The organism is Porphyromonas somerae, from assembly GCF_022845615.1.
GTDB classification, from domain to species: domain Bacteria; phylum Bacteroidota; class Bacteroidia; order Bacteroidales; family Porphyromonadaceae; genus Porphyromonas_A; species Porphyromonas_A somerae.
The window spans coordinates 1498590-1613932 of sequence record NZ_AP025559.1; the positions used below are offsets into that span (position 1 = coordinate 1498590).

General features: G+C 47.4%; 90 protein-coding genes and 1 pseudogene (1 of these 91 only partly in view). 44 read left to right on the forward strand and 47 right to left on the reverse strand.

What is annotated here, in order from left to right; genetic code table 11:
- Window positions 1–30: 30 nt before the first annotated feature.
- From purE to MWL85_RS06545, 4 genes are read right to left on the reverse strand one after another with little or no spacing between them, the layout of a single operon-like run.
- Window positions 31–546, reverse strand: a complete 516-nt coding sequence (purE, locus tag MWL85_RS06530) for a 5-(carboxyamino)imidazole ribonucleotide mutase (protein WP_244400125.1) — start codon at window positions 544–546, stop codon at window positions 31–33.
- A gap of 46 nt (window positions 547–592) precedes the next feature.
- Entirely contained in the window at window positions 593–976 is a 384-nt protein-coding gene (gene gcvH, locus MWL85_RS06535) for a glycine cleavage system protein GcvH (RefSeq protein ID WP_018027591.1), read from the reverse strand.
- Between the two features lie 55 nt (window positions 977–1031).
- Window positions 1032–2480, reverse strand: a complete 1449-nt coding sequence (gene rpoN, locus MWL85_RS06540) for an RNA polymerase factor sigma-54 (RefSeq protein ID WP_244400126.1) — start codon at window positions 2478–2480, stop codon at window positions 1032–1034.
- A gap of 7 nt (window positions 2481–2487) precedes the next feature.
- A complete protein-coding gene (locus MWL85_RS06545; RefSeq protein WP_244400127.1) occupies window positions 2488–5154 on the reverse strand; it encodes a transglutaminase domain-containing protein in 2667 nt (888 codons plus the stop codon).
- Between the two features lie 242 nt (window positions 5155–5396).
- Between MWL85_RS06545 and MWL85_RS06550 the strand changes: the two genes are divergently transcribed.
- The 11 genes from MWL85_RS06550 (at window position 5397) to MWL85_RS06600 (ending at window position 18765) form a co-directional block, all read left to right on the forward strand.
- Window positions 5397–5933, forward strand: coding sequence for an RNA polymerase sigma factor (locus MWL85_RS06550; protein ID WP_018027594.1), 537 nt, complete (start codon window positions 5397–5399; stop codon window positions 5931–5933).
- Window positions 5934–6719: 786 nt separating this feature from the next.
- Window positions 6720–8642, forward strand: coding sequence for a heavy metal translocating P-type ATPase (locus MWL85_RS06555; protein ID WP_018027595.1), 1923 nt, complete (start codon window positions 6720–6722; stop codon window positions 8640–8642).
- A gap of 11 nt (window positions 8643–8653) precedes the next feature.
- Window positions 8654–9073: a Fur family transcriptional regulator gene (locus MWL85_RS06560; RefSeq protein ID WP_026161614.1), complete on the forward strand. Its 420-nt coding sequence runs from the start codon at window positions 8654–8656 to the stop codon at window positions 9071–9073.
- Between the two features lie 119 nt (window positions 9074–9192).
- Window positions 9193–9963 (forward strand): ParA family protein, encoded by a 771-nt coding sequence (locus tag MWL85_RS06565; RefSeq protein WP_244400128.1) that lies wholly within the window; start codon window positions 9193–9195, stop codon window positions 9961–9963.
- On the forward strand, window positions 9960–10871 hold the full coding sequence (locus tag MWL85_RS06570; RefSeq protein WP_244400129.1) for a ParB/RepB/Spo0J family partition protein: 912 nt from the start codon (window positions 9960–9962) through the stop codon (window positions 10869–10871). The genes MWL85_RS06565 and MWL85_RS06570 overlap by 4 nt, the downstream gene beginning before the upstream one ends.
- Window positions 10868–11545, forward strand: coding sequence for a DUF5683 domain-containing protein (locus tag MWL85_RS06575; protein ID WP_070706522.1), 678 nt, complete (start codon window positions 10868–10870; stop codon window positions 11543–11545). The genes MWL85_RS06570 and MWL85_RS06575 overlap by 4 nt, the downstream gene beginning before the upstream one ends.
- 13 nt (window positions 11546–11558) lie before the next feature.
- A complete protein-coding gene (locus tag MWL85_RS06580; protein ID WP_244400130.1) occupies window positions 11559–12995 on the forward strand; it encodes a lytic transglycosylase domain-containing protein in 1437 nt (478 codons plus the stop codon).
- Between the two features lie 46 nt (window positions 12996–13041).
- Entirely contained in the window at window positions 13042–14172 is a 1131-nt protein-coding gene (locus MWL85_RS06585) for a DUF5074 domain-containing protein (RefSeq protein ID WP_244400131.1), read from the forward strand.
- Window positions 14169–16142: a TonB-dependent receptor plug domain-containing protein gene (locus MWL85_RS06590; RefSeq protein WP_244400132.1), complete on the forward strand. Its 1974-nt coding sequence runs from the start codon at window positions 14169–14171 to the stop codon at window positions 16140–16142. The genes MWL85_RS06585 and MWL85_RS06590 overlap by 4 nt, the downstream gene beginning before the upstream one ends.
- A gap of 2 nt (window positions 16143–16144) precedes the next feature.
- Entirely contained in the window at window positions 16145–17632 is a 1488-nt protein-coding gene (locus tag MWL85_RS06595) for a hypothetical protein (protein ID WP_244400133.1), read from the forward strand.
- A gap of 29 nt (window positions 17633–17661) precedes the next feature.
- A complete protein-coding gene (locus MWL85_RS06600) occupies window positions 17662–18765 on the forward strand; it encodes a DUF5074 domain-containing protein (protein ID WP_244400134.1) in 1104 nt (367 codons plus the stop codon).
- Between the two features lie 85 nt (window positions 18766–18850).
- Here MWL85_RS06600 and trxA read toward each other — a convergent pair whose 3' ends face one another.
- The 7 genes from trxA to MWL85_RS06635 form a co-directional block, all read right to left on the reverse strand.
- On the reverse strand, window positions 18851–19165 hold the full coding sequence (trxA, locus tag MWL85_RS06605) for a thioredoxin (protein WP_021903750.1): 315 nt from the start codon (window positions 19163–19165) through the stop codon (window positions 18851–18853).
- Between the two features lie 77 nt (window positions 19166–19242).
- Entirely contained in the window at window positions 19243–22875 is a 3633-nt protein-coding gene (gene dnaE / locus MWL85_RS06610) for a DNA polymerase III subunit alpha (RefSeq protein WP_244400135.1), read from the reverse strand.
- A gap of 5 nt (window positions 22876–22880) precedes the next feature.
- Complete coding sequence (gene ligA, locus MWL85_RS06615) at window positions 22881–24950, reverse strand: NAD-dependent DNA ligase LigA (RefSeq protein ID WP_244400136.1); 2070 nt, start codon at window positions 24948–24950, stop codon at window positions 22881–22883.
- A 42-nt stretch (window positions 24951–24992) separates the two neighbouring features.
- Window positions 24993–25736 carry an SIMPL domain-containing protein gene (locus tag MWL85_RS06620; protein ID WP_021903747.1) on the reverse strand — a complete coding sequence of 248 codons (744 nt, stop codon included), beginning with the start codon at window positions 25734–25736 and terminating at the stop codon, window positions 24993–24995.
- Window positions 25737–25941: 205 nt separating this feature from the next.
- Window positions 25942–27279 carry a radical SAM/SPASM domain-containing protein gene (locus MWL85_RS06625; RefSeq protein ID WP_021903746.1) on the reverse strand — a complete coding sequence of 446 codons (1338 nt, stop codon included), beginning with the start codon at window positions 27277–27279 and terminating at the stop codon, window positions 25942–25944.
- A 402-nt stretch (window positions 27280–27681) separates the two neighbouring features.
- A complete protein-coding gene (locus tag MWL85_RS06630) occupies window positions 27682–27933 on the reverse strand; it encodes a hypothetical protein (RefSeq protein ID WP_021903745.1) in 252 nt (83 codons plus the stop codon).
- A complete protein-coding gene (locus MWL85_RS06635) occupies window positions 27933–30152 on the reverse strand; it encodes a hypothetical protein (protein ID WP_244400137.1) in 2220 nt (739 codons plus the stop codon). Before MWL85_RS06635 ends, MWL85_RS06630 begins: the two co-directional genes overlap by 1 nt.
- A 1664-nt stretch (window positions 30153–31816) precedes the next feature.
- Here MWL85_RS06635 and MWL85_RS06640 point away from each other — a divergent pair.
- On the forward strand, window positions 31817–32407 hold the full coding sequence (locus tag MWL85_RS06640) for a hypothetical protein (RefSeq protein WP_244400138.1): 591 nt from the start codon (window positions 31817–31819) through the stop codon (window positions 32405–32407).
- Between the two features lie 172 nt (window positions 32408–32579).
- Here the strand turns inward: MWL85_RS06640 and MWL85_RS06645 are convergent, their stop codons facing one another.
- From MWL85_RS06645 to MWL85_RS06660, 4 genes are all read right to left on the reverse strand, one after another.
- Window positions 32580–33464: an NAD(+)/NADH kinase gene (locus tag MWL85_RS06645; protein ID WP_021902586.1), complete on the reverse strand. Its 885-nt coding sequence runs from the start codon at window positions 33462–33464 to the stop codon at window positions 32580–32582.
- A 13-nt stretch (window positions 33465–33477) separates the two neighbouring features.
- Window positions 33478–34455 carry a ribonuclease Z gene (locus tag MWL85_RS06650; RefSeq protein ID WP_244400139.1) on the reverse strand — a complete coding sequence of 326 codons (978 nt, stop codon included), beginning with the start codon at window positions 34453–34455 and terminating at the stop codon, window positions 33478–33480.
- Window positions 34430–34837, reverse strand: coding sequence for a MerR family transcriptional regulator (locus tag MWL85_RS06655; RefSeq protein WP_244400140.1), 408 nt, complete (start codon window positions 34835–34837; stop codon window positions 34430–34432). The genes MWL85_RS06650 and MWL85_RS06655 overlap by 26 nt, the downstream gene beginning before the upstream one ends.
- A gap of 79 nt (window positions 34838–34916) precedes the next feature.
- Entirely contained in the window at window positions 34917–35399 is a 483-nt protein-coding gene (locus tag MWL85_RS06660; RefSeq protein ID WP_394802117.1) for an SPOR domain-containing protein, read from the reverse strand.
- Window positions 35400–35542: 143 nt separating this feature from the next.
- Between MWL85_RS06660 and MWL85_RS06665 the strand changes: the two genes are divergently transcribed.
- Entirely contained in the window at window positions 35543–37627 is a 2085-nt protein-coding gene (locus MWL85_RS06665; protein WP_244400142.1) for a dipeptidyl-peptidase Dpp5, read from the forward strand.
- Window positions 37628–37703: 76 nt separating this feature from the next.
- Here MWL85_RS06665 and MWL85_RS06670 read toward each other — a convergent pair whose 3' ends face one another.
- The 4 genes from MWL85_RS06670 to MWL85_RS06685 form a co-directional block, all read right to left on the reverse strand.
- Window positions 37704–38732: a PspC domain-containing protein gene (locus tag MWL85_RS06670; RefSeq protein WP_244400143.1), complete on the reverse strand. Its 1029-nt coding sequence runs from the start codon at window positions 38730–38732 to the stop codon at window positions 37704–37706.
- A gap of 23 nt (window positions 38733–38755) precedes the next feature.
- On the reverse strand, window positions 38756–39235 hold the full coding sequence (locus MWL85_RS06675) for a PadR family transcriptional regulator (protein WP_021902581.1): 480 nt from the start codon (window positions 39233–39235) through the stop codon (window positions 38756–38758).
- Between the two features lie 128 nt (window positions 39236–39363).
- On the reverse strand, window positions 39364–40431 hold the full coding sequence (locus tag MWL85_RS06680) for a hypothetical protein (protein ID WP_244400144.1): 1068 nt from the start codon (window positions 40429–40431) through the stop codon (window positions 39364–39366).
- Between the two features lie 270 nt (window positions 40432–40701).
- A complete protein-coding gene (locus tag MWL85_RS06685) occupies window positions 40702–42678 on the reverse strand; it encodes a DUF349 domain-containing protein (protein ID WP_244400145.1) in 1977 nt (658 codons plus the stop codon).
- Between the two features lie 245 nt (window positions 42679–42923).
- On the opposite strand from MWL85_RS06685, the gene MWL85_RS06690 reads away from it, so the two are divergent.
- A complete protein-coding gene (locus tag MWL85_RS06690) occupies window positions 42924–44048 on the forward strand; it encodes a TlpA family protein disulfide reductase (RefSeq protein WP_244400146.1) in 1125 nt (374 codons plus the stop codon).
- Window positions 44049–44562: 514 nt separating this feature from the next.
- On the opposite strand, the gene MWL85_RS06695 is transcribed toward MWL85_RS06690, so the two are convergent.
- Window positions 44563–44775, reverse strand: a complete 213-nt coding sequence (locus MWL85_RS06695; protein ID WP_317221515.1) for a hypothetical protein — start codon at window positions 44773–44775, stop codon at window positions 44563–44565.
- A gap of 104 nt (window positions 44776–44879) precedes the next feature.
- Here MWL85_RS06695 and MWL85_RS06700 point away from each other — a divergent pair, with 104 nt between their 5' ends.
- The 7 genes and pseudogenes from MWL85_RS06700 to MWL85_RS06730 all read left to right on the forward strand — a co-directional run bounded on the left by MWL85_RS06700 (window position 44880) and on the right by MWL85_RS06730 (window position 55924).
- On the forward strand, window positions 44880–45776 hold the full coding sequence (locus MWL85_RS06700; RefSeq protein ID WP_244400147.1) for a fimbrillin family protein: 897 nt from the start codon (window positions 44880–44882) through the stop codon (window positions 45774–45776).
- A 131-nt stretch (window positions 45777–45907) separates the two neighbouring features.
- A pseudogene (locus MWL85_RS06705) lies at window positions 45908–46609 on the forward strand (BACON domain-containing protein); the annotation flags it as partial.
- Window positions 46610–46709: 100 nt separating this feature from the next.
- Window positions 46710–48485 (forward strand): fimbrillin family protein, encoded by a 1776-nt coding sequence (locus MWL85_RS06710; RefSeq protein WP_244400149.1) that lies wholly within the window; start codon window positions 46710–46712, stop codon window positions 48483–48485.
- 31 nt (window positions 48486–48516) lie between these two features.
- Window positions 48517–49986, forward strand: a complete 1470-nt coding sequence (locus MWL85_RS06715) for a fimbrillin family protein (protein ID WP_244400150.1) — start codon at window positions 48517–48519, stop codon at window positions 49984–49986.
- Between the two features lie 100 nt (window positions 49987–50086).
- Window positions 50087–52840, forward strand: coding sequence for a carboxypeptidase-like regulatory domain-containing protein (locus tag MWL85_RS06720; RefSeq protein WP_244400151.1), 2754 nt, complete (start codon window positions 50087–50089; stop codon window positions 52838–52840).
- A 21-nt stretch (window positions 52841–52861) separates the two neighbouring features.
- The gene (locus MWL85_RS06725) at window positions 52862–54841 is read left to right on the forward strand and encodes a DUF5689 domain-containing protein (RefSeq protein ID WP_244400152.1); all 1980 of its coding nucleotides are present in this window, start codon (window positions 52862–52864) and stop codon (window positions 54839–54841) included.
- A 9-nt stretch (window positions 54842–54850) separates the two neighbouring features.
- Window positions 54851–55924: an endonuclease/exonuclease/phosphatase family protein gene (locus MWL85_RS06730; protein WP_244400153.1), complete on the forward strand. Its 1074-nt coding sequence runs from the start codon at window positions 54851–54853 to the stop codon at window positions 55922–55924.
- 995 nt (window positions 55925–56919) lie between these two features.
- Here MWL85_RS06730 and MWL85_RS06735 read toward each other — a convergent pair.
- The 4 genes from MWL85_RS06735 to MWL85_RS06750 form a co-directional block, all read right to left on the reverse strand.
- Entirely contained in the window at window positions 56920–57579 is a 660-nt protein-coding gene (locus tag MWL85_RS06735) for a porin family protein (RefSeq protein ID WP_018028548.1), read from the reverse strand.
- A 197-nt stretch (window positions 57580–57776) separates the two neighbouring features.
- Window positions 57777–58859 (reverse strand): PepSY-associated TM helix domain-containing protein, encoded by a 1083-nt coding sequence (locus MWL85_RS06740; protein ID WP_244400154.1) that lies wholly within the window; start codon window positions 58857–58859, stop codon window positions 57777–57779.
- A 50-nt stretch (window positions 58860–58909) separates the two neighbouring features.
- A complete protein-coding gene (gene prfA, locus MWL85_RS06745; protein ID WP_244400155.1) occupies window positions 58910–59998 on the reverse strand; it encodes a peptide chain release factor 1 in 1089 nt (362 codons plus the stop codon).
- 6 nt (window positions 59999–60004) lie between these two features.
- Window positions 60005–61174 carry an AIR synthase related protein gene (locus MWL85_RS06750; protein ID WP_244401862.1) on the reverse strand — a complete coding sequence of 390 codons (1170 nt, stop codon included), beginning with the start codon at window positions 61172–61174 and terminating at the stop codon, window positions 60005–60007.
- Window positions 61175–61318: 144 nt separating this feature from the next.
- On the opposite strand from MWL85_RS06750, the gene MWL85_RS06755 reads away from it, so the two are divergent.
- A complete protein-coding gene (locus tag MWL85_RS06755; protein WP_244400156.1) occupies window positions 61319–62629 on the forward strand; it encodes an L-cysteine desulfidase family protein in 1311 nt (436 codons plus the stop codon).
- Between the two features lie 61 nt (window positions 62630–62690).
- Here the strand turns inward: MWL85_RS06755 and MWL85_RS06760 are convergent, their stop codons facing one another.
- Together MWL85_RS06760 and MWL85_RS06765 are read right to left on the reverse strand one after the other, a co-directional pair.
- Window positions 62691–63086 (reverse strand): HIRAN domain-containing protein, encoded by a 396-nt coding sequence (locus tag MWL85_RS06760; protein WP_244400157.1) that lies wholly within the window; start codon window positions 63084–63086, stop codon window positions 62691–62693.
- Between the two features lie 2 nt (window positions 63087–63088).
- Window positions 63089–63901 carry a J domain-containing protein gene (locus MWL85_RS06765; RefSeq protein ID WP_070707703.1) on the reverse strand — a complete coding sequence of 271 codons (813 nt, stop codon included), beginning with the start codon at window positions 63899–63901 and terminating at the stop codon, window positions 63089–63091.
- Window positions 63902–64014: 113 nt separating this feature from the next.
- Between MWL85_RS06765 and MWL85_RS06770 the strand changes: the two genes are divergently transcribed.
- The gene (locus MWL85_RS06770) at window positions 64015–64794 is read left to right on the forward strand and encodes a dihydroorotate dehydrogenase electron transfer subunit (RefSeq protein ID WP_018028541.1); all 780 of its coding nucleotides are present in this window, start codon (window positions 64015–64017) and stop codon (window positions 64792–64794) included.
- Window positions 64795–64806: 12 nt separating this feature from the next.
- Window positions 64807–65721 carry a dihydroorotate dehydrogenase gene (locus MWL85_RS06775; RefSeq protein WP_244400158.1) on the forward strand — a complete coding sequence of 305 codons (915 nt, stop codon included), beginning with the start codon at window positions 64807–64809 and terminating at the stop codon, window positions 65719–65721.
- Here MWL85_RS06775 and MWL85_RS06780 read toward each other — a convergent pair.
- From MWL85_RS06780 to MWL85_RS06845, 14 genes are all read right to left on the reverse strand, one after another.
- Window positions 65699–66835, reverse strand: coding sequence for a DUF4857 domain-containing protein (locus tag MWL85_RS06780; protein ID WP_244400159.1), 1137 nt, complete (start codon window positions 66833–66835; stop codon window positions 65699–65701). The two genes, MWL85_RS06775 and MWL85_RS06780, sit on opposite strands and share 23 nt — an antisense overlap.
- Before the next feature lie 12 nt (window positions 66836–66847).
- Window positions 66848–67516 (reverse strand): hypothetical protein, encoded by a 669-nt coding sequence (locus tag MWL85_RS06785; protein WP_021903493.1) that lies wholly within the window; start codon window positions 67514–67516, stop codon window positions 66848–66850.
- A gap of 3 nt (window positions 67517–67519) precedes the next feature.
- Window positions 67520–68422, reverse strand: a complete 903-nt coding sequence (locus MWL85_RS06790; protein WP_021903492.1) for an ABC transporter ATP-binding protein — start codon at window positions 68420–68422, stop codon at window positions 67520–67522.
- The gene (locus tag MWL85_RS06795; protein ID WP_244400160.1) at window positions 68419–69663 is read right to left on the reverse strand and encodes a DUF4876 domain-containing protein; all 1245 of its coding nucleotides are present in this window, start codon (window positions 69661–69663) and stop codon (window positions 68419–68421) included. The genes MWL85_RS06790 and MWL85_RS06795 overlap by 4 nt, the downstream gene beginning before the upstream one ends.
- Window positions 69664–69702: 39 nt before the next feature.
- Entirely contained in the window at window positions 69703–70917 is a 1215-nt protein-coding gene (locus MWL85_RS06800) for a DUF4876 domain-containing protein (protein ID WP_021903490.1), read from the reverse strand.
- 29 nt (window positions 70918–70946) lie between these two features.
- Window positions 70947–72497 carry a DUF6850 family outer membrane beta-barrel protein gene (locus MWL85_RS06805; RefSeq protein ID WP_244400161.1) on the reverse strand — a complete coding sequence of 517 codons (1551 nt, stop codon included), beginning with the start codon at window positions 72495–72497 and terminating at the stop codon, window positions 70947–70949.
- Window positions 72494–72865: a hypothetical protein gene (locus tag MWL85_RS06810; protein ID WP_021903488.1), complete on the reverse strand. Its 372-nt coding sequence runs from the start codon at window positions 72863–72865 to the stop codon at window positions 72494–72496. Before MWL85_RS06810 ends, MWL85_RS06805 begins: the two co-directional genes overlap by 4 nt.
- Window positions 72862–75660: a TonB-dependent receptor gene (locus MWL85_RS06815; RefSeq protein ID WP_244400162.1), complete on the reverse strand. Its 2799-nt coding sequence runs from the start codon at window positions 75658–75660 to the stop codon at window positions 72862–72864. Before MWL85_RS06815 ends, MWL85_RS06810 begins: the two co-directional genes overlap by 4 nt.
- The gene (locus MWL85_RS06820; protein ID WP_244400163.1) at window positions 75657–76241 is read right to left on the reverse strand and encodes a PepSY-associated TM helix domain-containing protein; all 585 of its coding nucleotides are present in this window, start codon (window positions 76239–76241) and stop codon (window positions 75657–75659) included. The genes MWL85_RS06815 and MWL85_RS06820 overlap by 4 nt, the downstream gene beginning before the upstream one ends.
- A 7-nt stretch (window positions 76242–76248) precedes the next feature.
- Complete coding sequence (locus MWL85_RS06825) at window positions 76249–76830, reverse strand: hypothetical protein (RefSeq protein ID WP_244400164.1); 582 nt, start codon at window positions 76828–76830, stop codon at window positions 76249–76251.
- 208 nt (window positions 76831–77038) lie between these two features.
- Window positions 77039–77992 carry an NAD(P)H-dependent flavin oxidoreductase gene (locus MWL85_RS06830; RefSeq protein ID WP_244400165.1) on the reverse strand — a complete coding sequence of 318 codons (954 nt, stop codon included), beginning with the start codon at window positions 77990–77992 and terminating at the stop codon, window positions 77039–77041.
- Between the two features lie 14 nt (window positions 77993–78006).
- A complete protein-coding gene (locus tag MWL85_RS06835) occupies window positions 78007–79995 on the reverse strand; it encodes a M3 family metallopeptidase (RefSeq protein WP_244400166.1) in 1989 nt (662 codons plus the stop codon).
- A gap of 69 nt (window positions 79996–80064) precedes the next feature.
- The gene (gene rpiB, locus MWL85_RS06840; protein ID WP_018029158.1) at window positions 80065–80514 is read right to left on the reverse strand and encodes a ribose 5-phosphate isomerase B; all 450 of its coding nucleotides are present in this window, start codon (window positions 80512–80514) and stop codon (window positions 80065–80067) included.
- A 9-nt stretch (window positions 80515–80523) separates the two neighbouring features.
- Window positions 80524–82557, reverse strand: a complete 2034-nt coding sequence (locus tag MWL85_RS06845) for a transketolase family protein (RefSeq protein ID WP_244400167.1) — start codon at window positions 82555–82557, stop codon at window positions 80524–80526.
- 220 nt (window positions 82558–82777) lie between these two features.
- On the opposite strand from MWL85_RS06845, the gene prfB reads away from it, so the two are divergent.
- The 3 genes from prfB to MWL85_RS06860 all read left to right on the forward strand — a co-directional run bounded on the left by prfB (window position 82778) and on the right by MWL85_RS06860 (window position 85523).
- Window positions 82778–83888, forward strand: a protein-coding gene (prfB, locus tag MWL85_RS06850; RefSeq protein WP_155799499.1) for a peptide chain release factor 2 whose coding sequence is annotated in 2 segments (ribosomal slippage) — window positions 82778–82840 and window positions 82842–83888 — 1110 coding nt in all. Because the reading frame shifts where the segments join, the coding sequence is not laid out codon by codon here.
- Between the two features lie 46 nt (window positions 83889–83934).
- Window positions 83935–84501 (forward strand): elongation factor P, encoded by a 567-nt coding sequence (gene efp, locus MWL85_RS06855; protein ID WP_018029155.1) that lies wholly within the window; start codon window positions 83935–83937, stop codon window positions 84499–84501.
- Between the two features lie 155 nt (window positions 84502–84656).
- The gene (locus MWL85_RS06860; protein WP_244400168.1) at window positions 84657–85523 is read left to right on the forward strand and encodes a WG repeat-containing protein; all 867 of its coding nucleotides are present in this window, start codon (window positions 84657–84659) and stop codon (window positions 85521–85523) included.
- A gap of 87 nt (window positions 85524–85610) precedes the next feature.
- Here MWL85_RS06860 and MWL85_RS06865 read toward each other — a convergent pair whose 3' ends face one another.
- From MWL85_RS06865 to MWL85_RS06895, 7 genes are all read right to left on the reverse strand, one after another.
- Window positions 85611–86924 (reverse strand): ABC transporter permease, encoded by a 1314-nt coding sequence (locus MWL85_RS06865; protein ID WP_244400169.1) that lies wholly within the window; start codon window positions 86922–86924, stop codon window positions 85611–85613.
- Complete coding sequence (locus MWL85_RS06870) at window positions 86921–87907, reverse strand: ABC transporter ATP-binding protein (RefSeq protein ID WP_021903478.1); 987 nt, start codon at window positions 87905–87907, stop codon at window positions 86921–86923. Before MWL85_RS06870 ends, MWL85_RS06865 begins: the two co-directional genes overlap by 4 nt.
- Window positions 87908–87942: 35 nt before the next feature.
- On the reverse strand, window positions 87943–89991 hold the full coding sequence (dnaG, locus tag MWL85_RS06875; RefSeq protein ID WP_244400170.1) for a DNA primase: 2049 nt from the start codon (window positions 89989–89991) through the stop codon (window positions 87943–87945).
- Window positions 89992–90032: 41 nt separating this feature from the next.
- On the reverse strand, window positions 90033–90584 hold the full coding sequence (locus MWL85_RS06880; RefSeq protein ID WP_018029150.1) for an FKBP-type peptidyl-prolyl cis-trans isomerase: 552 nt from the start codon (window positions 90582–90584) through the stop codon (window positions 90033–90035).
- Window positions 90585–91275: 691 nt separating this feature from the next.
- The gene (locus MWL85_RS06885) at window positions 91276–92208 is read right to left on the reverse strand and encodes an IS3 family transposase (RefSeq protein WP_244400171.1); all 933 of its coding nucleotides are present in this window, start codon (window positions 92206–92208) and stop codon (window positions 91276–91278) included.
- Between the two features lie 5 nt (window positions 92209–92213).
- Entirely contained in the window at window positions 92214–92648 is a 435-nt protein-coding gene (locus tag MWL85_RS06890) for a hypothetical protein (RefSeq protein ID WP_244400172.1), read from the reverse strand.
- 192 nt (window positions 92649–92840) lie between these two features.
- Complete coding sequence (locus MWL85_RS06895) at window positions 92841–93890, reverse strand: IS110 family RNA-guided transposase (protein ID WP_244400173.1); 1050 nt, start codon at window positions 93888–93890, stop codon at window positions 92841–92843.
- Window positions 93891–94425: 535 nt separating this feature from the next.
- On the opposite strand from MWL85_RS06895, the gene cysS reads away from it, so the two are divergent.
- The 17 genes from cysS to MWL85_RS06980 form a co-directional block, all read left to right on the forward strand.
- Complete coding sequence (gene cysS / locus MWL85_RS06900; RefSeq protein ID WP_394802095.1) at window positions 94426–95916, forward strand: cysteine--tRNA ligase; 1491 nt, start codon at window positions 94426–94428, stop codon at window positions 95914–95916.
- Window positions 95904–96413 (forward strand): bifunctional adenosylcobinamide kinase/adenosylcobinamide-phosphate guanylyltransferase, encoded by a 510-nt coding sequence (gene cobU / locus MWL85_RS06905; protein WP_244400174.1) that lies wholly within the window; start codon window positions 95904–95906, stop codon window positions 96411–96413. The genes cysS and cobU overlap by 13 nt, the downstream gene beginning before the upstream one ends.
- Before the next feature lie 15 nt (window positions 96414–96428).
- Entirely contained in the window at window positions 96429–97469 is a 1041-nt protein-coding gene (gene cobT / locus MWL85_RS06910) for a nicotinate-nucleotide--dimethylbenzimidazole phosphoribosyltransferase (RefSeq protein ID WP_244400175.1), read from the forward strand.
- A complete protein-coding gene (locus MWL85_RS06915; RefSeq protein WP_244400176.1) occupies window positions 97469–98233 on the forward strand; it encodes an adenosylcobinamide-GDP ribazoletransferase in 765 nt (254 codons plus the stop codon). Before cobT ends, MWL85_RS06915 begins: the two co-directional genes overlap by 1 nt.
- On the forward strand, window positions 98230–98760 hold the full coding sequence (gene cobC, locus MWL85_RS06920) for an alpha-ribazole phosphatase family protein (RefSeq protein WP_021902861.1): 531 nt from the start codon (window positions 98230–98232) through the stop codon (window positions 98758–98760). The genes MWL85_RS06915 and cobC overlap by 4 nt, the downstream gene beginning before the upstream one ends.
- 146 nt (window positions 98761–98906) lie before the next feature.
- Complete coding sequence (locus MWL85_RS06925; protein ID WP_244400177.1) at window positions 98907–100337, forward strand: DUF6242 domain-containing protein; 1431 nt, start codon at window positions 98907–98909, stop codon at window positions 100335–100337.
- Between the two features lie 6 nt (window positions 100338–100343).
- Window positions 100344–101090 carry an undecaprenyl pyrophosphate synthase gene (locus MWL85_RS06930; protein WP_244400178.1) on the forward strand — a complete coding sequence of 249 codons (747 nt, stop codon included), beginning with the start codon at window positions 100344–100346 and terminating at the stop codon, window positions 101088–101090.
- A 103-nt stretch (window positions 101091–101193) separates the two neighbouring features.
- Window positions 101194–103911: an outer membrane protein assembly factor BamA gene (gene bamA / locus MWL85_RS06935; protein WP_394802118.1), complete on the forward strand. Its 2718-nt coding sequence runs from the start codon at window positions 101194–101196 to the stop codon at window positions 103909–103911.
- Between the two features lie 55 nt (window positions 103912–103966).
- Window positions 103967–104512: an OmpH/Skp family outer membrane protein gene (locus tag MWL85_RS06940; protein WP_018028325.1), complete on the forward strand. Its 546-nt coding sequence runs from the start codon at window positions 103967–103969 to the stop codon at window positions 104510–104512.
- 64 nt (window positions 104513–104576) lie between these two features.
- Window positions 104577–105080, forward strand: a complete 504-nt coding sequence (locus MWL85_RS06945; RefSeq protein WP_021902866.1) for an OmpH/Skp family outer membrane protein — start codon at window positions 104577–104579, stop codon at window positions 105078–105080.
- 202 nt (window positions 105081–105282) lie between these two features.
- Window positions 105283–105537 carry a hypothetical protein gene (locus tag MWL85_RS06950; protein WP_021902867.1) on the forward strand — a complete coding sequence of 85 codons (255 nt, stop codon included), beginning with the start codon at window positions 105283–105285 and terminating at the stop codon, window positions 105535–105537.
- An 853-nt stretch (window positions 105538–106390) separates the two neighbouring features.
- Window positions 106391–107170 carry a tRNA (guanosine(46)-N7)-methyltransferase TrmB gene (gene trmB, locus MWL85_RS06955; protein ID WP_244400180.1) on the forward strand — a complete coding sequence of 260 codons (780 nt, stop codon included), beginning with the start codon at window positions 106391–106393 and terminating at the stop codon, window positions 107168–107170.
- Window positions 107167–108282 (forward strand): Mrp/NBP35 family ATP-binding protein, encoded by a 1116-nt coding sequence (locus tag MWL85_RS06960; protein WP_021903234.1) that lies wholly within the window; start codon window positions 107167–107169, stop codon window positions 108280–108282. The genes trmB and MWL85_RS06960 overlap by 4 nt, the downstream gene beginning before the upstream one ends.
- A 46-nt stretch (window positions 108283–108328) precedes the next feature.
- Window positions 108329–109750 (forward strand): Na+/H+ antiporter NhaA, encoded by a 1422-nt coding sequence (gene nhaA, locus MWL85_RS06965; RefSeq protein WP_244400181.1) that lies wholly within the window; start codon window positions 108329–108331, stop codon window positions 109748–109750.
- A 26-nt stretch (window positions 109751–109776) separates the two neighbouring features.
- Window positions 109777–110211, forward strand: coding sequence for a large-conductance mechanosensitive channel protein MscL (gene mscL, locus MWL85_RS06970; protein WP_070707539.1), 435 nt, complete (start codon window positions 109777–109779; stop codon window positions 110209–110211).
- A 343-nt stretch (window positions 110212–110554) separates the two neighbouring features.
- Entirely contained in the window at window positions 110555–113110 is a 2556-nt protein-coding gene (locus tag MWL85_RS06975; RefSeq protein WP_244400182.1) for an adenosylcobalamin-dependent ribonucleoside-diphosphate reductase, read from the forward strand.
- 227 nt (window positions 113111–113337) lie between these two features.
- Window positions 113338–115343 carry the 5' portion of a M16 family metallopeptidase gene (locus tag MWL85_RS06980; RefSeq protein WP_244400183.1) on the forward strand. 832 nt of this gene lie beyond the right edge of the window, so the window shows 2006 of its 2838 coding nt (coding positions 1–2006); its start codon is at window positions 113338–113340; its stop codon lies off the right edge, out of view.

The following is a 115343-nucleotide window of genomic DNA, read 5'->3' on the forward strand; positions in this document are numbered from 1 at the left end:
ATAAATAAAAGATAAGTTCTTGTGAACAATTCAATTTGTTTTATACTTAAGCCCTTCTAGAGCTTGGAGCTCCTTATTGGCCTTAACTATTTTCTGCTTAAGATTCTCTTTGTAAGCTGCATATCTGCTTGCTAGGTCACTATCTGCTAATGAAAGCATCTGGACGGCTAGCAGTGCAGCGTTAAGAGAAGCATTGATACCTACCGTTGCCACAGGCACTCCAGGAGGCATCTGTACGATAGCAAGTAGAGCATCCATCCCCTCAAGGGTCGACTTGATAGGCACTCCAATCACTGGGAGTGTGGTGAAAGCTGCAATAACTCCACATAGGTGGGCCGCCATACCAGCTGCAGCGATGATCACTTTAATACCACGCCCCTCAGCTTGCCTAGCAAAAGTCTCTACCTGCTCTGGAGTCCTATGTGCCGACAAGGCGTGTACCTCATAAGGCACCTCCATCTGCTCTAGTAGGTCAATTGCTTTTTGCATTACAGGCAAGTCACTAGTACTGCCCATAATAATGCTTACTCTTGGCTGTAAAGACATCTCTTACTAATATATTAATAGGGTGTAAACAGAGCTTTGGACTCTCTTACTTCTGGATAAGTGCCTTGTACTCCTCAGCACTCATCAGATCACCTACCTGATCAGGATCCTCAAGGGTCACCTTGATAATCCAACCTTTTCCGTATGGATCGCTATTCACAAGCTCAGGAGCGTCCTCGAGCTCTTCGTTAAACTCATCTACAGTAAATGCTACTGGAGTAAGAAGGTCAGAAACAGTCTTCACAGCCTCAATTGAGCCAAAAGCCTCACCCGCTGCAATGTCCTCACCTACGCTATCCTCCACATCTACATATACGATCTCACCAAGCTCGCTCTGAGCGAAGTCTGTGATACCTACAGTGGCCTTGTCGCCTTCTATAAGGAACCATTCGTGATCCTTGCTGTACTTCAAGTTCTCTGGAAAATTCATAACTGCGTCTTTTGTTTTTAGTTTTGTTTTGATTTACAACTTTTATTCGCCAAAGTTACCAAACTTTTCTCAATCTCGCAATAGGTATGCCCAAACCATCTCTATACTTAGCTATTGTTCGGCGTGCTACGGTAAATCCCTCCTCCTTTAATTTGTGTCGGAGAGCTTCGTCGGAAAGGGGATTATTCTTATCCTCCTCCTCAATCAATTGCTTCAACAACTGCTTTACCGAATGCGTAGTCACCTCATCTCCGTCATCATTGGTGATACCCTCAGAGAAGAGTTGTTTCAAAGGGATGATCCCGAAATCGGTTTGCACATACTTGGTACTAGTCACCCTGGAGATGGTACTGACATCATACCCTACTATATCGGCCACATCCTGAAGAATCATCGGCTTAAGCAACGCCACATCACCCGTAAGAAAATATTCGCGCTGCAACCGGACAATCGCCATCATGGTAGTAATGAGGGTATTATTGCGTTGCTTGATCATCTCCACAAACCCGCGAGCGTCATCAAGCTTCTGCTTAACAAATCGACTTGCTTCACGCTCCTCCTTACCCTTAGGTTCTCTTTGAGTAAGTTCCTGTAGCTGCTCCTCAAACTCATGGCTTACTCTTACCTCGGGTATATCACCACTATGGAGTGTCACCAGAAGTTCCCCATCGCGCTCAGTAACCTCAAAGTCGGGTATCACCGTCATCAGCGTATCCTGCAACTTACTAGAAAAGTCTAGCCCTGGACTGGGATTGAGACTAGTAATCAAACGGATAGCTGCCCTTAGCTCCTCCTCACTTGCTTTAGTACTTTCTGAAAGACGGTCAATCTGCTTGTGAGTCAACTCATCAAAGTGGTCTCTTACAAGCTTTCGCGCTAGTTGCACCACTTCGGTAGGCTTACGACGCTCCAATTGTAGCATCAGGCACTCCTGCAAAGAGCGAGCTGCTATCCCTGCAGGCTCCAAACTCTGCACTACACTCAATATATATGTAAGGTGTGCTTCCGATATTTCTACACCCTGGTAGATTGCTAAATCGTCCGAAATACCCAGCAGTGATCGCCGGAGATAACCATCATCATCTAGGCTACCAACGAGGAAACTAGCAATTTGCTGATCTCGCTCACTCAGTTCGGTTAATGGCAATTGCTCATTAAGAGACTCTTGAAGGCTCTGCTCCTCTGCAAAAGGAATCTCATCAGCACCTTTCTGCCCTTCATAGTAGCGACGCAGAGTGGTCTCAGGGATGTCATCCACATCTGCATAGTCATCCATGGAGATCTCCTCCTCAGATTGCATCTCGTCAGACTGGCTGTCAAGAGGCTCATCAGGATCCGAGTCATGTCCCTCCTCCAGTGCTGGATTTTCGATCAGCTCCTGTTTGACACGCTCAGCTAGCTCCGTATGAGGAAGCATCACCATATTCATCACCTGTATCTGCCAGGTGGAGAGGTTTTGCGCGAGCTTTTGCTTTAGTTTGCTACTATGACCATCGGTCGTCATAATTCTGTCACTTCGACTTGAGTTCCTCTACAATCTGAGCCACCCTCTCACCAATACCGATGGTATAACCTTGGGAGACAAATACCACTCTATTGAATGTATCTGCAATGATCACCACTGGTTTATCCAACCTGCCAGATAGCTCGTTGCTCTTCACGAAGTCATACTCTATATCCCATTTATCCTCACCCCAAATTGCTTCTGGCAATAGCGACTTCAGCTCAGCAGAGGGGTCATTGATAAGTACCACAGTAGGCAACAAAAGCTTTCCATCAGCCCCCTTTATCGCTTGCATATCTCGCAGGATGTGATCGGTAGGCTCATGATGGGCACGTCCTAAAATAAGGAGATAATACCCACGCCCAGTAGAACTAATAAGTGACTTATCGCTATCGCTAGTTAGATCGTGGTAAAGAGACTCGGCATTAAGGCTTCCTATTACACCAATTGCTGTTTCATCTCGATCAAAAAGGAGAGGAGCGACCTTGCCACACTCCTGTTTTCGCAGAGCCATCAATACCGCACCATTGGCAAGCCTTGTACCCGTAAGAAGGTAATTTCTATTATGGAGGAGCTTAGCCCCAGAGACTTGATCATATGGAAGCTGCCAATCAAAGCCATAAGTAGATAGCTGTCCTTCATCATCGACATAGCCTATTGAAAAGTTGGTCTCATACTTAGGTGTCTTGAGGTATCCTTCAGGCTTATAGGAGAGCAGAAGCTGGCAGTCGGCACTGACCTCTTCACTTTCAGTTTTTTCTTTGAATGGCAAAATCTCTGCACGCTGTTGCTCGTCCTTGAAAAGAATCACACCATTAGCTGTGTCGTACTTCGCAGAGATACCTGCTGTACGAAGCAAACGCACCAATAGCACCTGAAGGCTACGCAAATCACCAACTTTATACTGCCACACAGTTGCTGGGCTCATTACAATACCCCTCGGATTATATGACTCATCTACCTTAAATCCATCAACCACCATTGCAAGCGTCTTGGCCTTTTCTGCTATAGAAAGAGTTTCCCACTCAGGGTGAGCACTCTTTATCTCCTTAATCGCTTCATCGAGTTGCTTCTGGACAGGATAGAGATGCTCCAACATCACTCTAGGAGAGAATAGGTCGGCATCACTCCATTGAACAGAGGTGAGATCACGCGACAAAGTCTCTCTCAGCACGTCAATATTGACATCATGGAGATCCTTATCGGTCAAGGAGGCTAATATCGCCATCGCTTCTTGGACTTTACCCTGCTGTGCCGAAGATCTTAAGAAGTCGGCAATTTCCCTATGATAACCACGACTTTCCTTATACAGACGTGATAGCTGTGCTGCTTTTTCTCCAGAAAGTCCTAGCTCTTTAGTCAATGAATTTGCCTGTTCATCAGTAGGGAAGGTATCGGTATATGATTGGCGAAGGGCATTATTTTCCTCCATTCGCTTAGCGTTGATGTGCTCCATCTCCTCCGTGACGGCAATTTGGGGCACTCTCTCAATAGGAGGTGTGATGGTCAGATGCATCTCAGAGGGGACCTCACTCCAATCACCTAGAGTAAGCTTCAGAGTACCACCGCCCTCTTTATTAGTGAGTTTGCCTATCGCCATGTCCTGCGGACTACGACTAGCCACCACCACTACATCACCAAAACCTAGCTCTACCGAGGCTTCACCCAATCGATTGGTAGTGCGAGTTACAGCAGGATAGAGATCGGCATAGTTATAAATTCTAAAGGTCACCTTAACCCCCTCCAGTGGCTTTCCCTCTTTATCCACTACGGTCACCATCGCTGGAGCTACAGGGATATAATTCTCAGAGACGTTGAGCTCAGTCGTATTGAGATCAGCGCCAAGCCACTCTTCCTTACCCACATACGGTCCGAAAGCCCTGGTATGCAAGAGCATCGCCCTAAGCACTGGAGCATCAAACCAAGCGTGGTCTAGTACAGGAGCAGGCTCACTGGCTCCTAAATAGTGCCATTCGCCATCTACCCACGCCTCGACCCAAGCGTGATTATCATCAGTATGTGCCCACCTTGGAGTGTATACTTGCCGAGCGGGGATACCTACTGTACGCAATACTGAAACAAAAAAGGTACTCTGCTCCCCGCACCGCCCTAGCGCATTTCGAAGAGTAGCCAAAGGCGAAGAGGTACGACCATCACTAGGAGCATAAGTAATGTGTTGATGAGCCCAGTGATTGAGCTCTATCACTGCCTGCTCCATGGTCATATCCTTCACAAGATCTCTAAGCTCCTCATAGTAGGTAGTGCGAAAGTCGTCAAGAATTTCATTATTCACCCTTAGTGGTAAGACAAAAGCTCTCCACTGATCGAGTGGCACGCTACTTCCCCATGGAAGCTCCTGACGCGCTTTGATTGCCACATCGATATTGGCTCGATAAAACTCAGGGGAATGATCCAATATATCAGGAGTATAAGAATAGGCATAGAGCCAAGTCATTGCGGCCTTTTCATTTGAAGTGAGAGAGTCACCAAAGTCAATAGCTTCAATACCCAAGTATGCCAACTTATCAGAGAGTGCACTTTCGGCACTACGCACTACCTCACTAGAGAATAGCGACTCATTTTTACTCTCAGCTCCCCCACAAGCCACAAGAGCTAAAGAAAGCCATAACGCTGAGGTCACAGCAAGACATTTAAAATTCCTTATAAGCTTCATAAGTATCATTTACGATGACAAATTGATCAAGTGCTCAAATGTACTCATTTTTAATGACACTCCAAGCCACCACCCCAAGTAAGTAGGGGCCACACCTTAGAAAGGCCATTATCGCACGACGTTCATAGTGGCAGGAGTCTCTTTGTTAAGAAAAAGAAAATAGAGATATCAGGGGAGATTATCTACCGAAGTTTTTGTATATTTGAAAAGCAAATCAAAGACCAGAAACAGATACATATGTAATGATAAACGACCATAAACTACCAACCAAAAAGGATCAAGCCGACTTTGAAAAAGAGCTCGTTGGCCTACAGCCAAATATGTACAGCTTTGCTCTCTCATTAACCGCTAATCCCACAAATGCCGAAGACTTGATGCAAGAGACCTCGCTCAGGGTGCTGGATAATAGAGACAAGTATCGACCCAACACCAACTTCAAAGGGTGGGTATTTACCGTGATGCGCAACCTCTTTATTAATAGCTACCACAGAAGCGTTCGGACCAATAATATTATTGATGACTCTGCCGACCTCTCCTATATTGGTAGCCAAAGAGATACAGAGGGTCTTGGGGCTCCCGATCACGAGCTAAGTCTTAAAGAGATCAATCAAGCAATAGAGGCATTAGACGAATTGTATCAGATCCCATTTTCACTCTACCTTTCGGGCTTTAAATATAAGGAGATAGCCGATCAACTTGATCTCCCAATAGGGACAATCAAAAGCCGAATATTCTTTGCTCGCAAGCAGCTTCAAGAGCAATTGAGTGACTATCGGTAAATCCACATTATAAGTGACCTAAAATGGCACCTTAAGAGTTTATTCTTAGGGTGCCATTCCTTTTAATGTTAGAGAAACAGAAAATTTACAAGTCAAAAGTCTTTGCAATTGAAATTTTTAGTGTATATTTGCCAACAAAGGGAATTAACGGGAGTGAATGAGAGGTCATTGCTCCGAGTGTTGCATAAGCTAACTAGCATATAGTATGAAGATATAGCCAACTTGAAAGCAAAATAGGCGCCTCCAAGTTTGGACAACGATAGTAAGGGTTGGCAAGAGCCCTTGCTCGGGTGTTGACCTTGGTTGACATTCGATACATTTGGGATTTTAAATGATGATTGCAGTTACCTCGACGCCTGGAAGGCGTCGGGGTGATTTTTTTCTGTATCATGGCAATGCTCAATAAGTGCACGATAATGTTGCACGAAGTGCCATTCTCCAATTAGCCTCTTTTGAGCCTAGCTATAGAGCTTCATAACCCGATGGTATATCAAGGCAAAAAATTAGATGCAACTAAGCATTTGCTTAGATGCATCTAATCATTTGCTTAGTTGCAACTAACCGATTGCTTAGTTGCAACTAAACTAGCGCCTTTATACGACACTGAGTATCAACCTATTACAAAAACATCTTTTAACGCCCTATTTTCCTCAAGAAGTTCGCAGGTAAAATTGAATTATTGCCACCTTATCAGTAGAGCTATAGTAGGATCAACTCTGCAACTAGGTTGCAGAGAAAAGGGTCTATCTTTGTGGAAGTAATAACAATCAAACAGGTACAAGAATTATGGGAGATAATCATAGTCAAGTTCACGGACATGAGGAAGAGGAGGTAAGCCTTAAGCCGATTTTCATTTCGGCAGCCATATTAGTGTTAATCGTTGTGGGCCAACACTTCTGGAGTTGGTGGCCACAAGGGTGGTTACAAGATGTGCTTTACATCCTCGCATTTTGCCCTGTAGGAATTCCTGTCCTTATAGAGGCGTGGGAGCTCCTCTGGAAGGAGCACTCCTTCTTTAATGAGTGTGCATTGATGTCGATAGCAACCATTGGGGCATTTTGTATTGACCAACAAAATGAAGCGGTACTCCTTATGCTTCTCTACCAATTAGGAGAGTACCTGCAAGATAAAGCGGTACACAAGGTGCGCCGCAGTATCTCCAAGACTGCCGATGTGCGTAGCCAAACAGTCCTTAAAATAGAGGGACAAGAGACAAAAGAGATACCAGCAAAAGAGGCGCAAGTGGGCGATTACTTGAGAGTAATCCCAGGCATGCGAGTATCGCTGGATGGAAAGCTTCTCTCGGAGGAAGCCCTTTTGGACCTCTCTGCACTTACAGGTGAGAGTATGCTTGAGGAGCGGGAGAAGGGTGCAGAAATCCTTGCCGGCAGTGTAGTGAGCACACGCCCTATAGATATTGTAGTGACCAAACCATACGAGGATAGCACATTGGCACGTATCCTTCAGATGACCGAAGAGGCGAGCGAACGAAAACCTGAAACAGAGCGACTTATTCGTCGATTTGCAAGAGTCTATACCCCAATTGTTTTCGGGCTTGCTCTCCTTGTAGTATTAGCACCATGGATATGGAGCTTGGCATCTTCTAGCTTCCAATACGAGTTCTCTGATTGGCTCTATAAGGCACTAGTCTTCTTGGTAATCTCTTGTCCTTGTGCATTGGTCATCAGTGTCCCTCTGACCTATTTTAGCGGAATGGGGGCTACTAGTCGTCATGGGCTACTATTTAAAGGAGCACTCTATTTGGAAGAATTAAGGAGGATCACAGCAGTAGTATTCGATAAGACTGGAACCCTCACAGTAGGAGAGTTTGAGGTAAAAAAGGTGCTCACATCTAGCATCAGCAGTGAAGATGCATTGGGGTACATATCGGCAGTTGAAGCACATAGTAGCCACCCAATGGCACAAGCCATTCTGAGGCACACTACAAATAGTGAGCGGAAGGAAGTAAAGGACATTGAAGAGGTTACCGGAATGGGGCTGACAGCAATTGGCAGTAATGGCGAACGGTTACTAGTAGGAAGCGAACGAATGATGCTCAAGGAAGGGCTTGAGGTGCCCCAATCTCTATCTCCTCAGGGAGAAAGTGCCGTACTGCTTGCCATAGACAGAGCTGTCAAAGCAACTGTAATTCTTTCCGACCAAATAAAGCCTCAGAGCAAGGCAACTATATCGGATCTCCAACACCTTGGAATCAATAAACTGGTGATGCTCTCTGGCGACAAACCAGAAGTGGTGCTAGCAACAGCTAAAGAAATAGGTCTTCAGGATGCAAGAGGCTCCCTACTCCCTGATGATAAGATGAGGGCAGTGGAGGAGCTGATGGTAAATGATCGGGTAGCCTTTGTCGGGGATGGACTGAACGATGCTCCAGTAATGACCATGAGCCACGTGGGAATAGCAATGGGTGGTATCGCCAGTGATGCCACTATAGAGGCAGCAGACATCGTAATACAAGGTAACGACCCATATAAAGTGGTGCAAGGAATAGAAGTTTCAAGGCATACCCATAAGATTGTAGTACAAAATATTATCTTTGCACTAGGGTTTAAGTTTGCAGTGATGATTTTGGCACTATTGGGCTTTGCTTCCTTAACGCTTGCTGTACTTGCCGATGTAGGTGTGACACTCCTTGCAGTACTCAATTCACTCCGTGCACTTTACTTTAGAGCCAAAACACTTCAAGAATGATAGGAAAGACTATGGAACGAGAAAGACTATCAAAGCTACTAAGCCACTTTGGCGTGAGGGTAACTCCAGTGAGATACCTCTTGTATCAGGCTCTAGAGGAAGCGACTGTGGCAATGAGTCTGAGCGATCTAGAGGTAGAGCTACGCACGATAGATAAGAGTAGTATCTTTCGGAACCTACAATTATTTCTCGAGGCTGGTCTCATCCATCAAATACAGGATGGTAGTGGCGTTGCCAAGTATGCCGTAAGTCAGGTAGAGAGCGTTGAACACCCCACAACCCATGCTCATTTCACTTGTCGGAAGTGTGCTGAAACCATTTGCCTCGAAGGTATCACTTTGGACCTTACACAGCTTGCCATTCCAGAGGGCTTTCAGGTGGATGGCTACACACTCATACTCAAGGGGATTTGCCCACACTGTAAGCGCTAAGTAGATAAGCCTCAATCATTGCCAACACCCCGGCACGTCTACTTCTGACATCTTTTTGGGGAATAATAGATAATTGATTACCTTTGCTAGTGTGAAAAAGTGACTTCATAGAGCAATAGATGGGAAAGGTAATAGCAATATCCAATCAAAAGGGTGGCGTAGGTAAGACGACTACGACAATCAATCTCGCCGCATCACTAGTGGCCTTAGAGAAAAAGGTACTAATCATAGATGCTGACCCTCAGGCCAATGCAACAAGTGGCTTGGGAGCTACCCCTTTATCACCCAATAAGACGGTCTACAACTGCATGCTAGGCGAAGCCAATCCTCGTGAGTGTCTTGTGGAGACCTCCGTGGAAGGGCTCATGATACTTCCCTCTCATAGCGATCTCTCTGGGGCAGAAGTAGAGCTAGTCTCTGTCCCTGACCGTGAGTTCGTGATGCGTAAGATTACGGATCAGCTTCGAAACGATTATGACTTTATTTTTATCGATTGTTCTCCAAGCTTAGGACTCATCACGGTATCGGTCTTGGCTGCAGCAGACTCTGTAATCATACCTGTACAGTGTGAATACTTCGCACTGGAGGGGATCAGCAAGCTATTGAGCACCTTGCAGGTAGTTAAGCGAAGAATCAATCCAAAGATAGATATTGAGGGCTTTCTTATGACCATGTATGATGCCCGTACTCGTCACTCCAATCAAGTGTACGAGGAGGTTAAGAAACACTTTAAGAGCTTAGTATTCTCCAGTGTCATACATCGTAACGTGAGACTTAGCGAAGCCCCTAGCTTCGGGCAGTCGGTGCTAGACTTTGACATAGACTCTCGTGGCAGTCAAAATTACCTTCAACTAGCTCGCGAGCTTCTGGAGAAGAACAAACAATTATGAGCAAAAACATCAATAAGAAAAATAGCCTTGGCAGGGGACTAGATGCTCTGATCACACCAACACTCAGTGATGTGGATGTGCAGGGCTCTTCCTCCTTTAATGAAATAAATCTTGAGGATATCATACCTAATCCCGAGCAGCCGAGAGAGGAGTTTGACCCTGAAGCCCTCGAGGAGCTAGCACAGTCTATTAGGCACCTAGGTATTATTCAGCCAATCACCGTGCATGCACTCTCTGATAATATAGGGAAGTACCGTATCATCAGTGGAGAGCGCAGGTATAGAGCAGCCAAGATAGCTGGGCTCGAGCGCATCCCTGCCTATATACGCACCGCCGAAGATGAGCAGATTATGGAAATGGCTCTGATTGAAAATATTCAGCGCCAAGACCTCAACGCCATCGAAGTAGCACTCGCCTTTAAGAAGCTGATCGAAGGCTACGACCTTACACAGGAAGAGCTGAGCAATAGAGTGGGCAAGAAGAGAGCCACTATTTCCAACTACATCCGGCTCTTAAAGCTCCCTGCAGAGATACAAATGGGCTTAAAGGATAACAAAGTCTCTATGGGGCATGCCCGTTCTCTTCTAGGCATCGACGATCCTGAGGTGCAACTAGCTTTCTACGAGCAAGTAATCGCAGACCACATCTCAGTACGTAGCCTAGAGCAGATGGTCAAGCTATACAATGAGCCAGAGGAAGAGATACCCGATAAACCACGCTCCTCCAACAACAGCAAAAGGAAACCCACCAATAGCGAAGAGGTAGAGCTACTCACCAATCGCTTCAGAAGTCTCTTTGGGACCAAGGTGACCATGACGCTCAGTGAGCAGGGCAAGGGGAAAATAAATATTCCATTTGACTCCAATGACCAGCTTGAGCATATTCTTGCACTGCTAGACCGACTATGAGGAGAGTTCAGCAAATCTCATTGCTAGCACTCTTTTGGCTGGCACTATCGCTATCGGCCAAAGCAGACCTTGTGCCAACTGATAGCATACCTCCCGACTCCGTCGTTCAAAGTGCCACTAGAGACAAGGTGGTAGAAGAGGTAGTGCCAAATAAAAAGAGTAAAGAGGTAAAGAGCTTTCAACCCAATTCCACAAAAGCCGTACTATTTAGCATCATCCCTGGTGGTGGACAAGTGTACAACCGAGTATATTGGAAACTCCCTATAGTAATTGGTGCCTATACTGCTTGCTACTATGCTATCTCTTGGAATAATAATAACCTCCTTGATTACGCAACTGCATTTAGGGACATCAAGAGCTCCACACCTATGGAGCATCAAAGTTGGAAAGACTTTATTCCCTACGGTGCAGACCCCAAGAGCTATGTCAATAATACAGGCTTTCACGAACAACTTAGGAGAGGTCGTGACTTCTATCGACGCAATCGCGATCTCAGCATCATCATTACTGTAGGTATCTATGCCCTATTTATGATTGATGCCTATGTCGATGCTGAGCTATATAGCTTCGACATTTCGCCTAATCTCACCCTTTCCTATGCCCCAGCCTATATCCCCTCCACCCCACAAACGCCCGACAGCGGGATAGGCGTGCAATTAGCACTTACATTCTAAGCATTTTAGACATATGACGATGAATAGACTTCTTCTTACAGCTACCCTATTACTTGGCTTTTGCACTGCACTTTTCTGTCAAGAGCCCAATAATGGGGAGGAGGTAAACATAGAGGATCTTGGCCGACTTCCCGAAAGCTTTGAGATGAGCCTTGATTCACTATTCAATCGTAGATATAAAGAATATTACAATCTCTCCAAGAGAGATAAGCCCAATACCCAAAGTACTCGGACACTAGATCAACTCTATCGCAGTCGTCTACACGCTATGGAGAGTGCCATTCCCCTCACATACAATCCCATAGTTCGCGAAGCCATTGAGCTCTATGTCAATAAGCGAAGTCGCCTGCTCAGCCTAATGCTTGCTAAGGCCACCTACTACTTTCCCATCATAGAGTCGGCCTTGGATAAGTATGGAATGCCTTTAGAGCTAAAATACCTCGCCATCGTAGAGAGTGCCCTCAACCCAACTGCTGTCAGTAGGGCTGGAGCCACAGGGCTTTGGCAGTTTATGCTCCCCACGGGCAAGGCTTACGGACTTCATATCGATAGCATGGTCGACGAACGGTGCGACCCCTACAAGAGCTCCGAAGCAATGGCACGCTACTTTCAGGATATGTATGCTCTATACGGCGATTGGATGCTCTCCATTGCCGCCTATAATTGTGGCCCAGGGAATGTCAATAAAGCGATCCGTCGCTCAGGAGGTAAGACCGATTTCTGGCAGATTTATCAATACCTACCTCGTGAGACCCGATCATACGTGCCCTTCTTCATTGCTGCTTTCTATGCTATGGAGCACTACGATGAGCACGATATCCGACCCAATATAGTCAATGTCCCTCTCGCCACCGATACCGTACATATTAACTTCCGACTCAGCTTCGATGAGATACAGCAAGCCAGTGGAGTGGATATGAAGGTGATTGAGGATCTCAACCCAATGTATAAAAAGAGGATTATCCCCGGCAATAACGGTACACAGATACTTAGATTACCCACTGCCGATGCTACTGCATTTAGTATACAAAAGGATCAGCTACTCGCCAAGCGACAGTCGGAGCAGAGTACCGAAGAGCTTAAGGAGTCTAGCAATGACACCGCTGCCCATGCGATCACCCATACCGTAAGGCGAGGTGAGACGCTCTCCAAGATAGCCTCTAAATACGGGGTCACCATCAACGATATCAAAGCATGGAATAACCTCTCTAGTAACAGCCTAAGGGTTGGGCAAAAGCTCTCCATCAACGGCTCCAAAGGTAGTAGCCAAAGAAGCTCCAAACAAAGTAGTGCCTCTCCAAAGGTCAGATATTACACAGTAAAGAAAGGTGATACTCTGAGCGGAATAGCTCAAAAGTATAAAGGAGCCACCGTACAAAAGATAAGGCGAGCCAATAACATTCGTGGAAATAACATACGGCCCGGTCAGCGATTGGTTATTCCTTATTAACTCCACTTATTAACCCCACTTGTCACGGCAAATATCAAAGACAATTATGTCTAAGTGCTATCGATTAATAGTATTGCTCATCTCGCTACTTGCATTGGCATGCGATAGAGTACCAGAGCTACCTTCTATCCAGCTCTCAAAGGATAACCCACTCCAGTTTCTAGTGGTCAATGAAGGGCTTTTCACCACCAATACAGCAGCACTCTCCGCTGTCTATAAGGATGGTACCATTTACTGGGATGTCTTTGAGCCAATCAATCAGCGACCGCTTGGCGATGTTGCCCAAAGCATCACGCTTATCAATGGCAAGCTTTTCGTAGCCATTAATAATAGTCGGCGCATAGAAGTACTAGACCCCACCACCTTTAAGTCTGTTGCCTCCCTACGGTATAGCCAAAGTGGCTCACCACGTTACATCACTCCCCTGACCAATAATACCGCACTGGTTAGTGACCTCTATGGCCAGCTAGTGAAGATCAGCACCACCCCACCCTATGAGGTACTAGAGTATATCTCACTCCTCACTGCAAGTTCAGGCATAGAGCAGATGGTTACAGTCAGAAACAAGGTATTTGGCGCCTACCTCAATCGAGGAATTGCCATTTTAGATGCCGAAAAGCTATGGATACCCAATATGCGACTTATAGATGGGCTAGATATTCCATGGGAGCTTGGTGGTTGCCAATTGCTAGTTGACCATCACCAGAGAGTGTGGTGCACTAGCCTTCTGCCCAATGGAGTAAAGCTATCGGCTATCGACTCTCAGAGCGAAACGATCGTAGCTGAGGTGGCACTATCCTTTGATCGCTCAGAGCCTCAGGAGGGCGATATCATCGGTATGCCCAAAAACAATCGTGTAGATATAGACCCCACTGGGCAATATATCTATATCAATCTATACACTCAGTCAAAAGAGGGGCAACCTCTACAGACCCTATTCACCATTGACGTAGACAGTCACAAAGTCTCCAAATATCTCGAGCTCCCTGGAGTGAAGATGATGTATGGTATGAATGTCTCACCCGATGGAGATGTCTTTATCTGCGACTGCCTCGATTACTCAGCACAGCGTGGGTATATTCGTCAGTTTCCCAAAGATGGTGGTGAAGTACGGAGTTATAAGGTTGGTGTATACCCCAATCGCATATTCTTTCCACCGAAAGGAGGTTGGCAATGAAGCGAATTCTTAGCATCGTACTTACCTTTTGTGCTGGCACCATAGCCTCTTATGCACAAGAACAGACCACCGTACTAGATACGCTATTTGTGGTCTCCAAATCCATCACCACCCGCTCCGAAGTTAATACAGGAGCTAAAATAGAGCAAATACCTATTGAGCTACTACAGATCAATAGCTCTAGAAATATGGCAGAGTTACTTGCCGAAAACACCTCTATCAGCGTCAAGAGCCAAGGACTTGGTGCCAATGCTACCGCCTCCTTTCGTGGGGCAAGTGCAGCTCAGACAAGAGTAAATTGGAATGGCATCAATATCACCCCTGTGATGGCAGGGATATTCGACTTTTCCCAGATGCCAGTCTTCTTTGCCGACCAGGTAGCTCTCTATCACGGTGCCAACGATATCAAGAGTGGCACAGGAGCAGTGGGCGGAAGCGTCAACATCGATAACCTCCCCTATTGGGACGGAGCTTCTCACTTTGACCTTGGTGCCGAGTATGGCTCATACAATACCTACACTGCCAAAGGGTATGCCCGGTACGGCACCCGTCGATTTTCTGGTAAAAGCAGAGCCTACTACCAGCACTCCGATAATGACTATCAATACATCAATAAAGTCTCAGGCCTTGATGCCTTTAAGGAGCGGAGACAAGATGCAAGCTTCTCAATGCTCTCGGCTATGCAGGAACTACACTTCCGGCTAGGAGACCAAGCCTTTCTCTCATCGGCACTTTGGTATCAACGTGGCAATCGAATGCTACCACAGCCACTAGGTATTGAGACCACAGTTCACGAGCGTCAAGAGGAGCAAAACCTAAGAGGATACATAGGGTACAATGGTTACTTTGGAGCTAGTAAACTGGAGGGCAAGATCGCCTATATACAGTATGGTATGAAGTATTATCGGTGGTTTGATAACGACTACTTTCCACCGACCAATAATCTCAATGGCTCACGGACTGTACACTCCAGCATTGACTTTAGCCATTCCTTTAGCCCAAAGTGGCTTTACAATACCGCCCTCACCTACCGCCACGACCGTGCCAAAGCAGAGGATAGCAGAGAAGAGGATCCCATCGCAGGTGCCACTAGAGATATGCTCGCATGGCACCACGCACTCCGTTACAAGCCTATAGAGTGGCTAATTACCGATGGTCGATTGATGATTGAGAGTATAGACTGGCAACGCCCTGTCCTCACCTACTCCCTAGGGGCATCCGCTACGATACTCCCCGAGATGCTACACCTACGCTCTTCCTTCTCCTACAACTACCGACAGCCCACCCTCAATGAATTGTACTGGCACCCAGGTGGCAATCCCCACCTTCGTCCTGAAAAAGGATACACTTATGATGCCACTCTACTTTTCAAGATACGCCCCTTCAAAGCCCCACTAGACTTCTCAGCTGAGGCAACTGGCTACTTTATGGATATTGACGATTGGATCCTCTGGCTTCCAGTAGATGAAACGGTGCGATCAGGTCAGAGCCACAATCAATGGCTTTGGAGACCACAAAATAAGAGAGACACACGCTCCTACGGCACAGACCTACTCCTCAAAGTAGCCTACACAGGAGAGAAGGTTCGGAGTTCTCTCTCTTGGAGCTACGCTTTTACCCGTGCCTTTACTCGCACCAAGCAACATAATGATGATGGGGCTCTCCTCCACCAACTTCCCTACGTACCTCGGCAGAAGTGGAGCCTCCGCTTCACACTTGACTATGCTCGCTGTTTCCTTAACCTACAGACCTCTTATGTCGGTGTACGATACATCACCACCGACCAGAGCTACTTCACCCGACCCTACAATGTATCCCACCTACTCTTCGGATATCATTATACCATCGGAAAGTACGCTATCACCCCGCAAATAAGGATAGACAACCTATTCAACACTTACTACGAATCGACCAAGTATTACCCAATGCCTAGACGCACAGTACTCGGCTCACTACAAATAAGGTTTTAATCATGAAGAAAACTATCATTTCCCTACTTGCCCTACTATCGCTACTCCTAACAGCATGTAAGGGCGAAGAGTCTACCCCTGATACTGGAGAACTTCAATTAGAACTCTCCATGCCAGCAATGTTCTCCGGCCAAGAGATAAGCAAAAATTTAAGCTACTTCTGGCAAGAAGATGATCTAGTTACGCTAGAAATTCTCAGCGGTGGCAAAAGCATCACCCTCCACGAACTGACCCCCACCCGCCATTCCGATGGACTGAAAGCGACTCTTTCCATCACCCTACCTGAGGATATGCGTACCACAGGACTAACCATTCGGGGGGAGGTGAAAAGAAAGGGCGACCATTCGACCCCTACTCTACTAGCCTATCAAGCGCCACTACAAGATAATGACAAGAACCCCTCCTTCAATATTCGCGAGAAGGGCATTAACCCACCAATCTATCTACCAGAGACGACTCTACACAGGTCATCAGGCAAACAATCCTTACAGCTCTCCACGCTTGGGCACTTCTCTATTATTGAGCTATCCAATCAGTCTGATCAACCACTTACGGCACCAAAGGAGCTGCAGCTCACTTCCGATACACCATGGCTATGGGAAGGTTCCACTTATGATTATGTAGAGGGCAAATTAAAAGGAGAAAAGAGTCTCTCTTCCCTACCACTCAGTTTCAACGTCCAAGAGCTGCAACCAAAGGAAAGTCAAAAGATCCTATTATGGCTTCCCGAGGTAAACAAAGATACCAAGGTACATATCAGTGCCACCGACATTGAGAGCAACGCCGTTCCTTTCAGCGACGAAATGGCCATTAGCTTAGAGACTACGGATAAGATCTCACTTAGTACACAGCTTTTTAATTACGACCCAGCAAATAGCTTAGGTGGTGGAGATCCTTACTTCGCATTCAGAGACATCAAGTATTGGATTGGCTCAGGTAGCAAAAAGGCAGCGCTAGTGATCAATTGGCACGATGGAAACCAACCCGAAGCACTTGTCTGGGGCTATCGTTTTGACGGCAAGAAGAGTGCAGGTGAAATGCTAGAGGAGATCGCTAATCAAGACCCTAGACTACTGATTGCCATCGGTGAAGGTATGAAAAGTGGCACTTGTTTATTCAGCATTGCTTATCGTCCTATCATTGGTACTAGTCCCTATGAGATAAGATACAAAGAAAAGGTTCTCACACTCAAGAGTCAAGGGGTTCATATAGTGGACTTTGATCCAAAGAAGGACGATGCTACGGACCATTTCACCATCAGCGACCCTACCGCTAGATGGCAGACAGGTTTTTACAAGATTGGTTATTGGTCTTACTTTCACAAAGAAAGACGTCTCAACCCATTTGGCTTTTCCAGCACTGGTATTTGGAATACACAACTAATAGATGGTAGCTGGCATGGACTATCCTGGTGCTTATTTAGCAATGGTTCAATGAAGGGAGAACTACTCAGCACCACCTTTACTGCCGCTACTATACCAGATAAATAAGTATTCATTAATTTATAAACAACAGAACAATGAAAAGGCTTAATTTACTACTACTCACGCTACTAAGTAGCTTAGCGCTATTTAGCTGTATCTCCGATTCTGACAAGACTCCAGACTCACAAAAGAGCAAAAATGATGCTCGTGTATTTGTCCTCAACGAAGGAGTATACAATAAAGAGACTGGCTTCCTTGACGTCATTAATGCAGAAGGCGGCTACCAGTCTAAGGTTGATAAATCAAACCTAGGAGGCACAGCACAAGATCTCGCTTTCTTCAGTGATTATACCTACGTTATTGCCAAGGATCCAATAGAAGGAACGCACAAAGGTCGATTGGTTTCTCTAAAAACTGCTGATTATAGCATAGATAAGGATTACTCAGAACTCATCTCAGATCTAGAAAAGCCTTCACACATCGCCATTCTCGACCTACACAATATTTTTATTCGTGACGCAAAGGCTATCCATCGTCTAGACCTCGTGAATGGCAAACTCACCAAGGTAGAGGGCACTGACGGTGCTTCCGAGATGCAAATGGTAGCTCTAAACAATAGAGTAGTAGCCTCAGTAGGCAAGAAACTAGTCTCTATCAATAGAAACGAAGATAAGGTTACCAAAGAGCTTACACTAGATGCTTCCATCAAGGGCATAGCACAAGCTTGCCGTAGAGATGTGTTTGTAGCAACTCCTGCAGGTGAGAAGAGCACCATTTACAGAATTAACTCCAACGACCTCTCTATCATCAAGCAAAATGAAATTACTGGTGATGAAGGTAAGGCAATGGGAAATAACTACTGGGGCAGGTCATCAGTGATTGTTGCAAAAGACGACATCATCTACTACGCCGGTGGTGGCTCAGTCATCTACCGTCACAACTTTGCTAAAAACGAAACAAAGGCAATGGTCGATGTAGCTAGCGAAGGCTTTTATCCTGAAGGAACTATCACCTACAATAGCCTAGGGGTACACCCACGCACAGGTCACGTCTACATCACTCGTATCAAAGATTGGAGTGAAAACGATGTGAATGCCATCCTTGAGCTAGATCTCTCTGGCGACACTGGTAAGCTCGTTAAGAAGTACGAAAATAAGGTAGCTTATCCTGCCGGTTTCTACTTCCCAGCTAACCGCTAATCAATAATATCGCCTTCGTGCGATAGTATCAAAAGGGGTGCATACGCGTAGTATACACCCCTTTATTTATCACAAAGCCGATAGCTTATAGGATCTTTTCAATAGACTGCTTCAAAGAGTCCTTGCTTTGGGCACCCACCTTACGGTCAACTACCTCGCCATCCTTAACAAAAAGGATTGTAGGAATATTGCGAACTCCGAACTGTGCTACCACATCGTTATTCTCATCCACATTCATCTTACCGATACGTACCTTATCACCGTACTCCTCAGCAAGTTCATCAATGATAGGTGAAACCATACGACATGGACCACACCAAGGTGCCCAGAAGTCAATCACCATTGCACCACCTTTAGCTACCTCCTCTTGGAAGTTAGCATCTGTAAAAGTTAAAGCCATAATACTTATCTCTATAAAATTTATACTGTTTATATTCTCTCTTCTACTATATTCAACACATCACTCACCTAGATAGTTCACTTCAATTCAAAACTAACCCCACTCTCTTCATAAAGAGCCAGCTTATCTAGTAGCTCAGTAGAGACTGATACTCCTGAGAGCTGCGACGACTCTAGATTGACATAAACATCCTGAGTGCTATCAAAGATATAAAAACCTATGGACATAGGTCCCTTTGTCTCTCTACAATTATTCAGCGGAGGCATAATATCCTCATAAAACTGCTCAGTAATAGCCCATGTGGGGATAGTAATCTGCAGATCGCTCAGTAGTGAATCAGCCACCTCCTCCAGTAGTTGTATGCTATTGATCTTAAGGAAAGCACGGTCACCTGAGTAGCCCATCTCTGCCTCAGCACGCACCAAAATAAATAGTCCCTCACGGCCATACATAGAGTACTTAAGGTAGGAGTCACCAAAGAGAGCCAGCTCGCCTTCACCATTGTAGTCTTGTATCTTAATGAAGCCCGCCTTGGTATTCTTCTTGGTCATCATCTCACGGAACCCAGTCACAATGCCACCGAAGATCAGCTCCTTCCCCACATAATCCATCACGTCTCGTAGTTCTGACACTCCAATATTGCACTTATACTTCAGTGGAAGTGCATACTGGTCTAGTGGCGAAGCTGTGAGATAAAAGCCCAATAATTCCTTCTCCTTATTCAGGCGGTCCATATCATTCCACTGAGGAGCATGCTCCGAGAGCGTTGGCTTCGCCATCTCTTGAAAGAGGTCATCACCAAAGAGAGAGCCCATTGAGTGTGCCTTCTCCTCCTGAGTTCTATTGCCATAGTTGATCAACTTATCCAAGAAGGTCTCCTCTTTATTGCCCTCCATTTGATAGTAATCCTCACGAGTGAAAGTCTCGAAAGAGTCAAATGCACCGCTCAGCACTAATGCTTCAGAGACCTTCTTAGTGGTCGCTTTTCCTTCGACCCGAGCGAAAAAGTCATAGACATCGGCAAAAAGTCCATTCTCGCGCCGCTCCTCAATAATCTCACGAGCTGCCGAACTACTAAAGCCTTTAATAGCACCCAATCCGAAACGGATATGCCCAGCCTTATTCACCGAAAAGGCGAAGTTGGATTCGTTTACATCAGGATTGAAGACCTCAATCCCCATCTTCTTACTCTCATCGATATACTTCGTAATCTCCGTGATGTTATTGAGGTTTCGGCTCATCACACCTGCCATAAACTCTGCAGGATAATTAGCCTTGAGATAAGCCGTTTGATACGCCACCCAAGCATAGCAAGCAGCATGGCTCTTATTGAAGGCATACGAAGCGAACTTGAGCCAGTCGCCCCAAATCTTTTCTAGAATCTCCGCAGGGTGACCATTCTTCTGACCTCCCTCCATAAATAACTCCTTCAGCGAAGCCATCTGGTCGATTAGCTTCTTACCCATCGCCTTACGAAGAGAGTCCGACTGCCCTCTAGTAAAGTTGGCAATCTTACGGGAAAGTAGCATCACCTGCTCCTGATATACGGTGATACCATACGTCTCCTCAAGATACTCCTCCATCACAGAAAGGTCGTAAGTAATCGGTTCCCGACCATGCTTACGGGCAATAAAAGAAGGAATATTATCCATAGGGCCCGGTCGATAGAGTGCCACCATAGCAATCAAGTCCTCAAATTTGGTGGGCTTTAGTTGCATCAGCGACTTCTGCATACCAGGCGACTCAAATTGGAATACCGCCGAAGTCTTTCCAGCGCTAAAGAGCTCATAAGTCTTGGCATCATCCAGAGGAATCTTAGAAATATCCAGGTCTATCCCATGGCGAAGCTTAATATTATTGAGCGTCTCACGAATAATGGAGAGCGTCTTAAGCCCCAAAAAGTCCATCTTGATCAAGCCGGTTGACTCAATCACACTCCCCTCATATTGCGTCACCAAAATGTCCTCACCAGTATCCTTATCAGTGGTCACAAAGGTCGGAACGACGTCCGAGATATCTGTCTGACCGATAATAATACCGCAAGCATGCACACCAGTATTACGCACCGTTCCCTCCAGTTGCCGTGCATATTCTATCACATCATGTTTCAGAGGATCACCTTCGTAATAGGCATCCCTAAACTCTGGTATCTGCTTCAGCGTATTATTGATATTGACCTTGCCACCCTCCGGCATACGATCAGGGATCATCTTTGCCAGTGCATTGGTCTCCGAAAGGGGCAATCCTAGTACACGACCAAGGTCTTTAATGGCCATCTTAGCTGCCATCGTACCATAGGTAACGATATGTGCCACACGCTCCTTACCATAATGCTCCGTCACCCACCTCAGGATATCTTGCCGACCGTCATCATCGAAGTCGATATCAATATCCGGCAATGAAATACGGTCGGGATTTAAGAAACGCTCAAAAAGCAGGTCATACTTCAGTGGGTCCAAGTCGGTAATCCGCAGACAATAGGATACCAATGAGCCAGCGGCAGAACCTCTACCTGGTCCCACAGCCACGCCCAGTTTGCGGGCTTCGGCAATAAAGTCTTGCACAATCAAGAAGTAGCCAGGGAAACCCATGTTCTTAATGGTGGAGAGCTCAAAGTCTAGTCGCTCCGTTACCTCAGCACTCAGCTCCTCACCAAACCTTTTATGGGCTCCTTCATAGGCTAGATGGCGAAGGTAGTCATCATCATTCTCAAACTCTGCTGGGATCTCAAAGTGTGGCATCAGCGGTTTATTCTCAATAGAATAGGTCTCCACCTTATCAAAGATCTCCATGGTATTGGCTATCGCCTCGGGGATATCGGCAAATAGCTCCACCATCTGCTCCGTACTCTTGAGCCACTCCTGCTTAGTATAGGTCAGACGGTTAGGATCCTCGTAGTTCTTTGCCATGCTCACGCAGATCAGTCTATCGTGCGCCTCCCCATCCTCCTCTCGTACAAAGTGGACATCATTAGTGGCTACCAGCTTTACACCCGTCTCCTTAGAGAGTTGCACCAACACCTCGTTCACCTTCACTTGATGAGCATAGGTCTCCTGATTTCCCCTTGGCTTATCGGTCTTGTGTCGCTGCAACTCCAGATAATAGTCCTCCCCAAAGACCTCCTTGTGCCATAGCACCGCCTGCTTAGCCTCTTCCAGCCGACCATTCATGATCAGCTGCGGAATCTCTCCACCGAGACAAGCACTCAGCACAATCAATCCATCATGATACTCCTCCAGAAGCTCCTTATCAATCCTAGGACGACCATAAAAGCCTTCGGACGAAGACCTCGAAACCATCTTAATGAGGTTCTTGTACCCCTGCATATTCTTCGCCAAAACAATCAGGTGATAGCCACTCAAGTCCTGCTTCCCTTTCTTGCTCAAGCGTCCGTTCCTAGCCACATAGCACTCACAGCCAATGATGGACTTAAAGTTCCAATCCTCCCACCCCTTTATCTCCTCAAGGATCTTAGGTTTATCCTCCTCCGAAGCCCCTTCGAGCTTCTTCGTAAGGTCCTTGATCTTTTTCTTCTTCATCGATTTAGGGGCGTCCCAAAAAGACTTAATCCCCAGCATCACCCCGTGATCTGTAAGGGCAATCCCTGGCTGTCCATTCTTCTTTGCCTGCTCCAGCAACCCCTCTATTGACGACTGTCCATCCAGCACAGAGTAGTAGGAGTGGACATGTAAGTGTACAAAGTTCTGCATCTATATTACCTCCCCTTCAATTCATCATACTTAGCGAAAAACTGCTCTTCGCTCATCATCTCAATTCCTAGTTTCTCAGCCTTCTCCCGCTTACTTGGTCCCATATTCTCCCCAGCGATCACCAGCGACGTCTTTCCGCTGATACTCGAAACATTCTTACCTCCATTCGCCACAATCAGCTCCTTCAGTTCGTCACGTGTAATGGTATGGAAAATACCACTCACCACAATGCTCATCCCCTCCAGTAGCGAACCCTTTGGCTTTGGAGCAGTGTCTTCCGTAAACCGCAATTGTAGCCCCACCCTCTCCAGTCGCTCCAACGTCTCCACATTGTGGCTTTCCACAAAATACCTCAGGATATTCTCCGCAATCACAGGACCAATATCCTCTAGCTCCAAAAGCTCCTCACGGCTTGCCGACCGCAGCGCCTCCAGCGACCGAAAGTGATCCGCCAGATGTGCCGCCACCGTACTCCCTACCTGACGAATGCCAAGGCCGAAAAGCACCCGATCAAAGGGAGTCGCCTTAGAGGCCTCAATACTCTTGAGCAGATTGGTCGCCTTTTGCTCCTTAAAGCTAGGCAACCTAAGAAGCTCCCCCTCAGTAAGGTCGTACAGATCCGCCACGCTCCTCACCCCCAGCAAAGTGCAAAGCAAATGAATGGTCTTAGGACCGATATTGATATCCATCGCCTTACGGCTACAGAAATGCTCTATCTTACCCTCGATCTGAGCTGGACAGCCCCACTCATTGGGGCAAAAAGTGGCACTCAACCCCTCCTCACGCTCCAGTGGAGTTCCGCAATCCGGACAAACCTTGGGCATCGTCACCGCAGCGCCCGTTTTCTCATCCCTAAGGTCGTACCTCACAGAGGTAATTTTCGGGATAATCTCACCTCCCTTCTCCACCATCACCAAGTCCCCGATGTGCAGATCCAGTTCACTAATGATATCTGCATTATGGAGCGTAGCCCTCGAAACAGTAGTCCCAGAGAGCTCTATCGGCTCCAGATTCGCCACAGGAGTCATCACCCCCGTCCGTGCCACCTGATAGCTGACCGACTCTAGTCGCGTCAACGCCTTCTCTGCCGAAAACTTATAGGCCATCGCCCAGCGGGGCGACTTCGCCGTGGTGCCCAAAAGAGCGTGCAACGCATAGCTATCCACCTTCACCACTACTCCATCAGTTGCCACTGGTAGTTGATGCCGATGGGTGTCCCAATAGTCCAGATAAGCCTTCAGACCCTCTAGCGAATCGCATACCTGGCTATGCTCATCCACAGGGAGCCCCAGCTTCCTCATCAGCGCCAAGCGGTCGTGATGCAGGTCGGGCAACCACTGCTCATCATCACTCAGTAGGTAATAAAAGAAAGCAGTCGGCCTACGACTACGTATCACCGCCTCCACATGCTCCTTCGTCTTAATGGTTCCCGCCACTGCATTTCGAGGGTTAGCAAATGGAGGGAGCTCCTCCTCTTCACGCTCCTTATTGATTCTCTGAAATTCCGCCCAAGGGAGTAAGATCTCTCCACGCACCTCAACATAGGTAGGTAGATGCTCGCCCTCAAGCCTTTTCGGCACACACTCCATCGCTTGGATAGCCCTCGTCACATCCTCGCCTACTGTGCCATCACCTCGCGTCAAAGCCCGGCTCAAGACTCCCCCTTCATAGATAATAGAGATAGAGGTACCATCGAACTTCAGCTCCGCCACCAAGTCGGCATCCTTCCCCGCCAATTGATGAACCCGTCGGTAGAAGTCCAGCGTATCCTCCCACGAGTAACTATTGGCAAGCGAAAGCATCGGGTAGCGATGCTTAAACGTAGATCCTTCAGACTGGCTCACCCTCCCCAGTTTACCCTCCTTCCAAAACTCACTGCCCACCCGCTGTGTGGGCGAATCGGGAGTCACACGGTCGGGATATTGCTCCTCCAGCGCCTCCAACTCCTTCATCAAGAGGTCAAACTCCTGGTCACTAATGGTAGGAGCATTCAGCACATAGTACTCCTGCTCATATCGCTCCAGAAGCTTCCGAAGCTCTGCTATCCGATCATAATCTGCCTGAAATAAATCCATAGATGCTTATGTAGAGGGATCTGAGATATTTATGGGTTTTCTTTACTTCACTAGATACTCCGCAGTGACCGTGATGCTCACCGTCTTCTCCTTGCTAGAGGTATTGAAGTTACCACCCCACGAATAATCCTCATTAGAGTGCTTACCTATTATCTGGAAAGTACCTAGGCTCGCCTTCCGTAACCCTCCCAGGCGTGCCTTGCTCTCATCAGCAATCTGCTTTGCCCTCATACGAGCATCCTCAGAGGCGGCCGCCACCATCTGTAGCTTCAGGTCGGCCAGCTTAGTGTAGTAATAACGAGGGTCCTCAGAGTTAGCAGTCACATCCTGGGCAATCAGCTCACCCACCTCACGCACCACATTCTCTATCTCATCCACTCTCTGACTAGTCACCGTAGCAGTTTGCTGTACGATAAAGCCATTCTTAATCTCAATATACCGCTCCTGCTTAGGATCGTAGTAGCCGGTGATATCCTCCCGATAAGAGACTGGGCCAAAGACCACCTCACTCTCCTGCACCTTACGAGTGGTGAGAAAGTTGGCCAATATCTTTTGCTGACGCTCCACATCTTTCAGCCCCTCCAATGGAGTAGACGAATGGCTCTGAATCGTCACATTCCACACCACCAAGTCACTAACGAAGTCTTGTTCTGCCCCACCCTTCACACTGAGTGTCTTAGGCCCATCATTACGATGCACAAGAGCATGTCCTCCAATCGCCACAGCCACAATCATCGCCACTGCTATAGCCAACGTCCCGATCAATTTTGCCTTTCCCTGTTCCATACGTTCCAACTCTAAATAAATGGTTATTGGATAGAATTACCTTTCGTGCAAGATACCAAAAACTACCGCCACCACAAAGCCCCCACCAAAGTTTTTCCACACAAAAACCAAGGTAGAACTTAATTAAAAGACCAACACCAACTTCTTGTACCAGAGCTATCAAGAAATCGCATGGTAAAATGAAAAACAAAGACAGAACACTTACTTACCTGTATAAAAGGTGATTAGCTTCAATCATTAAATCATAAAATTTTTCCTTTAAATCAGATGTACATTTACGAGGAGAAAAGGATTTCACATTACAATTACTCACATCAGTAATCTGTGCAAATTCAGGGAAATAATCAACGCGACAGCCTCCTCCACATATATACATCAATTCACAAGAATTGCAGGGTTTGAAATTATCAATTCTAGAAATATCTTGTGCTTTTTTTGAAAGCATAACAATCCTAGAGAATGGAGTATTTTTCACATTGCATATTGGCTTCAAAGATGGAACGCGTGCACATAAATAAACTTGACCTGTTGCGTCAATGGAGAAAACACCATACATGCAATTATCCATAATCGTTGAATCACGAAAAGCGTTTGCAAAAGATCGGATTCTTATATCATATCCTGCTATCTGTGCTTTTATTCGAGAAACTGAATTAAAATACTCCATTTGCTCTTCTTGAGTCAAATGGACACTTCTTCCGTCGATGATCTGCTCAGAAAACTTGACACTAAAATTATTATGTGGAAGAATCTCGAATAACTCCTTACAAAATTCCACATACTTATCTTCTTCATGATTAATAACCACTGAAAAAGGGGGAGTAATTGCAATCTCAGAATGTACCCCATTGCTTGCAAACCTAATAAGAGTATTAATCGCTTTCTTAAAGTTTCCCTTTCCTCTCACAAGTGCATTTGACTCTTCTGAATATCCGTCAATAGATATTTGAACTGAATTAATAATGGGGCTAAATTTATCAATCATAGACTCATCCCATAAGACGCCATTAGTCATAAGCCTAACATTTAGTTTGCACTCATTAGATGCAAAAGCAACAATATCATACAAATCTTTTCTCATCGTGATCTCACCACCTGAAAAAGTTACAGATGACCCGTACTCAGAATAGCTAGTTAGAACCTTCTTAATACATTCACTGCTCAATTCCTGTTCAGATTTTTTCCCTGAAAACATATAACAGTGAGGACAAGTCATGTTACAACTGTTAGTAAGATAAAAATGCAATTGCTTAACGCTATCATTAATACAACTCTTAGTCTCGGTATTGCAAAAATCCCGAGCTACTATCTGTGTAACCGTATATTTTGCGTTATCAATTCCTCCTGTATACAAAGCTAAAGCTTCATCTAATTGGTGTTGAACTAATAGTTTAAAAAAATCAAACTGTAGATCATTTTCTAATACAATCCAGTTAGCTGTATTTGGGGAAATAACTAATATCTTTCCCTTATAATCAACCTTAACTATATTTGAGGGGAATATAAATCGGTGACAAGGATCAACACTTCTCTTAATATTCATATATCATAAAACAACAAACATCCTTTAAAAAGAACAAGGGTGACAAACCCTTGTTCAAACATACTTAATAGAGACTGCTTATGCTATGGTCTAGTCTATAGTAGTACAACGTTTAATGGTTACCATTCTGTATTACCATAACCACCATGAGTGCAACAGTGCCCCCAACATGCAGCGGCTAAGACTCTTCCATTCTCAACATAATTAGAAACTTCGTAGCATATTTCCATATTAACACATAATTTAATCTCACTTGCTCAAGGTGAATAAATTTGAAACAAAGCAGATATTGAGCATTCCTCAAAAATACAACATACATTAGAAGATATCTGCCACAAATACATATCTTAAGAATGCCTATAGCTCAAACAATATATTAAATTACATTCATACACAACACAATTAATCATCTTCTAAGAATTGCGCAACTTTCAAACTAGCACTTTTGAAAACCTCTTCAATTTGGGCACGAGCTTTTTCGGCATCTTCTTTAGTCAAGAAGAAGTTATTCCGCAAATTTTCAATCGTCTTTTCCCAAGCATCAGCTTCGGATGGCACCGTCCCCTCCTTCACATTCATATTGCTTTCCCAAGTCATGTATCGTAAGACTATGTAGTAATACTTTTGACCTGGCTTCATCTCTACTTTTTTCATCAGCCATTATTTTCATTTAGACATTTTGATTGGAGCTCCAATGCTCGCTCTGCACTGATATCTAGCAATCGTGCGAATCTTACGAGAAGTCTATCACTTCCTTCTGCAATGGCACCATCAACGATATATTCCGAGACAGCCTTCATATATTCCTTTTCATTTTCTGTGTAAGGATCAGAATATTCTGCAATCAATGTATCTGCTACCTCTTTGGAGAGACCAAGCTTACTACGAACTTGCTCGAGAAAAACTTTATGAAGAGAAGTAATAGCTCCATCCTCTTCTATAGCAAACTTAATCTCATCAATAAAAGCTTTTTCCGCATCAGAATGCTCTCCTGTCTCAACAATAGAGGCTTCTACAATAGGTGCCTCCACCTCTAGCACTTCTCTATTGACTTTTTGTAATTGGTCAACCGACTTGAAATTCACAGATATCACGATTTCTTTCTCCTCAATATTACTAAAGGTCTGCTCAACATTCCGCTCATACGATGGGTCCACTTTAGATATCAAGTTTGAAAACGAAGCCTTTAACTGTCGATTGTGTGAAGAACTCATATTTGAAGAGTCATGAGATGAAATACGCTCCGTATAGCTAAGTAAGTTACCTCCATTCGTACGCTGACGCACAAGGTTATTCCACTCCTCATTATTCTTCAGCCAAACTAAATCATTAGGAACGTATGGATTGCTAGTTGGCTCATAAGTGTATGTAATCTCGTGTTCTCGTTTCGTCTCTGAAGCATTTTGCTCCAGTATATTTTCATCTGACGAACCTTTTACTCCAAGAGCTTTTCGCCCTACTTCTAGCTCAAGTTTATTCAAGATAGCAGACTGACCATTTGAAGAACTACCCTTAGTCATCACAAACTTGATTTCTGTAGCACCAAGACATTGGCAGAGATAGCAAAACTCTTTTACCATTTCCACAAATAAAACATCGTATGCAGTTTCAAAAGGAAGGTAAACATCAGAATTAACAGGATGTGCGAAATATAGTGTATTTGCTTTGGGATGACCAATAGGTAGATGAATAGAACGAGGATAGTCTTTTAGAGTACACACAAGAGGTATATTTCCCTCATTATCAACCATTTCTGCAAGTTCAGCCTCATTCTTAACGAACAACATCACGTTTCTATCGGCATACTCTAAAACCTCACCTAGTGACTTGTATTCATTTTCTTCAGCACCCTCTTTCTTCAATAGCTCTCTGAATGACAACTCACCATTTAACATTCTATGTGCATCATTAACCTGAGCCTTATTTTCAAGTACATAGAAAAGATGATTTCGCTCATCAACGAATGTCCAACCGACGTCATTCCTGATAGAAGGATCGCTGTTTACACATTGTATTAGAAGATACGAAACTTGACCTCTTAACCACAATATACTTTGCACGAGATTCTCATTTACTTTTATTTCACGCTCAAATTCACGGAGCAGACTTCTACAAACATTTACCGCTTCCTTCAATAAATATTCTTTTTTTATACGTTGCTCTTCAGGTTCATCATTATCACAGCACAGCGTTTTGCTCTCTTCATAGAAGCAAGAAGCATAAAGATATTGATAAAACCATTTATTGTATATAAGTTTTGCTGAGTTGATAGTTGAAAGCATATGACTTTTTGCCTCATCAAACTTTTGCTCATTTATCAATTTATAGTACACCTTGTCTGGTGATTCACTGTCTGCAATTTTAATTATACTATTTAGTGTGTCACAAAACAGTGTCCCATATCCTTTCTCGTCAAATTCATTGATTTCAGATTCTGTACGTAGCGAGAAACTCCTAAAATAAGAACACAAAATATCTCCTTCCTCAATCTGTGTACCACTAGAAAAATGAGTATAAACAACTCTATCCTTACAACTAAAATGATCAAGAACATACCAATCCAAATCAACCATATCTTCCTCCTTGGTGTCCACATCAAATTTACGGATATAACGCTTGTTAGTAAGTAACACTCCTGCCAAGCTATTAAAAGATTGGATGAAAGCCTCTATACCAAATCCTTTCGTCTTCCATTTACTTCTGAACATCAAAATTTCCTCATCTGAGGAAAGATAAAAACTGCTTCGCAGTCGAGTTGCTAGTTCACTTGGAATATCAATGAGAAAAGTATAGTTATTATCAACATAATCATAAAGACCAGGCACTACATCACGCCCTAGCCTAGCTACAAACTCATCATAAATCTTGCTCATATTATTACTTATTTAAGATAGCATATAAACCGCAGTTAATTAGTCTAAAATTGTACAGTCAAGAGAGTAGAAATGCTAGGAGATAGCTTGAGGCTCCTTGACATCGTTGTAATCTGTGCATACACTCATCGCATTTAAATGTTATGTTCCCCGAAATCATAGTGCTACTTCTCTTAATGTGTTTATTCTTCTGAGGCAAATATAGCATTAGATACTGCGAGATCTCTGCAGTATCTCAAACAATTATTCATTCTAATAGTTAAAAATGGGGTTGACCCATTAATTTAACATTTGAGAGATAGATATAGTCATCCGAAAGAGAGGAGAGGGTGGTGTCTACTATGGGGTCCTCGGTTATCAGGGGTCATCCGCAGGCATCCGTTTGTGGCTTACGGGGCACTCGACTAGCCCGTTTTTCAAGCTAATAAATAATGTTCAAAATTTGAATAAAATAGGGGCGTCAAGACCTCCTTCGCAATCAATTGGAATTCAATACCATACAAAAGCGTTTGCCGAGATGCAACTAAGCGATCGGCGAGATGCAACTCGGCAAATGCTTAGTTGCAACTCGCCGATTGCTTAGTTGCATCTCCACTTTTGCCTTGCTCGTAGCGGAAAATGTGCGGGCTGTTTATTGAGAAGAAAACACCTCAAGGAGAGGGGGATTGCAAGAGTCTATTTATCAATGATTGATGGAAAAACCCGAAGAGGGTTTCATGGTGTATTAACCAAAGCTTCCCCCTGAAGGGGAGCGTTAGCGAGCCCGAAGGTGAAGCTTGGGTGGGGAAAGGACTATAAATAAGCTACCCCAAAGGGGTTGCATATACACCATCGCTTATGGATGTAAAAGTGCAACCCCTTCGGGGTAGTTGATGATGCCTTGCCCCTCTCCCCAACCTTCTCCTCCTCTAGGTACGCTTCGCCTACCTACGGAGGGGGAAGGCTGGGTTAATAGACCATGGAAGCCCTTCGGGCTTCTGCTATTCCTGCTTGAGGAGCTGAAAACCATACGTTAAGGACTTTCTCACGTGCCACCCGCGGGCGATGCAGGGGTTATGCATTATAAAGGATCTATAAAGGCATAAGAGCACCCGCCAGAGTGCCACTCAGATAGCCCCCGTGTCGGAGGGGCGAAAGCCCCTAACGACCGGCGGGGAAGAGGTGTACACCAACCATACGACCCTTGTGGTCGCACCCCCAATAAGTTGTGCGACCACAAGGGTCGATTGATATTATCATACTATTTCCCCGCCGGTCTTCGGCTCTACGAGCCTTGACCGGGGGCTATCTGAATGGCACCCTGGCGGGTGCTTTTTTTGGAACCTCCTCTGTGTATAGATAGGTGTAAAATACCCATGCGACCCCGGACGAGGGGTCGGACAACCCTAACTCTAGGTCTGACCCTCCCCACCCCTCAGCCGGGGTCAAGCAGGTGGTGAATATGCTCTTGCACACAGGTCGTTCGGGGCTAACGCCCCTCCGACCTGTGCCTATTTAAGAGGGACCTCTGCCGAGGTACTTACGCCATTATCCTCAACAGATTGTATATCATCATTCGCACAATAGTCTTTTCTAATGCGTAACCCCTGTAGGTGTTGTGAATGACACTCACGGATTACGATAATTTCAGTATCTTTGCTACAGATTTTGGATACATTAATAATATGTGGAAGCATAGGGGACTTTTGATTTCAGGGGGTGTGGCATTACTTGCCTTGGGAGGGGTTTGGCTCTATACCAAGTATGGAGATAGAGGTGCCAACGACAAGGAGGTTGTGGCTGCTACGGAGCGGGTAGTACGGCCAGTGGATTCGCTTTCTTCCAGTCTCTCTGTAGACGAAGCGGAGGAGCTGATCGCCGAAGCAAATAATGAGGTGCCAGTCTACGATCTTTACAAGGATTATTATACCAATAATATGATTTTTGAAGATGCCGAAGCGCCGTTCAATCAAGGCAGTGAACCGCTATCTCAATTTATTGACCGATTTAGAGAGGATGCCGTGTTTCAACGTGCTAGGACTTCTCTTGGCGAGGGGTCAAGTACTCCAGACTTTGGGAAGCTACAGATTGCGATTGCCCCTCCCGATAGCACTTACTTCTTTGCTGCTTGGCGGGAATTAGCCCCAAATGAAGCTGCCTTTTGCAAAGGGTATCTAGGGTCGGAGATGATTGAGGAGTATCTATTTGGCAGAAAGGATAGCCAATCACCATGGATGCTGATTGATTATTTCCGTGCCGATGACGCTATTTTCTGATGGGGTGGTTGTCCCCGCTATAGGTTGTGCGACCACAAGGGTCGATTGATATTATCGCACTATTTTACCCGCCGGTCGTTCGGGGGCTCCTGCCCCCTCCGACGCGGGGGCTATCTGAATGGCACCCTGTCGGGTGCGTTTATGGAACCTCTTCAATCGGGGGACGCGAGGGTTAGAGGCGAGGGTCTTGACCCCACATGAGCTTTTGGCGTAAGGTTTGGTAGAAGGAGTAGTGCTGTGAGTGGAGCACCTTGAGTCGCTTTTCCGACCGACGGATATGCACCGTGGCTCCGATGGTCTCGGGGTGGCTTTTGCCGTCGATAGCGAGGAGGAAGGCACCGCTTCGGCTCTCTATATGGAGCTCTATCTCGACGCTATTGGGGAGCACGATGGGTCGCATATTGAGGGTATGAGGGGCGATGGAGCATATCTGCATCACTGGGCTATGGGGGTGGACGACGGGTCCATTGACACTGAGGGCGTAGGCGGTGGAGCCGGTGGGGGTGGAGATGAGTTGGCCGTCGCCATCGGTATTGGCAATCAATTCGCCATTGATATAGGTGGCGACCGAAATCATACTGGCGGTATCACGCTTCATCACTGCCACCTCGTTGAGTGTGAGGGCGCGGAAGGTCTCCCTTCCCTCTTGGTCCGTCACGAAGCACTCCAGCAGGTCGCGCTCCTCAGAGAGGGCGGTGCCCGCCTCTAGCTCCTTCCAGAAGTGGGGAAACTCCTCTGGCTGTAGACTTGCTAGGAAGCCGAGATGACCTGAATTGATGCCGATAATGCCTGCCTTGGTGCCGGCGATCAACTTGGCAGTGCGTAGGAAGGTACCATCACCGCCCACACTGATCAGCAGGTCGGTATCCACCACTCCTCTAGGAGTGCAGATAGAGATACCCCCAAGTGAAAATCCTTCGGAAAGGAGATAGGTGTAGAGGCGCTGCTCGATCTGCAGAGAATGCTCAGGGTGGAGCGCAAGGATCGTCTTGATGAGTTGTCGGAAAGTCTCTGGATCGCTCTTTTGATGGACAGAGCCACAAAGTAGGATTTTCATAGGGGGCAATGGATTATAGTGTTCGTAATTTCTGAAAGTCGAGGGTGAGCCCATCCTCAGCTGCCAAAGTTCGTGGGAAGAGAGCTTGCGTATCTTTTAGCAACTCTTGTACTAAAGCAGGGGTAGAATACCGAGCACTGTAATGTCCGATAAGGAGGTGCCCCACCTCGGCCTGCTGGGCAATGTTAGCCGCATCGGTGGTGGTGCTATGGAGGGTTTCGGCTGCTCGCTCGGTCATCTTGGCACCGAACGTCGCTTCGTGGTATAGCAGGTCCACCCCTTTGATGCTCTCCACAATGGGAGGGAAATAGGCGGTATCGCTACAATAGGCAAAGCTATAAGGCGCTCGCGGAGCCTTGGTCACCTTGTGATTGGGTATCACGGTACCATCTTCCCGCTGGAAGTCGGCTCCCTGCTTGAGGAGCCCGAAGTAGGCGATGGGTATTTGGTAGAAGTCGCACATCTCCCGATCAATGTGCCGGGGCTTTGGTTTTTCATCAAAACGGTAGCCGATGCAGGGCACCCGATGCTTGAGGGGGAAGGAGGTGACCACTAGCGAATGATCTTCATAGACCTTTTGCACCTGCCGATGCTGGATCTGGTGGGGGATAATTCGTTCGGCATCGTCGCGACAAAAGGTCTCTACGATAAAGCGGACATAGGCCTCAATCCCTTCGGGCCCATAGATATGCACAGGGTGGTCAAGACCACTCATAGACATACTGCTGAGCAATCCAGGCAAACCTAGACAGTGATCGCCATGTAGGTGGGTGATGAATATGCGGTGTAGATTGGCCCACGAGCCACCGAAGCGGAGCAACTGCATCTGAGTACCCTCGCCGCAATCAATCATATAAACCTTTTCCCGCAGACGCAATAGCTGTGAGCTGTGTTGCTGTCCAGGCTTAGGGAGTGCCGAGCCACAGCCCAGCACCTTTAGGTACATTCCATCGCCGTAATTGGCATCATTCATTACTGCTGTTTGCATCATTCAATTGTTGGTCTACCACCCTCTTTAGTTCTTGCACCTTTGCTCTCACCTCCCATAGTTTCTCACGGATCTGAAGGTCGGTATCTACCGCACCTCCACTCTGCAACTGCTCCGCAACCGCCTGTAGTGAGAGCCCTTTATCAATCAATAGGTAGCGAATCCGCTCCACCAGCTTCAGGTCGTCCTGGGTATAGAGACGGGTGCCCGACGATGCCGCCCGCTTAGGTGCCAAGGGCGTGTGTCGCTCCCAATACCTCAGCTGCGTTTCATCTACCTTAAAGAGCCTCGCCACCTCGCCTATGGTATAATAGGGTTTCTCCTGAGCATTGGCTTGAGGGTTTTCAAACCTCCAGTGGGTGTTATTCTTCCTTTTCTTTGGCATAGAAAAAAATAAGTAGAGACGTAACAATATCCATTACGTCTCTACTTTTTTCATCTCAAAAATAAAAGCTAGTCACAGATTAATAGGTACGCTCCAAGATCCATGCATCCTGGAAGAGTCCCTTATCGGCATACATGCTCTTAATGGATTCGCGGCTTCTGACAGCGTCGCTCTTATCGTCGAAGCTTGTGACGATCACACGATACATACCTTGCTCATTCTGTGCTAGGATGGGGTTGTACCCTTGGTCGGCCATACGAGCCTTAAGAGAATTGGCATTGGTAACGCTTAGGAAGCTACCAATCACCACGCTATACCTACGAAGTCCGCTGGCATCCTCTCCTAGTGCTGGGGTCACCTTTTCGGGTCGCACATCGGCATTGTCGGTCACCACTGGGATGATCTCATCCTTAGGAGTCTCCTCGGCCTCTTTAGCGATTTCTCTCTGCTGTGCACGCTCCATTACAGCCTTATAGGCACTCTGCTTTGGTTTACAAGAAGTCATGGCACCTGCTGTGAGCAGGGCGATTGCTACGATTGCTACATACTGTACTTTCTTCATCATATTCTATATAAGTCGGTTTGAATGATTCCTTTTCCTATCAAATATAGGAGTTTTTCCCTCATTTCCCACAAAGTTAGACTTTTATTTTGTAATTTAGCCATTCAAATGGGAATATTTCTATTTTTATCATTTTTTATACGATGAGAAAGAACATTTTAACCGCTGTTTCTACAGCTTTACTCATGAGTAGTATGCCAATACTTCACTCCACAGCAGCACCCGTAGGCGACACACAGCCTACTGAATTTACACCCGAGGTGCTGATGCAAATGTGGCGACTATCAACGCCGGTGCTTTCGCCCGATGGCAAGTGCTATGTGTACACACGAACCCTTCCAAATGTAAAGGAGAATAGCAGTACCACTGAGATGGTGCTATCGACTTTGGGCAAAGGGGGAGAGCAAAAGGTGCTTCCGCTCAAGGGGCACTCGCCTATTTTCTTGGACAATGAGACCCTAGCCTATATCTCTACGGAGGGGGCGCACGCACAGGTGGGTATCATCAAGATTGATGGCACTGGGAAGAAGGCGCTTTCGGACTTTGACTTTGATGTCACAGGTTTCCTTTTTGCGCCTGATCGCTCTAAGGTGATCATCAGCCGAATGGTAGAAACGCCTAGCATTATGCGGCAAGAGAATCCCGACCTCGATAAGGCAACGGGACGGATCTACGACGACTTAATGTACAAGCATTGGGATCACTGGACCCTTGAGTACCCACAATCGTACATTGCAGAGGTGGGTGAAGGGCTTGCGATCTCCCAAAAGCTCACGAATGTACTTCCTGAGGGGGAGAGCTATGAGCTACCTATAGAGCCTTTTGGTGGGATTGATCAGCTGGCTTGGCACCCTAATTCGAAGGCGATTGCCTATAGCTGCAAGAAGCTGAAGGGGTTGGCGTATGCGCGCTCTACCAATACTGATATTTATCTGCTCGACTTAACGACCGGCACCACCACTAACCTCACCGAGGGAATGATGGGCTACGATGATACGCCAAAGTTTTCGTCGGACGGTAAGTATATTGCTTGGACTAGCATGGAGCGTGACGGGTATGAGGCAGACCTCAACCGTCTTTTCATGATGAATCTTGATACGAAGGAAAAGACCTTTGTAACCCGTGATTATGAGCTTTGGGTAGATCAGTTTGAGTGGCTAGAGGGGGATAAGGGCTTCCGTTTCCTCTCCAATGACCAAGGGCTAGGCAATCTATTTGAGATAGATATTAAGAGTCTCAAGGCAACCAAAATCACTGACTACGACATGGCCGATGTAGTGGGCTTTGCTGGTAATAGCAAGGATTTCCTCTACACCTTGCAATCGATGAAGCACCCCACCGACATCTATGCTTTCCAGGCATCAAAGCGTAGGAGAGCGAAGGCAACGATGGAGAAGCTGAGCACTGAGAATGATGCTCTCCTTGCTACGATCCCAAATATTGAGATACAGAAGCGGTGGATCACCACTACCGATGGCAAGAAGATGCTCACGTGGGTGGTTCTTCCTCCTCATTTTGATGCTAATAAGAAATACCCTGCGATACTTTATTGTCAAGGGGGGCCACAGAGCACGGTGAGCCAATTCTGGAGCTATCGCTGGAATCTCCGCACCTTTGCCTCTCACGGCTATATTATGGTGGCACCTAACCGCCGTGGTGTGCCTGGTTTTGGCAAGGAGTGGAATGAGCAGATCTCGGGCGACTGGGGCGGACAGAATATGAAGGATCTACTAGCCGCTATTGATGAGGTGGCAAAGGAGCCTTATGTAGATGCCGACCACTTAGGATGTACGGGTGCTAGCTATGGTGGTTACACTACTTACTGGATGGCAGGCCACCACGAGGGTCGTTTCAAGGCTTTAGCTGCCCACGCTGGTATCTTTAATTTCGATGCTCAGTACCTTGAGACGGAGGAGAAGTTCTTTGCCGATTGGGATATGGGTGGTGCCTACTGGGAAGACAATGCCACAACTCGCCATACCTATGCCAATTCTCCACACCGCTTTGTGGATAAGTGGGATACCCCAATCCTCGTTACTCACGGTGATAGAGACTACCGCATCCTCTCTTCACAAGGGTTTATGGCGTTTGATGCTGCTAAGCTGAGAGGTATCCCAGCTCGCATCCTTTACTACCCCGATGAGAGCCACTGGATCCTTCAGCCACAAAATGGCATTCTATTCTACCGTACTTGGTTTGATTGGATGGATCGCTACTTGAAGAAGTAATCGCAACGCATATATAATGAAGGCGGGCTATATGATCACTCATGTAGCCCGCCTTTCTTATTGAGAACTTACAAAACTATAACCAAATCCAGAATGTGGTGAGGATAATCCAAAGTGCTATAATCACTATCTTGGTGCCCGTATTGAGCGACTTGGAGCGTAAGATGATGCTAAACGGCCAGATATAAACCAGCGTAATAATCCCTGCTAGTATCATCAAAGCCAAAAGCAACCCAAAAATAGCAAGTAAAATGGACAGCCCTACCACCCACACGGTGGAACTACTGTCACCAAAGGGAAGACCAGGGAAAAATGTGCCCTCACCTATAGCCACAATCCCCCAAATCAAAGCTCCCACAATAAATAGGACTAGGAAGAAGGCCACTATCCACCAAAGGATATTATTCCGACGCTTCTCCTTTACTTCCGTCTCTGGCTCCACAGAAGTTTCATCCGTTTGGACGCCTGGTGTTTCACTTGAAATCGTCTGCCAAAGGTTTTGGCTAGTGAGTGGCTTACCCTCCATACGCAGTCGGTCGGTTGCCTCAGTGGCTTCAGGGAGCACCATCCACCCCACAATATAAAGCACCACAAAGATCCAATTGAGTGGTGTAAAGAGGAGTAGAACAGCCACTAGTCTGAGAAGTGCCACATCCACACCAAGGTGCACAGATAGTCCTGCGATGATACCGCCCAACCACTTATGCTTGGGGTCGCGGTAAAGCTTCTTATTGAGCTTCTCGGCAAAGGTTTCCTCCTTTTTCGCCGAAGCTTCAGAAGTCTCTGGCTGTGAAGACTCTCCCGAAGGTGATTGCACTGATGGCTCTTCTTCTCCTCCTTCCGGAGCCTCTAAATCCTCAATTCTCCCCAGCTGAGAAATCACCTCTTTCGCTAGGTCGAGGGTCACTACTTCGTGCCCCAGTCTCATTTTTTCGGCAAATAACTCCCCGAGCCTCATCTCAAAATCCCCAACGATCTCCCCTTCCGGGTCATCGGCAAGATAATATTCGCGGATCCCCTTGATATACTGGTCTAGCACATAGTAGGCATCCTCCTCTACATAGAAATTGCGATTGGCTAGATTGACGCTTATTGTCTTTTTCATATTGGTAATGTGTGTGGTGTGTATTACTTCTCTTCTTGATCATTCACAGCCTCTTCATCCTCTTTTTGGATAAAGCGGTCATCATCACGAGTGGAGATAACATACTCCCCTTCGGCAAACTCCAAACCAGTTCGTGAGGTGCCAGTACCCCAAGAGGGTGTCTCGTTATCTAGCAGGTCTACAGAATCTCTCATCGATACCCATAGCTTTCGTAATTCATCTAGGTAGGCCCTACCGGCATCCGTGATGACGTAATACTTACGAGGAGGCCCTTGCGAGCTTTCCACCCACGTGTACTTGATCAGTCCCTCCTTACGGAGCCTAGTGAGTAGAGGGTAGATAGTGCCCTCCACCACGATCAGGTCATTCTCCTTAAGGATATTGATGAGATCTACGCTATAGGCCTCCCGATGACGTAATATCAAGAGAATGGCATACTCCATTACCCCCTTGCGCATCTGCGACTTAGTTTTTTCCAACGACTCTTGCATCTTATACTTCATCTAATAGTGAATACATTTCCTTTTCGCTTGCAAGATACAAAGAATTCGGTAGTTTGCAAAACAAACAACCGAATATATACTCTTCTTTGGTATAAATATGCCTATAAAAAGAATGTTGCAAGGAGTTTTTAATGCTTCAGTCCTACCTCCAAGATAGCTACAAAGTAGGTATTATCAAGGATAGGAGTAAGCAAATAAACACCTTCTACCAATGTGGAATCGTTATAGAGGTAGAGCGGTTTAGAATCAGTCAACCTCCGAATAATAGGATCATCACGCCTCGCAATCACAAAGCGTCCACCCCTATTACCGAGATACCTTTGGGTTAGAGATAGAGCTACAAAGCCCATCGTTGGGCGAATATTCACCTCCAAGCAAGGAACGAAATGCAGTGAACCATCAGCCCAATGATAAAGGGCAGTATCCACCCCGATGACTCCTTCATAATCGTAGAGCTCCATTTCTTGCAAGGATTGGCGTACCCATTCTGCGTAGGCATCAATATCTACTCCCAATGACGCTTCACCTAGATAGCTCCCTATGTACTGTGCTTTGTGGGTGATGGCTCGATGATAACCTAAATATGCTACCGCTCCATTCTTCCGCTGGTATTCAAAGCCCAATTCATAGGCAATCTCATAATAGGGCTCAATAAATAGTGATCTGCTTGGGGTCTGAACCCACATAGCCAGCAACACTTCAGCGATATCCACGTTGCTACTATCTAGCATCTCAATGCCACGACCCGAACTGGTAAAGTCCTCCTTAAGTACCCACCGACCTCGGGATAACGTCAGCGGTGGCACCACCTTACGAGGGGGAGCATCTCGAAAACTCTTTGGCGATGCCTCATAGACTTTATGCCAAAGCTCCACCCCTCTTTCCCTACTGGCGAAGTAAGCCATCTCAGCAGAGCTATACGGCAATTCAATAGATGGAAAAAGCCCACGCAATTCAGGTCCCCACCCCCACGGCTTCAACTCCGCCCCCACAGGCAGATGCGCCGTCAGCCGAGAGTGCCGCAACTCCTCTGGCAACCTCCTTGTGACCAAGACCTTATCTTCATCTCCTGCATAGTAGATAGGAAGCGTCTGTAGGTCCTCCCTCAGCCTACGCACCATTTTAGGCGGGGTATAATGCTCTACACCTCTAAGAATAGAGGCTTCGTAACCAGGATTAAAGAAGTGTACTACCATACCATTAAGAGAATGTTGCACGAAGTGCCATTCTCGCACATTTAAATCAAATGTGCTGAGACTTTGCACGAAGGATGAGATGCAAGGCCTGAGGATGAGGGCAAGGTGCACGTAGGGCACCAAGGCCCATCCGGACCGAAGGGAGCGTACTCACGTACGTGACCGAGGCCGAATTCCGAAAGCAACGCAGCAGATCGCCTTCGTGCAACAGTCTCATTAAAAAGGAGCCACACCGTTAAAAGTATGGCTCCTTCCATCATTTAATAAGGCTTAAGCCTCAGTAGTCTCACTAGATTCAGTTGTCTCAGCAGGCTCAGTAGGCTCAGCTGGCTCTTCTGTCTTTGGAGTTTCCTCCTCCTTAGCGGTAGGATTTTTGATCTCCTCAGCCACCTCACGCTTACGCCCCTCCAGCGACTCAATCTTCTCGCGAAGAGCATCAATCTTCTTCTGTATCTGCATCACCATAGGATTATCCGGCGAAGCATTGAAAAAACCAATATTATTCTCATACTGGCGTAGCTCCTCCTCAAGTGCAGAGATATTGCCATTGATCATACTCCGCTCATCCTTTAGCTCATTGCTCGATAGCTCGGTAAGATCCTTCTTCATATCCACCTTGCGTGGTCTCCGATCACGGCGATTGTTGTCACGCTGGTTATCGTTTCTCCTACGAGGGCCGCGACGGTTATCGTCCATCCCCTTCAGACGTCTTAGAGCGCCATAATATCTATTGAGCACCTCGCTCTTTTGATCATCAGGCACAGGGCCTACCGATGCCCACTCAGCCTCAATCTCAGCTAGTTCGGCAGTCGGGTCCCCCAGCTTCTTAGCCTCCAGAGCCTCTATCTTATCAGCGATCTCCAGCTTCCTCTCCAGGTTCTCTTCACGAGAGAAGTGCTTATGATTGACCTTCTTTGCCTCAAAGAAAGTATCACACGCCTTGCGGAACTGCCTCCAAAGCTTCTGAGCCTCCCCTACACGGGTACCCAGCTTAGAGATCACCGTCCACTCCTTTTGCAGGGCTTTCAGCTTATCGGCAGTTGATTGCCAATCGGTGCTCTCCTTAAGGGCATCGGCTTCAGCGACGATCTCGCGCATACGCTCCAGCTTAGGAGTAATCTCCTCGCTCAGTTCGCGAAGGAACGTCCTACGCTGTAGATAAAACTCATCTACCGCCACACGGAAACGCATATTTACCTCATTGAGCTTAGCCCGTGGTACACGACCAGCCGACTTCCACTCCTTACGGATCGCCTCCATTTGGTCTTCATACTCTCTCCATCCTCTACGAGTAGTTGGAAGGGTTACTAAGAGATTTTCAAGCTTCTCGATAATCTCCATCTTATGAGCACAGTTCTGCTCCTCCTTCTCCCTGAGCTCTTTGAAGTAATCATCATGACGCTTATTGATCACTGTGGAGGCATCCTTAAAGTCCTTCCACATAATATCTCTAAACTCTGGCGCCACAGGCCCCGTCTCCTTCCACATATCGTGGAGCGTCTGGAGCTCTCTGAAGGCCTTCACGATATCAGGCTCATCTGCGAGAGCACGTGCTTTAGCGATGAAGCCCTCCTTCTCCACACGATTGTGCTTGAAGTCGTACTCCTGCGCCTCCTTATTGAGTTTATTAATCTCATAGTGCTTCTCCAGCAGAGTAGAGTATTGATTGAGCAGATCAGAGCGTAGATTTTCAGGTACATGACCTATATTCTTCCACTCATTACGGATATTCTCAAATTCATTACGCACCTTAAAGAAGTCGTCAGTAGACTCAAGATTGGCCTCAAGGCGCTTAATCAGCTCTAGCTTCTTATCATAATTGAGGCGTCTTTCGGCCTTCTCCTCCTCCTCTTTTTTAGCCTGTAGCTCGTGGAACCTGGTCTTAAGATTGATGAACCTTGTCAATAACTCATCCTTGGAGTCGGCCGATGCTTCAGGGGTTTCTTCGCCAGTCTCTTCCTTTTCATCAAGCTCCTCCTCGTCATTAGCGACAGGCTCTTGGTGGTTGATCATTCGCTTTAGACGCTTCATCTCCTGGAGCTCTGGCAGCTGCTCCTTATTGATCATTTCAGACAGATGATCCAATAATTCGGCAACCGAAAATGCCGAAGTATCCACCTTCTCAAGCTCTTCGCTCTCCGTAGGCTGCTCCTTCGTAGCTTCAGCACCATCAGTCTGTGTCACCTCTGTTGGGGTCACATTATTCTTCTCCTCACTAGGCGTCAAAAGAGTATTCTCTTGCTCCATAATCTTAATCCTTTCTAAAAAAAGTTCAACCACTAGTTACTCGCTAGTAGATACAAATATGTACTGCACCTCCCCTCACTTATAAAAGTGGCTAAAGATACCAAAAAAAGCAGACATCTGCACAATTTTGGACCGATTACCGCCCCAACAAGTGTAAAATAAACCCACAAACGTACACTATATTGGTTTATTTATATACCTTTGCGTGATAGAAGTAATAGTCATTAAACAATGAATTATTTATCATGAAAAGAATTTCACTAAAACTAGGCGTATTAGCAAGTGCTATGGCACTGCTTGCTATCGCATGCCAACCCAACCAAAAGGAGTTTAAGCTAACAGCTACTGGACTTCCTGAGGGGATCAATGGGACTTATGCTAAGGTCTATGATATCAACAATGAGGTGATAGACTCTGTACTAATCCAAAATGGTGGCTTCGTCTACACCACTCCAGCTGATGACACTGTAGCAAGGACTATAATGGTAGGGGAGACCCCAATCGCTTTTTCTTGCGAAGAGGGTGAGTATACTCTGACACAACAAACCGACGAGGCCGGCAACACTAATTTAGTTCGTGGGGGCAAAGAAACCAGTAGCTTCGTAAAGGTTCAGGCTCTCAATGACGAAGTGGCAGCAGTCAATAAGAAGTACACCGACCTCATTAATGCCAAGATGGCTACAGTACCAGAAGGTGAGGAGCCCTCTGAGGAGCTTATCAACGAGATCAACCAGCTCCAATCAGACTTCTTCAAGGAGTATAGAGCTATCAGCGAGAAGTACTATACCGACGGGGGCAATACCATTCTAGACTACACAGCCTTCTCATACCTTGCTGGTCAGTACGACGATGCAGAGTATGTTGAGCACTTTGATGCTGCAGGAAGCATGATCAAAAACGACAAGGACCTACAAGCTCGCTACAACATGGCTAAGGCTGCCGTTAGCACTAGTGTAGGTGGTAAGTTTGTAGACTACGAGATCGTTAACCCTGCTGGCGAAAGCAAGATGCTAAGCGAGTTCCGTGAGGAGGGTAAGTACTTCCTTCTCGACTTCTTTGCTTCTTGGTGTGGCCCATGCAAGAGGTCAATGCCTACTCTAGCAGAGGTTGAGAAGCAGTATAGCAAGATCCTCTCTTCTGTTAGCATCGCTGTATGGGAAAGAGATAATGATGGCGCTGCCTATGCAGAGGTGGTAAAGACCCACAAAATCACTTGGGCAACCATGCAAGATGCTCAAAGCAAGGGCGTAGAGCTCTATGGCGTAAGTGGCGTACCTACCTTTATCCTCTTCTCTCCAGAGGGCGAGGTACTCCTTCGTGGTCACGACATAGACGAGGTTAAGGCTAAGCTAGAAGAGCTTTCTAAGTAAGCCGATAACAACCGATCATATAAGGGTGCAGACTACCTAGGTAGCCTGCACCCTTTTTTATATCCGAAAGGTGAACCAGCGGATGAGCCCGACAGGTCGGATAGATCAGGCAAATCCTTTCTTGAGACTATTGCAGAAACAAGAGAAAAAGCACTTTTATACTCTACTAGTAATCAGAGGGTTATGAAAGCTAAAGTTTAGTTGCAATTAAGCAATCGGTTAGTTGCATCTCGTCATTTGCTTAGTTGCAACTAACCGATTGCTTTGTTGCAACTCGGCAAACGCTAATAAACAAGGACCTCTTCCGAGGAGTCCAAAAGCCACAAAATAAAGGTGAAAAGGTACAGAAAAAGATAATGAAAACAATCACTCAACCAGGGGGTTACGCATTAGGAAGGCTTATCGTATGATCTTTAGCGAGTTGTCTACGAGAAAGGACCTCTGCCGAGGTCCGTGTTAAATAGACACACCTATGAATGCCCTACGGCAAGGCTTTCCTATTGCACACCACTGATCACTCAACCCACTTGATTCGGAAATAGGTAAGTAGCGCTTTATACTGGTCTTGTGCTGTAAGATAGATATCGATAAGGTAACCCGGCGTCTGCTCCCAATGCTCCAAACCACGGTAGTAGTACATCTTGAGTTCGTCAGTAATGATAAAGGGAACGATTCCATGGGAAAGACCTATGAAATAAACTCGCCTGATAGGCAATCTTAATGGCACCTTATTCGGAAAGTCACAGGCAAAGAATACCTTTGTTTGGAGAAGAATTAGTATATTTGGGTATTAATAGAAAAACAACTAACAAAATGAGATAATTAAGTGACATGAAGAAGACCATTACACTGCTACCATTAGCACTGATAGGGCTTGCTCTATCATTTACTTCCTGCAACAATGAAAGCAGAGGCGAACTCAATGGCGGAGAGACCACACTCGAACTGAGCTCATCCATCGCGCAGAACCGTGTGACCACTCAGAACGACCAAAAGACCAACCACTGGGATGGCAATGAGCAGATCGGAATATTCTCCACCTCTCTAACTGCCTCTAATGTACTCTACACAGCTACAAAGGCTGGAGCTAGCACCGACTTTACTACTCAGGCTCCTATCTCCATCCCTTATGGCACTGAGCAACACGATATCAAGGCGTACTACCCTTATGATGCTGCTGCAACTACCGCAGTAGAGTTCGACCTCACCAAGCAAAATAACCAGCCAGTACTCTATGCTACTGGCACCGTTACTAACGCCAATCCTAAGCTCAACCTCAACTTTGGACATAAGCTAGGTAAGCTACGCATTAAGGTAGTGACCACCAATTCCCTTAATCCTACCGAGCCTGTCTCAAAGGTTTCGGTGAATGAGGTGCTCACTAAGGGGTCACTCAATATTGAGAGTGGTGACTTTACAGTAGACAATACCGTCAAAGCCAATCTTGACCTCAAGAAACAAGGCGAGGAGTTCTATACCTATCTAATGCCAGGTGAGAGCATCAAGGGAAAGGTGATCGCCATTGAGCATGGTGGCAAGGTCTACAAGGCAACCTTGGTTAATGACAAAATAGTAGAGGCTGGAAAGTACTACCTCTACACCATCAACTTATCCAATGGCTCTGATAATGTTGATGATGTATCTGGCACCATTGACAATGAGGATAAGGGAGATACTGGAGAGGTCCCGGAGCACCCGAAAAGGGGACTACGCCTTCTGCACCAGTAACCGCGACACTCACCAGCACCAATAGCGAGTACGCTAGTGGTACACTTTCTGCTCCAGTAGAGGGTGGAAGCTACACCTTTACCCTAGCTGGTCTAGAGGCAGGCACTCAGGTATCTGCAAAGGCCACTCCTGCTGCCGACTGGATCACTTTCAGTGGCGACGTGACTCTTCGTGCTGCTGCCGATCAAACTTTCACCGTAAAGGTAGAGGCAAATGAGACCACCGAGAAGCGCGAGACCACCATCACCCTCACCGCAGAGGGGATGAACGACCTCACCTTTGCAGTGCAACAAGCCGCAAAGCAAGAGACTCCTCAACCAGATCCAGAGCAACCAAAGCTTCTATTCCCTGGTGGTGACTTTGAGAATTGGGATCTTTTCACAAGCAATCTAAATAGCAAAGGTTTAAAGAATTACGCTACTCAAGCTGATGGTGGTCGTACTGGTAAAGCAATGCTTATTAATGGCACTCCTGCAAAAAACGACTACGTATTTACCACTGTAGCTCAAGCTGAAGGCCCTACATCTGGCAAAACCATTACCTTCTACATCAAAGGAACAGCTAACGGAAGATCGCTCTCCCTTAATGTCTATACCTCTGATGGAAAATACAAGGCATTTAATCTAGGAACAGTTAATGGCACATCAGATGTTAATTTAGAGGTTGCTCTTAATAATCAATATACTGGAGATATCAATACCCAAGGCGAATGGGTAAAGGTGACTCTAAACATATCAGGTTTAGAGCTTTCAACCACAGATAATTTCTTCGGTCTCAAGGTAGGTAAGGGTGCTGACTTTGATCTACTACTTGATGACTTCACGATTGAGTAATTAACGATCTATAATTTTTCACGGCTGCCTGTGTGGGATATCGCAGGCAGGCGTTTTAAGAGAACGTAAATGGAATTAAACAACAATTAGAGTCTTTTTGATGTCAAGGAACAAGACAATCTTACTATTATTGGCTATTACAGCGGTACTTATCTTTAGCTGTTGTAGCTGCGACGACAAGAAGGGGGATAAAGAAAGCCCCAAAGAATACACTGTCCTAGAAGTACAAAGTCGTATCAACTCTCTAAGGGCTACCGAGACCTCATGGGAGAGAGGCGACCAAATTGGTCTTTACGCTGTAGTAAGTGGCAAGGGCTTGAGTAGCACCTCTATTTTCCAAAAGGCTAGCAACCTACCCTATACCACTCCTGATGGTGATGGGCAATTTCTTCCCGCCGAGGGAGGGGAGATACGGCTGATGCCTGGGGAGCGAATTGACCTCATTAGCTACTACCCTTACCAACCGGTTGGTGCGGATCATAAGTTGCGAATCAATGTACGAGATCAGAGCGACCTCTCTAAGCTTGATCTACTCTACAGCGACAATGCACGTGGGCTCAATAACCTGCACCCTAAAGCCAACCTGCAATTTTTCCATGCTTTGAGTCAGCTACAGGTCTCTATCATGGGCGATGGGGCTACCGACCTCAATGCACTTCAAATTAGCGTGGGTGATGTGAAGGTAGAGGGTGTTTTTGATCTCACTACAGGTCAACTTTCCAACCTCGGGGCCACCACCAGCAAGATAACGATGCACAAGGCCAAGAGTGTAGCTAAAGGGGCAACACATCAAGCTATTCTGCTACCAGGGCAGGAGCTGAAAGGCCTTACCTACACCTTTGAAGTGGCGGGCAAGAGCTATACTTACACGGAGATGGAGTCGAAGAAGCTACAGGCAGGTATTCGTGTGCGACGCAACTTCAAGCTCACCGACACTGGTGTGGAGCTCATTGATGCCACTATTGAGATTATCGGGGAAGGCGAAGGAGGCACTCAACCACAGCCCAATCCTCAGCCGGATCCAGAGCAACCTGGTGAAGACCCTAAGCCCGAACCCCCTACGCCTCCAGCTGAAGGGTATGGTAATCAGGCCTACTATATGGAGCAGGTACTGATCCAAAATGGCTATATGGAGGATCGTGTCATCCACCAAGAGGATACTCCCGACAGCTTCTTTGCAGGGGGAACGACTCCTGGTGGTAAGCGACGCAACTATACTATTTATTTTAGCAAAAATAATTACCAGCCCTATATGGTAGCCTATCCGATGTACAGAGACTGTATTGGGGAATGGAGTAGAAAGAAGTGGGGTGGCGACCCTTGGGACTTCGGCCCTGGTGTAGAACAAAAGTATCAGATGCAACTAATCAGAAGGAGCTTTCAGCCACGTGAGTACAATATGAGCCGAGGCCACATGCTGGCAAGTAATCAGCGTACCGCTTCCAAAGAGCTCAATCGCACCACCTTCTACTTCACCAACGTAGTGCCACAAGAGCAAAGTCAGAATGCAGGTATCTGGGCAACGCTCGAGAATAAAGAGAATGCTTTTGCTAAGAATGCCCGTAAGACCGATACCCTCTATGTGGTTTGTGGCCCTACACTTGCTCCTAACGCTGAAATGGTACGTGACGATGTCAATAAGAAGTGCCCAATCCCCACTCACACGTGGAAGGTGCTACTAAAGAAGAAAAAGGGTCAGTGGGTCTCCATTGGTGTCAAGATGCCAAATGTAAGACTCGCTAGTGGTAGCAAGTGGGACGACTATACTTGCACCGTGGCCGATCTGGAGAAGGAGCTAGGGGTTAAGTTCTTCCCTTTCCTCCCCGAGAACGAAGCAACAGAAATTAAGAGTCAGAATAAATCTAGTGACTGGTAAATAATAATAATCACACAATAACAATATAGACATGATGAAGACAACGACTAAATTAGGAAGCCTACTCCTAGCGAGTACCCTACTATTCTCTAGCTGTCAACGCAGCGGAGGATGTGGCTGTGAAGTGGATGACCCTTATGCAAAAGGTAAGGGCGACCTTAGGGTAAGCTCCAACATTGTGCAACCCGGCACACGTGTAGCTGGAGAAACCTGGGAAGTATCTGATGCCATCGGTATCTTTGCACTGAACGAAGGACAAGCACTAGGAGCTAATAACTACGCCACGAATGCCAAGTACACTACCGCTTCAGCAGGTGAAAAGGTAGTCTTTACCTCGGCTATGGAGGGGATCAACCTACCTAGCACTGGCAATCTAGACCTAGTCGCCTACTACCCATATAAGGAGGGAGTGACTACCGAGCTAGCTTTTGACACCTCGGATCAGAGCAAGCCAGCCCTTATCGACCTCCTTTACTCGGACAACCAAAAGGGAATCAACAAGCAAAATGCCAAGGCTAACTTGGTATTTAACCATATGCTCACATTGATTGAATTCAACATCACTACCGATGGGCTTGCGATCAATAATGGCACCATTGCCCTGAAGGATGTATTGGTGGATGGTAAGATGGCACTTGCTGATGGGGCCATCACTACTGGCACCAAGACCGCTACTCCAAGTGTAGTCATCAAGGCAGCAGGTACTAATAAGTACAAAGGGATGATGATCCTACCCCCACAAACCTTGACTGGCAAGGAGGTAACCTTTAATATCAATGGTAAGCCACACACCGCTAACCTAAAGCTAGCAGCCACTGAGAGCGGTTACAAGTACACCGTCGAGGTGACCTACAATAGAGGTCAGCTAGTAATAGTGGAGGGTGCTACTATCAATCCTTGGAAGGAAGGGTCGGACAATGGTGAGGTCATCGTTATTGGTGGCGAGGAGACTCCTACTCCACAACCAGAGCCAGAGCCAGAACCACAGCCACAGCCAACTGAGGGCAAGTTACTTTTCCCTGGCGCCAACTTTGATGACTTTGATGCCTTCAAAGCTAGCCTAAATAACTTTGGACTACAAGCTTACGCCAACCAAGTTGACGGCGGTAAGAGTGGCAAGGCACTACATATCAAAGGTACGCCTGCAAAGAATGACTACGTCTTTACCACCACTAAGAATGCCTCTGGTATGACCTCTGCGACTAAGATCACCTTCTACATCAAGGGAACAGCAGGCAAGTCACTATCAATGAATATCTACTCTGCCCCAAGAGATTATAAGCCATTTAACTTGGGCGAGGTAGCAAGTACAGAAGACATTATGCTAGCACCCGCAGCTTCCAACCAATATACTGGAACTATTGACACCAAAGGGGAATGGGTAAAGGTAACCCTTAATATTGCTGGGTTGCAACTATCCACCTCAGACAATTTCTTTGCTCTCAAGGTAGGCAAGGAGGTAGACTACGATCTAATGATTGACGACTTTACGATTGAGTAAGTACTCATTAAGTGAGATGGAAATGGGATCGCCACTGTTGCGGTCCTCTTTCCATCTCATTTTCTAATAGAATCAGATTATTAACTAATGACTCAAAGACATGCAAAGAATTACTAGGCTTATTGCCTTGGCAAGTCTCCTACTGTCTATAGCTTTCTGCCCTCTTCTCGCTCAGGAGAAGACCTCGCTTCGAGGGGTCGTTCGCGACGGAGGTAGCAACAATGGCATAGGTGGCGTGCTAGTAACCCTCCAGAGTAGTAATCAGCAGACTACAACCGAGAGTGATGGTAGTTTCGCCTTTTACAACATTAAGGCTGGCGAAGAGACCCTACTCTTTAGCTCTCCTCTGCACACTACTGTGGAGCTAAATATCACCATCACCCCCAACCGACTCAATGAGGTGGGACCGATTGTGATGATACAAAATAAAATCAATGACAATGCCCAGTTTGCGGGGATTGTAGATAATATTGACCTCGACCAGATTGACGATGAAGGGGCGGGGCAGTCGGCCAATACGATGGTCATCTTTACCAACGATGTCTATCTCCAGAAGGCTGGCTTCCAATTCTCACAATTCCGTCACCGCAATCGTGGTTACGACAATACCTACGAGCAGAGGTATATCAATGGCATCAACTTCAATGAAGGGGTAAGAGGCGTCTTCAACTACTCCTCCATCGGTGCCCTTAATGATATGACCCGCAATGGTAATCGCATCAATTATATGGGGGCCTCTCCTTTCTCCTTTGGAGATATTGGTGGCTCGGAGAATATCAATATGCGTCCAGCCAATTATACTCGTGGCGGAAAGGCAACCCTCTCCGGTACCAACCGTAACTACTACGCTCGTGCGATCCTCAGCTACAATACTGGTTTGATGGATAATGGCTGGGCACTCTCTGCCGCTATCGGTGGCCGTTATGCTCACGAAGGGGCCATTGAAGGTGTTTTCTACAAGAACATATCCTATATGCTAGGTGCAGAGAAGGTATGGGATAGGGGCAAGCATCGCCTCAGCGTCATCACCTTTGGTTCGCCAGTAGAACGTGGCCAGCAAGGCTCCTCAGTAGAGGAGGCACTGAAGCTAGTCTGCAACAATACCTACAATCCAAACTGGGGCTGGCAGAATGGCAAAAAGCGTAACGCCCGTGTGGTGAAGAGCTGGGACCCAACCCTGATCATCTCTCACATCTGGAAGCCCAATTACGAGACCACCCTTACCACTGGTATCGGTGCACACTACAATAGATACGGTAGGTCGTCGCTCAATTGGTACAATGGTGCCGACCCACGCCCTGATTACTACCGCTACCTCCCTAGCTACTTCGAGGGAGCCCCCGAGGTGCAGGAGTATTATGCCCACCAATGGCGTACTCTAGAGATTTCTCAGATCAATTGGGATCGCCTTTATATGGCAAACCACCTCAATAATATGACCGGTGACGGTTCCGCCATCTATATGGTAGAGGAGCGTCGGAGCGACCTTGCAGAGATTGCCTTCAATACCACACTCAATACACAGCTATCCAAGGAGATTGCACTGAGTGCGGGACTTGAATTTAAGTACTCTCAGTCCAAGCAATTCAAGACAGTCGATGACCTGCTAGGGGCTAAATACCTATTGGATAACGACAAGTATGCCGAGCGCGACTTTGCTGGTAACGATCAGGTGGTTCAAAACGACCTCAATAAGCCTGGCCGTAGAGTATGGGAGGGGGATGTCTTTGGATACGACTACCGCTACCATATCTACAATGCAGCACTTTGGGCTCAGAATGAGCATAAGTACTACAAGTGGGATATCTACTATGGTGCCAAGCTAGCACTTAATACAATCCAGCGTGAAGGTATGATGCGCAACGGACGCTACCCCGACAATTCTTACGGCAAAGGTAAGCTCTATGCGTTTATCAACTTTGATGCTAAGGTCGGTGCCGTCTATAAATTCAACGGTCGCCACTTTCTCACCCTCAATGCTCAGTACCTCAATCGTCCACAGCTAGAGCGACAGATGTATGTCTCTCCAGATATTTCGGATATTGTGGCACCAACACTCAAGAGCAAGCAGATTGGAAGTGTAGACATCAATTATATCTTCTCCACTCCTAAGGTGAAAGGACGTCTATCGGCCTTCTACACCAGCTTCTGGGATGATATGAAGAAGGTAGCCTACTATGATGATACACAGCGTACCTTTGTACTCCACACCCTTTATGGAGTGGATAAGGTACATAGAGGTGTAGAGGTGGGTGTTGAGTATAAGCCTACCAGTTCGCTCACTTTTGAGCTGATCGGTACTGCCGCTCAATACTACTACAGCAACGACCCAATGGGCGTGATGAATAGTACCAATGGTAAGATTATGAATAAGGAAGAGAAGGTCTACATGAAGAACCTCTACCTCGGTGGTGTACCACAAGTACTGGGGACCTTTGGGGTCGGTTACTTCTGGAATTATTGGTTCTTCAACCTCAATGTCAATGGCTTTGGCTACAACCACATTGATGCAGCACCTATCCGCCGACTCGCTTCTAATTATACCACTGTCACCCCTCCAGGTACTGCCGGACACAATGCTAAGCAGTATGAGGCTTTCAAGCAGTATACCACTCAGGAGCGCTTCAAGGGTGGTGTGACTATGGACTTAAGTATCGGCAAGATTCTTTACCTAAAGAATAGAGACCGCATCAACTTCAACTTCTCCATCACCAACCTACTCAATAATAAGGAGATTCGCACTGGTGGATTTGAGCAAGGACGTATCAACCTAGATCACCCTGAGCGCTTTACCAATAAGCACTACTACATGCAGGGGATCAACTTCTTCCTCAATGCTAGTTACAATTGGTAATATTAATAGACGATACAATATATGAAACTAAATAGACAATTAATTATAGCACTCGTAGCCCTCATCGGGCTCACCTTCGCTTCTTGTGAGCGGGAATACGATGCCCCACTCCTCACCGAACCGACTGTGGAGATCGGGGATGAAGGCATCATCACCATTGCTAAGTACAAGGAGATGTTTACCTCAGTACCCGAAGAGGGTAAGATCATTGAGGAGGACTTCGCCATCCGTGCCGTGGTAGTGGGCAACGACATTTCGGGCAATATCTACAAGCAAATCTATGTGGAGGATGCTACAGGTGGACTCTCCATTGGTATTGACCAAAATAACATCGCCAATGATTACCCTGTAGGGCAGGAGGTAGTGATCAAGCTACAAGGCCTCGCAGCTACTAGCTACGGAGGCGTCATTCAGTTGGGAATGAACAACAATAATCCCAAGAATACCCGTATCCCCTACGAGATTGCCAAGAAGCATCTCCTAAAGAACCAATGGCCAGATGCCAAAAAGGCAATGCCTAAGGTAACCACTATGGGCTCTATCACCGATGCCATGATTGGTACACTGATACAGCTAGAGGGCGTTTACTTCGAAAAGGGTGGCGAGCTCAACTATGCCGATCAAGAGATGAATGCCGTTAATCGTATCCTAAGGGATAAGAGTGGCAAGAGTCTCTATGTACGCAATAGTAAGTATGCTACTTTTGCCAATGACAAGCTTCCAAAGGGCAATGGTACCGTGGTAGCTATCCTTTCAAAGTTTGGTAGCGACTACCAGCTATTCCTTCGCTCGGCCGACGATTGTTTCGGCTTTAGTGGCAAGGAGCCTGAGACCTCAGGTGGCACCGATACCCCTACCCCCGACCAACCATCAACAGGGGCAGTAATCTACAGCGAGGAGTTTGCCAAAGACCTCGGTAAGATGACCCCTATTAGCGTTGCAGGCACACAGACTTGGAGAGTCAACACTGCTTACAAGAATGCCAATATGTCCGGCTTTGCCGATGGCAAGAGCAATGCCAATGAGGATTGGCTCGTCTCTCCTGCTTTTGACCTCACTGCAGCCAAGAGCTTCTCTATCAGCTTTGAGCACACCATCAATAAAGGTAATGTGGCCAATATGAAGAGCGAGCAGACCCTTTGGGCATCTGACAATTACAGCGGTGACGTGAAGAGTGCTACTTGGACTCAAGTGACTATCACCACCTACCCAACAGGTACTGATTGGAACTACGTGAAGAGTGGTGCTATCAACCTACCTGCTTCACTGCTTGGTAAGGCCAACGTGGTATTTGCCTTCAAGTATCTTGCTACCGATGCCAGCTCAGCCAATTGGCAGATACGTGCACTCAAGGTGACTAGCGATGGAGGTAAGCTCACTGCTGGTGGCACCACCCCTACTCCACAACCACAACCAGAGCCCAACCCAAACCCCAATCCAGAGCAACCTGCAACTGGTAAGCTCCTATTCCCTGGTGCCGACTTTGAGGATTGGAGCTTAATGGAAAAGGGCAAGAGCCTATTATTCCCCCTAGGAAAGATTGTTGAGCAATCTCCAAATGGACGTAATGGAAAAGCCCTTCACATCAATGGTACTCCTGCAGGGAATGACTACATGATTACAGCGGCAGGTGCAGGTGAAAAGAGTGGTTCAACCATTACACTATACATCAATGGAAAGGCAGGAAAGTCTCTCTCTTTTATGGTCTATAAAGTGGATGGTAGTCTTGCAGTATTTAACCTTGATGAGTTTGGAACAAAAGGACACGTTATTAGCCCAGCTGATGGCGAGATTATCCTTAAACCAACCGAGAAAACCTTTAATGACAAACCTGCTAACTCCTATGCTAATGGCTCAATAGACACTCAAGGTAAATGGCTAAAAATCACCCTAGATATCTCTAGCTTCAGTAAGTTAGCTAAGGAAAAGAACTTGTTTTCAATAAAGGTAGGAAAAGCAGTGGCTTACGACCTACTCATTGATGATATCACTATTCAGTAATAGTTCGCTATGAAGTATACTCAGCATAATTGGTATGCCCTACTGGCGTTGCTAGTGGCTTTTGCTTTGGGGAGCTGTGGTTCCTCAAAGCAAGCCACCGGCACCAACGCGGGCAAACAGTACAATACTTATGCCGTTGCCTTTTATAATATGGAGAACCTCTTCGATACCGAAGACGACCCCAATAACAAAGGTGATGACGACTACCTTCCCACAGGACCCTACGCATGGACACAAGTGCAATACGAGAAGAAACTAGATAATCTCGCACGGGTGATCAGTCTCTTAGGTCAAGAGCACACCCCCTACGGACCAGCTTTTATTGGTACCGCCGAGATTGAGAATCGTCGAGTGCTTGAGGACCTCACACAGCGTGACGCCATCAAAGCGATGGGGCTAAAGGTGATCCACGAAGATGGCCCAGACCGTCGTGGTATTGATGTGGCAGCGCTCTACAATCCCAATATCTTTAAGCTCGAAGGGTACAAGTATTACCCCTTCAAGTGGGATGAGCGTCCCGACTTCGTGACTCGTGACCAGCTACATGTCTATGGTACTATCGCAGGCGAACGGATTCACTTCATCGTGCTCCACTGGCCTTCTCGCTACGGCGGCCACAAGAGCAACCCCCTTCGTGAGGCAGCAGCTCGTACCACCCTCGCAATAGTTGAGGAGATACAAGCCTCCGAACCAGATGCTAAGGTGGTGATTATGGGCGACCTCAACGACGACCCTACCAACACCAGTGTGACAGAGGTACTCAATGCCAAGACCCACCGCAGCGAAGTGGCACCAAAGGGGATCTACAATCCTAGTGCCTCGCTCTTTGCTAAGGGCATCGGCACACTTGTCTACCAAAATAAGTGGAACTTCTTTGACCAGATGATGGTGACCCACGGACTGATCTCCAGCGAGAGCAACCTACGACTTTGGAAGATGGAGGTATTCGACCGCAACTTCCTCATTACACAAGAGGGAAAGCGCAAAGGATACCCACACCGTACCTTCGAAAACAATTCATTTATCGATGGCTATAGTGACCACTTCCCAGTCCTCATCTACCTCCTTCAGGAGCGTCACTAAATTAAATATACATACGCTAAGAGGGTGCATCAATAAGTTGATGCACCCTCTTAGCGTACTCCCCCTCAACCCCACATGAAAAGAGACTGTTGCACAAGGACCTCGGCAGAGGTCCTTGTTAAATAGGCACAGGTCAAGACATACAGTGCCTAAGACCTGTGCAATAATGGTGCGCAAAACACCATACGACCCCAGTTGAAGGGTCGGACAACCGAATTAAGGAATCTTCATTTCCTCTCAATGTGTCTACTTTTTCAGGAATAGAGGAGACAGAGTATCTACACTTTCAGGAATGCGATAATATACCGTCCACATATTCCGCATAGGGTGCGGAATGCATTCCGTATGCGTGCGGAACGTATTCCGTAGCCCTGCGGAATCCATTCCGCACGCATACGGAATAAGAGGTTGATGTAATAGATTATTAGTCAGGAAACAAACACTTGGAGAGACAATTGCACAAAAGCGATCGGTCGCATGACTATGTCCGACCCACAAGGGGGCGAGTATATACGTGTGCCATTGCTTACCCCCAGTCGTTCGGGGCTAACGCTCAGAGTTACGCATTGGGAAGGTCTTGCCGTAGGCATTCATAGGTATCTATAGGGAAGGACCCCGGCTGAGGGGTCCGTATTAAATAGGCACAGGTCAAGGCACGGAGTGCCGAAGACCTGTGTATAATAACGTACAAATACTCTTGCGACCCCGGCCGAGGGGTCGGACAACCTTCTCTTGGTCTGACCCCTAAACCGGGGTCATGGGATGGGGTAATATGCTCTTACACACAGGTCGTTCGGGGCTCTGCCTCTCCGACCTGTGCCTATTTAACACGGACCTCTCCGAGGTCCTTAACCCACGTGTTCTCCGTTGGATAGGGTCTTGACTGTCCCTATAGTCTTAATACCTGCAGAATAATAGCTCCTATGTAAGTATGTAAAAAGAGAGGTACACCCCATAGGAGTGTACCTCTCTCATTATACAAGAACCTTCTTTTATTAGAAGCGATAACCAGCAGTTACGAAGAATGCACTATTCTTGTTGGTGTCACCAAATTCTTTCTTACCAACAACAGGAATATCAACTGTATAGTTCTTGGTAACATCATACATACCAAACTGTGCACCTACAGAAAGCATTACACGCTGATACTCTAGACCAGCACCTACCTGAAGACCCCAATCAAATGGATTGCATGCACGGATTGACTTTCCTGCAATAGTAGTCTCCTTAAATGGATTGGACTTGTCCTTATTATCACCAACCTTTGCAGATCCACCAACACCATAAGCTAGGTAAGGACCAGCATTAACAAAGGCATTAAGACCTTCGGTTACCCCAAAGCGTAGGTTAGCTAGGATAGGTAGGTCAACATAGTAAAGTGAGTTCTTGATATCCTCCTTATCACCATAAGAGAAGCCCTTCATAGAGAAGTTAAGACCTGGCTGGATGCTTAGCTCCATAGCACCGGTATTCAACACACCGAAGTCTAGGGCCACACCTGCACGAGCACCAGAGGCGATCTTAGAATCTTTTACGCCACTAATGTTGGCACCTTGATATCCTGCACTTACAATCACACTTGGACGATACTGTGCCATGGCACCGATCGCAAAAACTGTACTAGCAATAGCTGCTAAAATAATCTTCTTCATCATTTACAATTTTCTAAGTTGTTTATAATACAAACAGTTAAGAGGGGCATTTCTAACGCCCATTCCCTTTCTATTCTAAAGCAAATGTAGGTATAAATTGGGAAAGAAACAGAGCAAGCCGCGCTCTTTTAACACAGATTGAAGAGAGATAACTAGCAATTACAATACTTATAGATTAAAAGACCCCTATTTAAGCCTTCTTAGCACAATTCACGCTTCTTACGAGGGCGATAAATCCGCTTCCACCATAGATAATAGCCAGTAATTGGTAGCGAAGCTCCTATGAGCATTGCCAAAAAGGTGAGCAGACGTGAAAAGCTACCGCCCCACCTTCCAAGATGAACAGATGAGATCCAGCCACTGACTTTCTCGTACCTCTCTTTATCAGCATACTTCGTCACCTCCAGTAATTCCCCACTTACGGGGTCAAAGCGGTAATCGTCAGTAGCTCTAGCATTGCCCCACCCAGAGAGTGATGCCTTCACCACTCCTTTCTGCACTCTCAAAGAAGCATACTTCTCCAATGGGATCTGCTTCACCGCTACACCCCACGCTACATACCCATCTCCAATTTCTTGGATAGAGGCATGAGGTGGCTTCTCAGAAGGCTGAGAGGCACCAAAAAGCTTGTACATAGGCTTTTCAAACCAATCGTAAGTCCAAATAAGTCCCGTCACAGCAGAGCCCAGTAGTATCAGAGTAGCGAAAACACCCAGCACCACGTGAAGGTCGTACCACAGTACCCTTCGCCCACGGCCAAAGCGTATCTTCAGAGAGCGTCCTAACCTACTCCAGCGACTAGGCCACCACAAGACAATACCCGAGATCAAGATGAATACAAAAGCCCAAACAGTAACCCCTACCACCTGCTTACCGACTACTGCTTCCTTTGTGCCATCAAGCATCCGACGGTGAATGAGAGAGGCCGTGGTGAAAAAGGCGGAGCGCTCATACGCCCCTAGCACCTCGCCCCGATATGGATCTACATAGATAGTCTTACGATAAGGCGGCGCAATAGCCACCTCATAAGACTTACTGGGGTCGGGATAAATCGTTACTCCCGATATCTTAGCCCCTTCGGGCTGAGTCTCTAGCACCTTTGAGCAAAGCAGCCTCATCTCCATTGGCTCTCCCTCTGGCTCCACATAAACCAACGAAGAGTCACCTCTACGGATAAGGTCTTTCTCTATAATCAATAGACCACCCGTTAGGCAGATCAACGTAATAAAAACCCCAAATGGCACCGAGAGCCAAAGGTGCACTTTTCGCAAGAATTGTTTCATAAATGATAATATTGTAAAGGTACTAATAGCTCTATTTGGAACAGCCTAGGCTACATCTCGGCAGAAGCTAGGCGCTCTGCATTCTCCGCTACGGTAAGCGCATCGATAAATTGCTGAATATCTCCATCCAGTACATCACTCAGTTGGTAGACCGTTAGCCCAATGCGGTGGTCAGTCACCCGCCCTTGAGGGAAGTTGTAGGTACGTATCTTTGCCGAACGATCACCGGTACTTACCAAAGTCTTTCGCTTGGAGGCAATCTCATCGATATACTTCTGATACTCCATATTATATATACGTGTCCGAAGCTCCTCCATCGCCCGAGCCTTATTTTTCAGCTGCGACCGCTCATCTTGGCTCTGTACCACAATGCCAGTAGGGATATGCGTGAGACGAACTGCCGAATAGGTGGTATTCACTGACTGCCCTCCTGCTCCTGAAGAGCAAAAAGTATCTACGCGGATATCCGACTCCTTCACCTCCACATCAAATTCATCTGCCTGAGGCAATACAGCTACCGTTGCTGCCGAGGTATGCACCCGTCCTTGCGTCTCCGTAGCGGGGACACGTTGTACACGATGCACGCCCGACTCATACTTTAGCTTGCCATAGACTCCGTCTCCCTCCACCTTGAAGACAATCTCCTTAAATCCGCCCAAAGTACCTTCGCTAAATGAGGAGGTACTACACCTCCAGCCTTGGCTTTCGCAGTACTTCACATACATCTTATAGAGGTCACCCGCGAATAGTGCCGCTTCGTCTCCTCCCGTACCGCCACGTATCTCCACTATTGCATCCTTATCGTCCTCAGGATCCTTAGGAATTAGGAGCAACTTAATCTCCTCCTCCATCGTTGGCAGTTGCTCCCTAATCGTCTCGATCTCATCCTCAGCCATGTGCCGTAGCTCATCATCACTTTCCTCGGCAACTATCGTCTGAGCCTCCTCCAAATTGGCGAGAAGCAACCGATACTCGTCGCTCTTCTTCGTCAGGTTCTCCAGCTCCTTATACTCCTTGCTAAGGCGCATAAACCGCTTCTGATCACTGATCACACTTGGGTCAGTAATCAAGAGCTGAACCTCCTCAAAGCGCTCCTTTAGCCCCTCTGTTCTCGCTAGTATATCAAATTTCTTAGCCATTCGCTCTTAGTGGTATTCAAAGTGACCTAGAGGGGTATCAAGGATCAATTCATTTTGTGCTGCCTCCTCCACTCTACCTATCACCTTTGCAGGCACACCAAAGCTTTCAGAGAGCTTTATCAAAGTATTAGCTTCCGACTCTGGCAAGTAAACCTCCAGGCGATGACCCATATTGAATACTTTGTACATCTCCTTCGGTGGCGTCTTTCCCTCCCGAGCAATCACCTCAAAGAGTGGAGGGATCGGATGCCACTGATCCTTGATCACTCGCTTCCCTTGCACAAAGTGAAGCACCTTGGTCTGAGCCCCGCCAGTACAGTGCACCATACCGTGGATCGCCCCACGCATCTCCTGAAGCATCTTGGCCACAATAGGTGCATAAGTACGTGTAGGCGAAAGCACCAATTTACCATAGTCTATATCCAAACCCTCCACAGGCTCTGTAAGCGTACGTTTGCCCACATAGACCACCTCATCGGGGAGAGCTCCATCAAAGCTCTCAGGGTATTTTTGTGCCACCTCCTTACTAAATATATCATGCCGAGCAGAGGTGAGCCCATTACTTCCCATTCCTCCATTGTAGCTCTCCTCATAGGTTGCTTGGCCATAGCTAGCCAGGCCCACGATCACATCTCCGCCCTTGATATTGGCATTGTTGATCACACCCGACCGCTTCATCCTACAGCTCACAGTGCTATCCACAATGATCGTACGTACCAAGTCCCCCACATCGGCAGTCTCACCACCAGTCGAGTAAATACCTACACCCAGCCCTCGAAGCTGCTCCAGGAGCTCCTCCGTACCATTGATAATGGCTGCGATTACCTCGCCAGGGATCAGACGCTTATTTCGTCCGATAGTGCTAGAGACCAATATATTATCCACCGCTCCCACGCAGAGAAGGTCATCAAGATTCATTACCAAGGCATCTTGTGCTATCCCTTTCCATACAGAGAGGTCACCCGTCTCACGCCAATAAGCATAGGCAAGGCTACTCTTAGTCCCCGCCCCATCAGCGTGCATCAAGCTACAATAGTTGGGGTCACCGCCCAACAGGTCGGGCAGAACCTTGCAAAAAGCTTGTGGATAGAGCCCTTTATCGATATTCTTAATAGCGGCATGTACATCCTCCTTATCGGCAGAGACACCCCGCATCTGGTACATTTCTTTATTCATCATCTCATCTCATATATATATATACTATGCAAAGCTACTAAAAAAAGAGTGATAAGGGTGGAAGGGGTTGCAAAATAGTTGTAAAGAAGGTATCTTTATGCGACGATAACTAAACACCACACAAATACTATTATAGAGACTATTATGGAAAGAGAACTTCAGCTCAATATCATCAAGATGATACACCGAGAGGTGCTCCCAGCAACAGGGTGTACCGAGCCCGTGGCAGTGGCACTTACTGTGGCACACGCCTCAGCCATTCTACCAGGAGAGATTAAGTCTATCACGCTCGACCTAAGTGCCAACATTCTGAAAAACGCAATGGGCGTAGGCATTCCTGGTACTGGTATGATAGGATTACCTATCGCCATAGCACTAGGAGCGGTGATAGCAGCACCCGAAAAAGAGCTCACCGTGCTAGAGCACTTCTCGGAGGAGCAGTTTGCCAAAGCAAAGGCACTTATGGAGGCGGGCATCATCACCATCCGCCTAAAAGATGGAGAGGTAGATAAGCTCTACATCGAAGCCACCCTAGAGGATAGCGAAGGGCATACCGCCATCGCCATTATTGAGAAGAATCATACCGCCCTCAAGAGCCTCACCCTCGATGGGGTAGCACAGCAGGGACAGGGTAGCCAGTCAGGTAAGGAGGACGAGGGCACCACACAGCTCTACGAAGGTCCCGAAGTACCGCTCACATTCGACCTAGTCTACCGATTTGCCACAGAGATGCCACTTGAGGAGATCCGATTTATAGAGGAGGCAGCAAGGCTCAATAAGCATGCATCCCAGTACTCACTAAAGGGTCAGTATGGTCACTCCGTAGGTCGTATGATCAAAGGAGAATTGGGGCTAAAATACCTAGGAGACACCGCCTACACTCGTCTCCTTGCTAGCACCAGTGCCGCCTGTGATGCCCGAATGGATGGAGCTCCTGTAACCGTGATGAGCAATTCGGGAAGTGGCAATCAAGGGATTACGGCCACGATGCCAGTGCTTACCTTTGCTGAAGAAGAGGGCGTGAGTGAAGAAAAGAGGATTCGTGCATTGATGCTCAGCAACCTTATGGTCATCTACATCAAGCAGAAGCTAGGTCGCCTCTCCGCCCTTTGTGGCTGTGTAGTTGCCTCCACAGGCAGTGCATGTGGCATCACCTACTTGATGGGTGGGACTAAGGAGCAGATTGGCTTTGCCGTGAAAAATATGGTCGGGAACCTCACAGGTATGATCTGCGACGGAGCCAAACCTAGTTGCAGTCTCAAAGTGACCAGTGGCGTCAGCTCAGCGATGCTCTCCTCCCTCCTCGCCATGGAACACAAAGTGGTCACCAGCAACGAAGGGGTAGTAGATGATGATATCGACAAAAGCATCGACAACCTCACCTCCATCGGCCGTGATGCCATGACCGAAACCGATAAAGAGGTACTCCACATCATGACCCACAAAGGGAAATAACCCCTCCCAAGCAATTAAGTAAGCCCCCTTCTCCAAAGAGAGGAGGGGCTTTTTCTTGGCCCTACTCCACCATATAGATCTTAGCCTCGATACGTACCCACTCACCCCGCTCCGTCACCTCCGTCACCTTGGCATAAAACTCCTTGCCCGCATCCATCAGACGGGAAATGATAAGGTTGAGCGTCCGAGGCACAAACCCAATCTGGTCGGCACCCATAAAGAGAGCAATCGCTTTTTCATCGTAGATATTCTTGGGTCTCCGCACCATCTTTAGCAGCGTGCCAGGAACGATCTGTGCCTTCAGCTCATGGATATTATCCACATGCGTAGTGCCCGCCACGATGATATCTAGTAAAAAGATCTCCCGCTTTGGAAGCCCCAAACTATTGATACCCCCTGTGCCAATCAGGGCAAGAAGCTTATCATTAAGTGGTGTGATACCGCCTTGCTCTGCCATAATCAAAAACCTTGTGATTCATACTCCTCCAAGAGCGTAATGATCTCCTGCATCTTCGCCTTACGCTCCTCCAATTGCCGGATCGTCTCCGCCAAGTCCCTTTGTCTTTGCTCCACCCACTGAGGGTCCGCTAGCTCCTTAGCAAAGGTATAAGGGAACGTCTGCCAAAGCTCCTCAATCTTTGCCTTTATCTTAGCAATCCGCCCCTTCAGCTGTTCTATCTCGTACTCTATCCCATTGGTCACATCTATCCCCTCCGTGGGGTGCTTAAAGAGCACCACATTATAGAGGTCCCGAATGCCATCAAGATCCCCCTCCTTATAGAGTTGCGTTGCCCTGCGAAATATCTCGATCATCTCCTCCGTTGCCTCTGGGTGAAGGTCAGGGTGTACCAACTTCACTATGGTCTGGTAGAGCCTGCGTATCTCCTTACTCTCGTCGGGCGAAAGCTCAGGTGACTTGAGATACTCCTTGGCATAAAAGAGCTTCTCACTCTCCTGCCTCAGCGTTGCATTATACTCCTCCCGTACCCTCTCCAGCTCCTTATTCACACGCTCCACATCGGGCGTCTCGTCTCTATTCACATACTGGCGGAGCAAGCTTTCCCGCATCGAGAGTAGCTTTATCTCCAGCTGGAGCTGCAGCACCTCGTACTGCAACTCCCCCACCGCTTGCAGATACTCCGCCGAAAGCCGAGGACCCACCGTATTAATCAGGTCCTGATGCTCCGTATAGAGTTGCGAAAACTCTAGCGAAAGGAGCTTGTACTCCTCCCGCAATGCACGCTCACGAGGTGACCAATCTATCGTTGTCATAGGTTTATAAGTCCAATAATATCTTTTGTAAATATAGCAACATTCCGCTGGTATAGGAATTTATAGCTACTTTTGCACAGAAAGAGAACTATTTCCTCAAAAAGAGATACCGTATGAGCAAAGAGATATTGGACTTAAAAATGAAACTAGTAGAGCGGGAAGAGTACTCCGACCGCCTCTTTCTAGGACACTTCACACCAGTAGAAGCGGGAGTAAAGCTACCCCACTTCGCACCAGGACAGTTTGTGCAAGTTTGGGTAAAAGCACCCGATGGGCTACTTCTCCGTCGCCCCATCTCTATCTACGATAGCACAGAGCGAGTGCTGAGCCTACTCATACAGTCCGCTGGTAGAGCCACCCGGCTACTGATGCAGGCACCCATCGGAGCAGAGTACCAGATCCTCTTGCCCCTCGGCAATAGCTTTGAGCTACCCCCCGCTGAAAGCCAACCCCTTCTAGTGGGCGGAGGCGTAGGTGTAGCCCCTATGTATGCTCTTGGCAAGGCGATGAAGCAACAGGGCATCGCCCCCAGCTTTCTTCTCGGAGCTAGAAGCCAAGCCCACTTCTCCAACCTCCACCACTTTGAGGAGCTAGGCACCCTCCACCTCTCCACCGAAGATGGCTCTCTCGGTAGCCAAGGATTCGTGACCGACCACCCTATTCTCCGTGAAGGTCACTTCACTCATATATATATGTGTGGACCTACCCCCATGATGAAAGCCGTTGCCCATTGGGCAAAGCAACAAGGGCTCCCAGCACAAGCTTCACTCGAGAATAGGATGGCATGCGGTATCGGCGTATGCCTCTGCTGTGTGGAACCGACTGCAAAGGGACACAAAACCGTCTGCCACGACGGCCCCGTTTTCAACACATCACAATTACTTTGGGAATAAAATAGAGCAGGTATGAAAAGGAATTTAGAGGTACAGATCGGGGAGCTACAACTTAAAAATCCCATCACTACAGCTTCGGGAACCTTTGGGGACGGGCTACTGATGGATAAGATATATGACGTGGGGAAGCTAGGAGCCATCTTCACCAAAGGCACCACCCTAGAGCCAAGAGAAGGCAATGCCCCACAGCGGATGGCTGAGACCCCCTCGGGCATGCTCAATGCGGTAGGACTCCAAAACCTAGGGCTACAGCACTACATCGACCACATCTATCCGGAAGCGATCCAACTAGGCACCGAGATCATTCCCAACGTTAATGGCTCTACCATCGACGATTACATCGCTGTTGCCTCGGCAATGAACGACCTCCCAGGCATCCACGCTATGGAGCTCAATATCTCTTGCCCCAACGTAAAGAATGGCGGTATGGCCTTTGGAGTTTCCGAAAAAGGCATCGCCGAGATTGTCTCGGAGATACGCAAAGTCTACCACCACACGCTTATAGTGAAGCTCTCGCCCAACGTCACCGACATCGCCAAGATGGCGACCATCGCCGAACAACACGGTGCCGACGCCCTCTCCCTCGTCAATACCTTCCTCGGTATGGCAGTGGATGCCGAGCGACGTCGCCCCATCCTCTCCACCGTTACCGGCGGTCTCTCAGGTCCTGCTATCAAACCGATTGCTCTCCGTATGGTATGGCAAGTGGCAAAAGCGGTTCAGATTCCAGTGATCGGCATCGGTGGCATCACCAACGCCACCGACGTGATAGAATTTCTCCTCGCAGGCGCCACCGCCATCCAAGTAGGCACCTACAACTTCGTGGATCCCCTCTCTCCTCTCAAAATGATCGAGGGGCTGCAAGCCTATATGGAGCGGCACCACATCACCCATATCCAAGAGCTCATCGGCGCCCTACAGATCTAGCAACGGCCACCCACACACCGCCTACCACTAGCCAGAGCAAAAGGCCGAACCACGAAAAGTGGTGCGCCTCCGGCCGAAAGTAGCCATGCAGTGGAGAGGTAAAGGAGAGCTGGAAGGGCACCAGATACTTCGCGATAGAGCTCCCCTCCGAAGCCTCAAAACGGAGCTCCTTCACCCGCCGAAGCGACCCAGCCTCCAAAGCGGTATAGAGTGCCTCGCCATCGCGGCTCCTAATCACCGTCCAGTAGAAGGGATTGCCAAAGATCGTCAGCTTATCCCGTGTCAGGTCCAAAGGAGGCAACTCCGCCTTTACCAAGCGGTAGTCGGGAAGCGTAATAGCATAAAAGCTACCCACTTCGTCCACCAAAAAGCCCAAGAAAGCACGGCTCGGATACTCCGTCACGAAGAGCTGTTGGGGCACCACCCCACTGGGCAATGCTATCTCCTGCAGATAAGGCCGCCCCACCGTCTGCCTCAGATTAAAGAGCCTCCCCCCGGCATCTAGCAAGAGATACCCATGGTCGTACGGCTTCTTGGTGGTGGCATTTCCAGCCACTAGGGCTATCGGGAAAGCCACTCCTTTGGCGTCCAACGCCTTCTGAAACAGCTCCGACTTTGCCCTATCCACCTCGTTACGGCTCATATCAATAAATTCGATCCCCTTTTTTCCCAGCCGAAAGACATCGCTCGGCATCTCCAGGTAGACCCTCTTCGACATCGACTCCAAAAGGAAATAAAGCGACGTCACGTGGCAATTGATAGAGGAGGGATGCGAGATAAAGATAAAGCTCTGCTCCTCCAGCATACTCGGTGAGACCGCCACCCCATGGATACTATCGGGCAAACGCCCATCCATCACCAGCTGACGGTAGTAAAACGATGGCAATACACTATCAAACTCACTCTCCGTATACTCTCGCCCAGCATAGTCGTAGTAGCGAGACCCCTCCTCACCACTATTATCCAGCGACACAAATTCGCCCACCACCTCACTATAGAGGGTAAAAGGCACATACCCTCCACCCCTTTGCAATAGCGCCCCGAGCGAAGTAAGCCCCCAAATCAGCATCAGTGCCGATACCACGCCCATCAATAGTTGGAAAAAGATTTTCATAAGCCTAGAGAATTACTGCACCCCCTCCTTGAAGCGATAAATAGATAAAATAGCCACATAGCAAAGCAACACCGACCAAAGCCCCATCTCACACAAAAGGTCCTGATAGGCCCGAGGAGTCGTCGTCACAAAGTAGAGACAGCACACCCCATAGCTCACCAGCATACAGAGTAAGCGACCCCGCCACGTAGGCTCCACCACCACCCAAGTAGTTACGCCATACATTCCCCAGCCTGCCAAAAACCAAGGCCCAACACTCACCAGCAAGTGAGTCACCAATTCTGGTGCCAAGATACTAGAGAGGTAGCCCCATAGGATCAGCATCTCCACCAGAAAAAACAAGCCTAGCATCAATACCCCATACGTGAGCATCACAAATGCAATCCGCTCCAGTGGCAAAGGGAGATGAAGGGTTAGCTTCAATCGCTTTTGCACCATTTCAGGAGCCCACTGCACCACCGCCAGCACCAAGCCACACAATATAGGCTGATACTTGAGGGCATCTAGCAAAAGTACATCCTTAGAGAGGAGTACCTCCCACAGATGGGACACTCCACGTACCGATACAATCCTCTCCAGCGAGAGCAAAGCATAGCCCACCACTCCTAGTCCCAAGAGGCTAAGCAGCAACACCGCCCACCTTGTCTTCACCCACTCTTTATATAGCAATCCGCCAATCATAACTCAATACTTACCGGTCAAACCTATAAACACATCCTCCAGTGACATCCGCTCCTCCACCAACTGGCTATAAGGCAATTGGTGCTTCGCCAGATACTCTCGGATATACCCCATCCCCTCAAAGCTATGTACCTCAGCCTGATTTCCTATCACCGCAGGGTGCCATAGCTTCGGATCACCTGGCAGCTCCAACCCCTCCACCTCCAGCTTTATCAAATACCGATGGAAAGAACTCATCAGCTCCGCCACAGGCATCTGCAAAAGGATCTTACCATAATCCAGGATAATGCAGTCATCAATCAGCCGCTCCATATCCTGAATGATATGCGAAGTGAGAAAGACGGTCTTATCACGTCCCTTGGTGAATTCCTTTAGATAGTCAATGAAAAGTCGACGATAACCAGGATCAAGCCCCAACGAAAAGTCATCCAGCACCAAGAGATCGGCATCTTGTGCCAAAATCAAACCCAATGCCACTTGCGACCTCTGTCCACACGACATCCTACTGATACGTTGATGAGGAGCTATTTTAAGCAGGCTAACTAGGTCGTAGTAGATATCACGCTGCCAACGAGGATAAAATCGAGCATAGAAATGCTCAATCTCCTCCACAGTCATAAAGCTATACTGAACATGCCCTTCAATCAAAAGAGCAATGTTGGCCTTAACCTCAGGGGGCATCGACTGAATGTCATAGCCAAGCATCTTACACACCCCACTTCGCGGCTTCAGATAGCCAGCAAGGATATTGATGGTGGTAGTCTTGCCAGTACCATTCTTGCCCAATAGACCCAAAATACGCCCTCTAGGCACAGTAAAGGTAAGCCCCTCATAAATGAGGCGCTTACCATAGTAATGAGTCAATCCTTGGCACTCAATGATGGCCGAGGAGTCAGTTCCGATCATTGCTTTGCTGCTTTTAGCGAAGGTTGTACACGCTTATTGAAGTCGTTGGTAGAGTTATTGGTATCCATCAGATACTTTCTACCATTGGCTTCCCTAGCCACCTTACGGATCACTGCGGTTCCTTGTCCTGTGCGGTCATTAAAGCTCTTGCACCAACCAGTGTAACCAGCATCTAGGACATTGGGAATAAATCTCCACTCAATAGCATCTTCGATACCGAGGAATACCACATCGACCATCCACTCGTGAGGTATCTTATAGGTTTTAAGTGACATCTCCTTCACAAAGTTCTTAAACTTAAAAATATACTTACCATCCCACAAGTAATCCTTGATGAACGTCTCGCGATCTACCGGCATCCGTACTAGAGCAATCGTAGTGACGCCGCGCTGATGGAAAGAGGAGACGGTAAGTGAAGACTTATAGTAAGAGATCAGGTTGGGCACCTCAGGATTATCCACATCTTGGAACCGAGGATTATCAGAAAGGTCGTAGATCTCAAAGTCGGCGTGCGAAAGATCGGTCGCCCCCTTGAAAACCTTTGAGTGGTCTTGGGCATCATTGGCAATAATCAGCGATGCTCCTGGCTTCACTGGATGGCTCTTACCATCACCAGGAATCATAGAGACAAAACTGACTGTAAGGGCCTTATCCAGCGGACTATCGACATAATCCCGCTTCATATTGCTCAGATCTTCCGACTGCACAATCGCCAAACTATCGGCAAAGAGAGTGACGTCTGAATTATTGGTAATCTTGATGTACTGCTCAGAGTACTTAAAGGTCTTTCCGGTCTCAGGGTCAATGGTAGGGCTAAAGAAAAGCTCCTCAATCACAAAGCCGGCATTGCTATTCTCTACATACTGTGGGGTGAGCTCGAAGGAGGTACGCTCCTTAGTCACCGTCACCTGCTCTTTTATAGAGATAGGAGTAGAGACTCTGCCTAGCTTCTCCGACTGATATGCCAAAGTAGCCTCAACTGAAACCTCATACACACCCTCCAAAAGCACCTTCTTAAAGGTCGGTTCCTTAGAGGTTAGCTCAGAGGTTTGGCCATCTTTATTGCTTTTGAAAGAGATCTTAAGGTCGCTATACTCTCCTCCTTTCACACCTAGAGGTGAGTTTAGCACGAAACTACATTCACGCTCCACTGCCACCTCATTCTCTTTTTCAGGCTCACAACTAACTAGTCCGAGAGCCAATAGGGCTATAAGGGCCCATAGATACTTCATTGCTTTCATATACTTCTTGAAATAAAATTTTTAAACGTTAGTCTCCAGTTACTTCAGTTCCTTTGCTACGAAGTCCTCGGTAGAGTTATTAGAATCCTTTAGCACCTTAGAGCCTTCAGATAGGCTCTTCCGCACCACCTTTTTACCGTAGCGTGTATCATCATTCAGCTCATCTGCCACCTTAGCATAGCCGGCATCCAATTTTTCCGAGATCGGCAACCACTGCTTCTCATTAGTCATACCGAGGTTCACAGCATCCAGCACCCACTCATTTGGAAGCTTTAGAGCAGGGTGGCCATCCAACTCCATAGGATCCATTCCCTCTATAATCATTACCTCCTTGTAAGTATAAGTGCACTCCTTCACGAGGTCTTGTGCTGTCTTTCCTTGTAGGTCCACGATCGCATAGGTATTCTGTCCGTTGGTACTCATGGTCCAATTCTCTGTTCCATCGCCATAAGGGTCGCTGATGAACACAAGTTTCATATTGGGTACCTTAGGATTGTCAGGGGTTTCAGAATCAGTGTAGCCCTTATCGCTCATCCACTCGAAGTTGGCGTTGGACAGGTCTATCGAATTAGGGTTCTCCTTTGTATGGTCTATCGCCGAGTGGCACAAGATGACACTCTCATACGGCTTCACGGCATACTCCCTCCCGGTGCCAGGGAACTGCATCACCAGGTCGGTAACGAAATGTGTTGTCCTCACATCGGGCTTTGCCTCCACCTTCTCATCCGACTGCCAGAGCGACTTTACTAGAGCTAGTCCATCGAGATATCTCGTTACAGGACTATTGTTGGTGATCTTGAGGTATTTATCCTCATCGTACTGCTCACCCTTGCTATTGCGACTTCCAGCAAAGAATATCTCACTGATAACGAAGCTCTCCGTAGGCATTTCCCACATCAATTGGCAGGTGCGGTCAGATTTGTCCTTTGCCTCAACTACAAAGTCCTCTTTGTACTCTATCTCTGCTAAAGCACCTTTGCACTCGAAGCGACACATCACCTTCATAGCATAGGGTTCTCCCTGTACCAAGTGAAGCACCGCCTTACCCTCCTTAAAAGAAATAGGCAACACCTTACCATCGCTTCTGGAGGTGAGCTCGCCTGTAGCTTCTGTTATGGTGCCCTCAACGCCCAATGGTGCCTTTAGCTGAAAGGTAACTTCGGCATCCTTCGGTACCTCTGGGAGGTCGCTCTTACAGCTCCAGAGTAGGAGCAACGTCACACATAGCCCGAATAGTAAAAATAACTTCTTCATATCTATTTATCTATTAAAAATTAAACGGTTTAAAACAGTAATTGAATCACTCCCTCCACCCAATGTCGATGGATAGCATCCACTCCTCCGCCACTATACCGTCCGAATCGGTACCTGCCACCTACCTCAATGCCCCAAGGCAAGGATCCCCATCCCTGTATGGTGTAGTGCCACTTAGGGGCTACCTCAAAAAAGAGTTGAGTTGCATTGATGGTAGCGAAACTGTGCCTCACCTCTCTACTCAGCTCCTCTTTTAAAGTGGTATGTGAGAGGGATAGCTCTCCTTTGCCTAATGGAGAATAGCCTATGTTGCAGGAGAGAGCTATGTAGCTAGCTTTATCTATTTGATAGGAGCCGAACCCACTGAGGGCAACCTGCCATCGTTGGCTCTGTAGCAGGGACTTGGGCTCTAATTTGCGTATGGCTAGATAACGATAGGATAGCGTAGGAGAGAGGTGCCAGTTCACTCCGCCTTCGGAGCGACCAACATGCCAAGCGAGCGTCCCTTTGTAGTGGGGAAAATAGAAGTTGGGCAATTCCCCGATCACAGGATAGGTACCAGCGGCAGGTTCACCTACAATATGCTCCACACCTTTTCGGTTTTGTATCTCTGCTTTGAGCTCCACTCCTTGCTGGCAAGTTCCTTGCCAGAGATAGCCGAGAGCCACTTCTACTCGATGATCGTTGTAGTGGTGAATAGGAACCTCGTTCATATCGGTGAGCGTCTCCTCGAGCCGGTGATATTGGTATCCTATTTTGGCGGAAAAGCCCTCCACCCCACTCGGTACGAGATGTGCTGCACTAGAGAGGCCATATCCCCGGTAGTAGACGGTAGGGGTATTGGTATTGAAGCGTGCGAAGCTCCCTCCAAGGCCATTCATGAGCCACTGAATTGTAGTGCCCAAAGGGGAATAGAAAGCAACGCTACTCCGCTGTTTGTAGATCTCGTGGCCGAGTGAAACCCCTACAATATAGCTACCTAGTGGATGTGCCACCCCCATATTCATAGTTAGATTGGAGACAATATTACGTGGACGCGGATCCACCCTTCGATACTCTTGCTGTGAAAGATACTGCACCTCTCCTGCCAATCTCCACTGGTGGTATGCTCCGCTATATCCGCCCCCGAAGGCATACCGCTCGTGCGATAGGTTGCCCCCTTCGGCATCTGCAACCATATAAGGGTAGAGGCGAGCAAAGTCGGACGTGCTATTGAAGCGAACCCCCTTGATCAGCCCACTGGAGTAGGTGGCATTGCCCCACATATGTTGTGACTCTGAAGGTTTCAGATAGGTATTGGCATAAATATGTGTAAGGCTTTCGCCCGAACCATTCTGCTGTAAAAAGGCTCTGTTCTCGTGCCTCCAATGGTATTCTGTGCCAAAAGTAGAGAGCGAAGAGGGGTAAAGGAGATGATGCAGTGCCACATTTTCGTGGTAATACCGAAGCATCGCAACATCTGTCGTTGCATGCTCCAAGGAGCGAGAAAGCAGGGGCAAGGTATCCCTTTTTTGCGCCACCATCTCCGTAGTAGCTATAAATAGCCACACCATGAATAATATCCACTTAATCCTTTTCATTGCATTCGTACCAAATGGATTTCACATATGCTGGCTTGCGAAAGAAACTCTTGCTCGGTAGCAGAACCACGCACCCATGCTCGCTCGCCATTCTCCAATAAGAGGGTCCCCTCGACCTGCACATCGTAGAGCCCACGCAGTAATTGGTCGCTGTAGCTAGAGGTGGTGATAGAATTGCGTATAGTGGTCACCCGAGTATTGTGGTTATGGAACTTAATCTGGTAGCTCTGTTGTGCTATAGGCACAGAAGGTTGGAAGCGTATCTGGACCGTCACCTCGCTCATCACATCGGCTCTATCGGGCGTATGGCAGGCGGAGAGTAGTGAGGCAATAAAAAGCCAAGTCAGGAGTTCAACTATCTTTTTCATAGGGTCACCATCAATTCCATCCCGAAGTAGGGATATTGGTTTCGTCGGATTACATACCCTTTCTGATGAATATCTGGGGAGTAATCGAATATCTTATTCACAAAGAGGGCCACATTGAGTCGCTCTCCAAATAGTCGCTTGGTAGCCTTGAGGTTGGTAATCATCATAAAGGGGACCACATAACGTTCAAATGAGCTATCGCTATACGACCGCTTGAGCCACTGCAGGTAGGTATCCGACTTATCTTGCTCTCTAAAGGGATGCTCCTTACCATCCTTCAGATCCACATAGAGGTCAGGGTAATTGGAGATGGGCATCTTCTGCGAAGAGGAGTACCAATTGGACTGGAAAGAGAGCGATACCCCTAGCCCAATTTTTGGGAGGTAAGAATCCAGCCGTAGGTCGCTATTCAGCATCTCTCGCACCAATATCTCATTATCACGATAGATGCCGATATAGGGCACCTCGCTATCCCCGAGCACTGCTTTAGGGCGCTCATATTGTGGCAAGCTATTGCGGTAGGTGGTTCTAAACCACGCTCCAGAGAAGGTAATTCGGGTATTGAGGAATGGGTATCGTGGGGTGCTCAGCATCCACTCCAGCCCCACCTTGGAGGTTTCGCTACCATTGGTGACCTTTCCGAGGAGCCTGAATTGCTTCGACTCTTGGTAGGAAAAGTCGGTAATAGCAGGCTTTGCCGTAAGGGCATCATAAGGGACGGAGGAGGGGTTGTAGCGCTTAAAACTGGCAATCTTCAGCTCTGCATCGTTACGAAATCCGCTGCTCATCCGCTCTCGGAAGTAGGTGACCGAGGCGGAGTAACCAGCCCACTCGAGGTCGAGCCGGCCCTCCATCTTGATATTCTTCGCTGGCGTGAGTGGCCGATTATTGGGGTGGTAAATATAGGTGCGTAGATAGACCAGACGATAGTCCGGATTGGCATGGTAATAATTGAGCTCCACAAAATCGTCATACACTGTTTCGGGGTAAAGCTGATCCATAGAAGGAAACATACTAAGGCTTCCGATCCCTCCGAGCAACTGAATGCGAAGTGGTTGCTCTCGTACAGTGATAGGGGCAAAGCTCCAGCGGGCGTTAAGGCGAACATCGGTATACCATTTCCTACTCATTTGATAAGAGCTATCAAGGTGTAGGAGTTGATTGCTCACCAAACCTGCCATTAGAGAGAAAGTATGGGCACCTAGAGGCACAGAGAGCTCATCCTCCACAAATAAAGAGAGCATACTTTTAGCCGGGATATCACAGAAAGGGCGTGGTCGGCTTCCAGCCGTCCAGAAGAGAGGCCGATCCAAGTCAAAGAGCGTCCCTTTACCCCTATTCTTACTGTACGCCCAAGTGGCTCCATACTTAATCCGTTGTTTGCCCCAATCTCTGTCCAGATGCGTGCTACCCTTCATCTTGGCATAGAGATATATCGGGCGACTATCCACCAAATGCGATGCCACATAATTACGGGGGTAGTATTTTCCCTCAAACTCTCCCTCTTCCTTCTGCGTAAGATAAGGAACATCCCTATTCAAGAGCATATCCTTGGTGATCTCCGTCCGGTCCCAAGTATGGGTGGCAGAGAGGATAATCTCTAGATCATGGAGCCATCGATTTTTCTTAGGCGTGAGCAAGAAGGTTTGCGAAAAAGCAAGGCTATGATAGCTTGCCTTGTAGCTATCCTTGGGGTTGTAGTCTAGGTCTTGATCTCGCTTACGGTCGTCGAGAGTGCCGGTATAATCTATATTGGTGTGAGAGCTGAATACTCCGACTCCCAAGTGCCACTTACCCGACAGGCGTAGAGAGCTATTGATACGCTCGTAGCAATCCCGTACACTGCGTGGATCGGAATAGGCCGAGAGGTAGCCTACACTGGCGATGAGGTTGAGGTGCTCTTCACGAAGGGTGACCCCTTTGGAGAGAAAAAATAGCTTGCTACTCATATCGGACTTAAAACGGCCATTCAAATCATCGCTCCATTGCTTACGCTTCACCTTAATGAGTCCGCTAGTAAGATCGGAGTGCTCTACAGAGGGAATTCCTCGCACCACCTCGATACTCTCCACCTCGTCGGTAGAAATAGTACGCATATCTACTCCGGCATTGATCGGTATTCGGATAGGGTACTCGTAATTGCTCCCATGCATGCCCCTAAACCCCGCATCCATCTTGAGTGGCACCCCATCGATAAGGAAGGTGGTGCCCATGGATGAGGTATTGTAATTGGATTGATTGACGCGTGGAAGCAAATTGTGTTGGCCTACGATGGGGAGGGTGGCTTCGCGTAGCCGAACGATATCGGGACTGGTGAGCTGGGGATCGGATGAGAAGCCCCCTGGGAGTAGCTCCAGCACATCGGCAATGCTAGAGGGCTGAATATGTGCCATAGCGGCTTTGCCGATCAGGGAAGAGCTGGTCATTCCTTTAGAGGACTTTGCCGTCACCACCACCTCCTGTAGCTCGCGACTGCTATTCTTCAGTTGGATAGTGATATTTTGCTTGGAGCTAGCAACCTTGAGGTGCTCTACCTTTTTATCATAACCAATATAGGTGACCTGTAGCTGATAACTGCCAGGTGCCACCTTGGGGAAGGTGATGACGCCATGGGGGTTGGTAGCACCGGTAAGGAGTTGCTCGCCCTGCTCCATACGCACTAAGGCGCCTATGAGGGGTTCGCCACTATCACTATCTATTACCGTGATAGTGACCTCGGTGGCTCTAGGGATCTGAGCCACCGCCCACTCTATCGGGATAGAGAGGAGCAGGAGGAGTGTGAGCAGATTTTTCATAACCAAAGGAATAGCAGGGGTATCACTATCCCAATAATCAATTCTACGCCGCCTACTCCTTTAAGACCTCGCTTCCCTTTGACCAGAAGTAGCCCTGAGAGGGTAATAAGGATTAAGGCGATGGCGAATAGGTCGGAGAAGTAGGCCCACCATCTTCCGGGATTGTAGTGTAGCCTCACAAAGTCGCTCAGGATAGGGCGCTTACGAAGTCGGTCGTAGGTGGCGGTACCACTGCGAAGGTCTACCTCGAGTGTGGAACCTCCTTTGAGAAACACCTTGAGGCTCTCGTCATCGGGGTAGTAGTGCTTGGTGTAGTTCTTTTCTTCGTGGATGCTCGTAAGGAGGGTGGTGAGCTCGGCTTGGGTTACCGACCTTTTCGCCCTCGGAGTATCTGCTATCGCCTGCTGTAGGATGATTCGCTTGACGGTATAACTAGGATTGATCTGGTCGCGATGATTCATCAATATACCGGATAGTGCGTAAATCAACACCACGCCGGCAAATAGGAAGGAGCAGTGCCGATGCAACCATCGACACCCCCTTCTGACTTGATTCCACGAAAGATGGTATTTACGCTCCACCACCTAGTTACTCTACAATCTCGTACTTATCGGCAACGATATGGTAAAGGCTCACATAAGCTTTCCCCTCTTGCTCGGTACGCTCTGCAATGTGCGCACGGAAGTTGGCAATCCGCTCAGCGATGGTATTAGCGGCCTGCTCGGCATTGGCTTGCATATCGGCTGCACAACCGCCTGAGCCTTCGCCATGTTGCTTTGTAGCCTCGGCCACCTCGGCTTCCCACTGTGCAAGATAGGCCTCATCGATACGCTCCTCAATGAGCTTGCCCTCTACCTTTACAACGCTATGAACGCACTCCTGAGGAAAGCTCCCAATTGCGTCACCAGCCTCTACTCGTATGGTCTTGGTATCATCGCTTCCCATTAGGAATATCTTGCCGCCACCATGCTTGCAAATATGAGTGCAGATACCTTCAAGCACTACATCTTGATCCACTAAAGCATCAGGATTGCTCAAAAGTGAATCCACGTCCAAAGTGCTAGTGATTACCTCATTCTCTTCCTGCTTATTATTCTCTCCCTTGCTGCAACCCACTAATAATAGTGTGGAAAGGAAAAGGAATAGGGCTGTTCTCTGTAAAATGTTCATTGAATAATACTTTTATATGAATACTTCCGCAAAGTTGGCTATATTTGGGCAGAAAGGCTCTCCCTATTTTTGGGTAAATTGTGGGCTGATCACTACTCAAATATAGGTATTTATAGATATAATCCCTAGGAGTAAGGGGTTGTGAAAACAGAAAACACCCCTATAGGCAAAACCTAAAGGGGCGCTTTTGAATGAATATTAGGTGTGATTACAGGGTGATTTTGGAGAGGTCACGGAGAATCGCTTTGGCATCGTGTAGGAGTTGATTCATCACCTCACGGACTGGCCGTATAGCATTGATGGTGGAGGCAATTTGCCCAATTTCTAGCTCTCCCTCTTGGAGATCGCCCTCGGACATACCTATCTTGGCTCTTCCTTTGCCTAGCAGAGTGGCTAGCTCCTCTTTGGTAGCACCTTTTGCCTCAGCTTCGGCCACTTGATCCATAAATCCACCTTTAGCCAAACGGGTAGGCACCAGCTTCTTCAGCATCAACTTGGTATCCCCTTCGCCTAGAGTAAGACAATGCTCCTTGAAGGCTTGGTGGCAAGCGCTCTCTTCGGTAAGAGCAAAGGCGGTACCGATCTGCACACCCTCGGCTCCGAGAGCCATACAAGCAACAATGGCTGCACCAGAAGCGATTCCTCCGGCAGCAATAAGTGGCACTTGGATCACTTCGCGAACAGCGGGAATAAGACAAAGGGTGGTAGTCTCTTCACGACCGTTGTGCCCACCGGCTTCAAACCCTTCGGCAATCACAGCATCGACCCCAGCGGCCTCTGCTTTTTGTGCGAACTTGCTACTGCTCACCACGTGTAGCACCTTGATCCCCTCTTCCTTAAGACGGGCGGTCCAGGTAGCAGGATTGCCTGCAGAAGTAATCACGATGGGCACTCGCTCCTCAATAATCACTTGCATGGTCTCCTCTACCGTTTTCATCACAAGGGGAATATTGACGGCAAACGGCTTACCGGTAAGCTTACGGGTATGGCGGATCTCTTCGCGTAGCTCTTCGGGGTAAAAGGTACCACCAGCCAGCACTCCCAGTCCGCCCTCTTGGCTTACTGCTGCTGCCAACTTGTACCCACTGGTCCACGCCATTCCACCCTGAATAATAGGGTACTCAATTCCCAATAATTGGGCCACTCTATTTTGATTTCTCATTGCGGTAACTCTTGCTATTTAATTAATCCTGATCTTCTCTTCAGTGCCTCAATAGAGGGCTGACGGCCCTTGAAGTTTTGATAAAGCACCTCTGGCTCTTCGGCATCACCTCGCTCTAAGATCTCACGCTTAAATCGCATTGAGGTGGTATGGTCTTTGAGCCCATTCTTTAGAAACTCCTCAAAGGCATCGGCCTCTAGTATCTCCGCCCACTTATACCCGTAGTAGCCAGCAGCGTAGCCGCCATCAAAGATGTGGGAGAAAGCGGTGCTGACACTGGTGCCTGCGATATGGGGCAGTAGGGTTACCTCTTTGTACGCCTCTTGCTCTAGTTCCTCCAGATCTTGTGGAAGATCGGCAGGATTATGGGCGTGCCACAGCATATCGAGGTAGCCAAATCCAAGCTGACGGATACAGGCGTAGCCCTCTAAGAAAAGGGTATTGCGATGGATCGCCTCTATCAACTCCTCGGTAATCGGTTCGCCTGTGAGATAATGCTTAGCAAAAGAGCGGAGGAAGTCGGGTTGGCGCGCCCAATTCTCATTGAAGTGCGAAGGGAGTTCCACAAAGTCGTGGACCACATTGGTTCCGCTAAGAGAGGCATAAGGCACTTGCGTGAGTAGCCCGTGCAGCCCGTGTCCAAACTCGTGGAAAAGGGTGGTCACTTCATCGTGCGTTAGGAGTGAAGGCTGGCTCTCTGTGGCGGGGGTGAAGTTCATCACTAGGCTCACCACAGGGCGTACCCCTTGATAGGCCTCAATATAATTGGTCATCCAAGCCCCCGAGCGTTTCCCCTTGCGTGGGAAGAAGTCGCAGAGGAGCATTCCAACTAAATTGCCGTGAGAGGAAACTTTATAAACCTTTACTTCGGGGCGATAAGGAGGGAACTGGGTGTGATCGGTCTCTTCCTCAATCGTCAGCTCATAGAGGTCGGAAGCGAGGTCAAACATGGCCCTTACCACGCTATTGAGCTCAAAGTAGGGGCGGGTCTCTTCCTCATCGTAGTGTAGCTCCTTTTGCCGATACTTCTCTGCCAGGTAGGCCCAATCCCATGGCTGGCAGTCCGAATGACCTTTGGTCACCTCTTTCAATTCCTTTTGGGCTAAAGGTGCGTAGGCCTCTCTTAATTCGTCCAGCATCGCATAGACCTTCTCGGGCGTTTTAGCCATCTTGGAACTCAATCGGTAGTCGGCAAAGCTCTTGTAGCCGAGTAGCTGGGCTATCTGATAACGAAGTGTGGCGATCTTGTAAACCTGCTGCTTATTGCATGTGGGCTTACTAGTATCCATACAAAGTGTGGCACGGCCTCGATACATCTGCTCACGGATAGCGCGGTCGTCGCAGTACTTAAGTACAGCACTATAGGAGGGCATACTAAGGTCGAATAGCCATCCTTCCTTGCCATGCTCAGTGGCTAGCTTTTTGGCTGCTTCCAAAGCGGAGGTGGGGAGTCGTTTTATCGGCTCTTTATCAGTAACGTGAAGGGTAAAGGCATTTTGTTCCTTGAGTAGGTTTTGCCCAAAGGTAAGGGTGGCCATACTCAGCTCCTTCCGAAGCTCCTTGAGCTGCTCTCTGGTTGCTTCTGGGAGGTAGGCACCGCTACGATCGTACCCTTCGTAGCTACGCTGGGTAAGTCGCTGATCAATCTCTTGGAGCTGAGGCAGCTGCTGGTCGTGAACCACCTTGACCCGCTCGGCCAATACCTGGTCCATACCTACCTCGTTGCTCACTTCGGTAAGTAGGGGCATCAGCTCCTGTGAAAGCTCCATCATACGATCATCGGCATCGCAACTGAGGAGATTAAAAAAGAGAGAAGTAGCCTTGCTAAAGTCCTCTCCCGACTGCTCAAGAGCGAAAATGGTATTCTCAAAGGTTGGCTCCTCCTCACACGCCTTGATGCCGCTGATCTCCGACCTAAATACTTCTGCTTCCTTGCGAATCTGCTCTGCAAGATGGTCGGGATCGCGTTGGGTGAAATCGGGAAATATAATCATTCTTTGCATATCTATTTGAATAGAAAAGCAAAGCCATATAATCAAAGAATTACATGGCTTTACTTATGGTGTTAGAAGTTAATCTTGAAGCGGTATCTTCGCCACTCGTGCCGTATGCCGCCCACCTTCAAACTCAGTTTCAAAGAAGGTTCGGGTGATGGCTCTCGCCTCATCGGGCGTCACAAATCGCCCTGGGATACTCAGCACATTGGCATTATTGTGCAGACGGGTTAGCTCGGCTTGCTCTGTATTCCATGCAAGTCCCGCACGTACATGGGGGTGCTTATTGGCTGCCATGGCAATTCCATTACCGGAGCCACAGACAATCACACCCCACTCCACTTCGCCACTATCAATAGCATTACCCAGCTTATGAGCGAAGTCGGGATAGTCGACACGCTCTTCACTATAGGTGCCGAAGTCATAGATCTCGGACTCTCCAAGCCACTCATCGAGAAAATTCTTAACTACCTCTTTGATCTCAAAGCCAGCGTGGTCGCTAGCTAGTCCTACTTTATTTATAGTCATTGTTGATATTTATTTTCCTAAAAGTTGCTTTACTTGTGTACGTACATTCTCGGCGGTGAAGCCTAGCTTTTCGTCGAGCACCTTGTAAGGAGCAGAGAAACCAAAGCTCTCCAATCCCCAAATAGCACCTGTGCCGTGTGGTATCAGCCCCTCAAGATTGACGGGCAAACCAGCAGTGAGACCGAAGCGAGGAAGTCCCTCGGGTAGCACGCTCGCCTGATACTCCTTGGACTGCTGACGGAAGATTGCCTCACTTGTGATGGAGGCGATATTGCAGTGGATACCCTCCTCGGCTAGCAGCTTAGCACCCGCCACAAGGGTAGAAACCTCAGAACCAGTAGCTACCAGCACCACCTCGGCATTAGGTTGCTCTGTAACTAGATAACCGCCCTTCAATATTCTCTGACTGTGCTGATAATTATTACCTGGCAGGACATCTACATTTTGTCTAGAGAGGATTAGTGCGGTAGGCGTTGACTTATTATCCATCGCCATCTGCCAGCTTACGGTCGTCTCGTAGACATCGGCGGGACGAAGCACCATTGTAGAGGGCTTACCGCTATGATTGTGGAGCTTCTCCATCAGTCGGATCTGAGCCTCTTGCTCTACCGGCTCGTGGGTAGGTCCGTCCTCACCTACTCTAAAGGCATCGTGCGTCCAAACAAAGCGAACTGGCACCTCCATAAGTGCTGCGATACGTACGGCAGGCTTCATATAATCGGAGAAGACAAAGAAGGTACCGCAAGCTGCATGGAAGCCACCATGTAGGGCAATCCCTATACAGATAGTTGCCATTGTCAGCTCCGAAACACCTGGCTGAAGGAAGCTTCCCGAGAAGTCGTCCCGAGTGAGTGCCTTGGTCTCCTTGAGGAAGCCATCGGTCTTATCGGAATTAGAAAGGTCGGCACTTGAAACGATCATATTGGGGAGGTTCTTAGCCAGGAAACCCAATACGGTAGCAGAGGCATTTCGGGTAGCTGCATTTGGCTTCTGCTCAATGCTCTTCCAATCAAGATGACTGGTATCAAGATCAAGCCAACGCTGTAGCTCCTTTGCATCTTCGTGGTGAGCTTTCGCCCACTCGTCATACTGCTTATGCCACTTCTGAGCGTGAGCTCTAAGCGTCTCCTTTCGCTCGTCGTAAAGCTTCTGCACCTCGTCAAATATCACGAATGGATGCTCTGGATTGCCTCCAAGGTTCTTTATAGTCTCGGCTACGCCACCACCGGCTGCGGAAAGAGGTTGTCCGTGCGTTTTAACTAAGCCCTCAAAGCACTCTCCATCTGGCGAAAGCATTCCCTTGCCCATCACGGTATGCCCGATGATTAGGGTTGGCTTGCCTTTCACAGCAATTGCCTTATCAAGAGCCTGGCGAATCTGGTCGTGGTCGTTGCCATCGATCTCTAGCACTTCCCAGCCCCACGCACGGTACTTCATACCTACGTCCTCACTCATCACCTCGGAGACTTTCGTAGAGAGCTGCACATCATTGGCATCGTAAAACATCACTAGGTTATCAAGCCCAAGGTGTCCTGCAATTCGGCCTGCTCCTTGTGATACCTCCTCTTGGATTCCACCATCGGAGATAAAAGCAAAGATCCGCTGACGCATCAAATCCTCACCAAAGCGAGCAGCCATCTTTTTAGCGGCAATGGCGGCACCAACTGCCATGGTATGCCCTAGTCCAAGAGGACCTGAGGTATTCTCCACGCCACGAGCCACATCAAGCTCTGGGTGACCAGGAGTAGGACTGCCCCACTGACGGAAGCCCTGTAGCTCCTCCATGGTATATCGACCAGTCATCGCTAGTACCCCGTAGAGCATCGGACTCATGTGCCCAGGATCCAAAAAGAAGCGGTCGCGAGCAATCCATTCAGGACAGTCGGGGTCATACTCCATATACTCCGAGAAGAGTATTTGTGTAAAATCCGCCCCACCGAGAGCCCCACCTGGGTGTCCCGACTTTGCTTTTTCGACCATAGACAGTGCCAAAACTCTTAGGTTATCAGCTGCCTTGTGACTCAATACGTTTTTAGTAGCCATAGTATTTATTAATTAAAAATGATATCTCTGCTGTATCCCCCTTCCACACTCTACAAAATTACCCATTTATATTGACTTTGCCGACCAATGGACACGTATATTTTGTAGCAATAGGGGAAGGGTCACTGATTTAGCGATAAAATTGGTAATTTTGCGATGTTAATTCTAAGGTAATGTTGCCTTCAGATATGTTTCACTATAATTATTAAGAGTAAACTTAATGATCACAGCAGACCAATTACAGAGTGTATTGGAGCGCCGAGATGCGCTGAGGGGGTATCTTTGACATTGATGCGAAAGAGACCCAACTAAAGGAGGAGGAGCTCCGCACCCAGGATCCACACTTTTGGGATGACCCCGATAAAGCACAAGCACAGATGAAGGTGGTGCAGGGGCTGAAGCACTGGATCAAAGACTACAATGAGGTAGATAACCTAGCTACCGAACTAGCATTAGCATTTGAATACATCAAGGAAGATCTGGTCTCCGAGGAAGAGATTGACCAGCTTTATGCCAAAGCAATAGAAAAGCTGGAGGATGTGGAGCTACGCAATATGCTCCGCAACGAGGAGGACCGCATGGGAGCTGTCCTTAAGATCAATTCGGGAGCCGGTGGCACTGAGAGCCAAGACTGGGCATCGATGCTAGCACGTATGTATATGCGCTGGTGCGAGGACCAAGGCTACAAGGTGACCATAACCAACTGGCAAGATGGCGATGATGCAGGCATCAAGACCGCAACGCTACAGGTAGAGGGTGACCTCGCCTACGGTTTCCTGAAGAGCGAAAATGGTGTGCATCGCCTTGTACGCGTATCGCCATACAATGCTCAGGGAAAGCGAATGACCTCCTTTGCCTCTGTCTTTGTAGTACCCCTAGTAGATGATTCTATTGAGGTGGAGATCAATCCCGCACTTGTAACCTGGGAGACCTTCCGTTCTGGTGGAGCTGGAGGTCAAAACGTCAATAAGGTAGAGACCGGTGTGCGACTGCGCTATATGTACACCGACCCCGACACGGGAGTGACCGAGGAGATTCTGATTGAGAATACCGAGACCCGAAGCCAACTCGATAATAGAGAGAATGCTAAGCGACTCCTCAGAAGCCAGCTCTACGATAAGGAGCTACAGCGACGCAATAAAGCAAAAGAGGCGATCGAAGGAAGCAAGAAAAAGATTGAGTGGGGCTCACAGATTCGTAGCTACGTATTTGATGACCGCCGTGTCAAAGACCACCGTACCAATTACCAGACCTCCGACGTGGATGGGGTAATGGACGGTAAAATCTCTCCTTTCATCAAAGCCTATCTGATGGAGTTTGGAGGGGAATAATAGAGAGTAATAAGCAAATAACTGATAAGAATAAAGAAGAAAAGTAATGGCAAGTACAGCAGACTTTAGAAATGGAATGTGCCTAGATATCGATGGCACCCCATTCGTAATCGTAGAGTTTCTACACGTAAAGCCAGGCAAAGGACCTGCATTCGTAAGAACAAAGCTTCGTAATATCGCCACTGGAAGAATCCTAGACAAAACCTGGTCTTCTGGCGTGAAGGTAGATGAGATTAGGATTGAGAGACGTCCCTACCAGTACCTATACAAAGATGACATGGGTCTAATCTTTATGCACCCTGAGACCTTCGACCAGATTCATATCCCAGAGGAGCGCATCGAGGGTGTGCAATTCCTCAAAGAGGGTGATATGGTAGAGGCGATGGTGCATGCCGATAAAGAGGAGGTACTCACCTGCGAGCTCCCTAGCCACGTTACCCTAGAGGTTACCTACACTGAGCCTGGTATCAAGGGCGACACCGCTACCAACGCACTGAAGCCAGCTACTCTTGAGACAGGTGCCGAGATCCGTGTACCTCTCTTCATCGATAATGGTGAGAAGATCATCGTAGATACTCGCGAAGGGTCATACGTAAGCCGTGCCAAGGAGTAATCCATCGCACATCAACAACTAAAGTAAGGGCTAGGTTGCAAAGACCTAGCCCTTATTTGACACTTCACTCAGAACTTGTTGGGTGGTAATAGAAGGTAATAGCATTCGAAATTTTGAGCGATTTTTTTTGAACTTTACTAGGGCATATTAAGGCTATGAAGAAATTGTTATTGACCATTATAACCATAGTGGCCGTATTACTTACCTCTTGTGCCACTCAGTCTAAAAGGGATAGTAACTACCTGTATGCTTGGAGGGACATGCACAATAACCATAATGATGCCTACTACTACACTGACCGCTTCGGACACAAAGTATCCCCGAAACGTTTTTCAGCCGCAAGGCAATTTGCCCCCAATGGCTTGGCAGCAGTCTGCGAGTCAGGACTTGGTGGCAAGTGGGGTTATGTTAATACGACCATTGACCTTGTCATCCCTTACCAGTATGATTTTGCTAGTGATTTTGGTGACTTTGGCTTTGATGATGATCTGGCCTGTGTCAAGTTTAACCTCAATGAAGACAATCGTTTACGCCAACCAGCTGTAGCATTTGGGCCTGCAATGATTATTGATACGAAAGGAAGACAAGTCTCCAAAATCTATGGTTGTATGTTCCTTAATAACACGCCTGAAGCGCGATGTGCAACTATCGTCAATAGCGGTACCTGCTTCCATAGTACAAAGGGATATCAAGATTACTCTACTGATGGTTATTGGGGAGCTATAGATAGCAGAGGAAAGGAGATCATCCCCTGCATCTATGAATTTCTTATAACCCATAGCTCACTAAGCGGATTTATCGTAAGGCACGAAGGGAAATGGGGTGCTATAGACTATAGAGGCAAGGAGCTTATACCTTGTGAGTATGATGGAGCATTCTACAATGACGAAAATAGCCACTTCAATACTTTCACAGAGGTGGATGGCGATAATTGGAACCACTGGAGTGAAGAGGATATTCAGAGGCAGTTATGCTTTATCAAGGAGGATAGGATAGCTATCCGCCTCTCTGCCTCTAATTAAAGATACTGAGAATTTCAAGATATGAATAGAATAAGTGCCAGCTCCCCTTAGGAAGCTGGCACTTATTCTGATAAGTTAGCTCCAAGCTTACTTGTAGCTAATCCACTTGATCAGCTCCTTCAACTTTGGCTTCTTGCCATACATCAGCAGTCCTACTCTAAAGACCTTAGCCGCAGCCCAAACAAAGAAGACCGTCGTGGCCACCATCATCACCATTGAGAGGACGATTTGCCACGTAGGCGGGTCAAACGGTAGCCGCACCATCATCACATTCGGTGCCACAAACGGGATAAAAGAGCACCACACCGCCAGTGGTCCATTAGGATTCTCAGCCGAATAGAAGGCCGCATAAAAGGCAAACATAAAGAGTAGCGTAATCGGCAAACTCATCTGACTGATATCCTCATCGCTATCAAAGGCAGCTCCCATCGCCGCATAGATCGCTGCAAAGGAGAAGTAAGCACAGATAAAGAAGAAGAAAAAGGCCAGGATCATCCCCGTGAAATTAAAGTTGGCCAACGGTGCCATGATATCCTGAATCATCTCAGGATCGGCACCAGCAGATAGTGCATTATCGGTTAGCTGACTCATATCCAGGGTCACATTACTGAGGAAGACCGCCTGCAGTACCACAAATCCTAGGATAAAGATCAGTGCCCAAATCCCCAACTGCGTCAGTCCCACGAGTGCCACTGCCACTATCTTAGCAAATAATAACACTGTTGGCTTCACCGAAGAGGCAATAATCTCCACAATCCTATTCTTCTTCTCCTCCTGCACACTCGCCATCACCATAGATCCATAGGCCAGTACGAAGAAGAAGAGTAGCATATTAAAGATCTGCCCCACCACCATCGCAAAGTCCGAAGAGCTCGCCTTTTCATCACCCTCCTTACTCCACTGTATCTCCGAGATAGAGAGCGAAACCTTCGTATCATCAATGATCTTCTCTAGGTCAGGGATATTGTAGCTAGCTATCTTCTCCTTCCTCAGAGCAGGCTGTAGCTGATCCGAGATGTACTCCTGTAGCGTAGGGGGTATCGACGAGTGGCTAAAGATCGTGACCCCCTTTGGATTCTTCAGCAGATCCTCAGTAATCAAAAGGTAGGCATAAGCACTCTCGTCACTCTTCTTCCGTGCCTCGGCGATATCAGTATCACTAGCGACAAACTTAAAGCCATCCCTACTCTCCCCTTTTTGTAGATACTCCAGATACTTACCCGTGTGGTCAATCACCATCACCTCCTTCTCCGAAGTGTCCTTGGCATTCATACCGAGGTACATCGGGATAAAGATCAGCAGCAAAAAGATAAACGGCGTAAAGATCGTGAGCAAGATAAAAGACTTCTTCCTCACCTTCACATTATACTCCCGCTGCAAGACAATCCAAAACTTATTCATTCTGCACCTCCTTCCTTAGTTAGATTACGCTCCGCTTGACTCTCTTCATAGCCATTCACCTGACCCGTCTTCCCCACCACATCTAGGAATATCTCATGCATATTGGGGATAATCTCTTCAAAACTAATCACCTCACCCCGAGCATTCCACTCAGAGATAATCTCACGTGAAGCAAGCTTGTGGCTATTCTCAAGGATCAACTCAGTTCGGCCATACTGGTCCGTCTCCTTTGACACTACCACATACCGCTCCGCTACATTCTCCGGCATCTCCACGCCATCTTGGAAAAGGAAGCGATAGGCATTCCCCTTGTACTGCTGCTTGATCTCCTGCACATCTCCCTCCAATACCACATGACTGCGATTGATTAGAGATATGTTGTCACACAGCTCCTCCACACTCTGCATATTGTGAGTAGAGAAGATAATAGTATGCCCCATCCGCTTCAGCCGTAGCATTTCATTCTTCAGGATCTCCGCATTGATCGGGTCAAAACCACTAAAAGGTTCATCAAAAATCAGTAGACGAGGCTCGTGCATCACCGTGCAGATAAACTGCACCTTCTGAGCCATTCCTTTAGAGAGCTCCTCTACCTTCTTGCCCCACCAAGGTAGGATATCAAAGCGCTCAAACCACTCCTCCAGGATTCGCTTCGCCTCAGCCCGCTTCAATCCCTTCAACTGAGCCAAATAGATCGCCTGCTCCCCCACCTTCATCTTACGGTACAGGCCACGCTCCTCAGGGAGATAGCCAATCCGCTCCAAGTCCTTCTCCACAAACGGATGCCCATCAAAGAGCACCTCCCCACTATCTGGGGCGGTAATCCTATTGAGGATACGAATCAAGGTGGTCTTTCCTGCCCCATTAGGGCCCAGCAGACCATACACCTTGCCCTCTGGCACCGACATACTTACGTGGTCAAGTGCACGGTGTTTGTCGTAGTCCTTGACTACATCCTTTACTTCTACTACGTTTTTACACATACCCAATATACTTGCAATACACTTGTTTCTTCTATCTACTTCTTCAGCAAGAGCGATGGGGTAATCACCCGATCCCCTAGCAATTGACTAGCATTACTCTTGTACTCCGTCAGCTGTGCCAATTCTTGGTATAGCTTTTTATAATCCTCTACATTCTTAGAGTCCAACTCCTTTATTTTCTTAAGCACCCCTTGCACCTGCTCCTCTATCTTGTGTAGCTTCAGCGAAAGCACATCCCGCATCAGCAGCTTTCCTAGCTCCTCAGGCTCCTCCATCTCCTTCACAAATTTATCATTGCGAGGGCTGAGCGTGTACTTATCCAGAAGATACCTATCGGCATGCTCTCTGATGGTATCATCCTCCGAGCCCAGCAACAATCTAGTAAGATCCGCCTCACTACCATCCGCCTCAACCTGAGACACTGCATCCAACAGCCCATCCAATATCTGCACAAAGTGGTCGCTCAGACCGCACACACCATCCCACTCTCTAAGGTCGAGCGTAGCATTATGTATTAATTGCAGACCTGTTATCTCCTGCCCTTCTCCCTCCTCATTATTCGCAAAGCCAGGGATAGACACCATACCATAATCAATAATATCCTGCAAAAGGGTGAGCTCGTATGGAGGCAAAGGATCCTTTACCCTAGCCGATGCCACCTTTGGGTTGACCTGCCCAGAAATAGCCTTAGTAGAGAGGTTAGTAAAACCTGATGTAGGCCCCTCCTGAGGCATCTGATAGCTACTTCGCTCCTGCCGAGTACGGTTAAAGATTCGCTCATCACGGATCTTCTTCACCCGCTCCGCTAGTGCCTCACTGGTCACCTCCCACTTTTCCGCTACCACCCCTATATAGAGCTCACGCGTAATACGTGCCTCGATATAAGCAATCGTCTGTGCTAGCTCCTCGATAATCGCCACCTTTCCCTGTGGGTCGGTACCATATTCCGCCGCTAGTCGCTCCCCCTTAAAGGCGATCCCATCCTCCTCATGCTCCTGAAAGTAGGCCTCAATATCCTCCAAGGTATGGCTTTGGGAAAAAGAGTCGGGGTCCTCTCCATCGGGTAGAAGAAGCACCTTCACACCCAGTCCAGCCTCTAGGCAGATATCTAGCCCACGGAGAGCCGCCTTGATTCCTGCACCATCGGCATCGAAAAGGAGTGTCACATTGGAAGTCAAACGCTTGATATGCGCCACCTGAGCGTGCGTCAGTGCCGTGCCCGAGCTTGCCACTACATTACGCACCCCCCTTTGGTACATAGAGAGCACATCCATATAGCCCTCCAGTACAATACACTTATCACTGCTAGAGATATACTTTTTGGCAAAGTAGAGACCATAGAGCTCATTACTCTTATCATAAAGTTCCGAGGCGGGGCTATTAATGTATTTTCCTACATTCTCTACCTTCTTCAAGATACGCCCACCAAAGCCCACCACATTGCCACTGGTGCTGTGAATAGGGAAGATCACCCGCTCCCGATAGCGGTCAATGTAATCCCCCTTTTTAGTCTTCATCACCAGCCCAAGCGACTCCAGCACCTCCAGCTCCACCCCACTCTCCTTTGCCCTATCCACCAGATAGGTCCATTCGCTAGGCGAGTAGCCGAGCTGAAACTCTTTGATCGTCTCATCCGTCAGCCCACGCTCCCTGAAGTAGCTGAGCCCAATCCGGCGTCCCTCCGCCCCTTGGAGCATCGCATTCACAAATTCATCTCTGGCGAAAGCATTGGCATTGAGTAGCTTTTCACGCTCCGTCTTACGAGCCATCTGCTCGGGAGTCAGCTCCCGCTCCACTACCTCAATGCCATACTTTCGGCCTAAGAACTTAATGGCCTCGGGAAAGGTTAGATGCTCATACTTCATGATAAAGGAGACCGGAGTCCCCCCTTCCCCACAGGCAAAGCACTTACAGATATTCTTAGAGGAAGAGATCTGAAGCGAAGGACTGCTATCATCATGGAAGGGGCAGAGAGCCACATAGTCTTTGCCCTTGCGGTGTAATGTAAGGTAATCCCCCACAACATCCACAATATCGGCACGCTCTATGATGCGTTGCACCACCCGATTATCAATCATGCTCATAGCTACAGCCCTCTACTCAAGCCCTTCCCCAGCATTAGCTCTCAATGATGGCAACAACCACCCTCTCCATGCTCATGATGGTGCTCACCACAGCCCGAGCAACCAGAGCACCCTTGATGCCCAAAGAAGCGATCATACTCCTCCTGTGTTGGCTCATGTACATCGGTCACCTCACCGATGAAGTGGAGCTCCTCACCAGCCAAGTCGTGATTAAAGTCCATCTGCACCTTATCCTCACCCACATGGGTCACTAATCCGTGAACCACTTGACCATCGGCAGTATTCATAGGCACACGAGCCCCCTCGTACACCATATCCTCATCAAACTTACCATCAATGTGGAAGACTGCCTTATCTAGCTCCAGCAACAAATCGTCCCGCACCTCACCATAAGCATTCTCAGGGGATAGATGGAAGTCAAATTGGTCACCTGGCTCCATACCAGAGAGCTCTGCCTCAAAAGCAGGAAGCAATAGCCCCATACCATAGATAAACTCCATAGGCTGCTCCTTAGTCGTCTCCTCAATCAATGAACCCTCCCTATCTAGCAAGCGATACTGCACCTGCACAAACGCACCTTTATTAATTCTCATAACTCAATATAAATATAGTCATCTCTTAAATAATTACACAGATACAAAACTACCAAATTATACCCAATCTCAAGCACCGTCACAAAATCATAACACAAACGATACAGAAGAAGAAAAAGCATTTGATAGTTGTAAATCGAATAAACGCACCAACAAAATGCCTGAATGAACCTAAACCAATAGCCCAAAAACGCAATTTATAACAGACTGATATCCAACATCATATAAAAGCGAAAACTGAGTTGCAACTAAGCGATCGGCGAGTTGCAACTAAGCAAATGACGAGTTGCAACTAAGCAAACGCTTAGTTGCAACTAAACTTTTCGCCCGACCACTACCTCCGACTTGTCTGACCTGTCCGACTTGTCCGATTAGCCCCCCAAAAAAATAATCGCCCTCTACTAAGGACCTCTCCGAGGTCCGTGTTAAATAGGCACAGGTCAAGGCACGCAGTGCCAAAGACCTGTGTGTAATGAGATGCAAAACATCCCTACGACCCCGGCTGAGGGGTCGGACGGATCCTAGCCCCTGGTCTGTGGTTTCCTGAAAAAGGTTGACTCGGTTAATGTTACGTTGTTATTAATCCTGCTTTATGTTGACTTTCTAGCCTTTAGTCCTGTGAGGGGTTGACTGGAGGGCGTAGCCCGTAAGGAAACCCCTCACAGGACTAAAGGTACCAAAACTTGGGCACCTATCCTATTTTTTGATTTTCAAGGTACTCCTCTCTATAGCTTTTCCACCTCTTGGGGATTTTCCCTTTGCACTTTGAGGCTTCAACAGGTGTCATATAGTCGAGACTCATGTGAGGCCTTTTTGTGTTGTAAAACTCTATGACTGAGGTTAATTCAGCCTTTGCCTCTTTGATGGTTTTAAAACGTTTGCCTTTTAAGAGCTCATTCTTTATAGTGTTATTGATCCTCTCTGCTTGTGCATTATCTTTGGGATCTGGGGTTTCTGTCATACTTATATCTATGTCATTCTTTTTAAGAATATCCACATACTGGTGGCTGGCATACTGGCAGCCTCTGTCTGAGTGATGAATGAGCTTATCGTTAGCTTTACCATTCGATTTAAGTTTCTTAAGTGCCTGATTTAGAGCTTCAATAGGGTACTTAGTGTCTAGGCTATCGCCTAGGCTCCACCCGACAATTTCTTTTGAGTATGAGTCTAAGATCACGGATAGGTAGCTAAACTTATGATGTACTCCGTCATAATGGATGGGGATATACGTTATGTCGCTCACCCATACCTGATTAGCTCTTTCTGGTATCATATCTTTTACGAGGTTACCATAGAGCTTAAAACCGTGATTGGAGTTGGTGGTTCTCGGCTTTCTTTTACGTTGCCTTAGCTTCAAGCCGTGCTTGTCTAGAGTGTCAAGAAAACGGTCTCTCCCTAGTGGAGTCCCCTCCTTAAACTCTCGCTTATACATATGCCACAGCTTCTTACCGCCCATGCCAGGGGCTTTCTCTCGGGTCTCAAGAACGTACTCAACAGCCATCTCTTCAAGTGCCATATTGGCATGAAGTTTTGACTTTTTTCGCTTGTAATAGGCTTGCTTACTTACACCAAACAGGTCGCAAAGGAGCTGTATTGTATATTTCTTCAGATCCTGTGCGTGCAAGCGATCTACCGTTTGGTGCCAGCTTTTTTTCTTATTTGGATGCGGAAATTCTCTTCTGCCACATTGATTAATTCATTCAATGCATCTGTCAAAACAGTCTGCCTAAAAAGCTGTTTTTCAAGCTCTTGAACCCTTCTTTCTAAATCAACTGAGCTTTTCTCAGGCGCCCCGCCTGACGCCCCGCCTGACGCCACATCCGAATAATAATACCTGCGATATCCGCGGTGCTCTTCTTGTTTCTTCTTTTTCTTCGCCTTCATCTCTATAACTTCGTCTAACCCAGAATCTAGGTACCTATGAACCCACTCCAGGATCGTAGTCCTTCCAATAGGGACAAGGTGTGAAATCTGGGTATAACCTAAGTTTTCCTCAAAATAGAGGTGAATAACTCGGTCAAAATAAATCTTCTGGAGTTGACTCCTTTTTACAAACTTACTCATAAAAATCTATCTATGAGTCAACTTTTTCTAGGACAAGACATCAAAATTAATCCTGGAATAGGTTGTCCGACCCGCAAGGGGTCGTGGATTTTGGTTGTCTTATTTACCCCCATTCATCGGCTCTGCGAGCCTCGAATGGGGGCAATCTATGATCACCACCAAATTTATATGGTTAAAAAGTGTTATTTCGACCTATGCTCGTTTTGCGTCATAATCAGAATAGAATTTGGTCCTTCTCGTGGCGATTGTAAAGGCAACCGTAAGTAGCTTGTTTTTGATGTTGTTCATAATGAGCAAATGTGGCTTGCCTTTGCTCTTCAGCTTTTTCTTGTAGTCTATGAACTTCGAGTTGAATCTGCTCGCAGAGAGTGCCGCCATATGTAAAAGACTTGCAAAATAAGGGTCGGCAAACCAACTCCTATGATTGCCATTTTGGACGGATGTACCTGACTGATTCGGGTGTGGAGAGACCCCTAAAAAGCAGGCAAGTTGCTTGGGGTTATCGAACCTTGTAAACCCTCGAGTAACAACGATCAAAAGAAGGCTTGTGATCTTCCCGATACCTGGTATGCTCAGTAGGCATTTATGGATCTCATTAAGCTCCTCATTGGCTTTGATGATTTCCACCATTTTAGCCTCAATAGCTTTGATTTCTTTCTTCAGAAACCTCTCCTGCTTCTCTAAGCGTTGGATCATGAACTTTAGCGTCTCATCATTGGGTTCTGACTTAAGAATATGCTTATACTCTTTTATCTGACACTTCAATCGCGCTCTTTCTCTCACCTGTCCATATCGGTATGAATAAAGTCTCTCTAAGCTCTCCATATCCTTAGATAGGGGCTTATAGAGCCTAATCTGATCGCGAAAGCGATAGAAGTAGTAAGCGATCTTTTCTGCGTCTATCTTATCGGTCTTGTCGCGAACAATCTTGCCACTACCACATTTGATCGAATAAGCATTTTGTAAGGAGCAATCAATCCCCAGCACATAAAGCTGTTTAGGCAGCGTGATGCTATAGTTACCTGTATCTTCTCCACCTACGAGAACAGAGGAATAGTCGCCAGACAATGCACAAGTCTTATTCAGCCATTTTACAAATCGCTTACAACCCGGCACATCGTTTTTGAACTGCTCATTACCAATGATCTTTGGATCAATAGAGCTCTCTTCAGATACCTTGAGGATAGCTGCGTCAAATGTTTCTTTTGAGAAATCAATTCCCACAAATAATTTTTTATTCATAACTTTGTACATGTAGTGATTAGATAGCCATTAGTCGAACGATAGCTGTTTGTACTCAAGCTGTAAATAGGAGTGAAATCCTAACAATCTATATAGTATCCAACAGCGTGATTAGGTGTCCTTACTGCCCCCAATAGGTTCTATGACCTCGCTACGGTATTAAGGTTTCTCACCTAATCGACTAATGGCTATCTTTCTACAACAAAGATACGACATTAGTCTCGCTATTAGACTATTTTTACTGGCTATTTCATCTTTGATATACCCTTTATCTACGTATTTGAATTTAACTTTTTTTGTTTGATTTTGGCGGGCTCGATAAACTCGCCCGGGCTACCTGCAAACTTACAGCTACAACAAATCGGACCTCCTACGGAGGTCCTTAACCATAGATACTCAGATGAATACTACTCGACAAGTCTTTTTCTAATGCGTAACCCCTGCTCGTTTCGGTTGAGGACCTACCCGATTGCTGAAATATGGGTATATTTGTGGGTAATTTTATCAGCAACACACATATATTATATAAAGCAATATGGAGAGTAAAGAGCAAATCCGAGAGCACCTCTCGGTATATAATAGTAGGACGAGAGCAATAGAGCCCCTTCGACCCAAGCAGTCACCCCACGTGGGAATGTACGTTTGTGGTCCTACCGTTTACGGCGATGCCCACTTAGGACACGCCCGCCCCGCGATTACATTTGACCTCCTCTTCCGCTACCTCACCCACTTGGGCTACAAGGTGCGGTACGTGCGCAATATTACCGATGTGGGGCACCTAGAGCATGATGCCGATGAGGGAGAGGACAAGATTGCTAAGAAAGCACGACTAGAGCAGATAGAGCCAATGGAGGTGGTGCAGCACTACCTCACCCGCTACCACAAGGATATGGACCTGCTCAATGTGCTCCCTCCCTCTATTGAGCCAATGGCGAGTGGGCACATTATTGAGCAGATTGCTCTAGTGCAGGAAATTTTGGACGCTGGGTATGCCTATATCTCCAATGGATCGGTCTACTTTGATGTACCTAAGTACAATAAGGACCACCAATATGGCGTACTCTCGGGCCGTAATATTGAGGATATTTTAGAGAATACCCGCAGCCTAGATGGGCAAGAGGAGAAGCGGAGCTCTGTGGACTTTGCCCTTTGGAAAAAAGCAAGTCCAGAGCATATTATGCGTTGGCCTAGCCCTTGGAGCGATGGCTTCCCCGGCTGGCATGCGGAGTGTACGGCGATGGGACGTAAGTACCTCGGCGATGGATTTGACATCCATGGCGGGGGTATGGACTTGATCTTTCCTCACCACGAGTGTGAGATTGCCCAAGCAGTAGCAGCGGAGGGGCACGAGATTGTGCCGGTATGGATGCACAATAATATGATCACTATCAATGGGCAGAAGATGGGCAAGAGCCTAGGCAACTTCATCACATTGGAGCAATTTTTCTCTGGTGAGCATGAGTCGCTAGAGAAGGCGTACGACCCTATGGTGATCCGCTTCTTTATCCTTCAAGCCCATTACCGTTCAACAGTAGACTTTAGCAATGAGGCACTACAAGCATCGGAGAAGGGGCTGGAGCGCCTGATGAGTGCCTACGCCACTTTGGGCAAGCTAAAGCCAGCTAAGCAGGAGACCGAAGCGTTACCCAACTATAGAGAGCAGTGCTACGCGTCGCTTAATGATGACCTCAATAGCCCGAAGGTGATTGCGGAGCTCTTTGATGCCACCCGCAAAATCAATCAGGCGGAGAGTGGTGAGATTGGGCTGACGGCGGAGCAGATAGAGGAGCTCCACCAGCTCTTTGACACCTTCTTCTTCGAGATACTGGGTATGCGACCAGCTGGTGCAGGGGAGTCCTCGGCGCACCTCGAGGCATTTGGCAAGGCGATGGACCTACTTCTGGAGATCCGTCAGGGCGCCAAAGCAGCTAAGGACTGGGCGACCTCGGATAAGATCCGTGATGAGCTGAAGAAGATAGGCTTCGAGATCATGGATGGCAAGGAGGGAAGCACGTGGAGACTCTGACACTCATCACAGGTGGCAGCCGTTCGGGCAAGAGTAGTGAGGCGGAGCGAAGGGCTTTGGCACTTTCGCCTCGCCCCATTTATCTCGCTACGGCTACGGTGCAGGACGAGGAGATGGCCGATAGGGTGCGACGGCATCAGGAGCGGAGGGCCGACAAATGGGAGACCATTGAGGAGCCACTTTGGCTAGGTCGACTCGATCTCTCGGGCAAGGTGGTACTGGTGGACTGCCTTACCCTATGGACCACCAACGTCTTTTTTCATGTGGGAGAGGACGTGGACAAAGCTCTTGCCTTTATAAAGGAGCAACTTAAGGAGCTATTGAGCCACCCAGCCACTTATATATTTGTGACGAATGAAATAGGAATGGGTGGAGTCTCGAGCAATGCGATGATGCGGAAGTTCTCCGACCTGCAGGGGTGGGTCAATCAGTATGTAGCCTCACTCTCGGATGAGGTAGTGCTGATGGTTTCGGGTATTCCTTTGAAAATAAAATAAGAGTAGTCAATCATTATGAGACACTTTGAAATTACCCCGCTAGATGAAGCCTTTGGGCAGAAGATGCTGGAGTATATAGATGATATTGCGAAGCCAAAGGGCTCGCTGGGTAAACTAGAGCAGATCGCACGTCAGGTAGCGATGATTCAGGGCACGATACACCCTACTCTAGAGCGGCCACACCATATCCTCTTCTCTGCCGACCACGGCATTGAGCAGGAGGGGGTGAGCAAGTCGCCAAGGGCGGTGACGTGGCAGCAGACGATCAACTTTAAGCGCTCTGGCACGGCGATTGATTACCTCACCCGCCAGCATGATATTGAGCTGGTAATTGTGGATGCAGGGGTTGATTACGACCTCCCTAAGGAGCTAGGGATTATCGATTGTAAGGTGCGGAAGGGGACCTCTAACTTCCTTCATGAGCCAGCAATGACCCGTGAGGAGGCTAATCAGTGTATTGAGGCGGGAGCAAGGCAGGTGGAAATCGCCCACGACAAGGGGTGCAACATCATCTCTTTCGGAGAGATGGGCATCGGTAATACTAGCCCCTCAGCTGTGTGGATGCACCTACTGACAGGGATTTCTCTGCACGACTGTGTCGGATCGGGTAGCGGGTTACACGGCGAGGAGATTTCGCACAAGGAGCGGATACTTGCCGAGGCAATTGCTAATGCGCCCAAGGATTTGAGCGCTGAGGAAGTGATGAGCTACTTTGGTGGCTTTGAGATGGTGATGACGGTGGGGGCAATGCTACGTGCCGCAGAGCTAAAGATGACGATTGTGGTGGATGGCTTCATCATGACTGCCTGTATGCTGATGGCGAGCAAGGTCTCCCCCAACGTACTTCAGTACGCTATATTTGGGCACAAGGGAGATGAGAGGGGGCATAGCCTCCTACTCAATTACCTCCATGCCGCCCCGATCCTTAACCTAGGCATGAAGCTAGGAGAGGGTACTGGAGCAGTTTGTGCCTACCCGATCATCAAGTCGGCGGTGCTGATGCTCTCGGAGATGGCTCTATTTGGCAATACCAATCCTATTGAGAAGTATTTTTAATGAATAAAGTCCGGTACTATACTTACGATATCTTAGCAGCCTTCTCGGCACTGACAAGGCTTCCCATTTGGCGGATAGTCACGATCCCAAAGGAACACTACCAGAGGGTCGTCTACTACTGGAGTGTCGTGGGGTGGCTCACAGGCCCTTTGACCGCGTTGGTAATATTGGGATTAGGGCAGTTTCTCCCAGTCACTCTAGCAGTGACTATAGGGTTTATTTTCCGTATCCTACTCACTGGTGGAATGCACGAAGATGGCCTGATGGACTTCTTTGATGGCTTTGGTGGAGGGCGGACGCGGGAACGAATCCTGGAGATTATGAAGGATAGCCACTCAGGTGCCTACGCAATTATAGGCTTTGTGAGCTATGCAGCCCTTTGGATAGGGCTCCTCGGGTGGATGCCACTAGAGGCAGCCTTTTATACCGTAATGGTAGGAGACCCGATCAGCAAGTTTGTCGCTTCCAACCTGCCACGGCTACTCAAGTATGCTCGGAATGAGGAGAATGCCAAGATGAAGGTGGTCTATGAGGATCGCCCGCACCGAGGACTCTTTATCCTCGCTGCACATTTTGGTCTTCTACCAATCTCTCAATGGTCGCCTGCTGGATGGTGGATGCTGCTATTCTCGGCCCTCACATTTGGTTTGCTTTACCTCTTGATGAAACGAAGGCTCAATGGCTACACGGGCGACTGCCTGGGAGCAACCTTTCTTCTCTGTGAGGTGATGAGCTACTTAGCCGTTTGGATATTTATATTATGAAAGAGTTATTGGTTGTACGACATACTTCGGTGGATGTACCCCAAGGCATTTGCTATGGGGGAACAGATGTGCCACTGCAGCCTACTTTTGCAGAAGAGGCTGAGCTAGTAAGGCAAAGGCTGGAGGGCTATACCCCAGATAGAGTGCTTTCGAGCCCCCTTTCGAGGGCTACTCGGCTTGCCAATGCAATAGGGTACCCTGAAGTGGATACTGATGAGCGACTGCGCGAGCAGCACTTTGGCGCTTGGGAGATGAAAGCCTACGACGAGATAGAGGATCCTCAGCTACTTCGCTGGTATGAAGACTATGTCTATGAGCGGCCTACAGATGGTGAAAGCTTTGCAGAGGTGGTGACTCGGGTGGGCACGCTCCTAGAGGAGCTGAAGGCGAGTAATCACGAAAAAATACTAATATTTGCACATGGAGGTATTCAGATGGCAGTGGGGGCTTACCTAGGTCTGTATGAGCTAATTGACGCACCACAGCACTTCCAAGGCTACGGAAGCGTGATGAAATACCAGCTATAACCTTCTTAAAAGCTACTAAAAGAGGTAAGAGGGGAAAATAGAAAGGGATTACTTAGAAAAAAAAGAGTAACTTTGCGTGAATGTATATCTAGCTTGAGGCATTGAGACCTCAGGAGCTAGGACTAATAGGATATTTGAATGGCGTGATGAGAAGATATAAATGGTATGTGGTTGGTGCCACATTGATATTGACGGCACTGTTATTTTCGGCCTGCCGAAAGGATAATGGACCCCACACGACTCCAATCTATACGGAGTACACCTATCCAGCCTCTATAAAAGCCTCTTTCCCTAAACCTAAACAGAAAGAGGAGAAGGATAAGGACAAAAAGGAGGAGGTGAAGGGGCTACCGAACCTAGACTTCAACATCGACAATAGGGCGATGAGGGTGTGGAATAAGATACCCCTCCCCTATCAGAGTAAGTTTGACTCCCTCGACCTCACAATTGCGGTGACCTCAGAAGCGGTGGTAAAAATCATCAATGAAACCACTCAGAAGGTCACAGTATACGCATCAAATAGACGTGCCCAGCGAATAGATGCCACAGGAGGTAAGCTCAAACTTACCGTGGAGATCGAAAAGAAGCCAACACTCACCTACGACCTAAGGATACTCACTTATGGTTATGACCCCGACAAGTTCACTTGGACTAAGGAGTCGGCTTCACTGCCTATCGCAGCAGAAGACGCCAAAGTGCTGAAGTACCAGAACCGTATTTTCTGGGTTGCTAGCCTCTCAGATGATTCTAGCAAACTGTATGAGTATGACCTTTCGAATAGCACATTTACCGAAGTGGAAGGAGCTGACATCCCAGTGGACCTACTTCCCTCTAGCATAGTAACAGATGGGAAAAAGCAAGTATGGGCTATCTCTAAGGATCAGAAGCTATATAGCAGCAAAGACCTTAAGTCTTGGCAAGCCCACGACCTCGGGAGTGTAAAAGTCTCTCAGATGATAGGCGAGGCAACTACCATTGATGGGAAGAGCAACCTGCTCGTCATAGGGTACAAGGAGGGCTCAAATCTCTATCAAACCTACACTATCACCTCAAGTGGAGCAGAGCCACAAGGGGATCTGCCTAAAGGTTTCCCTGTGAAGGAGGCATACGTCTACTCCTACTCACAAGATGGAATCACGGCGATTACACTCTACAGTGGATTGAGAGCTGATAACAAGCCATCGACTAAGAGTTACTTCCTCTCCGGTAGCTTACAATGGGGTGAGACACCTTATCAAAAGGAGAAGAAGGTGCTCCCAAATAGTGGTGGTCTCTTCTTGCCAACCGGTAAGGAGGCGGAGCTATTTGTCATCGGAGGGCTCTATGGGGAAGCCAACCAACCCTCTAGTGAGATCAAAAGAAGTAGTGACAAAGGCATCACGTGGATAGCTCTCCCCAATCAAACAACCGTAGGTGGCGACCTCCTTCCACGCTACTCAGCATCGGGTATCGCCTCAGGTAGCGACAAGGCTCTAAACATCTACCTTCTGGGAGGGATTATTAATGGAGCACCGAGCAGAGAGATTTGGCACGGTCACCTAGATACTACTGGCGGAATCATCAATAGCTTTAATTGACAAAGTATGATGGAGAGTGCCCTAGCTAAGATAGATAAGGATCGCATCCCTCACCACATTGCAATCATTATGGATGGCAATGGGAGATGGGCTAAGCAACAAGGTAATAAGAGAACCTATGGACACGAGCGTGGGGTAGAAACAGTCAGAACAATCCTAAAGGCTGCCAACGAGCTTGGGGTGAAGACGCTCACGCTATACACCTTTTCGGAGGAGAATTGGAAAAGGCCGCAAGAGGAGGTGGAAACTTTGATGAGGCTACTTGTGACAGCAGTGGACAACGAACTAGAAGAACTGAAGAGTAACAATATACGTCTTGAGGTACTCGGAAATATGGCGGAGCTCCCTAAAGAGCCTCGTGAAGCATTACAAATGGCGATAGAGGAGACCGCCTCTAATACTGGATGCCAGGTAGTATTGGCAATTAACTACTCTGGCAGGTCGGAGCTCATACATGCCGCCAAGCAATTAGTCAAAAAGGGATGCAAGGAGATTGATGAAAAGCTCTTTTCAGAGAATCTGTACCTACCAACGCTGTCGGATCCAGACCTGCTGATTCGCACTGGTGGGGAGTATCGGATTAGCAACTTCCTACTTTGGCAATTGGCCTATACCGAGCTCTATTTTACCCCCACCTTTTGGCCTGACTTTGGGAAGGAAGAACTATTCAAAGCGATACTTGACTTCCAGCAGAGAGAAAGACGGTTCGGGAAAACAGGCGAGCAGGTAAGTGACAGAAAGATAGAGAGATAAGTATATAATGAGGAAGATGATAATGTGGGGCAAAATAATAGATAAAGCCATGACCATAAAACAACTATACCGACTTGTAGCAGCAGTAACGCTGGGTTGCATAATGCTACCAAGTCTGCAAGCCCAAGACCACACCGATACACCAGTAGTCTCCTATGCTCGACCTACCAATAAGGTGATAGCAGGAATTGACCTCGTAGGTAATAAAAGCTACGACCGACAAGTGGTGATCAACATCTCTGGGCTCAAGGTGGGGCAAAGGGTTGCCATTCCTGGAGAAGAGATCACCCAAGCGGTGCAAAATTATGTACGCAATGGGCTATTTAGCGAAGTAGGTATCTCTGCCTCTAAGATTGAAGGCGACTCGGTATGGCTAACCATCAATATCGCTGAACACCCACGACTCTCTAAGCTACAGATCAATGGCGTAAAGAAGGGCGAAGCCGACGACCTAAAGAAGGGAAAGCTACTCGCTCTACAAGAAGGGGTACAAGCTACTCCTAATATCATCAACCGGGCTGAGATAGAGATTAAGCGCTTCTTCGATGCCAAGGGATTTAGCACGGCAACGGTAGAAAGCCGCACCCTCCCTGACCCAGACAAGGAGGGTTTTGTGCAATTGATCTTTGATGTTGAGAAAAACACCAAGACAAAGGTACAGCAGATCCACTTCTACGGCAATGAGATGCTATCGGACAATCAGCTGAGAAAGGCGATGAAGAAGACCAATGAGCGCTTCAACCTTTTCAAGAACTTCATCCCGAGTATCTTGGAGATCTTTAGCCAAAAGAAGTTTGTACAAGAGGACTACAAAGCGGACCTCAATAATATCATTGACCTCTACCACGCACACGGATATCGTGATGCTGAAATCATCAAAGATAGCATCTACCGTGCCGATGACAAGCGAATCAATATTGATATACATATCAATGAGGGTAAGAGGTACTACATAAAGGACATTAACTTTGTAGGAAATACCAAGTACACTACTGAGGACTTGGCAAGACTTCTAGATATGGAGAAGGGCGACATCTACGATCAGAAGAAGCTCAAAGAGCGTATGACCACTGACGAGGACGCCATCTACAATATCTACTCTAATAACGGCTACCTCTTCGCCAATATGACCCCTATTGAGACGGAGGTGAAGGGCGACTCAGTGAGCCTAGACATCCGCATCCACGAGGGTAAGCCAGCCACTATCAATAAGGTGATCATCAGTGGAAACGACCACGTATATGAGGAGGTAGTAAGGCGTGAGCTTTACACTAAGCCAGGGATGCTTTTCAATCGCGACTATATCATTCGTACCATGGAGCAGATCAATAACATGGGTCACTTCGACCAAGAAAAGATTGCTCCAGAGATTATCCCTAATGAGGATAGCGGTACCGTAGATATCGCATGGAACCTTGTACCTAAGAGCAATGACCAGGTGGAGCTCTCTATCGGTTGGAGCCAATCGGGACTGATATTGATGGCGGGATTGAAGTTCAGCAACTTCTCCATGCGTAACCTCTTCAACCCCTCCTCCTACAAAGGCTTTCTCCCAAGAGGTGACGGACAAACCCTTGCTCTAAGAGCTCAGACCAATGCTAGATACTATCAGAGCTATAGCATACAGTTTATGGACCCATGGTTTGGTCGTAAGCGTCCGAATATGCTAAGCATCTCCGCCTCCTACAGTAGGCAGACAGATATCAACCGTCGCTATTTCAACAACCAAATGTCTACCCTTCAGCAGTATAACCCATACGGCTATGGAGGTTATGGATATGGCTATGGCGGTTACCCCGGCTACGGCTATGGTGGTTACGGTGGGTATGGTGGCTATGGCTACGGAGGATATGGTGGCTACGGTGGTTACCCAGGTTATGGCTATGGGTACGGCATGATGCAGGAGCAGTATCAAGCACTGTACGAGAGTGCCTATGACCCTGATAAAACACTGGATATGCTAGGCCTGAGCGTTGCTTATGGCAAGCGACTTACCTGGCCAGATGACCGCTTCCAGTTCCAAGCTGGTATCAACTACACGATGTACCGTATGAAGAATTGGAGCTCTATCTACTACAACTTTGGGATGAGTAATGGTACAGCTAATGATATCAACCTTAGCCTTACCCTATCCCGTAGCTCTATCGACAACCCAATCTACACCAGGATGGGCTCCGACTTTACCCTCAACCTCACCTCTACACTTCCCTACTCTCTCTTTGATGGGAAAGACTACTCCGATCCCAAGCTTTCCGACGCAGACCGCAATAGGTTTATTGAGTACTACAAAATCAAAGGAAAGGGTCAGGTATACATACCACTTCTGGATCCTTCGGTCAACAAACGCACACCAGTGCTGATGTTTAGTGCCGAGTCGGGTATCATCGGTAGCTACAACGCCAATAAGCGCTCACCATTTGGTACCTACTATATGGGAGGTGACGGTATGAGCGGATATTATACTGGCTATCTCAATGAAATGGTAGGTCTTCGTGGTTACAAGAATGGTAGTATCGCTGGAGGTAGCGGCAGGGGAGCCTATGCTTATAGCAAGTTCTTTATGGAGCTACGCTACCCAGTAGTTTCAGAAAATAGCACCATGATTTGGATCCACACCTTCGCCGAAGCTGGTAATGCGTGGGAGAGAATTCAGGATATGAATCCATTCCAACTTAAACGCTCGGCCGGAATTGGCGTCAGATTTATGCTACCAATGGTAGGATTGATGGGAATCGACTGGGGTTATGGATTTGATAGGCCCGATGGCAGTGGCACAAAGGGAGGGAGCAATATCCACTTTATCCTAGGACAGCAGTTCTAATCAACTACTAGCAAGTAGTCAATATATTATTCACCAATAGACGAAAGGATTGAATATGAAAAAGAACCTCATAAGACTGATTACCGCCCTAGCAGTGATGGCACTAGCCTTCACAGGAGCAAAAGCACAAGATGCTTCTGCACGCAACTACGCTCTTATAGATATGCAGTATCTCACAGAGCAGATACCACAATACAAGTCGGCCACCGAGGAGATAGAGAAAAAGGCAAAGGAGTGGAACAAAGAGATCAACCAACTCAATGAGCAAGCTAAGCAACTCTATGTCAAATACCAGAAAGACTACGACAAGATGACAGCCGACGACCGTGTAAAGCGTGAGAATGCCATCGTGCAAGTAGAGGAAAAAGCTGCAGAGCTACAGAATAAATACTTCGGCAGAAACGGTGAAGCAATGAAGCTACAAGAGAAGCTCATCAAGCCTATCCAAGACAACATCTACCAAGCGGTTAAACTCATCTCAGAGCGTCGTGGTTACCAGATTGTCTTTGATCGCGCTAGCTCAGTAGGTAGCATCATCTACGCCGATCCTAAAGCCGATATTAGTAATGATGTACTCACCGTACTCGGATACTCAGAATAAATAGGTACATTTGCCAAGAACATAATAAGAGAATATACTAACCCTTATAGAATAAGAATTAGAGATGAAGAAAATTTTAATGACTCTAGTAGCCCTAGTGGCTCTACCACTTGCTATGCTAGCTCAAGAGCAGAAGATAGCAATTGTCGACGTGACCTCGATCATTACACAAATGCCAGAGACAAAGGCAATGCAGACTGAGCTAGACAATCTACTCAAGAAGTACGAGGATACTCACGTAGCAATGCAAGAGGAGTTCCAAAAGAAGTACGAATCTTATGCTGCAGAGCGTGAAGGTTTGCTAGAGACAATCCGCACCCGTCGTGAGCAAGAGCTTCAAGACCTTGCTAAGCGTATTGAGGATCTTCAGCAAGTAGCACAGCAAGACTACCAAAAGAAGCAAGTTGAGCTACTCACTCCTATCCAGAAAAAGGTGCAAGAGGCCATCGCAGCAGTAGGTAATGAAAATAACTACACCTACATCGTCGATGCATCCACAGTGATATTTATGAATAATAGCACAGCCATTGATGCTACTGCCAAGGTAAGAGCAAAGCTAGGGCTATAAACCATTGAAGCATACATAGATAGAGGCTACTCACTACAGTGGGTAGCCTCTATTTCTTTTCCCTTATCACTTGACACCATAAAAATAACTGCTCTAAAATAGTGCTATATCAAAAAAAATGACTAAGTTAGCAAAGTAATCAAGAAACAGTGACTACGAATACTAATAGAATCATAGATAAACCAAAAAAGCCAAAGACATTATGACTAAAACACTTTCATTTAACGAGCTGAGAGCCTTCAAAAACAGTCTTCCTCACGGAACAATCGCTAGAATCGCCGACGAATTAGGCATCGAGGAAGAGACCGTCCGCAACTACTTCGGTGGTAGCAACTTCTCCGAAGGGGAGCCTACCGGTGCACACCTTGAGCCAGGTCCTGATGGAGGGATTGTAGTACTTGACGACCTCACTATTTGGGATAAAGCCAATGAGATCTTGGCCGAGCTGAAGGAATAAGAGCAATCAATAGCCAAAAACTTAAAGGGCGACCTAGGTATCCACCTGAGTCGCCCTTTTTATGTTGAAATAGTTATTAGAGACTGTTGCATGAAGACGCGCTACAGCATTAAGAATATTCCAAGAAATGCCATAGCCCTGTCGTACCAGAAGGTACGCATTAGGAGAATGTTGAACGAAGTGCCATTCTCGCACATTTGAATCAAATGTGCTGAGACTTTGAACGAAGGATGAGATGCAAGACGCTGAGGGTGAGGGCAAGGTGCACGCAGGGCACCAAGGCCCCACCAGGGGCGCTGGGAGCGTACTAGCGTACGTGACCGAGCTCGAATCCCGAAAGCAACGAAGCAGATCGCCTTCGTGCAACAGTCTCATTAGAAGAGCTAAGTCAAAAACCCAGCTAAAATAGGGTTGTAGATGCCCTTACACAACCGACTATAATTCAGTGCCATACAAAATCACTTGCCGAGATGCAACTAAGCATTTGCTTTGTTGCATCTCGGCAATTGCTTAGTTGCAACTCGCCGATTGCTTAGTTGCATCTCAACTTTTACTCTACTAGCATAGAAGTTTTATGAAGGTGACTAAAGATAGTTTTTTGTCCTTGATAAGACTATTTTACGAGGAACTTCAATGGCTCGCCATTCTAGAAGAGTAGTCTATCCCGATACTCCTGAAGATCCTCTCGACATCCTTACCCATAGATACTCCGATGAATACCACTCGACAAGATATCCTAATGTATAACCTCTGAGTCTCCTACCCTTCTAGGTATTAATGTCGGTTATTATACGTAGAGATAGGGGTATTTTTGGTAAGTTTGCCTTTGAGAACTATTTGTTATCCTTAACGAATGAGTAAGAATAAACAAACCAAGTTTGCAGAGCTAGATGCTTTGCCTAACGTGCTTCAGTATCCCTACAAGGTCCTCAAGGGCTTGGAGGGGCGTTTCCCTTATCGTGGGGTGTGGGGTACGAAAGTCTTTGGCAACGACCACCCCATTATTATTGAGCTTGGGTGTGGTAGGGGGGAGTATACAGTGGAGCTCGCCCGCAATCATCCCGAAAACAATTATATCGGCATTGATATCAAAGGGAACCGGATGTGGAGTGGTGCCACCACTGCCCACCGAGAGGGGCTGGGGAATGTGCGTTTTCTGCGTGCTGAGATAGAGTCATTGACCTCCTTTTTTGGCGATGGTGAGGTGAGTGAGCTATGGCTCACCTTTCCCGATCCACAGATGCGCAAGGTGCGTAAGCGGCTCACCTCTACCCACTTTTTGATGCAATACAAGCAGATATTACGTAGCCCCAAACTACTCCACCTAAAGACTGATAGCCAGTTCTTATTTACCTATACCTCACTGGTGGCGAAGCACAACGGCCTAGAAGTTTTGGAGTGCTACAAGGATATTGATGAAGAGGTTAATGAGACTTCAGACCTAAGACGCATTCAAACTTACTACGAGAGTCAGTGGAGGGGAAGGGGCATCTCTATTAAGTATCTGAAAATAGCTTTGGACAAACTTTCAGAAACCCCTTCAGAACCGACAGAAGAGGTGCCATGGGATAGTTATCGGAGCTATGGTAGAGAAGCACGTAACACAATGAATCAGACGAATCAAAAGATATGAGTAGAATTACAGAACAAAATATATTGGATGCCTTAAAGGCAATTACGTACCCTGGGGAAAATGAAAACATCGTCTCCAGCGGTATGGTACAGAACGACATAAAGATCGAAGGCAATAAGGTCTCTTTTTCAATCCGATTCAGGAAGGCGAAGGATCCTTTCTATAAGTCAGTGATTAAGACAGCCGAGTCTGTGTTATTGAGCCAGGTGGATGAGTCAATGGAAATAAAAGGAAATATCACACCGATATTTCCTGAGCTTCCACCCGCACCAGCAGAGGATAAAATCCTCCCTTATGTGAAGAATGTTGTAGCCATTCATAGTGGTAAAGGCGGTGTAGGTAAGAGCACAGTGACCTCCAATCTGGCAGTCTCTTTGGCCAAAGCAGGGTATAAAGTGGGTCTGCTAGATGCCGATATCTATGGTCCTTCTATTCCTCGGATGCTTCACTTGGAGGGGAGCCGTCCCGTCCTGGTAGAAGTGGATGGCAAGGAGCTGATTGACCCCCCAGTAAAATATGGGGTAAAGGTGCTCTCCATAGGTTTTTTCGTGAATAAGGAGGATGCTATTGTGTGGCGAGGGACGATGGCTTCGAATGCGATGGGGCAATTGATTAGAGAGGGCAATTGGGGTGAGCTAGACTATCTGCTAATTGACCTACCTCCTGGCACCTCTGATATCCACCTATCCCTTATTCAGATGCTAGGGCTAACCGGTGTGGTGGTGGTGACCACTCCGCAGAATGTAGCCACCGATGATGCTCGAAAAGGAATCAGTATGTTTCGTGACGAGAAGATCAATGTACCCATTCTCGGTGTGGTGGAAAATATGTCGTGGTTTACTCCAGCCGAGTTGCCACAAAATAGATACTATATCTTTGGCAAGGATGGGGGTAAGATAATGGCTGAAGAACTTGGGGTAAAGCTACTGGGGCAGATACCACTCGTACAAAGTGTACGGGAGGCAGCAGACAGTGGCGATCCGATTGCCACTAGAGATGATGCGATTATGGGCATCGCTTTTCACAACCTTGCCGATAATTTAGTCGCTGCCGTGGAAGCGAGGAACTCGGAGTTTCCCCCTACATCAAAGGTGGAAATCACTCATAGATAAAGCGAACACAATAGAAATACACACACATATATAAATAAAGAATCCAATGCCAACAGTTGATACAGCCATACGAGGGACGAATCCCTTGAGACGCTTTACCAAATGGATCGGAGGAATTAATCCCTCTGTCTTTATGTTTTCCGCAGCAATATTGGCCATCATATTTGCCAATTCATCTCTATCGGGGCTCTACACACGCATTCTGGATGCTCCAGTTAATCTAGAGATTGGAGGCTATAAGTTTTTCCAAGTTAATGGTCGTGCCATGACGCTCACGGAGTTTATCAATGATGCCTTGATGGTGCTCTTTTTCTTTAGTGTGGGGTTAGAGATTAAGCGAGAAATGGTCAATGGCTCCCTCAGCTCCGTGCGGAAAGCGATGCTACCAACGCTTGCTGCATGCGGTGGGATCATTATGCCGGTGCTACTATTCTTAGCGATAGAAAATCAAGACCCTATCGCCCTGAGAGGTGTGACTATACCTATGGCTACAGATATTGCCTTTTCGCTAGCAGTACTCGGGCTACTGGGAAAACGTGTGCCAGTGACACTCAAGCTATTCTTGATGGCGTTGGCGGTGGTAGATGATATCGCAGGCATACTAGTAATCGCTATCTTCTACTCATCTGGAATTCAGTGGATCCCCTTGGCATTGGGTATAGCGACCATTATCATCGCCTACCTCTTCTCTAAAAATGGAGTGACTAAGAGCTCGACCTACTATATCCTTCTATTTATTGTGTGGACCTTCTTTATGCACTCTGGTATCCACTCCACGATTGCGGGGGTGCTGCTCGCCCTAGTTATTCCACATAAGCCAACGATTCATCCAAAAGATCTTGAGGAGGATATGAAGCGACTGGATATCCATGTGGCGACATCAAAACAGGAGGGCTATGTACAAAAAGATTTTCTTGATGACGACTACATAGGTGATATGCAGGTGACTCAAAGAAGAATACAACGCACCATCTCACCAGTGCAGATTATGGAGCACGAGGTATCGCCTTGGGTGCATTACCTGGTGCTACCTCTATTTGCCTTCTCCAACTCCGGTATCGCTTTTGGAGAAATGACAGGTTCGGCTGCGATAGGTGTAGCAATTGCCGTTGCAGTGGGTCTTTTCGTTGGGAAGACAATTGGTATATTCGGTTTCACTTTCCTAGCTACCAAGCTAAGACTAGTAAAGCTGACCCCAGGGGTCACCTACGCCAATGTATTTGGCATATCGATATTTGGTGGTATTGGCTTTACCGTTTCTCTTTTCCTTGCAGCTCTGGCTTATCAAGGGATAGGAGCCGAGGCAGCTGAATACCTCAATATGGCTAAGCTGGGTATTATTGTCGGCACTGTGGTATCAGGCATTGTGGGGGTATTGGCACTCAGTGCTATCCTTAAATGGGAGGCGAAAAAGGGACGAGGGGCAGCAAGCCAAGAGTACAAGGACTACCTAGCAAGCAATCATTAATTATCAACAAGTTAAAAGTATATTTTATGGCATTTTTTGAAGAGTTTAAGGAGTTCGTATCTAGAGGCAATGTGCTAGATATGGCTGTCGGTGTAGTCATCGGTGGTGCCTTTGGCAAGATCGTATCATCGGTAGTGAATGATATAATAATGCCACCTATCGGTTTACTTCTTGGCGGAGTAGACTTTACAGACTTGAAAATAGTGCTACAGCATGAGAAGCTCAATGAGCTGGGCGAGGTTATTCAGCCACTTGTGACCTTAAATTATGGTTCATTCATACAGACGGTTGTAGACTTTCTAATCATTGCATTTGCGATCTTTACGATGGTGAAAGGAATTAATCAGCTGAAGAGAGCTGTGGAGGAGGAGGAGAAGCCAAAAGAGCCAGAGAAGCCAGCAGCTAAGCCCGATGATGTAGTCCTTCTTGAGGAGATTAGAGACCTACTTAAGAAGCAATAAGACCAACTATAATTCTATCACAAAGTTGCCACAATTCACCACTCGGTGTTGTGGCAACTTTTTATTTTGGACAACTCGTCACAATACTACAATCCATTAAACCTCCCAATTCGTTATAGACAAATACATTATATTCAACTGATAATCAATAACTATAGTAGTTACAACATAAAATATATACTTCTTTCGCACAAATATAATGGTTAATTCTGGTCAACTTGTGAGATAATTCGGTTATCTTTGTTTGCAAAAATGGAGAACGCTTCAATGCTTATCTTTCATGTACTTGAATGACTTACTAGGTTTTAATAGCCTATAATTAGATATAAACATATAGCACCAAATGGAAAAGAAGTATTACACCTTTGATGAAGCCTTTAAAGCTACACTTGAGTACTTTAAGGGCGATGAGCTTGCCACAAAAGTGTGGTGCTCAAAGTATGCACTGAAAGATGGGAAGGGGAGGCTACTAGAGTGCACGCCTACCGATATGCACCATCGTATTGCCTCTGAGATTGCTCGTATCGAGGCTAAGTACCCCAACCCCCTTAGCGAGGAGAAGATCTTTAAGCTAATGGACCACTTCAAGTATGTTGTGCCACAAGGAAGTCCTATGACTGGGATTGGCAATAACTTCCAAGTGGCGTCGCTCTCCAATTGCTTTGTGATTGGTATGGACGGACCTAGCGATAGCTATGGCGGTATATTCAAGATGGACGAGGAGCAAGTGCAGCTGATGAAGCGACGTGGTGGCGTTGGTCAAGACCTTTCCTATATACGTCCTGCGGGTTCACCTGTAAAGAACTCTGCACTGACCTCTACGGGTCTTGCCTCCTTTATGAATAGGTACTCCAACTCCACTCGTGAGGTGGCTCAGGATGGGCGCCGTGGAGCTTTGATGCTATCTGTCTCTATTCAGCACCCCGATAGTGAGTCTTTCATTGATGCAAAGCTAGAGGAGGGCAAGATCACTGGCGCCAACATTTCGGTTCGCATCAGCGACGAATTTATGAGGGCTGTGGTGGAGGATGGAGAGTACACACTACAATACCCGATTGAGGTAAGCGATCCGAAGGTAAAGAGGACTATCAAAGCTCGTGAATTGTGGAATAAAATCATCCACAACGCATGGAAGAGTGCCGAGCCAGGGGTACTATTCTGGGATACGATCATTAGGGAATCACTGCCCGATTGCTATGCCGACTTAGGTTTCAAGACCATCTCCACCAATCCTTGTGGCGAGATTCCACTATGTCCTTATGATAGCTGCCGTCTATTAGCCATTAATCTTTATGGATACGTTGAGAATCCATTTACAGATAAGGCGAAGTTCAATTTTGATCTTTTCAAGGAGCACATTGGCTATGCCCAAAGGATCATGGACGACATTATCGACCTCGAGAGCGAGAAGATCGATGAAATCATTAAGAAGATTGAAAGCGACCCCGAGGGTGACGATATCAAGCGTACTGAGATGGAGCTCTGGCAAAAAATCAGACGTAAGACTTTGATGGGACGCCGAACTGGACTAGGTATTACTGGAGAAGGGGATATGTTGGCTGCCCTTGGCTTACGCTATGGCACAGAAGAGGCCACCGAGCATGCAGTGAAGGTACAAAAGACCTTGGCTTTGAGCGCTTATGAGAGCTCTGTAAGTATGGCTAAGGAGCGTGGGGCTTTTGAGATCTATGATGCCAAGCGCGAGGCTAATAATCCGATGATGCTGCGTATTAAGGCGGCTGATCCTAAGCTATACGACAACATGGTGAAGTATGGTCGTCGCAACATCGCTTGCCTTACCATTGCACCTACTGGCTCCACCAGTATTATGACTCAAACCACCTCCGGCATTGAGCCAGTGTTTATGCCTGTATACAAGAGACGCCGTAAAGTCAATAGCAATGAGCTAGAGAATTCCAAGCCCACCTTCGTTGATGAGATGGGCGACCAGTGGGAGGAGTACATCGTGTACCACCACCACTTCAAGACTTGGATGAAGGCTAATGGTTATGACCCTGATAAAGACTATAGCCAGGAAGAGATAGATGACCTTGTAGCAAAGTCGCCTTATTACAAGGCTACCTCCAACGACGTTGACTGGGTGGCCAAGGTCCGTATGCAAGGTCAGATGCAGAAGTGGGTGGACCACTCTATTAGCGTTACCGTGAACCTTCCTAATGATGTAGATGAAGCACTCGTGAATGAGCTTTACATTACTGCTTGGAGTGAGGGCTGCAAGGGCTGTACTATCTATCGTGATGGGTCGAGGACTGGAGTGTTGGTCGCTGCGGAGCCTAAGAAAAAGAGCACCCCAGCCGAAGCAGAGGATACTACCTCAATTCCATTCAAAATGCCACAAAAGCGACCCACCGAGCTAGAGGCCGACATTGTTCGCTTCCAAAATAATAAAGAGAAGTGGATCGCCTTCATCGGTCTAGTAGATGGTCGCCCCTACGAGATCTTTACCGGTATCGACGACGAGGATGAGGGGCTTTATATCCCCAAGCGCATCAATAAGGGCTTAATCATCAAGGCTTATGACCCTGATGGCACCAAGCACTACGACTTCCAGTATAGCAATAAGAGAGGGCTCAAGGTGACTTGTGAAGCACTCGACACTAAGTTCAATCCAGAGTTCTGGAATTACGCCAAGCTAATCAGTGGAGTACTTCGCTACGGAATGCCTATTGACCAGGTGATTGCACTAGTACAAGGAATGGAGCTCAATGATGAGTCCATCAACACTTGGAAAAATGGTGTTGAGCGTGCACTTCGCAAGTATGTCGCTACAGGTCAAAAAGCAACTGGGCAGAAATGCCCCAACTGCGGTTCAGAAGATTTGGTCTACCAAGAGGGTTGCCTGATCTGTCAAAACTGCGGTAACTCCAAGTGCGGTTGATCGCATTCAGCAAATATCATTGTAAATGAAAGTAGTTGGTTCACTCAGAGTCTCTATCTGATGAACCAACTATTTTTATTTTATAGCATTCAATGTAAATAAAGCTCAACATCCATATTGAGAGGAGAAAATCTCAAGATTTATATATAAATTTGTGCCAATGATAAGTGGGGGGGGGAAGGCAACTAGTAGAATAGTAATCAGTAAATAACATAATGATTTAAGTGATGAACAAAACAATTCAAGTATGGATTAGTGCTTTACTAATCGCACTGCTGAGTGGCTTTTCAGTCGCTTCCGCCCAAGATCAAGTAGCACCACTTCCTATTGACAAAGATGTGCGAGTTGGCAAGCTACCAAATGGGCTTACCTACTTTATTCGCCACAACCAACAGCCTAAAGAGCGTGCCAACTTCTATATCGTGCAGCGTGTAGGCTCAATGCAGGAGGAAGACAACCAATCAGGATTGGCACACTTCCTAGAGCATATGGCATTTAATGGCTCCCGCCACTTTGCTGGTAAGGGGATGATCAATTACCTTGAGAGTATCGGCGTGAAATTCGGCGCTGAGCTCAATGCATATACCTCTTTTGAGGAGACAAGGTACACCATTATGGATGCACCCGTGAGCGACACCTCTGTTATTGATTCTTGCGTCTTGATCCTAAGAGATTGGAGCGATGGTATTGCACTTCTTGACGAAGAAATCGACAACGAGCGCGGTGTGATCCAAGAGGAGTGGCGACAGAGCGAAGATGGCAACATGCGTACCATGACCACCATGCTCAAGAAGACCTTCCCCGACCTTCGTTATGGCCACAGACTTCCTATCGGAAGCATGGATGTTATTCGCAACTTTACCTACCAAGAGCTACGTGACTACTACCACAAGTGGTATCGTCCCGATCTTCAAGGATTGGTCATTGTAGGTGATGTAGATGTGGATTATGTAGAGCAAAAGATCAAAGATACCTTTGCAGATATGCCAGCTCCTGTGAATCCTGCTGAGCGCGTGTATTTAGAGGTGCCAGATCGCGAAGAGCCCATTAGCATCGTAGTCACCGACCCTGAGACCACTCGGACTATGATCTCATTCTCCTACTCCACCGATGCACTTCCAAGAGAGCTAAAGGCATCTGCAGTAGGGCCTGCAATGAATTATGTCACTTCCATCATCACGAGCATGATGAATGACCGCTTCACCGACATTGCCCACAAACCCAATGCACCATTTGTGTATGCAGGGATGTCCATGGGCTCTGTGATGGGATTTGTTCCTACCGAAGACGAAGCTAGCTTCATCGCGATCGCTCACGAAGGGCGTACCGAGGAGGCACTTAATGCCATTGTTGCCGAGATGAAGCGTGCCAAGGAGTACGGCTTCACAGCAGCCGAGTATGAGCGTGCCAAGGCAGACTTGATCAGTACATACGAAAACCTTCTGAATTCAAAGGATAACCGTACCAATACCTCCTACGCCAATGAGTATAGCGACTACTTCACCAAGGGTGGCTATATCCCTGGAATTGAGGTAGAGTATCAATTGATGAATAACCTTGCTCAAGGCTTTACTTTAGAGCTCATCAATCAGTATTACCAGCAGTATACAGAGCCTAAGAACCTAGTGGTTACCCTTATGGCTCCTGAAAAGGAGGGGGTTAAATACCCTACAGAGGCTGAGCTGCTAGAGCAATACAATAAAGCACTCCAGCAAGAGGTTGAAGCCTACACAGATGAGTTTGCTGGCGTAGAGCTGATGGAAAATCTACCAGAGCCAGGTAAGCTTCTTTCAGAGCAAACAGGCCTTAAGTTTGGTGCTACCTTGTGGACATTCAGCAATGGGGCAAAGGTATATGTACTTCCTACCGACTATAAGAAAAATGATATTCGCATCTATGGCGTAAGCCACGGTGGATATCTACAGTATGCCAACGAAATAGGTAGCATCAATACCCGTGCCTCAAGGCAATACGCCACTATTGGTGGGCTTGATAAGTTTAGTGCTACAGATCTGATGAAGGTATTGGCTGGTAAGGTAGCTACTTCCAACACAGGCGTTTCTGAAGTCAAGGAGTGGGTCAATGGCTCATCATCAGATAAGGATATTGAGACGATGTTCCAGCTTGTATATCTCAATATGACCTCTCTCAGGAGCGATACCGAGGCGTTTGCGTCAGCCATCGAAAAGTCAAAAGCCATGCTCAAGGCAAGTGCTGCTGACCCGCTAACTGC

What these genes read in the sequence shown, in the direction of transcription:
- MWL85_RS06685 (WP_244400145.1), bottom strand. Translation starts at nt 42,678, where the DNA reads ATGGAGCAAGAGAATACTCTTTTGACGCCTAGTGAGGAGAAGAATAAT.
- MWL85_RS06895 (WP_244400173.1), bottom strand. Translation starts at nt 93,890, where the DNA reads ATGAATAAAAAATTATTTGTGGGAATTGATTTCTCAAAAGAAACATTT.
- MWL85_RS06830 (WP_244400165.1), bottom strand. Translation starts at nt 77,992, where the DNA reads ATGAGAAATCAAAATAGAGTGGCCCAATTATTGGGAATTGAGTACCCT.
- MWL85_RS06765 (WP_070707703.1), bottom strand. Translation starts at nt 63,901, where the DNA reads ATGACAACGATAGATTGGTCACCTCGTGAGCGTGCATTGCGGGAGGAG.
- MWL85_RS06700 (WP_244400147.1), top strand. Translation starts at nt 44,880, where the DNA reads ATGAAGAAGACCATTACACTGCTACCATTAGCACTGATAGGGCTTGCT.
- MWL85_RS06620 (WP_021903747.1), bottom strand. Translation starts at nt 25,736, where the DNA reads ATGGAACAGGGAAAGGCAAAATTGATCGGGACGTTGGCTATAGCAGTG.
- MWL85_RS06865 (WP_244400169.1), bottom strand. Translation starts at nt 86,924, where the DNA reads ATGAATAAGTTTTGGATTGTCTTGCAGCGGGAGTATAATGTGAAGGTG.
- MWL85_RS06545 (WP_244400127.1), bottom strand. Translation starts at nt 5,154, where the DNA reads ATGAAGCTTATAAGGAATTTTAAATGTCTTGCTGTGACCTCAGCGTTA.
- MWL85_RS06650 (WP_244400139.1), bottom strand. Translation starts at nt 34,455, where the DNA reads ATGATGCAAACAGCAGTAATGAATGATGCCAATTACGGCGATGGAATG.
- MWL85_RS06890 (WP_244400172.1), bottom strand. Translation starts at nt 92,648, where the DNA reads ATGAGTAAGTTTGTAAAAAGGAGTCAACTCCAGAAGATTTATTTTGAC.
- MWL85_RS06880 (WP_018029150.1), bottom strand. Translation starts at nt 90,584, where the DNA reads ATGAGAATTAATAAAGGTGCGTTTGTGCAGGTGCAGTATCGCTTGCTA.
- MWL85_RS06590 (WP_244400132.1), top strand. Translation starts at nt 14,169, where the DNA reads ATGAAGCGAATTCTTAGCATCGTACTTACCTTTTGTGCTGGCACCATA.
- MWL85_RS06805 (WP_244400161.1), bottom strand. Translation starts at nt 72,497, where the DNA reads ATGAAAAGGATTAAGTGGATATTATTCATGGTGTGGCTATTTATAGCT.
- MWL85_RS06925 (WP_244400177.1), top strand. Translation starts at nt 98,907, where the DNA reads ATGAGAAGATATAAATGGTATGTGGTTGGTGCCACATTGATATTGACG.
- MWL85_RS06640 (WP_244400138.1), top strand. Translation starts at nt 31,817, where the DNA reads ATGTGGAAGCATAGGGGACTTTTGATTTCAGGGGGTGTGGCATTACTT.
- MWL85_RS06635 (WP_244400137.1), bottom strand. Translation starts at nt 30,152, where the DNA reads ATGAGCAAGATTTATGATGAGTTTGTAGCTAGGCTAGGGCGTGATGTA.
- rpoN (WP_244400126.1), bottom strand. Translation starts at nt 2,480, where the DNA reads ATGACGACCGATGGTCATAGTAGCAAACTAAAGCAAAAGCTCGCGCAA.
- MWL85_RS06570 (WP_244400129.1), top strand. Translation starts at nt 9,960, where the DNA reads ATGAGCAAAAACATCAATAAGAAAAATAGCCTTGGCAGGGGACTAGAT.
- MWL85_RS06845 (WP_244400167.1), bottom strand. Translation starts at nt 82,557, where the DNA reads ATGGCTACTAAAAACGTATTGAGTCACAAGGCAGCTGATAACCTAAGA.
- efp (WP_018029155.1), top strand. Translation starts at nt 83,935, where the DNA reads ATGGCAAGTACAGCAGACTTTAGAAATGGAATGTGCCTAGATATCGAT.
- mscL (WP_070707539.1), top strand. Translation starts at nt 109,777, where the DNA reads ATGGCATTTTTTGAAGAGTTTAAGGAGTTCGTATCTAGAGGCAATGTG.
- purE (WP_244400125.1), bottom strand. Translation starts at nt 546, where the DNA reads ATGTCTTTACAGCCAAGAGTAAGCATTATTATGGGCAGTACTAGTGAC.
- MWL85_RS06945 (WP_021902866.1), top strand. Translation starts at nt 104,577, where the DNA reads ATGAAGAAAATTTTAATGACTCTAGTAGCCCTAGTGGCTCTACCACTT.
- MWL85_RS06960 (WP_021903234.1), top strand. Translation starts at nt 107,167, where the DNA reads ATGAGTAGAATTACAGAACAAAATATATTGGATGCCTTAAAGGCAATT.
- MWL85_RS06790 (WP_021903492.1), bottom strand. Translation starts at nt 68,422, where the DNA reads ATGATCGGAACTGACTCCTCGGCCATCATTGAGTGCCAAGGATTGACT.
- cysS (WP_394802095.1), top strand. Translation starts at nt 94,426, where the DNA reads ATGGAGAGTAAAGAGCAAATCCGAGAGCACCTCTCGGTATATAATAGT.
- trmB (WP_244400180.1), top strand. Translation starts at nt 106,391, where the DNA reads ATGAGTAAGAATAAACAAACCAAGTTTGCAGAGCTAGATGCTTTGCCT.
- dnaE (WP_244400135.1), bottom strand. Translation starts at nt 22,875, where the DNA reads ATGCAGAACTTTGTACACTTACATGTCCACTCCTACTACTCTGTGCTG.
- MWL85_RS06775 (WP_244400158.1), top strand. Translation starts at nt 64,807, where the DNA reads ATGAAAAGGAATTTAGAGGTACAGATCGGGGAGCTACAACTTAAAAAT.
- MWL85_RS06725 (WP_244400152.1), top strand. Translation starts at nt 52,862, where the DNA reads ATGAAACTAAATAGACAATTAATTATAGCACTCGTAGCCCTCATCGGG.
- trxA (WP_021903750.1), bottom strand. Translation starts at nt 19,165, where the DNA reads ATGGCTTTAACTTTTACAGATGCTAACTTCCAAGAGGAGGTAGCTAAA.
- MWL85_RS06625 (WP_021903746.1), bottom strand. Translation starts at nt 27,279, where the DNA reads ATGAATATTAAGAGAAGTGTTGATCCTTGTCACCGATTTATATTCCCC.
- MWL85_RS06655 (WP_244400140.1), bottom strand. Translation starts at nt 34,837, where the DNA reads ATGCCAAAGAAAAGGAAGAATAACACCCACTGGAGGTTTGAAAACCCT.
- MWL85_RS06815 (WP_244400162.1), bottom strand. Translation starts at nt 75,660, where the DNA reads ATGAAAAATCTGCTCACACTCCTCCTGCTCCTCTCTATCCCGATAGAG.
- MWL85_RS06975 (WP_244400182.1), top strand. Translation starts at nt 110,555, where the DNA reads ATGGAAAAGAAGTATTACACCTTTGATGAAGCCTTTAAAGCTACACTT.
- MWL85_RS06930 (WP_244400178.1), top strand. Translation starts at nt 100,344, where the DNA reads ATGATGGAGAGTGCCCTAGCTAAGATAGATAAGGATCGCATCCCTCAC.
- dnaG (WP_244400170.1), bottom strand. Translation starts at nt 89,991, where the DNA reads ATGAGCATGATTGATAATCGGGTGGTGCAACGCATCATAGAGCGTGCC.
- MWL85_RS06720 (WP_244400151.1), top strand. Translation starts at nt 50,087, where the DNA reads ATGCAAAGAATTACTAGGCTTATTGCCTTGGCAAGTCTCCTACTGTCT.
- MWL85_RS06665 (WP_244400142.1), top strand. Translation starts at nt 35,543, where the DNA reads ATGAGAAAGAACATTTTAACCGCTGTTTCTACAGCTTTACTCATGAGT.
- MWL85_RS06755 (WP_244400156.1), top strand. Translation starts at nt 61,319, where the DNA reads ATGGAAAGAGAACTTCAGCTCAATATCATCAAGATGATACACCGAGAG.
- MWL85_RS06645 (WP_021902586.1), bottom strand. Translation starts at nt 33,464, where the DNA reads ATGAAAATCCTACTTTGTGGCTCTGTCCATCAAAAGAGCGATCCAGAG.
- prfA (WP_244400155.1), bottom strand. Translation starts at nt 59,998, where the DNA reads ATGGCTAAGAAATTTGATATACTAGCGAGAACAGAGGGGCTAAAGGAG.
- MWL85_RS06715 (WP_244400150.1), top strand. Translation starts at nt 48,517, where the DNA reads ATGATGAAGACAACGACTAAATTAGGAAGCCTACTCCTAGCGAGTACC.
- MWL85_RS06800 (WP_021903490.1), bottom strand. Translation starts at nt 70,917, where the DNA reads ATGAAGAAGTTATTTTTACTATTCGGGCTATGTGTGACGTTGCTCCTA.
- cobC (WP_021902861.1), top strand. Translation starts at nt 98,230, where the DNA reads ATGAAAGAGTTATTGGTTGTACGACATACTTCGGTGGATGTACCCCAA.
- MWL85_RS06595 (WP_244400133.1), top strand. Translation starts at nt 16,145, where the DNA reads ATGAAGAAAACTATCATTTCCCTACTTGCCCTACTATCGCTACTCCTA.
- MWL85_RS06710 (WP_244400149.1), top strand. Translation starts at nt 46,710, where the DNA reads ATGTCAAGGAACAAGACAATCTTACTATTATTGGCTATTACAGCGGTA.
- MWL85_RS06575 (WP_070706522.1), top strand. Translation starts at nt 10,868, where the DNA reads ATGAGGAGAGTTCAGCAAATCTCATTGCTAGCACTCTTTTGGCTGGCA.
- MWL85_RS06670 (WP_244400143.1), bottom strand. Translation starts at nt 38,732, where the DNA reads ATGAAAAAGACAATAAGCGTCAATCTAGCCAATCGCAATTTCTATGTA.
- MWL85_RS06810 (WP_021903488.1), bottom strand. Translation starts at nt 72,865, where the DNA reads ATGAAAAAGATAGTTGAACTCCTGACTTGGCTTTTTATTGCCTCACTA.
- MWL85_RS06630 (WP_021903745.1), bottom strand. Translation starts at nt 27,933, where the DNA reads ATGAAAAAAGTAGAGATGAAGCCAGGTCAAAAGTATTACTACATAGTC.
- MWL85_RS06675 (WP_021902581.1), bottom strand. Translation starts at nt 39,235, where the DNA reads ATGAAGTATAAGATGCAAGAGTCGTTGGAAAAAACTAAGTCGCAGATG.
- MWL85_RS06860 (WP_244400168.1), top strand. Translation starts at nt 84,657, where the DNA reads ATGAAGAAATTGTTATTGACCATTATAACCATAGTGGCCGTATTACTT.
- MWL85_RS06555 (WP_018027595.1), top strand. Translation starts at nt 6,720, where the DNA reads ATGGGAGATAATCATAGTCAAGTTCACGGACATGAGGAAGAGGAGGTA.
- nhaA (WP_244400181.1), top strand. Translation starts at nt 108,329, where the DNA reads ATGCCAACAGTTGATACAGCCATACGAGGGACGAATCCCTTGAGACGC.
- MWL85_RS06735 (WP_018028548.1), bottom strand. Translation starts at nt 57,579, where the DNA reads ATGATGAAGAAGATTATTTTAGCAGCTATTGCTAGTACAGTTTTTGCG.
- MWL85_RS06565 (WP_244400128.1), top strand. Translation starts at nt 9,193, where the DNA reads ATGGGAAAGGTAATAGCAATATCCAATCAAAAGGGTGGCGTAGGTAAG.
- MWL85_RS06680 (WP_244400144.1), bottom strand. Translation starts at nt 40,431, where the DNA reads ATGGTAGTACACTTCTTTAATCCTGGTTACGAAGCCTCTATTCTTAGA.
- MWL85_RS06835 (WP_244400166.1), bottom strand. Translation starts at nt 79,995, where the DNA reads ATGCAAAGAATGATTATATTTCCCGATTTCACCCAACGCGATCCCGAC.
- MWL85_RS06760 (WP_244400157.1), bottom strand. Translation starts at nt 63,086, where the DNA reads ATGGCAGAGCAAGGCGGTATCACACCACTTAATGATAAGCTTCTTGCC.
- gcvH (WP_018027591.1), bottom strand. Translation starts at nt 976, where the DNA reads ATGAATTTTCCAGAGAACTTGAAGTACAGCAAGGATCACGAATGGTTC.
- MWL85_RS06915 (WP_244400176.1), top strand. Translation starts at nt 97,469, where the DNA reads ATGAATAAAGTCCGGTACTATACTTACGATATCTTAGCAGCCTTCTCG.
- MWL85_RS06585 (WP_244400131.1), top strand. Translation starts at nt 13,042, where the DNA reads ATGTCTAAGTGCTATCGATTAATAGTATTGCTCATCTCGCTACTTGCA.
- MWL85_RS06940 (WP_018028325.1), top strand. Translation starts at nt 103,967, where the DNA reads ATGAAAAAGAACCTCATAAGACTGATTACCGCCCTAGCAGTGATGGCA.
- MWL85_RS06660 (WP_394802117.1), bottom strand. Translation starts at nt 35,399, where the DNA reads ATGAAGAAAGTACAGTATGTAGCAATCGTAGCAATCGCCCTGCTCACA.
- cobT (WP_244400175.1), top strand. Translation starts at nt 96,429, where the DNA reads ATGAGACACTTTGAAATTACCCCGCTAGATGAAGCCTTTGGGCAGAAG.
- MWL85_RS06690 (WP_244400146.1), top strand. Translation starts at nt 42,924, where the DNA reads ATGAAAAGAATTTCACTAAAACTAGGCGTATTAGCAAGTGCTATGGCA.
- MWL85_RS06770 (WP_018028541.1), top strand. Translation starts at nt 64,015, where the DNA reads ATGAGCAAAGAGATATTGGACTTAAAAATGAAACTAGTAGAGCGGGAA.
- MWL85_RS06600 (WP_244400134.1), top strand. Translation starts at nt 17,662, where the DNA reads ATGAAAAGGCTTAATTTACTACTACTCACGCTACTAAGTAGCTTAGCG.
- MWL85_RS06795 (WP_244400160.1), bottom strand. Translation starts at nt 69,663, where the DNA reads ATGAAAGCAATGAAGTATCTATGGGCCCTTATAGCCCTATTGGCTCTC.
- bamA (WP_394802118.1), top strand. Translation starts at nt 101,194, where the DNA reads ATGCTACCAAGTCTGCAAGCCCAAGACCACACCGATACACCAGTAGTC.
- rpiB (WP_018029158.1), bottom strand. Translation starts at nt 80,514, where the DNA reads ATGACTATAAATAAAGTAGGACTAGCTAGCGACCACGCTGGCTTTGAG.
- MWL85_RS06580 (WP_244400130.1), top strand. Translation starts at nt 11,559, where the DNA reads ATGACGATGAATAGACTTCTTCTTACAGCTACCCTATTACTTGGCTTT.
- MWL85_RS06785 (WP_021903493.1), bottom strand. Translation starts at nt 67,516, where the DNA reads ATGATTGGCGGATTGCTATATAAAGAGTGGGTGAAGACAAGGTGGGCG.
- MWL85_RS06730 (WP_244400153.1), top strand. Translation starts at nt 54,851, where the DNA reads ATGAAGTATACTCAGCATAATTGGTATGCCCTACTGGCGTTGCTAGTG.
- MWL85_RS06950 (WP_021902867.1), top strand. Translation starts at nt 105,283, where the DNA reads ATGACTAAAACACTTTCATTTAACGAGCTGAGAGCCTTCAAAAACAGT.
- ligA (WP_244400136.1), bottom strand. Translation starts at nt 24,950, where the DNA reads ATGGATTTATTTCAGGCAGATTATGATCGGATAGCAGAGCTTCGGAAG.
- MWL85_RS06870 (WP_021903478.1), bottom strand. Translation starts at nt 87,907, where the DNA reads ATGTGTAAAAACGTAGTAGAAGTAAAGGATGTAGTCAAGGACTACGAC.
- MWL85_RS06740 (WP_244400154.1), bottom strand. Translation starts at nt 58,859, where the DNA reads ATGAAACAATTCTTGCGAAAAGTGCACCTTTGGCTCTCGGTGCCATTT.
- MWL85_RS06550 (WP_018027594.1), top strand. Translation starts at nt 5,397, where the DNA reads ATGATAAACGACCATAAACTACCAACCAAAAAGGATCAAGCCGACTTT.
- MWL85_RS06560 (WP_026161614.1), top strand. Translation starts at nt 8,654, where the DNA reads ATGGAACGAGAAAGACTATCAAAGCTACTAAGCCACTTTGGCGTGAGG.
- MWL85_RS06825 (WP_244400164.1), bottom strand. Translation starts at nt 76,830, where the DNA reads ATGAACATTTTACAGAGAACAGCCCTATTCCTTTTCCTTTCCACACTA.
- MWL85_RS06780 (WP_244400159.1), bottom strand. Translation starts at nt 66,835, where the DNA reads ATGAAAATCTTTTTCCAACTATTGATGGGCGTGGTATCGGCACTGATG.
- MWL85_RS06750 (WP_244401862.1), bottom strand. Translation starts at nt 61,174, where the DNA reads ATGAATAAAGAAATGTACCAGATGCGGGGTGTCTCTGCCGATAAGGAG.